At 43.3% G+C, this 98,799-nt stretch carries 102 protein-coding genes, 3 tRNA genes, 1 rRNA gene and 2 pseudogenes (1 of these 108 cut by a window edge); 58 read left to right on the top strand and 50 right to left on the bottom strand.

Annotated elements, in window-relative coordinates; translation table 11 throughout:
- The 10 genes from MK127_02555 to uvrA all read left to right on the top strand — a co-directional run.
- On the top strand, positions 1 to 266 hold a 266-nt coding region (locus tag MK127_02555; protein MCH2531678.1), incomplete at its 5' end, for an alpha/beta hydrolase.
- Between the two features lie 48 nt (positions 267 to 314).
- Positions 315 to 740 carry a hypothetical protein gene (locus tag MK127_02550; GenBank protein ID MCH2531677.1) on the top strand — a complete coding sequence of 142 codons (426 nt, stop codon included), beginning with the start codon at positions 315 to 317 and terminating at the stop codon, positions 738 to 740.
- Between the two features lie 54 nt (positions 741 to 794).
- Positions 795 to 1,211 (top strand): heme-binding protein, encoded by a 417-nt coding sequence (locus MK127_02545; GenBank protein MCH2531676.1) that lies wholly within the window; start codon positions 795 to 797, stop codon positions 1,209 to 1,211.
- A gap of 3 nt (positions 1,212 to 1,214) precedes the next feature.
- A complete protein-coding gene (locus tag MK127_02540) occupies positions 1,215 to 1,502 on the top strand; it encodes a DUF1330 domain-containing protein (GenBank protein MCH2531675.1) in 288 nt (95 codons plus the stop codon).
- A 2-nt stretch (positions 1,503 to 1,504) separates the two neighbouring features.
- Positions 1,505 to 3,157 carry a heme-binding protein gene (locus MK127_02535; protein MCH2531674.1) on the top strand — a complete coding sequence of 551 codons (1,653 nt, stop codon included), beginning with the start codon at positions 1,505 to 1,507 and terminating at the stop codon, positions 3,155 to 3,157.
- A 156-nt stretch (positions 3,158 to 3,313) separates the two neighbouring features.
- Positions 3,314 to 3,580 (top strand): RNA-binding protein, encoded by a 267-nt coding sequence (locus MK127_02530; protein ID MCH2531673.1) that lies wholly within the window; start codon positions 3,314 to 3,316, stop codon positions 3,578 to 3,580.
- Between the two features lie 108 nt (positions 3,581 to 3,688).
- Complete coding sequence (locus tag MK127_02525; GenBank protein ID MCH2531672.1) at positions 3,689 to 5,173, top strand: ATP-grasp domain-containing protein; 1,485 nt, start codon at positions 3,689 to 3,691, stop codon at positions 5,171 to 5,173.
- Positions 5,173 to 5,589 carry a hypothetical protein gene (locus MK127_02520; GenBank protein ID MCH2531671.1) on the top strand — a complete coding sequence of 139 codons (417 nt, stop codon included), beginning with the start codon at positions 5,173 to 5,175 and terminating at the stop codon, positions 5,587 to 5,589. Before MK127_02525 ends, MK127_02520 begins: the two co-directional genes overlap by 1 nt.
- Before the next feature lie 5 nt (positions 5,590 to 5,594).
- Positions 5,595 to 5,948, top strand: coding sequence for a Rieske (2Fe-2S) protein (locus MK127_02515; GenBank protein ID MCH2531670.1), 354 nt, complete (start codon positions 5,595 to 5,597; stop codon positions 5,946 to 5,948).
- A 97-nt stretch (positions 5,949 to 6,045) separates the two neighbouring features.
- On the top strand, positions 6,046 to 8,937 hold the full coding sequence (gene uvrA, locus MK127_02510) for an excinuclease ABC subunit UvrA (GenBank protein MCH2531669.1): 2,892 nt from the start codon (positions 6,046 to 6,048) through the stop codon (positions 8,935 to 8,937).
- A gap of 2 nt (positions 8,938 to 8,939) precedes the next feature.
- On the opposite strand, the gene MK127_02505 is transcribed toward uvrA, so the two are convergent.
- Positions 8,940 to 9,797 (bottom strand): NAD(P)-dependent oxidoreductase, encoded by an 858-nt coding sequence (locus MK127_02505; GenBank protein ID MCH2531668.1) that lies wholly within the window; start codon positions 9,795 to 9,797, stop codon positions 8,940 to 8,942.
- A 79-nt stretch (positions 9,798 to 9,876) separates the two neighbouring features.
- Between MK127_02505 and MK127_02500 the strand changes: the two genes are divergently transcribed.
- On the top strand, positions 9,877 to 10,866 hold the full coding sequence (locus tag MK127_02500) for an aldo/keto reductase (protein ID MCH2531667.1): 990 nt from the start codon (positions 9,877 to 9,879) through the stop codon (positions 10,864 to 10,866).
- Here the strand turns inward: MK127_02500 and MK127_02495 are convergent.
- The 5 genes from MK127_02495 to MK127_02475 all read right to left on the bottom strand — a co-directional run bounded on the left by MK127_02495 (position 10,863) and on the right by MK127_02475 (position 14,345).
- Entirely contained in the window at positions 10,863 to 11,519 is a 657-nt protein-coding gene (locus MK127_02495) for a DUF998 domain-containing protein (GenBank protein MCH2531666.1), read from the bottom strand. The genes MK127_02500 and MK127_02495 overlap by 4 nt on opposite strands.
- Positions 11,520 to 11,597: 78 nt before the next feature.
- Entirely contained in the window at positions 11,598 to 12,551 is a 954-nt protein-coding gene (locus MK127_02490; GenBank protein ID MCH2531665.1) for an SDR family NAD(P)-dependent oxidoreductase, read from the bottom strand.
- Positions 12,552 to 12,562: 11 nt separating this feature from the next.
- The gene (locus tag MK127_02485; protein ID MCH2531664.1) at positions 12,563 to 13,486 is read right to left on the bottom strand and encodes an SDR family NAD(P)-dependent oxidoreductase; all 924 of its coding nucleotides are present in this window, start codon (positions 13,484 to 13,486) and stop codon (positions 12,563 to 12,565) included.
- A 53-nt stretch (positions 13,487 to 13,539) separates the two neighbouring features.
- Positions 13,540 to 14,004 (bottom strand): D-aminoacyl-tRNA deacylase, encoded by a 465-nt coding sequence (gene dtd / locus MK127_02480; protein ID MCH2531663.1) that lies wholly within the window; start codon positions 14,002 to 14,004, stop codon positions 13,540 to 13,542.
- Entirely contained in the window at positions 14,004 to 14,345 is a 342-nt protein-coding gene (locus MK127_02475) for an FmdB family transcriptional regulator (protein ID MCH2531662.1), read from the bottom strand. Before MK127_02475 ends, dtd begins: the two co-directional genes overlap by 1 nt.
- A 155-nt stretch (positions 14,346 to 14,500) precedes the next feature.
- On the opposite strand from MK127_02475, the gene rpsU reads away from it, so the two are divergent.
- The 11 genes from rpsU (at position 14,501) to MK127_02420 (ending at position 24,247) form a co-directional block, all read left to right on the top strand.
- Positions 14,501 to 14,686, top strand: coding sequence for a 30S ribosomal protein S21 (rpsU, locus tag MK127_02470; GenBank protein ID MCH2531661.1), 186 nt, complete (start codon positions 14,501 to 14,503; stop codon positions 14,684 to 14,686).
- Between the two features lie 61 nt (positions 14,687 to 14,747).
- Positions 14,748 to 16,511: an NAD+ synthase gene (locus MK127_02465; GenBank protein ID MCH2531660.1), complete on the top strand. Its 1,764-nt coding sequence runs from the start codon at positions 14,748 to 14,750 to the stop codon at positions 16,509 to 16,511.
- Between the two features lie 324 nt (positions 16,512 to 16,835).
- Complete coding sequence (recA, locus tag MK127_02460) at positions 16,836 to 17,885, top strand: recombinase RecA (GenBank protein ID MCH2531659.1); 1,050 nt, start codon at positions 16,836 to 16,838, stop codon at positions 17,883 to 17,885.
- A 178-nt stretch (positions 17,886 to 18,063) separates the two neighbouring features.
- Positions 18,064 to 19,596: a ribonuclease Y gene (gene rny, locus MK127_02455; GenBank protein MCH2531658.1), complete on the top strand. Its 1,533-nt coding sequence runs from the start codon at positions 18,064 to 18,066 to the stop codon at positions 19,594 to 19,596.
- Positions 19,597 to 19,613: 17 nt separating this feature from the next.
- Positions 19,614 to 20,399 (top strand): YmdB family metallophosphoesterase, encoded by a 786-nt coding sequence (locus MK127_02450; GenBank protein ID MCH2531657.1) that lies wholly within the window; start codon positions 19,614 to 19,616, stop codon positions 20,397 to 20,399.
- The gene (locus MK127_02445) at positions 20,396 to 21,229 is read left to right on the top strand and encodes a PHP domain-containing protein (protein ID MCH2531656.1); all 834 of its coding nucleotides are present in this window, start codon (positions 20,396 to 20,398) and stop codon (positions 21,227 to 21,229) included. Before MK127_02450 ends, MK127_02445 begins: the two co-directional genes overlap by 4 nt.
- Before the next feature lie 3 nt (positions 21,230 to 21,232).
- A complete protein-coding gene (locus tag MK127_02440) occupies positions 21,233 to 21,889 on the top strand; it encodes a glycerol-3-phosphate acyltransferase (GenBank protein ID MCH2531655.1) in 657 nt (218 codons plus the stop codon).
- Between the two features lie 34 nt (positions 21,890 to 21,923).
- Positions 21,924 to 21,998 (top strand) — tRNA-Gly (locus MK127_02435).
- A 27-nt stretch (positions 21,999 to 22,025) separates the two neighbouring features.
- A complete protein-coding gene (locus tag MK127_02430) occupies positions 22,026 to 23,144 on the top strand; it encodes a cupin domain-containing protein (protein MCH2531654.1) in 1,119 nt (372 codons plus the stop codon).
- 10 nt (positions 23,145 to 23,154) lie between these two features.
- Positions 23,155 to 24,051 carry a GTPase Era gene (gene era / locus MK127_02425; protein ID MCH2531653.1) on the top strand — a complete coding sequence of 299 codons (897 nt, stop codon included), beginning with the start codon at positions 23,155 to 23,157 and terminating at the stop codon, positions 24,049 to 24,051.
- Position 24,052: 1 nt separating this feature from the next.
- Entirely contained in the window at positions 24,053 to 24,247 is a 195-nt protein-coding gene (locus MK127_02420) for a hypothetical protein (GenBank protein MCH2531652.1), read from the top strand.
- Here MK127_02420 and MK127_02415 read toward each other — a convergent pair.
- A complete protein-coding gene (locus MK127_02415; GenBank protein ID MCH2531651.1) occupies positions 24,244 to 25,428 on the bottom strand; it encodes a thiolase family protein in 1,185 nt (394 codons plus the stop codon). The two genes, MK127_02420 and MK127_02415, sit on opposite strands and share 4 nt — an antisense overlap.
- Positions 25,429 to 25,606: 178 nt before the next feature.
- Here MK127_02415 and MK127_02410 point away from each other — a divergent pair, with 178 nt between their 5' ends.
- Positions 25,607 to 25,750: a hypothetical protein gene (locus MK127_02410; GenBank protein ID MCH2531650.1), complete on the top strand. Its 144-nt coding sequence runs from the start codon at positions 25,607 to 25,609 to the stop codon at positions 25,748 to 25,750.
- A gap of 51 nt (positions 25,751 to 25,801) precedes the next feature.
- Here the strand turns inward: MK127_02410 and MK127_02405 are convergent, their stop codons facing one another.
- The 4 genes from MK127_02405 to MK127_02390 are packed head-to-tail and all read right to left on the bottom strand — an operon-like array spanning position 25,802 to position 28,855.
- Positions 25,802 to 26,569 carry an aldolase/citrate lyase family protein gene (locus tag MK127_02405; protein ID MCH2531649.1) on the bottom strand — a complete coding sequence of 256 codons (768 nt, stop codon included), beginning with the start codon at positions 26,567 to 26,569 and terminating at the stop codon, positions 25,802 to 25,804.
- A complete protein-coding gene (locus MK127_02400) occupies positions 26,566 to 27,585 on the bottom strand; it encodes a flippase-like domain-containing protein (GenBank protein MCH2531648.1) in 1,020 nt (339 codons plus the stop codon). The genes MK127_02405 and MK127_02400 overlap by 4 nt, the downstream gene beginning before the upstream one ends.
- A gap of 8 nt (positions 27,586 to 27,593) precedes the next feature.
- Positions 27,594 to 28,331 (bottom strand): 16S rRNA (guanine(527)-N(7))-methyltransferase RsmG, encoded by a 738-nt coding sequence (gene rsmG / locus MK127_02395; protein MCH2531647.1) that lies wholly within the window; start codon positions 28,329 to 28,331, stop codon positions 27,594 to 27,596.
- Positions 28,328 to 28,855: a BlaI/MecI/CopY family transcriptional regulator gene (locus MK127_02390; GenBank protein MCH2531646.1), complete on the bottom strand. Its 528-nt coding sequence runs from the start codon at positions 28,853 to 28,855 to the stop codon at positions 28,328 to 28,330. Before MK127_02390 ends, rsmG begins: the two co-directional genes overlap by 4 nt.
- A 162-nt stretch (positions 28,856 to 29,017) precedes the next feature.
- Between MK127_02390 and MK127_02385 the strand changes: the two genes are divergently transcribed.
- Positions 29,018 to 31,960 (top strand): FAD-binding protein, encoded by a 2,943-nt coding sequence (locus tag MK127_02385; protein ID MCH2531645.1) that lies wholly within the window; start codon positions 29,018 to 29,020, stop codon positions 31,958 to 31,960.
- Here the strand turns inward: MK127_02385 and MK127_02380 are convergent.
- Entirely contained in the window at positions 31,957 to 32,346 is a 390-nt protein-coding gene (locus tag MK127_02380) for a DUF6232 family protein (protein ID MCH2531644.1), read from the bottom strand. The genes MK127_02385 and MK127_02380 overlap by 4 nt on opposite strands.
- 3 nt (positions 32,347 to 32,349) lie before the next feature.
- Complete coding sequence (cimA, locus tag MK127_02375; GenBank protein ID MCH2531643.1) at positions 32,350 to 33,936, bottom strand: citramalate synthase; 1,587 nt, start codon at positions 33,934 to 33,936, stop codon at positions 32,350 to 32,352.
- 104 nt (positions 33,937 to 34,040) lie between these two features.
- Here cimA and MK127_02370 point away from each other — a divergent pair, with 104 nt between their 5' ends.
- From MK127_02370 to MK127_02285, 18 genes and pseudogenes are all read left to right on the top strand, one after another.
- Positions 34,041 to 34,760, top strand: coding sequence for a uracil-DNA glycosylase (locus MK127_02370; GenBank protein MCH2531642.1), 720 nt, complete (start codon positions 34,041 to 34,043; stop codon positions 34,758 to 34,760).
- A 114-nt stretch (positions 34,761 to 34,874) separates the two neighbouring features.
- Entirely contained in the window at positions 34,875 to 35,777 is a 903-nt protein-coding gene (gene rpsB, locus MK127_02365; protein ID MCH2531641.1) for a 30S ribosomal protein S2, read from the top strand.
- Positions 35,778 to 35,859: 82 nt separating this feature from the next.
- On the top strand, positions 35,860 to 36,306 hold the full coding sequence (locus tag MK127_02360) for an elongation factor Ts (protein MCH2531640.1): 447 nt from the start codon (positions 35,860 to 35,862) through the stop codon (positions 36,304 to 36,306).
- Positions 36,307 to 36,314: 8 nt separating this feature from the next.
- A complete protein-coding gene (gene pyrH / locus MK127_02355; protein MCH2531639.1) occupies positions 36,315 to 37,046 on the top strand; it encodes a UMP kinase in 732 nt (243 codons plus the stop codon).
- Positions 37,047 to 37,070: 24 nt separating this feature from the next.
- Complete coding sequence (gene frr, locus MK127_02350) at positions 37,071 to 37,640, top strand: ribosome recycling factor (protein MCH2531638.1); 570 nt, start codon at positions 37,071 to 37,073, stop codon at positions 37,638 to 37,640.
- 3 nt (positions 37,641 to 37,643) lie between these two features.
- Positions 37,644 to 38,408, top strand: coding sequence for a polyprenyl diphosphate synthase (uppS, locus tag MK127_02345; GenBank protein MCH2531637.1), 765 nt, complete (start codon positions 37,644 to 37,646; stop codon positions 38,406 to 38,408).
- Positions 38,395 to 39,213 (top strand): phosphatidate cytidylyltransferase, encoded by an 819-nt coding sequence (locus tag MK127_02340; protein ID MCH2531636.1) that lies wholly within the window; start codon positions 38,395 to 38,397, stop codon positions 39,211 to 39,213. The genes uppS and MK127_02340 overlap by 14 nt, the downstream gene beginning before the upstream one ends.
- A gap of 5 nt (positions 39,214 to 39,218) precedes the next feature.
- Positions 39,219 to 40,355 (top strand): 1-deoxy-D-xylulose-5-phosphate reductoisomerase, encoded by a 1,137-nt coding sequence (gene dxr, locus MK127_02335; GenBank protein ID MCH2531635.1) that lies wholly within the window; start codon positions 39,219 to 39,221, stop codon positions 40,353 to 40,355.
- Between the two features lie 2 nt (positions 40,356 to 40,357).
- Entirely contained in the window at positions 40,358 to 41,629 is a 1,272-nt protein-coding gene (rseP, locus tag MK127_02330; GenBank protein MCH2531634.1) for an RIP metalloprotease RseP, read from the top strand.
- Positions 41,630 to 41,655: 26 nt separating this feature from the next.
- Positions 41,656 to 42,795 carry a flavodoxin-dependent (E)-4-hydroxy-3-methylbut-2-enyl-diphosphate synthase gene (gene ispG / locus MK127_02325; GenBank protein MCH2531633.1) on the top strand — a complete coding sequence of 380 codons (1,140 nt, stop codon included), beginning with the start codon at positions 41,656 to 41,658 and terminating at the stop codon, positions 42,793 to 42,795.
- Between the two features lie 137 nt (positions 42,796 to 42,932).
- Positions 42,933 to 44,639, top strand: a complete 1,707-nt coding sequence (locus tag MK127_02320; protein MCH2531632.1) for a proline--tRNA ligase — start codon at positions 42,933 to 42,935, stop codon at positions 44,637 to 44,639.
- 57 nt (positions 44,640 to 44,696) lie between these two features.
- The gene (pdxS, locus tag MK127_02315) at positions 44,697 to 45,605 is read left to right on the top strand and encodes a pyridoxal 5'-phosphate synthase lyase subunit PdxS (protein MCH2531631.1); all 909 of its coding nucleotides are present in this window, start codon (positions 44,697 to 44,699) and stop codon (positions 45,603 to 45,605) included.
- A 26-nt stretch (positions 45,606 to 45,631) separates the two neighbouring features.
- Positions 45,632 to 46,213: pseudogene (gene pdxT / locus MK127_02310) on the top strand (pyridoxal 5'-phosphate synthase glutaminase subunit PdxT).
- A 104-nt stretch (positions 46,214 to 46,317) separates the two neighbouring features.
- The gene (locus MK127_02305; GenBank protein MCH2531630.1) at positions 46,318 to 47,121 is read left to right on the top strand and encodes a hypothetical protein; all 804 of its coding nucleotides are present in this window, start codon (positions 46,318 to 46,320) and stop codon (positions 47,119 to 47,121) included.
- An 18-nt stretch (positions 47,122 to 47,139) separates the two neighbouring features.
- On the top strand, positions 47,140 to 48,816 hold the full coding sequence (locus MK127_02300) for an AAA family ATPase (GenBank protein MCH2531629.1): 1,677 nt from the start codon (positions 47,140 to 47,142) through the stop codon (positions 48,814 to 48,816).
- Between the two features lies 1 nt (position 48,817).
- Positions 48,818 to 49,444 (top strand): dTMP kinase, encoded by a 627-nt coding sequence (gene tmk, locus MK127_02295; GenBank protein MCH2531628.1) that lies wholly within the window; start codon positions 48,818 to 48,820, stop codon positions 49,442 to 49,444.
- Between the two features lie 219 nt (positions 49,445 to 49,663).
- Positions 49,664 to 51,168: ribosomal RNA gene (locus tag MK127_02290) — 16S ribosomal RNA — on the top strand.
- A gap of 220 nt (positions 51,169 to 51,388) precedes the next feature.
- Positions 51,389 to 51,465: transfer RNA gene (locus MK127_02285), tRNA-Ile, on the top strand.
- Between the two features lie 7 nt (positions 51,466 to 51,472).
- Here MK127_02285 and prfB read toward each other — a convergent pair.
- Positions 51,473 to 52,577 (bottom strand): peptide chain release factor 2 gene (prfB, locus tag MK127_02280; GenBank protein MCH2531627.1). Its coding sequence is split into 2 segments (ribosomal slippage): positions 51,473 to 52,510 and positions 52,512 to 52,577, totalling 1,104 coding nucleotides; the frame shifts between segments, so codons are not numbered across the junction.
- Between the two features lie 126 nt (positions 52,578 to 52,703).
- Here prfB and MK127_02275 point away from each other — a divergent pair.
- Together MK127_02275 and MK127_02270 are read left to right on the top strand one after the other, a co-directional pair.
- Positions 52,704 to 52,780, top strand: a tRNA-Pro gene (locus MK127_02275).
- Between the two features lie 49 nt (positions 52,781 to 52,829).
- The gene (locus MK127_02270; GenBank protein MCH2531626.1) at positions 52,830 to 53,459 is read left to right on the top strand and encodes a cysteine hydrolase; all 630 of its coding nucleotides are present in this window, start codon (positions 52,830 to 52,832) and stop codon (positions 53,457 to 53,459) included.
- An 11-nt stretch (positions 53,460 to 53,470) separates the two neighbouring features.
- On the opposite strand, the gene MK127_02265 is transcribed toward MK127_02270, so the two are convergent.
- The 18 genes from MK127_02265 to nusA all read right to left on the bottom strand — a co-directional run bounded on the left by MK127_02265 (position 53,471) and on the right by nusA (position 68,883).
- Entirely contained in the window at positions 53,471 to 54,244 is a 774-nt protein-coding gene (locus MK127_02265) for an SDR family oxidoreductase (GenBank protein MCH2531625.1), read from the bottom strand.
- 98 nt (positions 54,245 to 54,342) lie between these two features.
- Positions 54,343 to 54,663 carry a helix-turn-helix domain-containing protein gene (locus MK127_02260; protein MCH2531624.1) on the bottom strand — a complete coding sequence of 107 codons (321 nt, stop codon included), beginning with the start codon at positions 54,661 to 54,663 and terminating at the stop codon, positions 54,343 to 54,345.
- Between the two features lie 60 nt (positions 54,664 to 54,723).
- Complete coding sequence (locus MK127_02255) at positions 54,724 to 55,329, bottom strand: hypothetical protein (protein ID MCH2531623.1); 606 nt, start codon at positions 55,327 to 55,329, stop codon at positions 54,724 to 54,726.
- A gap of 84 nt (positions 55,330 to 55,413) precedes the next feature.
- Positions 55,414 to 55,995 (bottom strand): bis(5'-nucleosyl)-tetraphosphatase (symmetrical) YqeK, encoded by a 582-nt coding sequence (gene yqeK / locus MK127_02250; protein MCH2531622.1) that lies wholly within the window; start codon positions 55,993 to 55,995, stop codon positions 55,414 to 55,416.
- A 2-nt stretch (positions 55,996 to 55,997) separates the two neighbouring features.
- Positions 55,998 to 56,345 (bottom strand): HIT domain-containing protein, encoded by a 348-nt coding sequence (locus tag MK127_02245; GenBank protein ID MCH2531621.1) that lies wholly within the window; start codon positions 56,343 to 56,345, stop codon positions 55,998 to 56,000.
- A gap of 30 nt (positions 56,346 to 56,375) precedes the next feature.
- Positions 56,376 to 56,618: an Lrp/AsnC ligand binding domain-containing protein gene (locus tag MK127_02240; GenBank protein MCH2531620.1), complete on the bottom strand. Its 243-nt coding sequence runs from the start codon at positions 56,616 to 56,618 to the stop codon at positions 56,376 to 56,378.
- 62 nt (positions 56,619 to 56,680) lie between these two features.
- Complete coding sequence (locus MK127_02235; GenBank protein ID MCH2531619.1) at positions 56,681 to 57,631, bottom strand: LLM class flavin-dependent oxidoreductase; 951 nt, start codon at positions 57,629 to 57,631, stop codon at positions 56,681 to 56,683.
- Positions 57,632 to 57,641: 10 nt separating this feature from the next.
- Positions 57,642 to 58,457: a metal ABC transporter permease gene (locus MK127_02230; protein MCH2531618.1), complete on the bottom strand. Its 816-nt coding sequence runs from the start codon at positions 58,455 to 58,457 to the stop codon at positions 57,642 to 57,644.
- A 12-nt stretch (positions 58,458 to 58,469) separates the two neighbouring features.
- Positions 58,470 to 59,225 (bottom strand): metal ABC transporter ATP-binding protein, encoded by a 756-nt coding sequence (locus MK127_02225; GenBank protein MCH2531617.1) that lies wholly within the window; start codon positions 59,223 to 59,225, stop codon positions 58,470 to 58,472.
- A gap of 139 nt (positions 59,226 to 59,364) precedes the next feature.
- Positions 59,365 to 60,426: a zinc ABC transporter substrate-binding protein gene (locus MK127_02220; GenBank protein MCH2531616.1), complete on the bottom strand. Its 1,062-nt coding sequence runs from the start codon at positions 60,424 to 60,426 to the stop codon at positions 59,365 to 59,367.
- A 435-nt stretch (positions 60,427 to 60,861) separates the two neighbouring features.
- The gene (locus MK127_02215) at positions 60,862 to 61,455 is read right to left on the bottom strand and encodes a CDP-alcohol phosphatidyltransferase family protein (protein ID MCH2531615.1); all 594 of its coding nucleotides are present in this window, start codon (positions 61,453 to 61,455) and stop codon (positions 60,862 to 60,864) included.
- Positions 61,455 to 62,543: a glycosyltransferase family 4 protein gene (locus MK127_02210; GenBank protein MCH2531614.1), complete on the bottom strand. Its 1,089-nt coding sequence runs from the start codon at positions 62,541 to 62,543 to the stop codon at positions 61,455 to 61,457. The genes MK127_02215 and MK127_02210 overlap by 1 nt, the downstream gene beginning before the upstream one ends.
- Positions 62,544 to 62,638: 95 nt before the next feature.
- The gene (locus tag MK127_02205; GenBank protein MCH2531613.1) at positions 62,639 to 63,736 is read right to left on the bottom strand and encodes an inositol-3-phosphate synthase; all 1,098 of its coding nucleotides are present in this window, start codon (positions 63,734 to 63,736) and stop codon (positions 62,639 to 62,641) included.
- A gap of 129 nt (positions 63,737 to 63,865) precedes the next feature.
- On the bottom strand, positions 63,866 to 64,786 hold the full coding sequence (truB, locus tag MK127_02200) for a tRNA pseudouridine(55) synthase TruB (protein MCH2531612.1): 921 nt from the start codon (positions 64,784 to 64,786) through the stop codon (positions 63,866 to 63,868).
- Positions 64,767 to 65,141, bottom strand: coding sequence for a 30S ribosome-binding factor RbfA (rbfA, locus tag MK127_02195; GenBank protein ID MCH2531611.1), 375 nt, complete (start codon positions 65,139 to 65,141; stop codon positions 64,767 to 64,769). Before rbfA ends, truB begins: the two co-directional genes overlap by 20 nt.
- Positions 65,142 to 65,158: 17 nt before the next feature.
- Complete coding sequence (gene infB, locus MK127_02190; GenBank protein MCH2531610.1) at positions 65,159 to 66,940, bottom strand: translation initiation factor IF-2; 1,782 nt, start codon at positions 66,938 to 66,940, stop codon at positions 65,159 to 65,161.
- Positions 66,941 to 66,960: 20 nt separating this feature from the next.
- Entirely contained in the window at positions 66,961 to 67,239 is a 279-nt protein-coding gene (locus MK127_02185; GenBank protein ID MCH2531609.1) for a YlxR family protein, read from the bottom strand.
- A gap of 45 nt (positions 67,240 to 67,284) precedes the next feature.
- A complete protein-coding gene (gene nusA / locus MK127_02180) occupies positions 67,285 to 68,883 on the bottom strand; it encodes a transcription termination factor NusA (GenBank protein ID MCH2531608.1) in 1,599 nt (532 codons plus the stop codon).
- Positions 68,884 to 69,080: 197 nt separating this feature from the next.
- Between nusA and MK127_02175 the strand changes: the two genes are divergently transcribed.
- Positions 69,081 to 69,818: an SDR family oxidoreductase gene (locus MK127_02175; protein ID MCH2531607.1), complete on the top strand. Its 738-nt coding sequence runs from the start codon at positions 69,081 to 69,083 to the stop codon at positions 69,816 to 69,818.
- 66 nt (positions 69,819 to 69,884) lie between these two features.
- On the opposite strand, the gene MK127_02170 is transcribed toward MK127_02175, so the two are convergent.
- Complete coding sequence (locus MK127_02170; GenBank protein MCH2531606.1) at positions 69,885 to 70,511, bottom strand: hypothetical protein; 627 nt, start codon at positions 70,509 to 70,511, stop codon at positions 69,885 to 69,887.
- Positions 70,512 to 70,638: 127 nt separating this feature from the next.
- Entirely contained in the window at positions 70,639 to 71,571 is a 933-nt protein-coding gene (locus MK127_02165) for an alpha/beta hydrolase (protein MCH2531605.1), read from the bottom strand.
- Between the two features lie 82 nt (positions 71,572 to 71,653).
- Between MK127_02165 and MK127_02160 the strand changes: the two genes are divergently transcribed.
- A complete protein-coding gene (locus tag MK127_02160) occupies positions 71,654 to 72,694 on the top strand; it encodes a hypothetical protein (protein MCH2531604.1) in 1,041 nt (346 codons plus the stop codon).
- A gap of 9 nt (positions 72,695 to 72,703) precedes the next feature.
- Here the strand turns inward: MK127_02160 and MK127_02155 are convergent, their stop codons facing one another.
- Both MK127_02155 and MK127_02150 read right to left on the bottom strand, forming a co-directional pair.
- On the bottom strand, positions 72,704 to 73,627 hold the full coding sequence (locus MK127_02155; protein MCH2531603.1) for a dihydroorotate dehydrogenase 2: 924 nt from the start codon (positions 73,625 to 73,627) through the stop codon (positions 72,704 to 72,706).
- Between the two features lie 98 nt (positions 73,628 to 73,725).
- Positions 73,726 to 74,505, bottom strand: a complete 780-nt coding sequence (locus tag MK127_02150; protein ID MCH2531602.1) for a transcription elongation factor GreA — start codon at positions 74,503 to 74,505, stop codon at positions 73,726 to 73,728.
- Positions 74,506 to 74,689: 184 nt separating this feature from the next.
- Between MK127_02150 and ftsH the strand changes: the two genes are divergently transcribed.
- Entirely contained in the window at positions 74,690 to 76,552 is a 1,863-nt protein-coding gene (gene ftsH / locus MK127_02145; protein ID MCH2531601.1) for an ATP-dependent zinc metalloprotease FtsH, read from the top strand.
- Positions 76,553 to 76,705: 153 nt separating this feature from the next.
- Positions 76,706 to 77,422: a hypothetical protein gene (locus MK127_02140; GenBank protein MCH2531600.1), complete on the top strand. Its 717-nt coding sequence runs from the start codon at positions 76,706 to 76,708 to the stop codon at positions 77,420 to 77,422.
- Between the two features lie 7 nt (positions 77,423 to 77,429).
- Here the strand turns inward: MK127_02140 and MK127_02135 are convergent, their stop codons facing one another.
- Positions 77,430 to 77,675, bottom strand: a complete 246-nt coding sequence (locus MK127_02135) for a hypothetical protein (protein ID MCH2531599.1) — start codon at positions 77,673 to 77,675, stop codon at positions 77,430 to 77,432.
- A gap of 142 nt (positions 77,676 to 77,817) precedes the next feature.
- On the opposite strand from MK127_02135, the gene selD reads away from it, so the two are divergent.
- Both selD and MK127_02125 read left to right on the top strand, forming a co-directional pair.
- Positions 77,818 to 78,780: a selenide, water dikinase SelD gene (gene selD / locus MK127_02130; GenBank protein MCH2531598.1), complete on the top strand. Its 963-nt coding sequence runs from the start codon at positions 77,818 to 77,820 to the stop codon at positions 78,778 to 78,780.
- An 18-nt stretch (positions 78,781 to 78,798) separates the two neighbouring features.
- A complete protein-coding gene (locus MK127_02125) occupies positions 78,799 to 79,230 on the top strand; it encodes a M67 family metallopeptidase (protein MCH2531597.1) in 432 nt (143 codons plus the stop codon).
- Here MK127_02125 and recO read toward each other — a convergent pair.
- From recO to MK127_02105, 4 genes are all read right to left on the bottom strand, one after another.
- A complete protein-coding gene (recO, locus tag MK127_02120; protein MCH2531596.1) occupies positions 79,214 to 79,930 on the bottom strand; it encodes a DNA repair protein RecO in 717 nt (238 codons plus the stop codon). The two genes, MK127_02125 and recO, sit on opposite strands and share 17 nt — an antisense overlap.
- 93 nt (positions 79,931 to 80,023) lie before the next feature.
- The gene (locus MK127_02115; GenBank protein MCH2531595.1) at positions 80,024 to 80,809 is read right to left on the bottom strand and encodes an SDR family oxidoreductase; all 786 of its coding nucleotides are present in this window, start codon (positions 80,807 to 80,809) and stop codon (positions 80,024 to 80,026) included.
- A gap of 36 nt (positions 80,810 to 80,845) precedes the next feature.
- Positions 80,846 to 81,661 (bottom strand): SDR family oxidoreductase, encoded by an 816-nt coding sequence (locus MK127_02110; protein ID MCH2531594.1) that lies wholly within the window; start codon positions 81,659 to 81,661, stop codon positions 80,846 to 80,848.
- Between the two features lie 80 nt (positions 81,662 to 81,741).
- A complete protein-coding gene (locus tag MK127_02105) occupies positions 81,742 to 82,266 on the bottom strand; it encodes a DinB family protein (protein ID MCH2531593.1) in 525 nt (174 codons plus the stop codon).
- A gap of 142 nt (positions 82,267 to 82,408) precedes the next feature.
- Between MK127_02105 and ybeY the strand changes: the two genes are divergently transcribed.
- From ybeY to MK127_02075, 6 genes are read left to right on the top strand one after another with little or no spacing between them, the layout of a single operon-like run.
- Entirely contained in the window at positions 82,409 to 82,942 is a 534-nt protein-coding gene (ybeY, locus tag MK127_02100) for an rRNA maturation RNase YbeY (GenBank protein MCH2531592.1), read from the top strand.
- Positions 82,932 to 84,617, top strand: coding sequence for a DNA polymerase III subunit gamma/tau (gene dnaX / locus MK127_02095; GenBank protein ID MCH2531591.1), 1,686 nt, complete (start codon positions 82,932 to 82,934; stop codon positions 84,615 to 84,617). The genes ybeY and dnaX overlap by 11 nt, the downstream gene beginning before the upstream one ends.
- Positions 84,610 to 84,912 (top strand): YbaB/EbfC family nucleoid-associated protein, encoded by a 303-nt coding sequence (locus tag MK127_02090; protein MCH2531590.1) that lies wholly within the window; start codon positions 84,610 to 84,612, stop codon positions 84,910 to 84,912. The genes dnaX and MK127_02090 overlap by 8 nt, the downstream gene beginning before the upstream one ends.
- A gap of 2 nt (positions 84,913 to 84,914) precedes the next feature.
- Positions 84,915 to 85,544 carry a recombination mediator RecR gene (gene recR, locus MK127_02085; GenBank protein MCH2531589.1) on the top strand — a complete coding sequence of 210 codons (630 nt, stop codon included), beginning with the start codon at positions 84,915 to 84,917 and terminating at the stop codon, positions 85,542 to 85,544.
- Between the two features lie 32 nt (positions 85,545 to 85,576).
- A complete protein-coding gene (gene ffh / locus MK127_02080; GenBank protein MCH2531588.1) occupies positions 85,577 to 86,917 on the top strand; it encodes a signal recognition particle protein in 1,341 nt (446 codons plus the stop codon).
- 28 nt (positions 86,918 to 86,945) lie between these two features.
- Entirely contained in the window at positions 86,946 to 87,335 is a 390-nt protein-coding gene (locus MK127_02075; GenBank protein ID MCH2531587.1) for a hypothetical protein, read from the top strand.
- Here MK127_02075 and MK127_02070 read toward each other — a convergent pair.
- Positions 87,328 to 88,206, bottom strand: coding sequence for a DNA-3-methyladenine glycosylase (locus MK127_02070; protein MCH2531586.1), 879 nt, complete (start codon positions 88,204 to 88,206; stop codon positions 87,328 to 87,330). The two genes, MK127_02075 and MK127_02070, sit on opposite strands and share 8 nt — an antisense overlap.
- Positions 88,207 to 88,369: 163 nt before the next feature.
- On the opposite strand from MK127_02070, the gene MK127_02065 reads away from it, so the two are divergent.
- Positions 88,370 to 89,038, top strand: a complete 669-nt coding sequence (locus MK127_02065; GenBank protein MCH2531585.1) for a hypothetical protein — start codon at positions 88,370 to 88,372, stop codon at positions 89,036 to 89,038.
- 2 nt (positions 89,039 to 89,040) lie between these two features.
- Here MK127_02065 and rpoD read toward each other — a convergent pair whose 3' ends face one another.
- From rpoD to mazG, 7 genes are all read right to left on the bottom strand, one after another.
- Positions 89,041 to 90,684: an RNA polymerase sigma factor RpoD gene (rpoD, locus tag MK127_02060; protein MCH2531584.1), complete on the bottom strand. Its 1,644-nt coding sequence runs from the start codon at positions 90,682 to 90,684 to the stop codon at positions 89,041 to 89,043.
- 32 nt (positions 90,685 to 90,716) lie between these two features.
- Positions 90,717 to 92,546 carry a DNA primase gene (gene dnaG, locus MK127_02055; GenBank protein MCH2531583.1) on the bottom strand — a complete coding sequence of 610 codons (1,830 nt, stop codon included), beginning with the start codon at positions 92,544 to 92,546 and terminating at the stop codon, positions 90,717 to 90,719.
- A gap of 62 nt (positions 92,547 to 92,608) precedes the next feature.
- A complete protein-coding gene (locus MK127_02050; protein MCH2531582.1) occupies positions 92,609 to 93,703 on the bottom strand; it encodes a deoxyguanosinetriphosphate triphosphohydrolase in 1,095 nt (364 codons plus the stop codon).
- Positions 93,696 to 94,616, bottom strand: a complete 921-nt coding sequence (locus MK127_02045) for an ABC transporter permease (protein MCH2531581.1) — start codon at positions 94,614 to 94,616, stop codon at positions 93,696 to 93,698. The genes MK127_02050 and MK127_02045 overlap by 8 nt, the downstream gene beginning before the upstream one ends.
- On the bottom strand, positions 94,613 to 95,551 hold the full coding sequence (locus tag MK127_02040; protein ID MCH2531580.1) for an ABC transporter ATP-binding protein: 939 nt from the start codon (positions 95,549 to 95,551) through the stop codon (positions 94,613 to 94,615). Before MK127_02040 ends, MK127_02045 begins: the two co-directional genes overlap by 4 nt.
- Positions 95,548 to 96,846, bottom strand: coding sequence for an NEW3 domain-containing protein (locus MK127_02035; GenBank protein MCH2531579.1), 1,299 nt, complete (start codon positions 96,844 to 96,846; stop codon positions 95,548 to 95,550). The genes MK127_02040 and MK127_02035 overlap by 4 nt, the downstream gene beginning before the upstream one ends.
- 33 nt (positions 96,847 to 96,879) lie before the next feature.
- On the bottom strand, positions 96,880 to 97,668 hold the full coding sequence (mazG, locus tag MK127_02030) for a nucleoside triphosphate pyrophosphohydrolase (GenBank protein ID MCH2531578.1): 789 nt from the start codon (positions 97,666 to 97,668) through the stop codon (positions 96,880 to 96,882).
- A gap of 37 nt (positions 97,669 to 97,705) precedes the next feature.
- On the opposite strand from mazG, the gene MK127_02025 reads away from it, so the two are divergent.
- Positions 97,706 to 98,407, top strand: a complete 702-nt coding sequence (locus MK127_02025; GenBank protein ID MCH2531577.1) for a TIGR01906 family membrane protein — start codon at positions 97,706 to 97,708, stop codon at positions 98,405 to 98,407.
- Between the two features lie 236 nt (positions 98,408 to 98,643).
- Here the strand turns inward: MK127_02025 and MK127_02020 are convergent.
- Positions 98,644 to 98,799 (bottom strand): annotated as a pseudogene (locus tag MK127_02020) (winged helix-turn-helix domain-containing protein) (it continues 72 nt past the right edge of the window).

Raw genomic sequence — 98,799 nt, 5'->3', positions numbered from 1 at the left:
CACTAGTAGAGGCAGGGTTCCGTGTAACAGCACCGGATGCCCCGGGGTTCGGTAACTCAAAAACTCTCAATCCAAATGCAAAAACCCCCAAGCCTGTCTATTTCCTCCATACATTTATTGAGTCTTTAGAAATACGTAATCCTCATCTTGTTGGTAATTCCATGGGAGGAATGACTATCAGTAAGTTTGCTTCAGACGACCCCGAATTGTTCCTTAGCTTAACGATCAGTGGTTGTGATCCGAGTGTCGAGACAAATGTAGTATGATAATTAGGGGCGGTTCGTGCTACGCCTCGTATGGACTTTGGCAGGGAGATGTTTTCTAAACCTCAGTTGAGTTATGAAGATATGTATAAAGCCACAGCAGATTTCTTCTATGACAGAGATCATCCGATGGTGGATGAAATTACCCGCTGCCGGTTAAACACACTTAATGATCGGGATGCTTATGAATTCGCAAAGGAAAACTCCCTAGGCCAAATAAAAAGACGAGGATCAGACGGTTCTGTAGATTATTTACATCTGCTTCAAGTTCCTACTCTTTTATTACATGGTAGGGATGAAATTTGGTTTTACCCTAGCACGCACCGAGAAATTTTAATGGATGCTGCAATCAAAGCGGGCTCGGTTATACCCAGTTGCACTACCATCATCCTCCCGCACTGTGCGCATTGGCCTCAAATAGAGCATTCAGATCTGTACAACCAGCTTCTGATCGGATTTCTCAATCAAGTTTCCTAATTCTTCCTCAGGCATATCAAAAGTATTAATATGCCTGAGTTAAAGGGGGCACTAATGTTTGAAACAACGAGCATAAGCCTGAGTGAAGCTACAAAGGCTAGGGATGCCATCGTTAACGCTATGACTTCAGCTGACAGCCCAGGGGCATTAGCTATAACTGATTCGAATGGCATTGAAGTACTTTGTATGCGGCAAAACGGGGCTCCCGCCAGAATGCTTGGTAGAGCTCGCGCAAAAGCATATACCGCTGCGCGTCTTGGTATTGACACGGTCGTGTTTCGTGATGATTTCGTTAAAGCTTCTAGTCGGAGCTTAGGAGATTGGGGTGACCCTAAACTGACTACTCTCCAAGGAGGACTGGTCATTAAATCAAAGACTAATCATGTTATTGGTGGAATCGCGATGAGCGGGAATTCAACCATGCGAGATGAAGCTTTAGCAAGCATTGGATTACAGGCTTTGGAGGTATAAATTATGAGTGCTTATGTAGTTGCAAATGTGAGTATAAATGACCCTGAATCTTACAAGTCTTATAGCAGTCAAGTTCCCGATACTATTGCCATGTATGGCGGTAAATTTCTAGTTCGTGGCGGGGGAAGTAAGGTTCTTGAAGGTGAATGGGAACCTGCGCGAACAGTAATCATTGAATTCCCTGATATGGACTCCCTCAACAATTGGTATTACTCAAAAGAATATCAAGCAATAATTGGCATACGAGAAACTGCAGCGACGTCGAATGTATTTGTAGTTGAAGGTGTTTAGTCATGCCCTCAAAAGAAACTCTTGAGATAGAAGATGCTCAAAGGGCTATCGACGCCATTCTTTCAAAAGGAATCTCTGCAGGAAATCCTTTTGCTGTCGCGATAGTAGATGAAAATGGCGAAATAGTCCTATTGATCAGGCAAGATGGTACATCTGCCAGTGATGTACTTAATGCTGAGCGGAAGGCTTACACTGCATCCTACATCGGGCGTGATACTTCAATTTACCGTCAACAAATCACCCATGACGGTCGTACAATCGCAGACTGGTCCAATAATAAAATTACTACTCTCCATGGAGGGTTAACCATTCATCGCAGAAGCCAAGTTATCGGAGGGATAGGTGTTAGTGGAACAGGTAACGAGGACGAAGATGAAAAGTTAGCCCTAGCAGGTGCAGAAGCGTTGGTAGGACCGGAAACTATGCTGCGTCTTCAAAACAAAGATATTAGGCCAGCACTTAGACCCGCAAAAACAATCCCCCTAGCCGTTAATATTGCCCCTTCGCAAAGTAAATTTAAAAAAATTACCAACCTTCCCGGGCTATCTTCTCAAGAAGGTATCGCACCCGATTTTGTAGAGGTTGGAGGCTTGTTATTCACATCTGGAATATCGGGTATCAATTTGGCTACAGGAGAAATCCCAGAAGAACCTGCTCTTCAGTTTAAAAATGCTTGGGGAAATTTGAAAACATTGGTAGAAGCTGCGGGGCATTCAACAGATGAAATAGGCCTAATAACAAATTTCATCGACAATCAAGACTTTCGTGCGCATATCAATCCTGGTTGGCTAGAGTTATTTCCCGACGCTAACAATAGACCAGCACGAAAAACCACCTCGTTCCCTCTTCCTGCCGGAAAGGGGGGGGTCCAGCTACAGGCAATTGGAGTAGCCGGAGAAAAAAGAACCAGCATAGAAATTCAAGGATTGACTCACAAAGACCCATTACCAAATGGTGTCAGAATGGGTAGCTATGTATTCTCTTCAGTAATAGTGCCTTGGGATTTATCAACTTCTGAACCGGTAATTGGGGAAGATGCTCAAACTGATAAGTGTTTTGAAAACATGAGAGTTTTTATGGAAAAAGCTGGTGGCACGGTAGACGATATAGCACTGCAATGGGTCTATTTGAACGACTTCGCTTATCAGCCATTTATGGTTGATGTATACCTCGAGGCATGGCCCCTTAACTCTTACCAAGCTGCGCGTAAAACATTCCGGTATCCAATGTCCGGTCAAATACAAATCCAAGTGATCGGAAACATCAACGAAACCCGATCAAACCATGAAATTGAAGGCCATGGGCATCACGATCCGATTCCAATGGGTGCGCGCATAGGAAACCTGTACTGCTCCTCAGGGGTATCAGGAGTTGATCCAAATAGTAACGATAAGCTTGAGCCTGTTGAAGGAATTGAAGGGCAGGCAGCCCATGGATTACAAAACCTAGTGTCATTAGTGGAAAGCGGTAAAGGTATAGTCGACGACATCGGGCTAGTAACCATCTTAGTTCAGGATTATGCCGATATTCCTATAATTGACAAGGAATGGATAAAAGTGTTCCCCAATGAGGCAACACGTCCGGCAAGGCAAATAATGAAGATGGGCGTACAAAGGAAAAATCGCGTCCAGTATCACATGCTAGGAGTCATTTAGTCTCAGTTTGCTAATTCGTAGTATACTGATACCAAGTCACCCTACGAAAAGGGTGCCCATGAGCTTGAGTGGCTACCAGAAGTTCCCAGCGGACCGACACGCCGAAAGGTAGCGGTGCCTCCGAGTTGTTTGGGTATATAGGAGAAAGTGCACCGAATGCGGATATACGTTGGAAATTTAAGTTATAGCACCAATGACGACGAGTTACGAGGTGCTTTTGAGCAATTTGGCGAAGTCGTTGAAGCTCGCGTAGCAATTGACCGCTACACAGAAAGGTCCCGTGGCTTTGGCTTCGTGGAAATGCCAGATGGCGGCCAAGCTCAGAGTGCTATTGAAGGACTGAATGGAACCGATTTAGCTGGAAGGACTTTAAACGTAAATGAAGCCCGACCTCGTGAAGATCGGGGAGGATTTCGAAACTAGAAGTTAAGTTGGAAGCGCCCCCTGTGTCGGAGGGGGCTATTCCCATCTCTAACAATACACCGGCCAATATAGTTGGCCCTTCCTTAATCGCCCTATACACTGTGTAGCATGTTCAGCTCAGTTCTTATAGCCAATCGCGGTGAAATTGCATGCCGTGTTATCAAAACCTGCCAAAAGCTAGGTGTAACTGCCATTGCTATTTATTCCAATGCTGATGAGAACGCCCTGCATGTGAAAATGGCTGATCATGCCATTAATATCGGTGGTGCTTCCCCAGCAGATTCTTACCTCAATGCCTCAGCAATTATTAAAGCTGCAAAAAAGGCAAAAGCTCAAGCTATTCACCCTGGATACGGGTTCTTATCTGAAAACCCGTCCTTCGTGCAGGCTGTAGAAGCAGCCGGCATTGCTTTTATCGGGCCTTCTTCAAACATCATTCAACAAATGGGAGATAAGGTTCAAGCTCGTAAATTAGCTATACAGGCGGGCGTTCCTGTTATACCCGGGACCGAAGGAGAAATCGAGGATTCTGAAGCTCTTGAGGCAGCTGAAAAAATTGGATACCCCCTAATGATCAAGGCCGCCGACGGTGGTGGTGGTATGGGCATTAGAGTCGTACGTGAAACTTCCGCGCTCTTAGAAGCACTTGCTCAAGCGCGTGCACAAGCTAAGGGAGCTTTTGGAAGTACCAGAGTTTACATTGAAAGGCGAGTAGAACACGCATCGCATGTTGAAGTGCAGATCATGGGCGATCAACACGGAAATGCGATCCATTTTTTTGAAAGAGATTGCTCTGTTCAACGCAGAAATCAAAAAGTTATCGAAGAAACACCATGCGTAAAATTGAAACCGAATGTGAAAGAAGCTCTTTTACATTCAGCTGTCATGCTTACCAAAAATATTGGGTACAGTAATGCTGGCACTATTGAATACCTGCTTGATGGTGACGGAGAAAATTTTTATTTCCTCGAAATGAACACTCGCTTGCAAGTGGAACATCCCATTACCGAAATGGTGACAGGTGTCGACCTAGTAGAGCTGCAGTTACGAGTAGCTTCGGGAGAACCTCTTCCCCTTAATCAAGATGACGTCGAACAGCACGGTGCAGCGATAGAGGCTCGAATTTATCCGGAAGACCCTGTTATGCTTCTACCGACAGCTGGTACCGTTTCAAAACTTAACGAGCCAAAAGGTTACAATGTTCGTGTAGATAGTTCCCTCTTCGAAGGCTATGAGGTTTCTCCCTACTATGAACCCATGATGTCTAAATTAATTGTAAGAGGAAAAGATAGAGAATCTGCAATAGCCAATATGCTCGCTGCAATTGATGAATATATTATTGAAGGCCCTGTAGTCAATCTACCCTTAATTAAGCGAGTGCTAGAGCATAAAATTTTCAAGAAAGCGACGTTTGATAACGGATTCTTGGAAGAATTGTTGAACTCACCGGCTTCTGTAAACAAAAGCATAGTAGCCGCTATTGCACTATCTATGGTGATGGCCCAAAGTCATGCGGATGCACAATCTCCTAGTAAATGGAAAATGCATGGAAGGCGCATGGCAATGGTAAGCAAATTAAATGGAGACTTTTAATGAAGCGTCTTCGGTTAAGAATTGATGAAGAATGGTATGACATTGAAGTAGGTGACACCTATCAAAGTCCTGTAGAAGTCGTAGTCGACGGTGAAACATTCTCTGTGGAAATTGGTGCTCCAGCTGACGGTGTAACGCCCAAGCGCCGAAAGCAAGCTCCCAAAACAGAACTACCTGGATTACGAGGGGAAAGTAAAGGGGATGAGCGATCGGTACGTTGCCCATTGCCTGGCAAAATTGTCTCCATTAGCGTCGAAAAAGGACAGCTCTTGGAAACAGGCGATGAAATCTGCAAACTTGAGTCTATGAAAATGGAACAAAGTGTTCGCATGTCCAAGCCAGGGAAAGTTAAAAATATAAAAGTTAAAAAAGATCAAACTATCAACGCGGGCCAAACTCTTATAGAGATTCAATAATTTCAATGAATCCAACTAGCGCTCAAGAATTTGATCTATGCTCCTTTGAAGAACTTCAATCTAAAAAGACCCTATCATTTCAATTCGAACACCCAACATTAGGAAGAAATGAAATAGCATTATTTTGGGATGGTCAAAACGTAGGAGCCTTAGACAATTATTGCCCCCATCAGGGCGCAATGTTAAGCCATGGGCTAATAGACCCTGGAGAAATAATTTGCCCTCTTCATTCTGCAGTTTTTGATTTACAAACAGGGGAATGTCTCGATAAGTACACTTGGGATACAACCTCTTATGAAGTTCGGATTGTAGACGATCGAATACTCGTGCATATCCCTAATCAAACATTAATTTCCTGAGATTGAACTTACTTAAGTTTCTTTTACTAAAAATATCCCTACAATAAACACACATGGGTTATACCATTAAATATCATTTAGCCCCAGGCGCAAAACCATGCCCCTAGAAAATATAGTCATTCGCGGTGCCCGCGAACATAATCTAAAAAATGTAGATATCACTATCCCTCGAGACCAGCTAGTCGTGATAACGGGACCTTCAGGCTCAGGAAAATCAACGCTGGCTTTTGATACTATCTACGCAGAGGGGCAGCGCAGGTATGTTGAATCACTTTCTGCCTATGCAAGGCAATTTCTTGGGCGCATGGATAAACCTGATGTTGAATATATTGAAGGCCTCTCGCCTTCGATATCAATTGACCAAAAAGGTGTTTCAAATAATCCCCGATCAACTGTAGGTACCGTTACTGAAATATATGACTACCTTCGACTTCTTTATGCACGCGTAGGTAACCCCCATTGTTATAAATGTGGAAGGCCAGTCCAGCAACAAACAGTTCAGCAAATTTCCGATATCGTACTCAGGCAATCAGGTAAACGATTAATGCTTCTAGCACCAGTAATTACGCATAAAAAAGGAGAGCATCGAGAAATTTTTGAAGAAGCTAGAAACGCTGGCTTCGTTAGAGTTCGAGTAAACAATGAAATTGTAAGCCTAGACTCTTCAATAAACCTCGACAAGCAAAAGTGGCACTCGATAGAAATTATTGTTGACAGGCTAGTACTTGAATCAGATACAGAACGTAGCCGTGTAACTGATTCCGTGGAAACTGCACTGAAGTACGGGCAAGGAAAAATGATCGCACTTGATGCTGATTCGATGGAAGAGCAGATATTCTCTGAGCAATTTGCGTGTGCATTTTGTCAAATCAGCTTTGCCGAAATAGAACCGAGAACGTTCTCGTTCAATAGCCCTCATGGAGCATGCAGCATGTGCTCAGGCCTTGGATTAAGGCTAGTCATAGATTCCGAACTCATAATCACTGACCCAGCACTTAGCATCAATCAAGGAGTAATAAAACCTTGGGCACGTTCAATGTCAAGTGTCAACGCAATGTACTTCAGTATATTGCGCAGTGTAGCTTCCTTGGAGAACGTATCTCCTGACACCCCGTGGCAGGAACTTCCCAAAAAAGTTCAAGGGGTTATCCTTAATGGGTTCGGGGATAATCGAAAAATTAAAGTACGACACCGTACACGACGTGGTCGCCAATTTGAATGGGATGCAGGATTTGAAGGAGTAATCCCTAATCTTGAGCGTCGCTATAGAGAAACTCAATCCGATTACATGCGCAATGAAATCGAGCGTTATATGACTGCTTTGCCCTGTGAATCGTGTGGTGGCAATCGATTAAGACCAGAGGCATTAGCAGTAACAATTGGCAACAGGTCAATCATTCAAACTACAAATCTTTCAGTTTCTGACGCAAACAGGTGGGTAATTGCACTGCAGCAAAGCGAAGAGACCCCTGACATTAAGCCTCGATGGGCAAAATACCAAGACCCTCATAACTTCTCATCTCGAGATCATTTAATTGCAGAGCAGATATTAAAAGAAATAAGTTCTCGCTTATCTTTTCTTTCAAATGTAGGATTGGACTACCTTTCCCTTTCTAGATCAGCCAGCACGCTTAGTGGGGGTGAAGGGCAACGAATCCGCTTAGCTACACAAATTGGATCTGGGCTCATGGGGGTCCTATACGTATGTGACGAACCATCAGTAGGTCTCCATCCAGTAGATAACAATCGCCTTATCGAAACCCTGAAGGAGTTACGGGATCTGGGCAACACCGTTTTGATTGTGGAACACGACGAAGCCATGATGCGATCTGCAGATTTCCTTGTAGATATGGGTCCTGGTGCAGGTGAGCATGGTGGGAATATCGTTGCAAAAGGAACGATTGCAGATATCGAGGAAAGTCCCCAATCTATAACGGGAGCATATCTTTCAAAAAGAAAAGTGATACCTGTGCCCCGTAATCGAAGAGAGGGCAATGGTAAATTCCTGCTCGTCAAAGGTGCAAAGGAAAATAATTTACAAGATATCGATGTAGCGTTCCCTCTGGGTAAACTTATTTGCGTAACTGGAGTCTCCGGCTCAGGAAAATCAACCCTTGTATATGAAATTTTGTACAAATGGCTTGCACAAAAACTTTACCACGCGAAGGATAAGCCAGGGTCCAGCGCAGGGGTCGAAGGATTAGAGCATATCGATAAAGTCGTAAATATAGACCAATCTCCAATTGGTCGTACTCCTCGCAGTAATCCTGCAACCTACACAGGCACCTTTACGCCTATACGGGAATTATTTGCATCTTTACCTGAATCAAAAGCTCGAGGGTTTCTTCCAGGAAGGTTCTCTTTCAATGTAAAAGGAGGCCGTTGTGAATCTTGCCAAGGCGATGGGTACATCCAAATTCAAATGCAATTTTTACCTGACGTAACAGTACCTTGTGAAGTGTGCGAAGGGCGCCGGTATAATGACAATGCATTAGAAATATTATTCAAAGAAAAAAGCATTGCTGATGTGCTTGAAATGACTGTCACTGAAGCACATTCGACATTCGAAAATATTCCCCGCATAAAATCAAAATTAGAAACATTAGAAGCCGTAGGGCTAGGGTATATTCGACTTGGCCAACCCGCCACCACGCTAAGCGGAGGGGAAGCGCAGCGCATAAAACTTGCATCTGAGCTTTCCAAGCGTGCAACTGGAAAAACTCTTTATATCCTTGATGAACCGACTACTGGCCTTTCATTTCAAGATGCAGCGCATCTCCTTGAAGTACTACATCGTCTTGTTGAAGGTGGCAACACCGTGCTTCTAATCGAGCATCACTTAGACTTGATTAAAAATGCAGACTGGGTAATTGACCTCGGCCCAGGGCCAGGAATAAATGGGGGGAAACTTGTTGTAGAAGGGAAACCTGAGCAAGTTGTAAAAAACTCAAAATCCCAAACTGCTAATTTCTTAAAGGCGATTCTTTGAGATCATTCCAAAACTTTTATTGATTCAGTTGGATCTGCATTTCCAAGCCCTTTTTCGAATGCTTTAATCCAATGCTGTTGCGCAACATTTCGCAAAGGTAAGTCAAGTTGTGCTTTACTGATTAACCAGCCCATCAGCTCTTGGTCTTTTATATTTGTTGAAACGTAAGAAGTTTGTTCAAATGTTCTTTCTATGACCTTAGGCGCAATTCTTTCTAGCTGGCGACTTGCACCAGAAGCAGTGCGCATTACCTTAAACAAAGAATTCAAATCCATGCCTAATTTCGATGCAAGAACAAAAGATTCCATTACCGCAATTTGATTAATATCTTTGACCATATTGTTTATCAATTTAGCAATATTGCCACTTCCAACAGGCCCCATTAGCTGAGCGTTCAACGAAACTGCGTCTAATATTGGTTCTATTTGTTTGAAATAAGACTCTTCGCCACCAACCATTACAGTCAATTCCCCATTCCAAGCTACCTGTCCAGTTCCTGAAACCGGAGCATCCATATAAACCAATCCTTTCCCCGAGGCAACTTGCGCCATTCGCTGCGCAAATTCAGGGTGCACCGTTGAATGATCAACAATGATGGCCCCTGCATTTACCCCTGCTAGGATTCCCATTTCTCCAGCAATAATTTCCTCAATTAACTTTTCTCCTACAAGGCACAAACAAATTACCTCAGCATTTCCCGAAGCTTCCTTAGGGGATTCCCCTGCAATGGCTCCAAGTTCCACTAATTCTTTCACTTTTTGTTGGCTTCGATTAATAACCGTGACTTGATGGCCTGCTTTGACTAGATTAATAGCCATCGGCTTCCCCATCATCCCTAATCCAATAAACGTTACTTTCATTTACACCTCGCCTTCGGGCAGAATGTGCGAATCTTTATTCTGCAGTATCATCCTTTAAAGAATAAGTACGGGAGACATTATGCAATACCGGCAACTAGGTAATACAGACCTGAACGTTTCAGTAATTGGACTTGGCACAAATAATTTTGGAAATCCTTCTCGGATAGCTGATAAAAAAATTAGCCAGCGTGTTATTGATAAATGTATTGACTTGGGTATCAATTTTCTCGACACCGCCAATATTTATGGGAATGGAGAAAGCGAAATTCATATCGGTGAAGCATTGAAAGGGAAGCGAAACGACGTTCTTATTGCTACAAAATTCAATCTCACTAACCTAAATGGTGAATCCCCGAAATCTCGAATTCAAAAAAATATTGAGGAAAGTTTACGAAAATTACAAACCGACGTAATTGATCTTTATCAAATCCATTTCGTACCCAACGATATCCCGCACGAAGAATACCTAGAACCTTTAAATGAGCTAATTGTCGAAGGGAAAGTTCGCCATCTAGGCGAATGCAATTATTCAAGTTGGCGACATGCCGATACAACTCGGATAGCAGATTCTCACGGTTGGTCAAATTTTGTGTCCTCTCAAAATAATTATAGCTTGATGCACAGACATGCTGAGTTAGAGCTTCTGCCGTACTGTACAGAGCATAAAGTGGGATTCTTACCATATTTCCCTTTAGCCGGAGGATGGCTAACAGGTAAATACGCTTCCGGTAACGAAGTACCTCAATCAGCAAGAAGAATGGTAGGCCAGCTACAAAACGATTCTGCTTCCCAATCCGTGCTTGGTAAGCTCGATGCATTTGCTAGTGAACATGAAAAAACACTAGTAGATTTAGCTTTCGCATGGCTACTTGCGCACCCTGCAGTAAGTTCGGTTATCGCTGGAGCAATGACAGAAGAACAAGTAATTTCTAATGCTAATGCTGCTAACTGGATTTTAGATAGAGAGCAGCGAGACCAAGTGGATGAAATTGCATATTGGGAAGGATCTGATGAGGATATCGAGAGATTTGGAATGGGACCAGATGTCCCTTCAGCTCCGCCACGTTAATCTCGAGATTGGCTAATTCTTTTACGCTTTTGCTCAACTGCAATCATTTTTAACGCAGTTACGAAGACCCACAACATAGTCGTGGCAAAAAACCCGCGCTGAAGTAACCCTTGCCGACCTTTCCAGCTGTTTGATTGATAAAAAATAGCCATTATTCCAGATAATAAAAACATCAGAAATGAAAATTGTTTCCATTCTTTCCATTGTCTTTTCTGGATAAAAAATGGTGCCAGTAAACTTAGCCCCATGATTCCGCCAAAACAGACTCTGCCAACTATGCTATGCACCAAATCATGGGTCATCCCAAATAATCGACGATCTTTAACATCTTTAGAGAAAATCGCAGACAGCATTCCTGCAAGTCCATAAATACCTGTAAGTCCCCAAAGTATCTTTCCTTTAAAGCCGCCTCCTGCCTCCTTGTTTAGCAGAGGCCCCAATCCTTGAACTAAAATCGCATAACCTACAAATCCGGCTTTAATTATCCAAGGGCGCGGTGAGGAAGGAGCGCCAAGCTGACTAATTGGGTGTTCCATAGACTTAAAACCTTGCGGTCCCAGTAAGGTGGCAATTATCGCAGTAGCGATATAAAAAGGAGGAGCAAGCATTGCCCAAAAAGCAAGGCGTTGAGATTTTCTGTGTTTAAGTCCCAAGGATCCTCTGCAAGCCATCAAATCTAAAGTAAATTAAGTTCACTATAGAGGATTCAATAATCAACCAAATGTGTCAATCTATCTGTTGGGAATGAACGGTGCAACTGAGTCGTCAAAAGTTAAGCTACTTGGAATTACTTTCCTTAGCTCTTCTAGTGTCCATCTACCTTTGTTTCGCCAGTCCTTATTAACCGATCTGGTTTCTGTAGGATGCGTATAGATTCCAAATTTACCGCTTCCTGCACGAAAAATGCAGCCGTTTACATTCTCTGCTGATTGAGTAGCAAGCCAAACTACCAAAGGGGAAACATGCTCACCTCCCGGTCGAGCACCGGCAAGCTCATCGCCAGCTTTTTTAACGGATAAACCTGCATCAGATAGCATCTGAGGATGCTGATAATTTGTGAATGCCCTAGTCTGGGCCATAGGCGCAATCGCATTCACCGTGATATTAAACTTCCTAAGTTCAAAGGCCAAATCCCAAGTAAGGCTTACAATGCCTCCTTTTGCAGCGCTGTATGCTGTTCGTCCCTCGGGATTGCGCCATTGGCTTGACGCAGTATTAATAATCCTCCCGAATTTTTGTTTCATCATCACAGGAACTGCGTGATGGCATGTATTAAACGTCCCTTTTAAGTGAGTATTTACAACTGCATGGAAATCATCTGCACTAATTTGATGAAATAGCCCTTCTCGTGCAATCCCAGCATTATTTACTAAAATATCAAGCTGGCCATAAGCGTCGAGCGCAGAGGCAATTATTTGCTCTGCTTCTTGATAATCAGCCACCGAATTATAATTTGCCGTAGCATCTCCCCCATTTTCTCTTATGAACGAGACTACTTCATCAGCCGGTGCAATTGTTCCACCACTCCCGTTTCGCTCAACGCCAGGATCATTAACTATTATTTTTGCACCTTCCGCAGCTAGTGCGATTGCATGAGCCCGTCCAATACCTCTTCCTGCGCCAGTGACAATCGCAACCTTCCCTTCTAACCTACTGCCTCTTGGTGGAATGTAATCTTCAGTCATCAGTACCCCTTTTATGGTATAAACGGTGCTTGCGTATCGCCGCCCATCACAGTGCTTGGTAATACTTCATCCAACTCATCAAGTGTCCAAGGTTCCGAGTTTCCAGCCTCTCGGTAAATGGTGCGTGATTCAGTGGGATGGCTATATCTGCCTATTTTCCCAGAACCTACCCGAAAAACTAATCCATTTATGTCAGATGCTAGATCCGATGCCAAGTACACCACCATCGGAGACACGAACTCAGGTCCTGCCCTATTGGATCCCTGCTCTGATGGATCTTTCTTTCTATCTAATCCCGCATCCGCGAGCATTTGCCGATAGGTATTATCATGAAAACTACGAGTAGCTCCCATTGGAGCTATTGCATTCACAGTGACGTTGTAATTGCGTAATTCAAAGGCTAGCCCCCAAGTTAGAGAAACAATAGCTCCCTTTGCTGCGCCGTAATTCCCTCTACCTTCGGGGTTTCTCCATTGACTTGAAGCAGTATTAATTATTCGTCCATATTTCTGATCCATCATAACCTTAGACGCATGGTGACAAGTATTGAACGTTCCATAAAGGTGTACACCCAACAAGCCGTCCCAGGCTTCTTCGGTTAGCTGATGAAAAAGCCGGTACTGAAAAGTACCAGCATTGTTAATCAATATATCCAAGCGCCCGAAGTGATCTATGGCTAAGTTAGTTAACTTACCTGCAGCGTCATAGTCAGAAACGTCGTCATAGCTTGCAACCGCATCCCCCCCATTCTCTTTAATGGCTGCTACAACTTCATCCGCCGGTCCTTGAGTACCTCCAGAACCATCCCGTTCAACACCAATGTCGTTTACAACTATCTTGGCACCTTCTTCGGCAAGAGCCAACGCATGCTCACGACCTATACCACGGCCAGATCCGGTAACTATTGCAACTTTCCCTTTCAGTAAATCTCCCACAAATAGTCCCCCTATGTTTCGCTTGCGAGTGTAGCGCCCTACGGCTCTTTGAGCTAGTAGTGACGAGGCATATGCCTATCATTTGAATCAACGATAATAGTAACCGGACCGTCATTTACCAACTGAATCTCCATCATTTCTCCAAACTTTCCGGTCTCTACAATGATGTTAAAACTCTCGAGCTTGCTAATAAAATCTGAAAAAAGGGGCCATGCAATTACGGAAGATGCAGAGCCAGTAAAAGAAGGACGCCTTCCCCTTCTAGTATCTGCATATAATGTAAATTGGCTAACTACTAATAGTGACCCATCAACCTCACGTAACGATCGGTCAAACCTACCGTTATCGTCAGCAAATATTCGCATGTTTATAATTTTATCAGCGATATATTCAATGTCTTGGCTACTATCGTTATCATGAATTGCGGCAAAAACCAGTAAGCCGGCCCCAATCGCTCCACTTACGTTTCCGTGGACACTAACCGAAGCGCTCTTTACACGCTGTAATACTACTCGCATTAGCTTGAATCGCTAGAAGACGTACTCTTAGTGCTTTTATTTTCTGTGTTTGTGCTTGTGCTTTTATTTTCTGTGTTTGTGCTTGTGCTTTTTTTCTCAGTGCCCTTTGCCGCAGTAGTTTGCTCTGATGATGACGGTGTAGCAGAACTAGATCCCCCGCTTTTCCTTGCATAGTCAGTCGTATAAAATCCAGACCCCTTATAAATTACTGTAGGCGCTACAAATTTACGTCTGGCAGGGTTACCACAGGATGCGCAGTCCGCTTCAGTCACTGCATCAAATCCTTGTCGTAAATCAAATTCTTTATCACAAGAATCACAATAGTAGGAATATATTGGCATTAAGATCCCTCAATTAGCAGTCAATAGAATTGACTGCTAATCAAAATATCGTGAGCAGAGCAATAATGTCAATTAAATAGAGATGATTAGTGCTCAAGATTGTCCCATAACTAGGAATATGCTATCGTTTATTGGCTGAATAGCGAAGGTGATGAATGGCATACGTGGAAATTAGAGACGGTGAGCCGCCTGAAGGAATAGTGTCGAGATTCAGGGCTGCTGTGACTCGAAATGGAATACTGAAAGAGCATAAAGATCGTAGATTCTTCCGATCTAAAGGGGAGAAGGCACGATTAGCTGCCCGCAGATCAGCACGTCGTAGACGAAGGTCCATCACCTAACACTCTCCACTTCAGGACATCTTGTAAAGATGTCCTTTTTGGTAGACAAGGGTCATATCCTATGCGCTTAATTCGGTTAGCACTTGGACAATTTAATCCAACTGTTGGTGATATCGGTGGAAACACTGACAAAATGCTTGAATTCATCTCACAAGCCCGAGAGGAACAAGCGGACATAATTGCGTTCCCTGAACTCGCAATAACGGGCTATCCCCCCGAAGACCTACTATTTAAAAAGCAGTTCCTCCTAGATTCCAAAAAGCATTTGCAACGTATCGTTAAGGAAAGTGGCAATACAACCGTAGTAGTAGGTGCTCCCGAATTTATAGAAGGCGAACCTTTTCATCTTGGAGCGACCAACTACCCCGACCAGCTTAACGGACGGATCTATAACAGCGCAGTCGTTGCATCCAATGGTCAAATTGTAAACATCTACCGGAAAATTTTTCTCCCTAACTATGGTGTCTTCGACGAACAACGATATTTCTCAAGAGGCACAGAATGCCCTATTTTTTCTATCAACGAAGTGAACATAGGAGTCAATATTTGTGAGGACATTTGGTACGAAAAAGGCCCGACATCCGTGCAAAGAGCAAATGGTGCCGAATTAATTGTAAATATAAATGCATCCCCTTTTCATTTAGGGAGGGGCGCTGAACGATATTCCATGCTCTCTCAACGAGCGCGCAGTAATAAAATTTTCGTTTCTTATATCAATGCTGTTGGAGGTCAAGACGAGCTAGTATTTGATGGGCAAAGCATTATTCTGGACCCTGAAGGAAAGATCATTGCGCGATCTCCTCAATTTCAAGAATCATTACTCCTAGCAGATATCAATGCAGACCAAGCCAAACCTTTCCATGAAATCCATAATCAATCCTTTGCTAATCCAAAACATTACTTTATAGCCAGTGGAAATCGTAAGGAAACCAAAATACTTAAACCCTCAGTTGCCGAAGAGCTAGAACCTTACGAAGAAGCATTCCAGGCTTTGGTATTAGGAACACGAGATTATGTGAAAAAAAGTGGTTTCAACAAAGCCGTTATTGGGTTATCCGGTGGACTGGATTCAGCGCTCACCACAGTCATAGCAGTTGAAGCACTCGGCTCGTCGAATGTCACTGCGTTCTTCATGCCGTCTCAGTACACCTCAGATCAATCGCTGAATGATTCCAAAAAACTCAGTGCAAATCTAGGAATTCGAATGGTCACCCTGCCTATAGAACCCATCTTTAATACGTACATTGAATCTTTAGCAAGTGAATTCCAAGGAACCGAAATAGGTACTACTGAAGAAAATTTACAGGCGCGAATTCGCGGAAACTTGCTGATGGCCGCATCCAACAAATTCAATTGGATCGTTTTAACCACCGGAAATAAAAGCGAAATGGCTACTGGCTATGCAACATTATATGGAGACATGGCTGGAGGATTTGCAGTCATTAAAGATGTCTCTAAAACATTAGTTAAAAATATTTCCATACATTTGAATGAAGCGAGCAATGACGAAATAATACCGTACTCCATAATTAACCGGGCGCCCACTGCTGAACTAAGACCAGACCAAAAAGACGAGGACTCGCTACCACCATACGACGAACTGGACTTGATAATCTCCGCATATGTGGAAGAAGACAAAAGCATCGAAGACATGGCGTCCCAAGGTATGGCCAAGGATTCAATAGATCTTACCGTGAACCTCGTAGACAAAAGTGAATACAAACGCAGGCAATCTCCTCCAGGTGTCAAAATCACTAAAAGAAATTTCGGTCGAGACCGCAGGCTTCCAATTGCTAATCGCTACAAACAGGTGCCACCATGGTAACTGGAAAAGAACGGACCAATTGGTATTCAGACCATCCACCTGCCTGCACCTGCGTTGGATGTGAGTCTCGACGAGTTGCAGATGCTAGATTTCAGACATTTTCAACCGATCGCAAGATTGGTAGGAACGAACTTTGTCCTTGCGCAAGTGGTAAAAAGTTTAAGAAATGTCACGGGAGTTAAGCATTAGAACAAATGTGCGACATTTGAGGCTTGCATAATACCTACCTATAAATGGCAGACTTGGTAAAAAATTGGCCGTACATGCACTTCGTAATATGATACGATGTAAGTGGTAATGGCTGCCAAGAGATGAGGCCAGAACGTGTCAGAAAAACAACAAGCACTAGAGGTAGCCTTAGGCCAAATTGAACGCCAATTTGGCCGAGGGGCAATAATGCGGCTGGGAGAGGCCTCCCACGCTATGCAAACTGAAGCCATTCCGACTGGTTCGATTTCGCTTGACCTTGCATTAGGTGTTGGTGGAATCCCAAAAGGCAGAATCATTGAGATTTTTGGGACAGAATCAGCAGGAAAATCCACATTGTGTAACCACATTGTGGCTGAAGCTCAACGGCTTGGTGGAACTGCGGCTTATATAGATGCCGAACACGCGATGGATCCAATCTACGCGGCCCAATGCGGTGTGCAAGTCGATTCCCTTCTTATTTCACAACCTGATTCAGGCGAACAAGCCTTAGAAATCGTGGAATATCTCGTACGTAGTGGTGCGTTAGATGTCGTAGTAGTTGACAGTGTCGCGGCCCTCGTACCACGCGCTGAATTAGAAGGAGATATGGGAGATGCACATGTAGGGCTACAAGCAAGACTAATGTCACAAGCGCTACGAAAGCTTACTGCAGCAACCAACGCTTCAAATACAGCTGTTGTATTCGTAAATCAACTTCGTGAAAAAGTGGGAGTCTTTTTTGGAAGCCCCGAAGTCACTCCCGGAGGGCGTGCACTAAAATTTTACAGCTCAGTTCGTATTGACCTTCGCAGAATCGAAACGATCAAACAACAGACAGAGCCAGTAGGATCTAGAGTGCGAGCAAAAATTGTCAAAAACAAAGTTGCTCCGCCTTTCAGGCAGGCTGAATTCGACATCATGTTCAAACAAGGAATCAGCAAGGTGGGGGATATCCTTGACCTAGGCACAGCAGCCGAAGTCATTAGAAAATCTGGAGCTAATTATTCCTATAACGAAACTCGCCTTGGACAGGGCAGAGAAAATGCCAAAAATTTTCTAAATGAACATCCTGAAATTGCAGACCAGATCGAAGCGCTTATCCGAGGGCTTGATTCAACTGACGGAGATAAAAATCCCGATGAAAAAATTGAGCATTCCGAAGTGCCCGCTATTGCTCCTTCATAAGGTCATAGCTCCTAGCATCCATTACCAATGACAAAATCGGGGTAGAAATTGATCCGGTGTATTGATCCAGGTCAGACTCTAACTTATATAGCCCCTGGTTTAGATAAAATAGGTGTGGGCTTTTTATCCGGTCCTTTTTGAAAGGACTCGAGCATAGAAAGTGAGAAAGGAGACGCTCATGGAGGCGTTATTAATAGGCTCCGCAATAGGAGTAATTGCAGGGATAATCGTTACAATTTTAGTAAAATTTATCCTCAATCAAATTAATCGTGGGAAAAAAATAAGTGCTGCTTCAAGCGAGGCGGATCGTATCTTGAGTGATGCAGAAGAACAGAAGAAAAGACTTCTACTTGAGGCTCAAGAAGAAGCATTGCGCAATAAACAAGAAATTGAATCCGATGCGCGTGACAGGAGAAGAGAGCTCCAGCGAGCAGAAACTCGCCTGCAGAATCGAGAGGAAAATCTCGACAATCGCCAGGACACATTAGAAGCCAGAGAGTCCAAACTATCTGACCGTGAATCCACATTAGAAACCGCTTATGCTGAGGTAGAAGATTTAAAAACAGAGCAAGTTTCAAAGCTCGAAGAAGTAGCAAATTTAAGTTTGGCAGACGCTAAAGATCAGATAATGCAAACAGCAGAATCTGCGATGGAACAAGAAATTGCAAAACGCTATTACACGTTAGAACAGAAAATGCATTCCGATGTCGATGAAAAAGCAAAAACTATAATTGCATTATCTATTCAACGACTCGCAGCTGATGTAGTCAACGAATCAACGACATCTCTCGTATCCCTCCCTAGTGATGATATGAAAGGAAGGCTTATCGGAAGGGAAGGGCGCAACATACGAGCAATCGAAGCAGCTACAGGAGTTGATCTCATTATTGATGACACCCCTGAAGCAGTTACTGTTTCTTGCTTTGATCCAATTAGAAGAGAGGTAGCTAAAATCGCTCTTACTAACCTTATTGCCGATGGACGGATCCACCCGGCACGTATCGAAGAGTCAGTGATAAAAGCGCAAAAAGAAGTTGAAGACACTATTGCCCGGTGTGGAGAACAGGCAGTTCTGGATGCAGCAGTTAGGGGTTTGAATCCAGAATTAATTAAACTAATTGGAAGGCTTCAATATCGATATAGCTACGGGGAAAACATCCTTCAGCATTCGGTCGAAGTTTCGCGGATTGCAGGTATGCTTGCCGGCGAAATCAATGCTGATGTCCAAATTGCAAAGGCAGGCGGTTTATTACACGATATTGGTAAAGCTCTAACTCACGAAGTCGAAGGAACGCACGTTGAGCTCGGAGAGGAAGTAGCTAGACGGTACAACCTATCGCCTGCTGTAGCCGCTGCCATTAACGAGCATCATGAAGATGATCGTGGCTCAGCAGAGGCCTTTATAGTAGCGGCCGCTGATGCCATAAGTGCTGCACGCCCTGGATCTAGGCGTGACACAGTAGAGCTCTATCTGAAGCGGTTAGAAGCACTGGAAGATGTAGCCAATAGTTTCGATGGTGTTCAAAAATCTTTTGCTATTCAAGCTGGTCGTGAAGTACGCATTTTAGTGCAACCTGATGAACTCGATGATGTAGAGGCTTCCGATCTTGCTCGAAAAGTCGTGAAAAAAATCGAAGAGAACCTTGTTTATCCAGGCGAAATTGTTGTAACTGTAGTCCGCGAAACTCGAACTACTGAAGTTGCACATTAAATTCGGGAGGAGTTAGCTTGAAGGTACTGATGGTCGGGGACATTGTTGGTCGCCCGGGAAGATCTGCACTATCCCACATTCTTCCCAAGCTTCGAAGTGAATTAGATTTGGATTTTGTTGTTGTAAATGGGGAAAACGCGGCTGCCGGTTTTGGGCTTACGGACGATACTGCGGATGAAATACTAAAGGCTGGAGCCAATGTCATTAGTGGGGGTAATCATACTTTTGACCAGCGAGATTTCATACCATCATTAAACGGTGAAATGCCATTTCTTCGCCCAGCAAATTACCCCGCTACCGCACCAGGAAGAGGCCACATAATTATTGGAGGAGTTGCTGTTCTCAATCTACAGGGCCGCGTCTACATGCCAGAAGGTCTAGACTCCCCATTCACCACCGCAGAAACTCTACTAGAGGAAATAGAATTGCAATCACCAAAGGCAATTCTCGTAGACTTCCATACCGAAGCAACATCAGAACAAGCGGCAATGGGGTGGTATTTGGATGGAAGAGTAAGCATAGTGGTAGGAACCCATACTCATGTTCCAACTGCAGACGCCAAAATACTACCTAAGGGAACTGCCTTCGTCACTGACCTTGGAATGACAGGGCCCCTCAATTCAATAATTGGCAGTAAAGTCGAAGATGTTCTAGCGAAATTTTTGACTGCAATGCCCAAAAGACTAACCGTAGCTGAAAATACCGGCCCTTTGCAGTTCAATTCCTTATACGCAGAGCTCGATGATCTTAGCGGGCTGGCAAAACATGTAGAAAGAATAGATAAAATTATCAGCCTCCCATGAAAATCGACTTGCATACTCATTCAACTTGTTCTGATGGGAATTTGTCTCCCAGCGATCTTGTCGATTTCTTTGTAAAAATGGACATTAATATCGCCTCTCTGACGGATCATGATTCCACAGAAGGGCTAAATGAGGCTTACGAAAGACTTGGAACACTAGATACTCACCTAGAATTAATACCAGGCATCGAAATTAGTGCAGTTCATCCCTTGGTGCGAAATTCAGAAGTACATGTACTCGGTTACTTTATGCACTATAACGATCCTGTGTTTCAACAAACACTTACTTATTTTCGAGGACAAAGAGAGCTTCGTTGCAAAAAAATAATTGACCGGTTAAATGAATTGGGATACCAATTAAGCTGGGATGATCTAAAGCCCACAGGGTCAAGTATCGGGAGACCTCACATAGCGAAAGCCCTCTTTGAAAAAGGCTATCTAAGAACCCCCAAAGATGCATTCAAAGGTCTTCTTAACGAAGGAGGCAGTGCCTTTGTACATCAAGAAAATATTTCAATGCAAGGAGCAGTAGATCTTATTCGCTCAGTAAGCGGAGTTGCTGTCCTGGCTCACCCAGTCTATGTGAAGAATTATGACGCTATTTTACCTACCTTACAGGAAATGGGCTTCAGCGGATTTGAAGTATTCTATCCAGAATTTACGCTACACGAACAGAAACAATTATTAGAAAGAGCTCATCAATTAAATCTACTTCCCTGTGGGGGTAGCGATTACCATGCGACGGGGATATCAGGTGAAAATCTCCCAGGTACCGGCGGCCCTACTCAAGATATATTCAATGAATTACGCAGGCGCGCCAAGGCATCTTAACGAATGATCTCAAACTCTGGATATCTTCTTTTTATAGCGTCAACGTATCTCTTAGCTTCAGTCCCTTCTGCATACCTCGTAGGCAAATTAGTTAAAAATATCGATCTTCGATATGTCGGTAGCGGCACAATAGGAGCATCCAACGTCTATCACAACGTTGGGAAGTATTGGGTCATTCCTGTAGGCCTATTCGACGGGTTAGTAAAAAGCTATTTGCCTATTACCATTGCTCAGGTTCTGGGATTGGGAGTTACCCAGCAAATTTTGATAGGCCTCACCTCAATAATAGGCCACAATTGGCCTATTTTTCTAAGATTTAAAGGAGGAAGGGGAGTAGCACCAAGCCTCGGGGTATTACTTTCACTAGGGCAACTGGAATTAGCTTTTTTTACAGTTGTCGCTTGCGCCGGATGGCAATTGTATCGGTCTGCTCCAATATGGGTTCTTATAAGCTTTATCACTTTGCCTTTAGTCTCAATGTACTTAGAAAAGCCATTACAAATTATTATTCTTATGTATGGAATTTTATTTTGTACAATTACAAAAAGATTACTTTCAAACTTTTCTTTTACACATGAGGGAAACCTTAAAACTCTATTGATGTACCGAATATTCTTTGACCGCGATATTTCAGATTCCCAAAACTGGGTGAAAAAGTAGACGAGCAACAAGTGCTGCCCTAGAATCATCGCATGCGGGCGTAGCTCAGGGGCAGAGCATTTGCTTCCCAAGCAAAGGGCCGTGGGTTCGAATCCCATCGCCCGCTCCAATAATAAATTTTATATGCGTGGATTGAATGTCACACCAGGTCAGGCCATCTGCTGAAAAAATAATAAAACACGACGCATACCGTGACTTCCAGGCCAAGGAAGGTATTCCGGTTATAACTGGATTTGCGGTAGATGATCTAAATACCGTTGAGGTGAAGCCTTGGGCACGGCTAAATTGCCTGGGAACCTACATCAACCTAGACGGTACCGGTGATACGAATGACGCGTATGTAGCCGAAATTCCTCCTGGTAAAAAAATGGCCCCAGAAAAGCATATATTTGAGAAAAATATTTTTGTTTTGAGTGGCAGAGGTGCGACGCTTGTAGGTGATCACCCGAGAAGCCAAACAAGTTTTGAATGGAAAAAAGGGAGTGTTTTTTCCATTCCAATAAATGTCAGTCATCAACATTTGAATGGAAGCGGGTCAGAACCTGCACGCTTCGTAGCAGTGACAACCGCACCTTTAACAATGAACCTTTTCCACAATGAAGGCTTCATTTTCAATAACCCCTACGTGTTTGAAGATCGCCTTGGAAACCAAAAAAGCTTTCAAGGGGAAGGCAAAATGTGGACTGCAACAACCGGCAGGACAAATGCATGGGAAACCAATTTTATTCCCGATGTAGAAACGTTTACTACTTTCGAATGGAAAGAACGAGGAGCTGGTGGTGCCCACATAAAATTTGAACTTGCTCATCAAACTCAAACTGCACACGTATCAGAATTCCCCGTAGGTACATATAAAAAAGCTCACAAGCATGGACCCGGAGCACATGTGATAATACTCAAAGGTCAGGGATACTCCCTACTTTGGCCTTCACATGAGGATCCTACTACCTTCTTGGAACGAGTGGATTGGAAACCTGGGTCAATGGTTGTTCCTCCTAATGGATGGTTCCATCAGCATTTTAATGGCGGAAACACGCCTGCTAGGTATCTAGCGTTCCGCTGGAACAGTCAAAGGTATTACTTTTCCTTAGGCGTTGCAATGGAAGGAGAGACTGACGTAGATGTGAGCCTCGGTGGAGGGCAAATAGAATATGAAAATGAAAATCCGCTAATCCATCAAATTTTTGTCGAAACTCTCACCAAATCTGGGGCAACTTCAAAAATGTCCAAATTTTTCAACCCTGAACCGAAATGATATAGCGTCTATGGATTCCTCTAAAGTACCATTCAGAAGCGGACTTGTAGCCATCATCGGGCGCTCCAATGTTGGCAAATCCACTTTAATGAACGCCCTAGTTGGCCAAAAAGTTACGATTGTCAGCGCAAAACCCCATACGACGCGCCATCGACTACTAGGAATTCTCACCAATGAAAATTTCCAAATTGGATTACTTGACACCCCAGGTTTTTTGAAAGGCGGTCGTGACTTACTTGATACTTCCATGTCACGCGAGTCTTCAAGTGCCCTGAGCGACGCCAATGCAATAATATTAGTAGTGGAGCCACGGCTTCCAGGAGACATAGAGTTAAATTTAGTAAATCAAATCAAAAAATCAGGCAAAAACGCCTTCCTAGTTCTGAACAAAATTGACACTATTCCTAAAAATAAATTGTTACCTGTGATACAAAAATATTCAGATATCCATTCCTTTCAGGAAATTTTTCCAGTGAGTAGCATTATGTCGGAAGGTTTAGATTCCGTCGTTACCTCTATTTCGAATGCAATGCCCCAGCGAGAGGCTTTATTCCCAGCAGATGCTTTAACTGATAGATCGGTCCGGTTCCTAGTTGGAGAGCTCATCCGAGAACGCGTTTTTAATTTATACAGGCATGAAATACCTTACGATGTAGCAATAGAAATTGAGGATTTTGATGAACGTGCTGATGGCGCTCGGGATTATATACGTGCGGTAATTTACGTAGACAAACCGTCACAAAAGCAACTACTTATCGGAGGAAATGGGAGCGCACTAAAATTAGTAGGAGTCGATTCCCGGCCAGAAATTGAAAAACTTGTTGGGAAACCTGTCTACTTAGATTTATGGGTAAAAATAAACCCTAAGTGGCGCAACAAAGCAGGGTTTATCCAAAAAATACTTTAATATGACTTATAACGGATGCACCACAACTAAAATATTTTGCAGACCTAACTGCCCTCCCGGTAGACGAACAAAACCAGAAAATAGAGTGTCTTTTTCTAATCCACATGAAGCTATGCTAAGCGGGTTTCGCGCGTGTAAAGTCTGCACCCCATTAATTGGTGCTCCAGGCCCCTGGAAAAAGAAAAATCAGAGTTAATTTAGTCGCTCAAAAATAGTAGAAACTCCTTGCCCTCCGCCTACACACATCGTCACCAATCCCATTTCGCCATCACTTCGAGAAAGCTCTTCCATCAGTTTGACAGTCATTATCGCACCAGTCGCACCAACAGGATGCCCTAAAGAAATTCCACTGCCATTTACATTTGTACGCTCAGAATCCATTCCCAGTTCCTGCATAACATATGCAGCTTGAGCGGCAAAGGCTTCATTTAGCTCAATTACATCCAGATCTTCCACTTTCATTCCCGTCTTACTCAATACTTTTTTAGTGGAAGGCACTGGACCAATACCCATAATTGCGGGGTCTACTCCAGAAACCCCCCTACCAACCCATTTCAATCGGGGTAATAGTCCATAACTTTCTGCGCGTGCTCTCGACATTACTACAACTGCTGCTGCTGCATCATTAATTCCAGCAGAATTACCTGCAGTTACACTGCCACCTTCTTTAAATACTGGGCGTAATTTAGCCAACCCTTCTAGTGTGGTATCCGAGCGTGGGTGCTCATCAACGGTGATAATTAGATCATCCCCTCTTCGCTGGGGAACAATTACGGGAGCAATTTGTGATTCAAAATATCCAGCGTTTTGCGCATGCACGGCGCGCTGATGGCTTGTTACGGCCATTTGATCTTGAACTTCTCTTGTGATTTCAAATTGATGGGCCACATTTTCTGCGGTTACCCCCATATGATAATCATAAATAGGGCAGCTCAGACCCATGGTAAGACCATCTGTCATCATATAGTCGCCCATTCGAGGGCCGTCAAATCGTATATCGCGCATTAAGTAAGGAACCCTACTCATGCTGTCCGCGCCTCCTGCAACAACAATTTCAGATTCGCCCGTAGCAATAGATTGCACTGCTAAATTAATAGCTTCAAGCCCCGAAGAGCAGGCTCTATTTATCGTCATGGCAGGGATATGTTCTGGTAAGCCAGCCTTTAACATTGCACGACGAGCAACATATCCAGTCTCATCAGCTTGCAAAACATTACCCATAATTACTTCATCTACATCTTCAGGCTGAATTTTAGCGCGTTCTATTGCTGCTTTAATCGCAACTGCACCAAGGTCAGAAGCGAGCAAATTTTTAAACGACCCACCAAAACGACCGATAGGAGTCCTTGCTCCGCTTACAATTACGATATCTTCCATCTCAGGCCTCCAATTTTCGAAAATATATTCACTTAGCTGCAGCTAAGCTATACCTTAAAGTTTTAGCCATCTAACAGGGATAATTCTCCCCCATAAAAGCTTTACGCGACGCAGAAAATATGTTCTGCGACCAAATACTGTACCCACCAAGACCAGCAAGACCGAGTAGGAAGGTGGGATGAATAATAAGTACATTCCTCGATATAGCCAAGATCCTGAAATGAAATTACCTTCTAGTCCAAAAACGTCCCCAAGAAGAAAACTACTGAAAAGGACAGAAGAAAACCCAGTGATCGAAAAAACAATTACTATTATTAAATAATTTAGAATCAATTTACATTTCCAAGTCGGGATAATACTTTAATCTGAGAGATCATCGACCTTCTTCTAACGCTCTAGACCCTTCGACATAGTCTTTCGCAGCGCCCAACAAAAGCCCATTTGCTCCCGTCAGGAACAGCTGAACGCCTCTATCTCGCCAATATGCATAGTCCTCTGGAGTGCGAGCTATAGTTCCAGCTGTCTTACCCGCATCAACAATTTTTTTTGTTAATTCCTCTATCACTTTTAGTACAGAATCATGCTTAGCCTGACCGGGAACGCCTAACGCAACAGATAAATCTGATGGCCCTAGAAAAACTGCATCCACTCCGTCAACCGATATTATTTCATCAGCATTCTTTATCCCATCATTCGTCTCAATTTGGACCATTACAACAGTCGCTTCATTAGCTATGTCCACATATCCTGTACTCGTCGAAAAATCATTGGCTCTTACGCCCGCTAATCCACGCTTACCAATAGGAGGGTATTTCACAGAATCAACGACAGCCTTAGCATCTTTTGCAGAATTCACCATTGGGATCATTACACCTAAAGAACCTGCATCCAAAAATTTTGCTATCACCTGCTGGGAGTTTTCTCCAACCCGTGACATAGCCGGAATTCCTTTTGCCTCAGCAGCACGAATCATTTCAGCAGCATCACCTGCACTTATTGGATTGTGTTCGCCGTCAATCATCACATAATCGACTCCCGCAACTGCAAGGAGCTCAACAGTTGTGGGCGATTCTATACTCACAAACACACCAAGCAACGGTGCTCCTGACTTAAGTTTTTCCCTAAATTCCGAACTAATCATGAGTCCTCCTTTACCACATTTCGCAAACTATTAATCTGTCGAATTAAAAACGCCAATCCGCCAAAAAGTATTGTACTCAAGAAGCTTATAGTACGATCAACTAAAGCAACGGCCACCGCTAATTCAAATGCAAGCTCTAACCCCAGCAATCCAGTAATACCTGTCTCAACAAAGCCAAGCCCGCCCGGCGTTAAAGGGACTCCCGATAGCAATCCATTCGCCATGGGAACAAAAAGTATAAGGCCTAAAGAAATAGAAACACCCATTGCCTTTAGTACAAAAAATAGTCTCCCCACCTCACAAAGCCAAGCGGCAATTGCAAGAATAAAAACTATATCCATTCTTCTAAAGCTACCCATCGTCGCATCATAAAATTTGTGATAAGTCTCTCTTATCTGGCGTGGCAACTTTGGACTAATCCATTTGCGTGCAAAGACCATAGCTAGCAATGCGATAACTAAAATAACTAATAATGCCAAACCTAGAATCAATATCAGTACAGGAGGAGCAATCTGGCCGACTGCGAGTAAAATGATCACCCCTGTGATCATTAATACGACAATTACTGCTAAATCCACTATCCGATCCGCTAAAACTACACCCATGCTCGTTGAAAAACTGACTTTACTATCCTCAGAATAAATGTAGGCACGGTAGGCGTCTCCAACGCGAAACCAGGCAACCGAATTAGCAAACCAACTCATCAGAATAACTCTTGATGCGTACCATAAAGATGGCGTCCAATTTTGCCCGTCATTACTAGAATTCTTTAGAAGCAGGATCCATCTATAACCACGAAACACGAAGGTTAAATAATGCGTAACTAGAGCAATGAAATACCACCACGGGTTAATAGCTTTTATTGCAATCCAAGTGTCATTCCATCCAATATCAATGCGCCAGAGTGCAACGCTTCCGAACCCTGCAAGAAGAGAAAATGTGATAACTAATCTTAATAAAAATGACCGACCGCGCCTTGAGAGGAAAGATTGAGGTTTTGATTCAAGTGATGACATGCCGTTGACTATCCAAGAGGACGCTTAGCGGGTATACCAGCTTTTCGAGGGAATTTATCTGGAATTGAATTTATCTTACGAACCATAATTAAACTTCGAGAATTCAAGCCTATTCCGGCTCCTACCTTGCTTACATCATAAACGGTTCCGCCAAGTATTGAAGCGGTTTGCAAGTACTTAATCGCATCTACCTCAGCATCTGCTCCTCTTTGTCCTAGTAAAAATCCTCCAACTCTACAGAAAGGTAATGACAATTCAAGAACAGTCGGCCAACTACCTAGTGCTCGGCTGGTGACAAAATCAAATTTCTCTCGAAATTGCTCCTTATGCGCAGCCTCCTCAGCTCTCGCAAAATAAGTGTCGCCTTCAATTTCCAGTTCCTTTAACGCCATCTGGAGATATTCCACTTTTTTATTTTTGGCTTCAATCAAATGAAGATCTAGCGAAGGAATTGCTATTTTCAAAGGAATACCAGGAAAACCTCCTCCCGTCCCTACATCAAGTAATTTCGCATTAAGGAATCCACAAGATTTAATAAACGGTACTATTGACAATGAATCTAGAAAATGAACTTTTATCGCCTGCTTCAGTCCCAAATCTGAAGTTAAAGATGCGCGTTTATTAAACATTCGCATTAACTTAAGTAAAGTTTTAAATTTTTCAATCTGAACATCGTCTAAGGTCACCCCCAAAGTTGATGCATCCAAATTAAACAGTGCCCAATCCTCTGGTAACACATCGTTCATTTCCGTTTCTTTCGAGGGCGAAATATAGAAGAAATTACTTGAAGAATCAGTGCCGCCAAAACTAGCGTTATTAATGAATTCTTTTGCAAATTTTTTGTCTCACGACCATAGTCCCAAAAATTTGCATGCTCATCATCCAATGTATTTCTAGGCTGTTTTGTGTCAATTGCATCAGCTAAAAATTGCGCGGAAGAGCCTCCGTAAAGATTTACATAATCACTCACTAAGCCCTCCGCAACTGAACGCAGAAAACTTTGACGTGATTCTGTTGCAAAATAATGATACGCACGACCATCCAAGCTTCTACCAAGTAGCAATTTATCTACCAAGCGATTGAGAACAGTCATTACGGTTTTGTAATTATGAGCAGTATCTAATTTATCAATAATTCCTTGCACCGAAAGAGGGCCTTCCGAATTCCAAATCGCTTCCATTAATTCAGTTTCTAAGGGCCCAAGTGTACGATAAGTTTTCTTTGCATCTTTGCCAGAATCTGGCGGGAAATCTGTATTTTGATCAATCATTGCATCTCTCGTTCGTAACTACTTTATATTAAAGTTATAATCTAAAAGATATAAGTACTAATATGATCGTCAAAATAACTTATACCTAATGCCCTACAACGAAACCCTTCTCAGTTTGCACTACCTTGGGTAAAGTTATAAGCCATTACTTGAGGTTCAACTATGCCACTTCTGTACGAAACTGCCCGTAAAGGGGCAACCATAAACGAAGCTGAAATTGGGATGATTGTTGATAAATTGAAACCCCAAATTTCGGGCGAAGTTCGTATGGACAAATACAACAGGCTTATGTATTCGACCGATGCTTCAATGTACCAGATGACTCCAATCGGAGTCGTTATTCCTCGGACAGCAGACGATGTAGAGGCTGCAATACGTATAGCTAAGGAGCACGGAGTTCCTGTTATGCCAAGAGGGGGCGGAACGGCCCTTGCAGGGCAGACTACTAACCACGCAATAATAATTGATTTCTCTAAATATATGAGAAACATCGTTGAGGTATCACCTGAAGAACGTTGGGCAAAAGTGCAGCCTGGAATAGTCAATAATCACCTTTCGGCCGCTGTTAGAAACCATGGGCTGATGTATGGACCTGATCCCGTAACAAGCGCAAGAGCAACTATCGGAGGCGGGATTGGCAACAATTCTTGTGGCCCTCATTCAGTTATATATGGCAAAACTTTAGACCATATTCTCGAAGTAGATGCAATATTATCGGATGGAAGCAGAGTACATTTCGCCCCCACTACAGGCTCCTTACTAGAAGACAAAATGTCAGAAAACACCCTTGAAGGTGCTATCTATAGAGAAACTCGAAGGTTGGCGTGGGAAAATTCAGCTGAGATAGAGCAACGTTTCCCAAAGATCCTGCGAAGGGTTATGGGTTATAACTTGGATGATTTCATGGGTGAAGGACCTATGAATCTAACCCGTGCAGTGGTGGGATCAGAGGGAACGCTAGTAGCTGTTACTGAAGCAAAAGTAAATTTGGTTCCTGTTCCTCAGTACAAAGGGCTTGGAGTAGTTCATTTTACTGATTTGATTGAATGCATGGAAGCTTCTGTTCCAATTCTTGAACACAGCCCTTCTGCCGTCGAATTAATAGGCCACATGATAATTGACAATTGTAAAGTCAATGCTGGCTACCGCCATCTCCTCAATTACTTTATTGGAGAGCCTAGGGAACTCCTGTTGGTTGAATTCTACGGCGACTCTCCTAGAGAGGTTCAATCTAAATTAGAAGCATTAAAAGCAGATATGGAGCACCGTCGGCTTGGTTATGCAACCATGATATCTAATGACCCTCAGGAACAACGCAGATGGTATGCACTGCGAGAGGCAGGCTTAGGACTGGCCATGGCCTTAAAAGGCGATGCAAAGCCACTACCGTACGTTGAAGATACTGCAGTCTCTCCAGAACAACTGCCAGAGTATGTAAGAAGATTCGAAGAAATTGTTGCCCGCCACGACACAGAATCTGCTTATTACGGCCATGCATCCACCGGTTGTCTCCATATTCGGCCTGTAGTGAACATGAAACAACACGAAGGTGTCGAAAAAATGGCATCCATTGCAGAAGAGATTTCTGATCTAGTTCTAGAATTTGGAGGTAGTCTCACCGGCGAGCATGGTGACGGGATTGTTCGCGGGGTATTCACTGAAAAAATGTTTGGCTCTGATATCTATCAAGCATTTAAAGAATTGAAATCAGCCTTTGATCCCGACTCGATCATGAACCCGGGCAAAATAATTGAGACTCCTGGAATAAGAGAAAATCTCCGGATTGGTCCTGACTACAAAACCTTTGAAGTTCCTACTTACCTTGATTTTAGTGAAGACGGAGGGTTTTCTGCACACGTCGAAATGTGTAACAGCCAAGGAGCATGCAGAAAACTTGATGGAGGAATGTGCCCTTCATTCATGGTCACTCGTGATGAAGAGCACTCTACAAGAGCTAGGGCAACCATGCTACGTATGATTGTTAGCGGGGCACTTCCCGCAGAAGAATTGACTGGTGACCGACTGTACCAAACTATGGATCTTTGTGTTGAGTGCAAAGCTTGCAAAGCAGAGTGTCCATCAAACGTCGATATGGCTAAATTGAAATCTGAGGTATTAAGTAAATATTACGAAAAACATGGACTGCCCTTGCGAGCCCGCCTTTTCGGTAATATTTCAAAACTCAGCCGGATAGGTCAATCTGTAGCTCCACTCACTAATCTCCTAGGGCGCTTCTACTTAGTAAAATTATTTACGGAAAAAACACTTGGGATTTCACGCAAGCGTCCATTACCTCAATTCGCAACGCGTAAATTCTCCTCATGGTTCAAATCCCAGAAAAAGAATTCTCTGAATACTCATAGGGGTGACATAGTCTATTTTAATGACACTTTCACGGAGTACATGCATCCTGAAGTGGGGCGTGCAGCAATTAGAATTCTATCGTCTCTGGGTTATAACGTGATCATAGAAGCTCAAAAGGAATGCTGTGGTAGGCCCCTAATTTCAAAAGGCCAACTCTCTAAGGCCAAAGAATGGGCAAAGGTAAACGTCGAGTCTCTACTTCCTTATGCGGAAAGAGGAACTTTGATTGTAGGAACTGAACCTTCTTGCTTGCTCACATTAAAAGAAGAGTATCCCGAATTATTACGAAGCCCTGAATCCCGATCAGTGGCATCACAAGCATTAATGCTTGATGAATTAATTATGCAAATTGCCGAACAAGAGCCTGATTTGATTAATGAGACGCTTGATTTTTCCAGAGATCAAAGCATCCAAGTTCATGGCCATTGTCATCAGAAAGCTGTTATAGGAACAGATTCTACTTTAGGTGCCTTAAGCTTAGCAGGGTATAAACCAGAGCTCATTGATTCCGCATGCTGTGGAATGGCAGGCACCTTTGGCTTTGAGAAAGAGCATTATGAAACATCTAAAGCAATGGGAGATTTAAAGCTTTTCCCTGCTATAGAAGCACCCGATAAATCCGAATGGCCTATAGCAATTTCTGGAATTTCATGCCGCCAGCAAATTGGGCATTTTACTTCCAAAACCCCAAAACACTGGGCTGAATATATTGCTGATTCATTAAAAATTATTGACCCTTAGTTACGACTAGAATCTATGGCCGTTTGCAAAGCTATTGAAACAGTTTCAACATAGCCTCTATCCTGTGAAGCTAGCACAAATACTGCCCCTCGCTTTGTCATTATCCGGAGCCCAAACCTGGAGCGCTTTCTAGATAGGTTAATTGAGCCTGACAAGAGTGCTACTGCCCCAAGCATCATACCGACAGTTTGCTCAATTACAAATCCAATTACAATAAGTACTATACCAATCAGCAATGTCATTCGCCCGGGCCATCGTTTCGCTTTATCCTCAACAATCGCTACTGACTCTATATTTTTCACTTGATATTCATGCTCACCAAAAATTGCAGACTCAACAGAAATAGAAATCCCATTAGAGTCCATGTGAAAAATTTCTGTAGCCATTATTTATCTCTGCAGCAGTGCATACTCTAAGCTGTCAGCCAAGGCCTGCCAGGAAGCCTCAATAATATTCGTAGAGGCGCCAATAGTTGCCCAGTTTGAGTTTCCATCAGTAGATTCAACTAAAACCCGAACAACTGCTCCTGTACCACCAGGCCCTTGCGAAACAACACGTACTTTGTAATCAGTTAATTCCACATTCTCCAACGATGGGTAAAACTCCAACAGTCCTTTACGTAACGCTTGGTCAAGGGCATTGACCGGACCATTTCCTTCAGCAACAGTGTGCTTGACCTCTCCTCCAACTGAAACTTTAACCATAGCTTCGCACAAAGAATCCTCATCTTCAGCATTCCTCTGCCCCTGTCTACGCCTCTTCTCCATTACCACCATAAAATCCACTAACTCAAATGGAGATTGATATTCAGGCAAAGACCGGTGTACCAATAGTCGAAAAGACGCCTCCGCTCCTTCATATTGAAACCCACGGTTCTCCCTTTCTTTAACAATTTTCAATAAATCGCCTAAGCGTTCTTTGGGTACATCCGCAGATAATCCTTCTTCCTGTAACTTAATTGCAATGTTACTTCGGCCTGCCAATTCAGATACAACAATGTGCTTTAAATTGCCTACAAGGCTGGGATCAATATGCTGGTAGCTTTCTTCTACTTTGGCAACAGCAGACGCATGCAGCCCTCCTTTGTGGGTGAAAGCGCTTTCACCTACGTAAGGTTGGTAACGGTTCCGAGGCATATTTGCCATCTCTGAAGTAAATCGGTGGATCTCGGTCAAAAGCTCAAGTTGATCATCAGTCACCACATCCATACCAAGCTTGAGTTTTAAATTCGCAATAACTGAAAGTAAATTCGCATTACCTGAGCGCTCTCCATACCCATTTATCGTACCTTGAACATGAGACGCTCCTGCCTGCACAGCCGCCAAAGTATTAGCAACTGCAACATCCGAATCATTATGGCAATGAATCCCAATATCTACTTCCATTGCATTTGTAACAGTGGAAACGGTCGCGAATATATCTACAGGAAGAGTCCCTCCGTTCGTATCGCACAGTACAATACACTCAGCCCCCGCTTCAGCAGCAGCAGAAATGCATTGCAAAGAATATTCTGGATTCAACAAGTAACCATCAAAAAAATGCTCCGCATCAAAAATCACTCGCTTACCCAGCTTTTTGAGATATTTAACAGACTCACTAATCATGCGAAGGTTTTCCTCTAAAGGAACCTCCAATACATCATTCACCTGAGTTTCAGATGATTTACCTACAATAGTTAGAACTTTAGCACCACTATCGACTAAGGCCGAAATATTCGAGTCATTCTCAGGAGACACATGGGCGCGACAGGTACTTCCAAAAGCCACAAGCTCTGCATTATTAAGCTTGAGCGTTTTCGCGGCTTGGAAAAATTCATCATCCTTGGGGTTAGATCCTGGCCAACCTCCTTCAATGAAATTTACTCCTAAATGGTCCAACCGTTCCGCGATTTTTAATTTGTCATGCACTGATAAGCTGACACCCTCCATTTGTGTACCGTCTCTTAGAGTGGTGTCATATAATTTTACGTAATCCATCAGGCCCTCCTAGGCCATACTAAATCAAAGTTCCCCATGCCAAATGCAAAAGAAAGGATACCCTGCTCAGGAAAGTGGTCTGAGTTTATTCTATATTAGACATCATGATAACTCGATTTTATAACGGCCCTCTCAAAGGGCACCTACTGCAACTACAGAATGAAATCGTTCAGTGCAAGGCCTGCCCAAGGTTAGTGGAATACCGTGAACGAAAAGCCCTTACAGAGAAAAGGGCAGGCTTTTCTAATTGGGACTACTGGGGTGCGCCGGTACCAAGCCATGGCGATCAAAACGCCAAATTATTAATCGTGGGGCTTGCTCCCGGTGCACATGGCGCAAATCGAACTGGACGGCTTTTTACCGGCGATCCATCTGCAAATTTTCTAACGCAAGCCCTGCACACGGCCGCATTTTCCAATCAACCATCTTCTAGCGACCTTGGGGATGGCTTGAAATTAAATAACGTTTTCTTATCGTCTGCACTTCACTGTGCTCCACCGAACGATAAACCTCTAACTACAGAGTTAAAATCGTGTGAGCATTTCTTGCATGAAGAAATGCATTACCTTCCAAAAATCAAAGCTATTCTAACTTTAGGGCATATTGCATTTAACCAGACTCTGAAAGTCCTTAGTAGTGTTCATAAAAAAAAACTGAACGCAACATTTATTCATGGCGCCGAGTATCATTTCGAAGTAGGCCTGCCTCGCTTATTCATCTCCTATCACCCAAGTCCACGTAACACAAATACAGGAAGGCTTCGCCAAGGCAGTATTGATTCCATACTTAGGCGTATAAATGACTTTCTTGACTCTAGTAACTAGCCGAATTAAAAGCTGTTCCATGTGTGAGGTAAATGATTATGATACAATTTCGTCAACCTATGAAGGATGTCTAACTTCATAGAAATCTCTCAGAACGACGGGAAGGTAGGTCTCATGGTACAAGAAACTACGCTCAATCCTAATCAGGATAATATTCCTTTAGGTGATGAAGCCCTAAGTATGAAAGCGCTGCTAGAGGCAGGTGTGCATTTTGGTCACCAAACCCACCGATGGAATCCTCAAATGCGGCGTTTTATTTTTGCTCAACGCAATGGAATCCATATTGTTGACCTTCAGCAAACCATGGGCCTACTAGAACAGGCCTGCGAATTTGCCAACAAGGTAGCGGCTACGGGCAAGCGCATTTTAATGGTGGGTACGAAAAAACAAGCTCAAGATGCAGTACGTGACGAAGCCATTCGAGCTGGGCAATATTATGTAAACCAGCGATGGCTAGGCGGCACAATAACTAACTTTGAAACTATCGAAAAAAGAATAGATTATCTTGTCCGGTTAGAAGCCAGAAGGGATAGAGGCGAATTTTCAAGGCTGCCTAAAAAAGAGGCTCTAAAACTAGAGGCCTCCATAGAAAAGCTCAATCGCTATTTAGGTGGAATTAAAGAAATGACCGAACTTCCTGGCGCAATGTTTATTGTCGATGTAGGAAGAGAAGACATCGCAGTTGCAGAAGCAAAAAAAGCAGGTGTTCCAATCATCGCGCTTGTAGATACCGACTGCAGCCCTACCAGAGTTGACTGGCCCATCCCCGGCAATGATGACGCTATCCGCTCAATCCGATTAATCTGTCACCATATAGCTCAATCTGCTATGGAAGGTCACAATGAATGGCTTTCCTCTCGGGGTGGTTACAGCCAAGTTATTGATGAACCGATAGAGCCTATTCAAGAAGAGGACTTGGAATCGGAGACTGATACAACAAACGAAAAGGAAGATCTCGAACTAAGTGCCGTTGAAGCCGCTGAGACCGAATCTACAGAATCCGGTTCTTCAGAATAGTTTGAAGAGTAAGAAAGGAAAATAGTTGCAGGTTTCTACTGACTCTATACGCCTCCTGCGCGAAAGAACAGGCGCAGGAATAATGGACTCCAAAAAGGCTCTTGAAGCCTCTAATGGCGATATCGATGAAGCTGAAAATACGCTTCGCGCTAAAGGTATTGCAAAAGCTGCCTCCAAAGCAGGCCGTACCACCGCTGAAGGAATCATAGATTCCTACATACATGCAGGTAGCCGAATCGGAGCGATGGTTGAACTAAACTGTGAAACTGACTTTGTAGGTAGAACACCTGAATTTCAAGAATTAGCACACAATATCGCAATGCAAGTTGCCGCCATGTCTCCAATTTACCTTAGTGAGGAAGAAATTCCTGAAGGTGAAAAAAGGAGTTCTGATGAAATTTGCTTAATGAACCAGTCGTTCATTAAGGACTCCAGCAAGACAATATCTGACTTAATTCTTGAAGTTCGAGCTAAGGTCGGCGAAAACATCAGGGTAGGAAGATTCCAGCGTTTTGGTCTTGGCGAGTAGCATAGCGAATGCGTAAGCCCTCCGAATTTAAACGCGCGGTTTTGAAACTTAGTGGTGAATCGTTGCGTGGCAGTTCATCCGATGGTATTGATTGGTCAGTTCTTGAATATTTAGCGAACGAAGTAAAAAAAGGTATCGGCCTAGGTGTTCAAATAGCACTAGTTGTAGGTGGAGGTAATATTTGGCGTGGTGCCGAGGCAGAGCAAGAGGGCATGGACCGTGCGACCGCTGATTACGCAGGAATGCTGGCTACTATCATCAATGCGCTAGCACTTCAAGATTCCTTAGAGCGCGTTGGTGTAGTTACTCGCACGCAATCCGCACTAGAAATTCGTGCTGTTGCTGAACCTTATATCTACAGACGTGCTGTAAGGCATCTTGAAAAGAAGAGAGTAGTTGTTTTTGCAGCAGGAACAGGGAATCCTTACATGACGACTGATACTACTGCAGCGTTACGTGCTATAGAAATGAACGCTGACTTGCTCTTGATGGCAAAGAATGCCGTTGATGGCGTATACGATTCGGATCCTAAGCAAAATCCCAATGCCAAAAAATTTCACAGCGTTAGTTATATAGAAATATTAAATCGGCAACTGCAGGTAATGGACCCCACCGCATTATCTCTATGTATGGAAAATAAACTACCAATTCATGTATTCGATGTGTTCAACCGTGATTCGATAAGCCGAATCCTTTCTGGGGAGCACATAGGCACACTGATAAACTCAACGAATAAATAACAAGCAGCCAGGAAGGCATCGTAAATGGAGAACGAGGAAGTCACACTCATCTTAGAAGATGCTGAAGAGCGAATGCAAAAGTCTTTAGACTTTTTAAAGCTCGAGATGGATTCAATTCGAACTGGTCGTGCAAACCCAAGTATGCTTGACTCATTAAAAATTGAAGCTTATGGAACATTAATGCCTATTAATCAACTGGCTACCGTTTCGGTACCGGAACCACGCATGCTAATAATTCAACCTTTCGACAAAAACTCTTTGTCTTCCATTGAAAAGGAATTGCAAAAATCTGAGCTCGGCCTCACTCCTAATAACGATGGCTCTGTAATAAGGCTATCTATACCGCAAATGACCCAGGAGCGCCGGCAAGAAATGGTTAAGCGATTGAAGCGACTCCAAGAAGACACCCATGTTTCTATTCGAAACGTAAGGCGTGACGCTTTAGAACACTTAAGAAGTCTCGAGAAAAACAAAGAGATCTCACAAGATGATTTACGACGAGAACAGGATTCTCTACAAAAAATTACTGATTCCCACATATCTCGCGCTGACAGTGAAACATCGCGAAAAGAATCAGAATTAATGGAGGTCTAATGCATGGCACTAGGCCCTCACGACACTTCTCCTTTTAAGCCTTTGGAGCAAAAATTGCCAAATCACGTGGCAATCATAATGGACGGGAATGGGCGATGGGCAACTGAAAAGGGTCTTCCTCGCACTGCAGGCCATCAAGCTGGCACTGAAAATATTGCACGCGTTTTAAATGCGCTTCAATCCCAGTCTGTAAAATATGTAACTCTCTATGCATTCTCAACCGAAAACTGGGGCAGGCCCGACTCAGAAATATCAGGATTAATGGTTATTCTCCAAACAGCAATTGACGCTCAAGTAAACGAGCTTCACAAGAGGAACGTACGTATACGGCATTTGGGGGCTCTCCATCGTCTATCACCTAAACTCAGGCAATCCATCACTGCCGCCGTAGATAGGACACAGGGCAACACCGGTTTAACACTTTGTGTTGCTTTCGACTATGGAGGGAGAGCAGAAATTGTTCAGGCAGTTAAAAGAATCATGGAGCAAACAAGTGACCCGGGAGAAATTACTGAAGAGTTAATTCAATCCAACCTTTATTTACCAGACGTTCCTTACCCTGATTTGATTATTCGTACAGCAGGAGAGCAAAGATTAAGTAATTTCCTTATATGGCAAGCTGCTTATAGCGAATATTACCAAACTCCAATTTTCTGGCCTGAATTTGACGAGAAAGAAGTACAAAGGGCCCTTGATGAATATCTATTAAGGCAACGTAAATTCGGAGCTACATCTGATGCTCTAAGTGAAGATCATGAATACATTTAATTTTACAAATCTCCAGCTGCGCCTAATAAGTGCGTTACTTTATTTACCAGCACTAGGGCTAGTCTTTGGACTTGGAGGCGTCTGGTTTGTTCTTGCCGCTAGTTTTGCTGTTTACATAGGTACTCATGAATTACTTACTCTTTTAAAAAAAGCTGGCTGGCAACCATTAATTCCGCAAGGAGCAATAATTGCAGCCTGCCTTATCGCAGGCCTCCAATTTAATGAGATCGATCAGTTGCTATATTGGATATTTGCTGCTTTTATACTGGCTCTCATCTCATTAATTACACGCCAATCACTGATTGCCATTGGAGATTGGAGCGTGACTTCTACAGGTATCCTTTACGTTTCATTACCTATCTCATCTTTAGTTCTAATGCGATTGGAACCTAATGGCCTTCATTGGTCTATATTTGCAATACTCACAACCTTCGCTACGGATACAGGAGCTTATATTGGAGGAAAGCTTGTTGGTCGACACAAGCTAATTCCTTCGGTTTCACCTAATAAAACTTGGGAAGGCGCTGGATTCGGAATATGCAGTGCTATCTTTTGTGCATTTGCTCTTAATCATTTTTTCGATGCAATTCCAAACGATCTTGCCTTATCTTTAATATTAGGGCTAGGAATCGGAGTGCTTTCACAAGCTGGTGACCTGCTAGAATCAACCTTTAAGCGTTTAGCTAACGTAAAGGACTCAGGGAAAATCATTCCCGGACATGGTGGAATCCTAGATCGGCTGGATAGCCTTATCCCTATCTTCCCTTTTGTATACCTCGTTTTTATATACTGGCCCGGAGCTTAAGGACAATGAAAAATATAGTAATTTTAGGCTCCACTGGTTCAATAGGTACACAGACATTAGATGTCGTACGAAACCTTCCAGGTCAGTTCAATATACTAGGCTTATCAGCGGGCGCTAATGTCAATTTACTATGCGCACAGGTAAATGAGCACAAACCATTGATGGTTTGTGCGAATCCAATAGAAGAATTAACAAAAAAGATCGATCCTTCTCTTATCAGTACTGTTGAGCACATGGTTACGAATCCTAAAGTGGAATTGGTAATGATAGCTTCTACAGGTTTATCTGGACTTCTACCTACCTTAAAAGCACTTGAAGCCGGCAAAACGGTAGCCCTCGCAAATAAAGAAGTCATAGTTATGGCAGGCGAATTGCTAGTGCAACATGCACGAAAACACAATGCACAACTAATCCCTGTCGATAGCGAACCTTCTGCAATTTGGCAATGCCTTAGAGGGGAAAGTAGTTTGCCTAGTAAATTATTAATTACCGCATCTGGAGGTCCTTTTCGAAAAACTCCGTTAGACAAATTTGAGCTAATTACACCTGAACAGGCACTAGCTCACCCGACGTGGAAAATGGGGGAAAAAATAACTATCGATTCATCAACTCTTATGAATAAGGCCTTTGAAGTAATTGAAAGCAGATGGTTATTCGACATACCTTTCGATAAAATTGAAGTTTATATCCATCCACAAAGCGTAATTCACTCGATGGTCGAATTCGCTGACGGCTCTGTGAAGGCCCAAATAGGCCCTCCCGATATGCGAACGCCCATTCAAGTAGCTCTTACTTATCCCGAACGTCAATTTAATCCATCTTTAGCAGCATACAATCCTTTAGATTACCCCTCATTGACATTTGAAAAGCTCGATTTAAGTCGATATCCGTGTTTTTCAATAGGGCTACAGGCAGGACTAAAAGGATTAACTTACCCTACTGTATTAAGTTCTGCTGATGAGGAGTGTGTACATCATTTTCTTGGCGGATCGATAGGTTTCAACGATATACCTGCTCTACTTCGCAATGTACTTGATGCGCATACACCTAACGCCGTATCTTGTTTGGAAGACATTCTGGAAGCGGATGCTTTTGCTCGTAGTCATATAAAGCAATTTATTGCTAACGCGAAAAAAAATTAAATATGACTATTCTAGCTTTCTTAGGGATTCTAACGATCCTTGTCCTTGTCCACGAGCTAGGGCATTTTTCGATTGCAAAGCTATTTAAAGTAAAAATTATAGAATTTGGCCTGGGGTATCCTCCAAGGCTCTTCAGTTTTACTTTTAAAGAGACTGTCTATTCCCTCAATTCACTGCCGCTCGGGGGATTTGTTCGAATGTTAGGGGAGGAAGAAAGTAGTGAGCAGGGAAGCTTTTCTCGAAAGAGCCCTTGGCAACGACTCGCAATTTTAAGTGCAGGTTCTGCAATGAATCTTCTCTTACCCATTTTCCTTTTTTGGGGAGCGTTCATCATTCCTCACTCTGTTCATGAAACGAAAGTTGTCATCCTAGAGGTCGCAGCGAATTCACCCGCGGAAAAAGCCGGTCTAGCAAAAGGGGATATCGTCAGCACTGTTGAAGGCGATACCATCTTCAATTCAAACGACTTATTGAATCTGATCCAATCCAATTTAAATGCTTCCTCAAATTGGGTAATCGAACGCAACGATAGCTTAAAAGAAATCTATATACCTGAAATACGTGAAAATCCCCCTGAAGGAGAGGGTAGTATAGGAATCAAAATAGGCAATGGACGAGTTTATCTAAAAAATGTGCCTCTGGGTTCTAGCTTTGAGACTCTTGGGTTCCGAAGCAGTGACTTGATCCTGCAGGTAAATGGAGTAAGGGTTTTTGATAGTGGCGAATTCTATGAACTTATGGAAAGCACTACCGAGCCTTATGAAATTCTACTTCTCAGAGGCTCAACTTTAAAAAAAATACCAATAACTGACCCCCTTATATCTATCGAGGAAATTTCGACTTCCACACTAGGCTCTATCAAACGATCAAATAATATCTTCAAGGCTACTGAAATGAGCATTGAGCAACTAACCAGCATATTCTCATTAATCGGTCGTGAAGTTTCATCTTTGCTAAAAGGGACAACTCAACTTCAATTGGCTGGCCCAGTGGGAATAGCCAAAATCACAGGTGATGTCGCAAAATCAGGCATTAATTCTTTACTACTGTGGGCTGGAATCCTCTCTATAAATCTTGGAATTCTCAATCTACTGCCAATACCAGCACTTGACGGAGGTCGTATTGTGTTCGTCTTATTTGAATTAGTTAGTGGTGGTAAGCGCTTATCTCCACAACATGAAAAACTAATTCACTTAGTCGGGTTCTTCAGCTTAATAGGGTTAATCTTTATGATCACTGTCAACGATATCCAGCAAATAATTGGACCCGCGTAACAATCTCTGACTACAATGTACATGCTATGAATCGCAGAAACAGCAAACCCCTTTGGGTGGGTAATGTAAAAATTGGAGGTGATGCACCTATCACTGTCCAATCGATGACCAAAACAGATACTCGAGATGTGTCCGCTACCGTAAAGCAAATTAAGGAACTTGAGGAATCCGGATGTGAACTCATACGATGTGCTGTGCCTGATATGGAAGCTGCAAAAGCACTGGGATCCATCAAATCCCAAATTTCAATCCCACTAATTGCAGACATCCATTTCCATGACCAACTGGCATTGGAATCGTTGCGACAAGGTGTGGACTGCCTCCGCTTAAACCCTGGGAATATCCGTGATGCTGAAAAGGTTAAATCCATCGTGCAAGAAGCAAAGATTCGCGAAATTCCTATACGGATAGGCGTTAATTTTGGAAGCCTTCCTCCAGTAGGTGCAATTGGTGTTACAAAAGGGCAGCATCGTCATGCAGATGGCGTCAATCAGCTCCTTAAAGGCTCCTCGAAGGAAATTGAAAACGGCGCTATTTCAGCCGTAGATCATATGGTCGCCACTGGACTTTGGGAAATTCAGCTCTTAGAAGATCTAGATTTTGATCTTATTAAAATATCACTTAAGGCTTATGACATTGATACAACTGTTGAAGCGTATCGAAAATTAGCTCCAATGATTCCATATCCCTTCCATTTAGGGATTACAGAGTCCGGCACGGCACGTTCGGGATCCATACGAAGTGCTATCGGCCTAGGCACGCTGCTTTATGAAGGAATTGGAGACACCATCCGAGTGTCACTCAGTGATGAATCTAAAGAAGAAGTTGAAGTAGGCTTTGAAATTCTTAAAGCATTAAATCTTCGTGATAAGGGAGTACAAATAGTAGCATGCCCTTCGTGTGGTAGAGCCGACGTGGATATCAGAAAATTGGCTAATACTGTCGATTCAATGCTTAAAGATCTTGATTCAAATATCAAGGTTGCTGTAATGGGGTGTGAAGTCAATGGGCCAGGAGAAGCTAAGGATGCAGATGTTGGTATTGCTGCAGGCAATGGAAGAGCCGTTATTTTTCGCAAAGGGAAGAAAGCCCGAGTTGTTGAAGAAGAAAATATGCTATCCGCCCTCTTAGAGGAAATTGAATACACTGCTAATTCGCATTTATAGAACGTATCCAGTCGCCTCCCGATACGTATTGAACGGCTCAAAAATCTATCCACCTTACAAAGAAAATTAGATACCTATCATGCGAGTGAACCTAGGCTATAAACTATGCACATCTTTTTATTAGGGACATACTAATAATGCGTGTTTCCAAATTACTATCAAAAACATTACGGGATGACCCTAGTGAAGTAGAAACTATCAGTCATAAATTAATGCTTCGCTCCGGAATGATTCTCCAAGTTACCTCGGGGGTCTATTCATATCTCCCTCTCGCCTTGCGTTCAATCCAAAAAATTGAGCAAATCGTTCGCGAAGAAATGAATGCTGCCAACGGACAAGAAGTGCTCATGCCTGCACTGCAGCCTTTAGAAATATGGCAGCAAACACGAAGAAACGAAGCTTTTGGAGATAATCTTTTTACGCTAAAAGACCGACGTGAGCGGGAAATGGTTTTGGCGCCCACTCACGAGGAAACTATTACAGCCATGGCTGCTGCGCATATAGAGTCGTACCGAGATCTGCCAGTTACTCTGTACCAAATACAAACTAAGTTTCGAGATGAACCCAGGCCACGAGCAGGCCTACTAAGAGGGCGTGAATTCATTATGAAAGACGCCTATTCTTTTAATCTTAACCAAAATAGTTTAGATGAGAGCTACCAACGTATGCGTGAAGCTTACCGAAATATTTTCCGTCGATGTGGCTTACCCACCATAGAAGTAGAAGCAGATAGTGGAGCCATTGGAGGAAAAGACTCTCATGAATTCATAATGCCCGCCGAAAGCGGGGAGGATTTAATCCTTTTTTGCAATGAATCGGGCTATGCAGCAAACGTTGAGCGAGCAAAATCTACTATCTCCAACGTTGTAATCACTGAACCTGATGAGCTCGAATTAATCGATACCCCTTCGGTAAAAACCATTGAAGAACTATCCTCCTTTTTGGGCATAGCTGAAGAGCAAACATTGAAAGCGGTATTTTACCAAGCAGACTCCGAACTCATCCTTGTTACAATTCGCGGAGATATAGAAGTCAACGAAGTAAAATTAAAAAACCATTTACATGTAACTGATTTACATCTCGCAACAGAGGAGGAAACCCGCCTATCGAGCCTGACACCTGGCTCGACATCACCGATTGGTCTAAATAACATCCGAACCATTGCCGATTTTTCAATTGAATCAGGAGGCAATTATGCAGCTGGGGCCAATATCAATGACAAACATTACATCAATGTGAATTACCCAAGGGACTTCAAAGTTGATGAAATCCTTGATATTGCAACTGCACGCGAAGGTGACAAAAGCCCTGATGGGAAAGGCATTTTAGTCTCAACTAGAGGCATTGAGGTGGGGCATGTCTTCAAACTTGGAACGTTTTTCACGGACGCATTGGGCCTTGAATACGCAGATGAACAGGGAAAGCTTTCACCTGTTCTAATGGGTTGCTATGGAATCGGAGTCTCCCGAATACTGGCTGCTGCAATTGAGCAAAATCACGACGACAAAGGAATTATTTTCCCTGCACCTATAGCTCCATACCAGGTACAACTTATTTCACTGAATATCGATAACGAAGAAGTCTCATCTACGTCCGCTGTTTTATATCAAGCCTTAATTGACTCGGGTTGTGACGTATTATGGGACGATCGCCTAGAAACCGCGGGGGTAAAATTCAATGACTCTGATTTACTGGGGCTCCCTTTAAGGATCATCGTAAGTCCGAGGAACCTGAAGGACGGAGTTATAGAGTTAAAGCGAAGGAGAGACGATTCTAGCTCCAAAATAGGACTAGATGATGTCGTGCCTGAAGCAAAGATACTACTTGCCAAAGATGATTTATAAAATGGCATTCTGCATCTGTTTCCTTTATCGTTATACTATGTATAGGGGGAGGAACGCATGCCTACAAATGAAACTAACACTAGTGTAGAAACTGGCTCTTTTGCTATCAAAGCAGGCCTAGCACAAATGCTTAAGGGTGGCGTCATCATGGATGTTGTCGATGCCGACCAAGCAAAAATAGCTGAAGATGCTGGTGCATGCTCAGTCATGGCTCTTGAGCGTGTCCCCGCTGATATTCGTGCAGACGGGGGGGTAGCCCGAATGTCTGATCCAGAAATGATTGAAGAAATCATGAAATCAGTCACTATCCCTGTAATGGCAAAAGTACGAATAGGCCATTTCGTTGAAGCCCAAATCCTTGAAGCTATCGGTATTGACTATATCGATGAATCTGAAGTTCTAACACCTGCGGATGAAGAGCATCATGTTTGGAAACACGACTTTAAAATTCCTTTCGTTTGTGGATGTCGCGACTTGGGTGAAGCCTTAAGGCGCATTGGTGAAGGTGCAGCTATGATCCGAACAAAAGGAGAAGCAGGCACTGGCGACGTAGTTGAGGCTGTTAGGCATATGCGAACAGTCAATAAGCAAATAAAACGCTTACATGTAATGGGCGATGACGAATTGACAGCCTACGCCAGAGACTTGGGCGTTTCTCTTGAACTACTCCGCATTGTAAAAAAAGAAGGCAAACTCCCAGTTGTTAATTTTGCAGCAGGTGGTGTTGCAACTCCTGCCGATGCAGCACTCATGATGCAATTGGGTGCCGATGGTGTATTCGTTGGTTCAGGTATTTTTAAATCTGGGGACCCTTCAGCAAGAGCTAAAGCTATTGTAAAATCAGTTACCCATTACAAAGATGCTTACGCCTTAGCAGAAGCATCCAAAGGTCTAGGAGAAGCCATGGTAGGTATCAGCGTGCGCTCCTTACAACCTGATCAGGAATTAGCTGCTAGGGGTATTTAGTCCATACGAGGTGAGTTACGTCTACGGTAGGTGTATTATCCCTTCAAGGAGATTTCGCAGAGCATTGCGATTTCCTAGCTCAGCTTGGAACAACTGTCGTTGAAGTCCGTAACTCGCCTGATTTTGAGGGATTAGATGGGCTCATTATTCCAGGGGGAGAAAGTACATCCATGGCAAAAATCATGGATTCATATAACCTCCGCAACTCTATCAAAAAATTTGCTGAGTCAGGAAAAGCTATTTGGGGTACATGCGCAGGCATGATCCTTATGGCTTCTGAACTTACTGAAGATCGCCCTAAACCTCTCGGCTTAATAGATATTACTGTTCAAAGAAATGGCTTTGGTAGGCAAATCAACTCTTTTGAAACTGATGTATATATAGACGGATTAGACGGTAGCGCACTACATGTATTCTTCATCCGAGCCCCACAAATCCTCCATATTGGTGAGCAAGTACAAGTGATTTCTTCACTCGCAGATGGCACTATCATAGGTGTCCGCCAAGGAAACCTGCTTGCCACATCTTTCCATCCAGAATTATCTGAAGACTCAAGAATGCACAAATATTTCCTAGAGCTTTGCATCAATCAGGAGAGATTAAGGTGATCCGAACGCTCCGACTGAGCGATATCCCACGGCAACTGTTGCCAAATCGATTAAACAGTAATGACCTTGTGTCTACGTACTCCCGGATATCAGGAAAAGGCAAAATGCTCAGGCCTCTGGAACTTGGAATTTGGACGCTACCTATTCCACGGAACCGTAAAGCTATTGGTTCTTTCCACAATAACCATCTTCAAGCACTGCTCTTACTACAATCTCGGCAACACAAATCGGTATGGGAAATTTCTCACGCGTTTTCTAACACCGCAGGCTATGGAGAATTAGACGAATTAATCATTGCAGCAGCTAGAGTGGCTGCTAGAGGTGGAGCAGAGCGGATTTTTATGCGGTCCCCTTTAGCAAGCCCTGCAGATGGACCAGCAACTCGAACCGGCTTTAAGCACGCATTCAAAGAGAATCTATTACGCGGTACTTTAAGCTCCACTGGGGTAAGATCTCTCGCGTTGCAAAAGCTACAACCAACAGATTTGCACGGTCTATATAGATTACATGTCGCGGTAGTTCCTCAGAAAATAAAGCCTGCCATAGGAATGAATTTGGAACAATGGCTTGCAGCACGCGAAAATTCGATCGGGCATGTTCAAGAATATATTTGGAACATAGATTCTGAAATTCGCGCATGGCTCCGAATTAATTGGCTATCGAAATCGATCGTAATTGACTCTTTTATCCACCCTGAATACTCATCTCGTACTGATGACTTTATAGAGACCGCATACCGTATCGTAGGGTACAAAACTAAAGTACATTGGATAGTACGAAACCATGAAGTAACGATAGCAAACGCCTTAAATAGCAGAGGGTGGAGTGTTGATAATTCTTTCGAAGTATTAATTAAGCCAATTGCCAAATTCGCACACCAAACTTCAATGCTTCCAGTACAAGTTTAATGAGGTAACATTTAATAGATGCTCCAACATGAAGATCACTCGAGTCAAGAAGAAGAACGTCAGGCATTATTTGCAATTTTGCCTCCTTGGATAGAAAAAACTTTTCAAGATTTAATTACAAGAACGCGGACAGAGCCAAGTTTTTCAGACATTCAGTCTCCTTTAGATATCAATGATTTACTAGAAATTATTCTAGACCTTGGACGGCCAGCAGAAGCTCGATTTTTGACTCGGGATATCTACTTGGGCGACCAGGAATTGACTCGAAAAGATTTAGAATTTGTGATGGGCCGCTTAGGATCTTTCGGAGGAGATAATCGAGCAGGAATCGAGAGAACCCTCCATCGAATATCAGCGATGAGGAATCGAAAAGGTGAAGTAGTTGGATTAACATGTAGATTCGGAAGAGCAATTGAAGGTAGCGCAAGAGTAGTTGAGGATCTTGCGCTGTCAGGTAAAAGTATTCTATTGGTAGGAAGACCAGGTGTAGGAAAAACTACCATCCTAAGAGAGCTAGCCCGTGTTTTAGCGGATGCCAGCAAGAGAGTCATTATTGTAGATACCTCAAATGAGATAGCAGGTGATGGTGATATCCCACACCCGGCCATTGGCAAAGCAAGAAGAATGCAAGTATCCACCCCTGAAATGCAGCATTCGACCATGATAGAAGCCGTAGAAAACCATATGCCACAAGCAATTATCGTTGATGAAATGGGGACAGAGCTCGAGGCTTCAGCTGCGAGGACAATTGCTGAAAGAGGAGTTCAACTAGTTGCAACTGCTCACGGTAATACCCTTGAGAATCTTTTAGTAAATCCAACTCTTTCTGATTTAGTTGGCGGCATACAAACAGTAACCCTTGGTGATGATGAGGCTCGAAGAAGGAGAACGCAAAAAACGATACTCGAACGAAAAGCACCTCCCACTTTTGAGGTTCTCATCGAAATAAGAGGATGGAACTATGTTGCAGTACATGAAGATGTTGCACGAACAGTCGATGCTGTATTAAGAGGAAGGCAGATACCTCCAGAAATACGAGAATTAGATGCATCAGGTTCTATACGTAAACATTTGCAACAAGCTCCAACTACACCTGCCTTTGAAGTTGCTCCATTTATCTTCCATGGGAAAGGGGAGCATCGTAAAACTCCCCGAGATGAAAGCGAAAGCATTCATGAAATACCAATAAAAATCCCTCAAAATGATCTAGGAACTGTGCCTGAAATAGCATTCACCAAAATATATCCGTTTGGTGTTAGCCGTGAACGATTACAGGAATTTGCTCGAAGCGCGGGAGCTTCTATTTCTATTGTTAATTCAGTCAGTGAAGCTAATGTTGTTCTCACGACTAAGTCTCATTTTAGAAGAAGAGCAAACGTTATTTTAGAAGCTGAAGACAAAGGAGTTCCGATTTTTGTCTTGCGTCGTAATACTCCTGCGCAGCTAACCAGTTTTTTGGAGCAAATCGATGGAAGCCAAACCTCCTCTAAAACTAACCCTGTCAACGAGGGCTCTACTCAAGCAGAAGAAGGTGTCTATCGAATTCTCTCAGGCGAAACTTACGCAATAGAATTGGAACCTCAATCCGCTTACGTTAGGAGAGTACAACACAGAATTGCAGAACAAGCTCAGCTGCATTCACATAGTGTAGGTAGAGAACCTCATAGAAGAGTGACGATAAGAAGGCCTCGTTAAAATGAGTTTATTTATTACTTTTGAAGGTGGTGAAGGTACTGGCAAAAGCACCCAGATTGAATTATTACGCCTTTCGCTTGAAGGTTTAGGTCGAAAGGTATTACAGCTCAGAGAACCTGGAGGGTCTCCCTTGGGTGAGTATCTTCGAGCTTGGTTGATGGATAACACCCGATCTCTAGAACCAGCATCTGAATTATTATTATTCACCGCAGCTCGAGCAGAGCTAGTTCGGACTGTTTTAAAACCGAAACTAAATGCAGGTTTCGACATATTATTAGACAGATATGCCGATTCTACGACTGTCTATCAAGGATTTGCGCGAAATGTCCCTATGCGGTATGTAAATTCGGCAAATAATCTGGCGAAAGACGGGCTAACTCCAGAGCTTACAATACTACTTGATGCGCCACCTGAAATCAGCCTTCAACGTGCTTCTCAACGAGATGGAGCAAAGGCAAATCAACCAAGATTTGAAAATGCCAACATTGCATTCCATCATAAAGTCCGATCAGGCTTTCTAAAACTAGCTTCTCGTTCTCCTGAAACATGGCTCGTTATCAATGCAGAATTGGGTATTCAAGAAATCCATTCAACGATTTTGGCAAAGGTAAGAAATTTAATCTTTTAATTACTAATTTTACTGTGTTCTCCATTCCTTATCTTATTGACGAGAACCTTAAATTTCTGTACGATAGATGGGTTCCCCTCCGGGGGAATATTTATTTGCTCCTTAACAAGTGAATAGTGGAAGGAAAGCGCCAGCATGCCCTAAGGGGTATGCTTAGCATGTCATTTATGACATGCACCCTTGTCAAATAGACATTATTGGATCAATTAAGATCCAAACTTGATTGAGAGTTTGATCCTGGCTCAGGACGAACGCTGGCGGCGCGCCTAATGCATGCAAGTCGAACGAACGAACCCTCTTCGGAGGATTAGTTAGTGGCAGACGGCTGAGTAACGCGTAAGTAACCTACCCACTGGCGGGGGACAACCCGGAGAAATTCGAGCTAATACCGCATATGATTGTCTGCTGATGGCAGATAATTAAAGGCTTCGGCCACCAGTGGATGGACTTGCGTCCCATCAGGTAGTTGGTGAGGTAACGGCTCACCAAGCCTACGACGGGTAGCCGGTGTGAGAGCACGACCGGCCAGAGGGGGACTGAGACACGGCCCCCACTCCTACGGGAGGCAGCAGCAGGGAATCTTGCGCAATGGGCGAAAGCCTGACGCAGCGACGCCGCGTGGGGGAAGAAGGTTTGAGGATTGTAAACCCCTTTTCTCGAGGAAGAAGATCTGACGGTACTCGAGGAATAAGCCTCGGCTAACTACGTGCCAGCAGCCGCGGTAATACGTAGGAGGCGAGCGTTGTCCGGATTCATTGGGCGTAAAGGGAGAGCAGGTGGCTGAGTTCGTCCGTGGTGCAAGCTCCAGGCTTAACTTGGAGAGGTCTACGGATACTGCTCGGCTTGAGGACGGTAGAGGAGCACGGAATTCCTGGTGTAGTGGTGAAATGCGTAGATATCAGGAGGAACACCGGTGGCGAAAGCGGTGCTCTGGGCCGTTCCTGACACTCAGGCTCGAAAGCGTGGGGAGCAAACCGGATTAGATACCCGGGTAGTCCACGCCATAAACGATGAGTGCTGGGTATGGGGGGTATCGACCCCCTCCGTGCCGAAGCTCACGCGTTAAGCACTCCGCCTGGGAACTACGGCCGCAAGGCTAAAACTCAAAGGAATTGACGGGGGCCCGCACAAGCAGCGGAGCGTGTGGTTTAATTCGATGCAAAGCGAAGAACCTTACCTGGGCTTGACATGTCGGTAGTACCCCGCCCGAAAGGATGGGGGACCCTTCGGGGAGCCGTCACAGATGCTGCATGGCTGTCGTCAGCTCGTGCCGTGAGGTGTTGGGTTAAGTCCCGCAACGAGCGCAACCCTCGTGACTAGTTGCACTCTCTAGTCAGACTGCCTCGTAATTCGAGGAGGAAGGTGGGGATGACGTCAAGTCATCATGGCTCTTACGCCCAGGGCGACACACACGCTACAATGGGTAGGACAACGGGCAGCCACGTCGCGAGACGGAGCGAATCCCTTAAACCTACCCCCAGTTGGGATTGCAGGCTGCAACTCGCCTGCATGAACGTGGAGTTGCTAGTAACCGCAGATCAGCCTTACTGCGGTGAATACGTTCCCGGGCCTTGTACACACCGCCCGTCACGTCATGGAAGCCGGTAACGCTTGAAGTCGTACAGCCAACCGCAAGGAGGCCTGCGCCGAGGGCGGGACTGGTGACTGGGACGAAGTCGTAACAAGGTAGCTGTACCGGAAGGTGCGGCTGGATCACCTCCTTTCTAGGGAGTCCCTTTGGGGAAACCTAGGTCGACACGTTGGGGGAATAGCCTCTTGTGAAGCAATTGGTTGAGCTTTGCTCCCTTGCTGAACAACACTGTTCCAGACCTTCACAGGACTAACGTCGAACTAAAGTCTTTCCTTTCACTATTCACTCGTTAAGAGCATTATTTAGAGACCAGCCAAGGCTGGTCTCTAAATAAATTAGGGCTCAGTTCCCAAGGGCCACTAGCTCAGGTGGTTAGAGCGCAGTCCTGATAAGACTGAGGTCCCTGGTTCGAGTCCAGGGTGGCCCACCATCTATCGTTAATCAATCCTATTTACGCTTGCTAAAAGATACGCTTTCATCAGATCTGAAAGCTCTCCATCTAATACTAATTCTGGGTTGGTAGATTCAAAGCCTGTTCGGTGATCCTTAACCATTTTATAGGGATGAAGAACATAGCTCCGAATCTGATTGCCCCAGCCTGCAGTAATATGCTCGCCTTTCAAGGAAGCTTTTTCTTGTTCTTTCCTCTTTATCTCAATTTCAATTAAGCGAGAGCGAAGGATTTTTAATGCTGCTTCACGATTCTGTAGCTGCGACCTTTCATTTTGACAAGAAACCACTAATCCTGATGGAAGATGACGAATCCGAACTGCGGTAGAATTCTTTTGAACGCTCTGGCCTCCTGCCCCGCTAGCTCTAAATACGTCCATTTCAATGTCATCTGCATTGATTTGTACCTCCACGTCATTATCAACCTCAGGTAAAACTTCAACCAAGGCAAATGATGTATGTCGCGCGTGAGAAGAATCAAAGGGGGATAAGCGAACCAGCCTATGAACCCCGCTTTCAGTTTTTGCATATCCATAGGCATTGGGACCTGAAATTTCAATCGTAGCGCTCTTTATACCAGCTTCTTCTCCCTCAGATAGATCTAATATTTGCGTCTTGTAACCATTCTGATCTCCCCACCGGGTGTACATTCTAAGAAGCATCTCAGTCCAATCCTGAGAATCAGTGCCTCCTGCGCCTGCATGAATCGCCAATATCGCGCTATGATCATCGTACTCGCCAGAAAAAACTAATTGGAATTCACGAGCCTGAAAATCTTCAAAAAGGATCTCAGCCTCCTGAGCAATCTCACTCTCTAATGAGAAATCCTCGGAATCAATGGCCATATCAACCAAGTCAATGGTAGATAAAACACGTGACTGGAAATCTACCCACCCATCTATAGTAGAGCGCAATTGTGCTAACTTTCTCATTACGCTTTGAGCGTCACCAGAATTATTCCAAAAATTAGGATCTAAAGTCTCGTGTTCTAATTTGCCAGCTTCTATTTCAAGAGCAGGTATGTCAAAGGCGCACCATAATGCCAGTCACTACCTCACGCAAATCAGTAAGCTTTTGCTTCAGTTCGTCCATATTGTTAACACTCCAGACATGCAGTTCGCTTTTAATACCGTATTAATTATAACTTAGGCATGCAAAATGAAGCTGCAATTAAGCTGCAGCGCTTCTCATACTATGCTAATCTGACTTGTATTGTTTCGGGGTGTGGCGCAGCTCGGTAGCGCGCGCGCATGGGGTGCGCGAGGCCCCCGGTTCGAATCCGGGCACCCCGACCATTGTGCCTTGCTCCCTAATTGGCCTAATAGGATCCAGCTGGAGGGTGATTTGAGTTACAACGTACTTGACCCGCAAAAGACTGCATTAGTATTTTTTGACATGCTCAATGCGTATGTTCATACATCTAAAGAGCAAGAGAGAATCACTAAGCCCTTTGTCGATAATTGTCAAAAAGTTCTTTCCGCAGCTCGCAGCGCTAACGTCCCTGTCTACTATGCTCGTGCAGATCATCGGCATGACGGAAAAGATTCAGCCAATCTCTATTCCGACACAGGCATCTCAGGGGAGCCTTGGTCTGACCCCGAAGAGAAACCTTTTAAGCCCTATCTTTTAGTTTATGCAGGAGATTGGAGCTCCGAGATTATCCCGGAACTACAGCCTAGGCAAGATGATTACATAATAGCCAAGCATCGATGGAATGCTTTTTTTCAAACGCATCTAGAGCTAAGCCTTCGTACTAGGGGCATCGATACTATCATTTTATGTGGAGGAGCTACTGAAGTTGGGATTGCCTCTACCGCGTATTGTGCAAGGGATTCTGATTTTAATATCGTTGTAGTAAGCGATGCTTGCAGATCAGGAAATCAAGATAACCATGAGCAATTCATGAATCGCATTTTCCCATTTATGGCGCGGGTGAGAACTACCGACCAAGTTATAGCAATGGTCAAAGGCTAACAGCATAACCCTTACTGTTTAGGGGAAAACGGAGTTTGAAGTGCCCCGGCAAGTGAGCCCCCATCTACTAAAATATCCGCAGCCGCAATAAAATCAGACTCATTAGAAGCTAAAAATAGAGCTGCATTGGCAATATCCATAGGTACTCCAGGACGACCCACTAAGTTAGTTATACCTCTCCCCTCAGCGGGAACTTCCTCTTTGCCAACTGGAGAGCCAATCCGATTCGGTGTCAATGAATTAACTCGTACCCCAAATTCTGCAAATTGAATAGCAAGAGAGCGAGTTAAATTGAGCAACCCTCCTTTTGCAGCAGAATAAGCCGTTGCATCAGCACGCCCACGATGCCCAGAAGTAGATGCTACGTTAATAATCTTCCCGCCTTGACCTTGTTCTCGTAGCTGACGGCCTGCATATTTGCAAGTCAAAAATACACTTTTCAGTGTAACTCCCAGTATCTGATCCCATTCCTCTTCGGGTAGGTCTAATACAGGAGTATGATCAGTGATAGCAGCATTATTAACTAGGATGTCAATTCTCCCAAAAGAAGAGACTGTGTCCGAAACCATTTTTTCTACCTGCAATGCAGAAGAGACATCGCACTGTAAAGCAACCGCAGCCCCTGGGTGTTTTGCATTAATCGCATGCGATACTTCTTCCACAGCCGCAAAGCGGACATCAACAAGTGCTACTCTTGCACCCTCTTCTGCAAATAAATGACCTACCGCTTCACCTATATTTCGACCGGCTCCTGTAATAATAGCTACTTTCCCTTCGAGTCTCATGTGTCCCTCTCTAATCAGTCTTTTATTTGGTTATAGTTTCAACAGTATTGATAACATACTTTTACGCTACACAGAAGTCATCGGTTGTTGCGTGGTGGTTACGCGACTTTTATACCCTCTTTATATCCCTGTGCTCTCTTAACAGCCCTATGTACAGTTCTGGGGCTTACTCCAAAGTGGTTAGCGATCTCAAAGGCACTTAATTTGTCAGATCGATACATATTCAATAATTCTAAATCCCTATCCCTACGCTTATATGCCTGATACCACACAGGATCATCATACTTGCACTTGGGCAATGGGCATGACAGGCACGACAAAGATGCCTCGCAACCAGTGTCTGAATAATGCATTTGTTCAGGTAGTGAATCTAGGAACGGTTCATTACGACGTCTGTAAGATTTTATATAATTACGCATATTCTCCCTCAAATATTTACGCCTAAGCCATTATTTTCAATTATTTAAATACCGATATTTTTAAGAGGCTCTCAAATAGGTTTCTTTTTCTTGCGGATCCTCAATCGCTGTTTCAAAGAGCATGAAATGCTCTTTCCCTCTCATTTCAAACTGGGCTCTTTTATTACGTTGAATCAATTGGCCAAAAGAAGAGTTCACCCCTGTGCTTTGACCAAAAAATACAACAGTCGCACCAGAAGCTCTCGCTAAAAGCTTAATTCGATTGATATCAAAATCACTTAAATGATGAGATTGCTCTACCTGTATAAAACTAAAAGAACCTTCAATATCCTGAAGCTGATCATGCCTGGCATATTGAACCTCAGAGCTACCTATACAGACACCATAATCATTACTTGACCAAAGCCCATCCAGCGGCAAATTTTGCAGGCGGGCATGAAGGGTATTGCCTTGAACCAAAGCTTCCGTTTTCCTCGTCAATCTTAGAAGTGATGTTTTTGAAATGACATTGAAGCCCAAAATTAATAATTCTAATTGAACTACAACATCGCGCAGGTATTTTTCTCCTTCACATGTTTCTACGCTGAAAATTGTCCCCTTTTCAGCTAAAACATCACGAGCAATCGCGGTAACCATCTCTTTTTGAAGACTCACTCCAAGCGCCATAAAAACCCCCAATAGAAGTAATATTGGAGATAATAGAACATAAGTTCTTTAAAAGCAATCAAAATTAGAACATATTTTCTGGATTTAGCAACTGCTCTCTATTATCAACCTATTCCGGGTATTTATGCTCACTGGGTGAACAAGGCGACAATGATCAACGTGTTCCCTAATGACTCCATCTAGGAAAGCTAAAACTCCTTCATCCAGGCTATTCGCGACCGCCTCAATAACACTAGATTGAAAGGGGTAGGCCTTAGCTTTTGCCGGATCTATTTTGTCTGCCACAAAAACTACTTTACCTATTGGGCTAAGATCAGGATGGGCGCTTGTATGCCAATAAACAGCATCAAACAACTCCGGGTCTAGTAAAACACCTTCTTGACGCAACCAAGTCGCTCCAACAGGTCCATGCAGAACTATCGGTGCGGCTTTTTCAAATTCCCCTACCGGAATATTTAATCTTTCGGCCTCTTCGATAAGCTTCCCGCCAGGCAAATGCCGTGCAACATCATGCGCAGCAGCCGTTAAATCAGCAAGTTCCACATCTAAGTTATGCATTTGGGCGAGCTCTTTAGCTATTCCTCTAACTCTGCCTATATGTAGGCTTAAATTTTTAGGCAAAGCCGCTAAATGCTCTTGCAGTGATTTAGGTAACTCAAAATCCATTGCTATCCCATAGTTTGAAGTTTGCGGCCACCCAAGATATGTAAATGAAAATGGGGAACCTCTTGGCCCGAATCGATTCCTTGATTTACAACTAGCCGATACCCCGAATGAGACAACCCTCTATTATTAGCTATCTGAGGGGCCTTCTTCATGCAATGCACAACTGCATTTATCTCACGCACAGAAGAAAAAACTAAATCTTCTATATGAGCATGAGGTATCACAAGGATATGCTCTGGGGCCTTAGGAGCAATGTCCAAAATTGCAAAAACCGTATCATCTTCAAATATCTTAGTAGCGGGAATTTTCCCTTGGGATATATCACAAAAAATGCAATTCCAATCGACCATGGCGGTACCCCAATCATTTAAGATTAGCGATTATTCACTGCCTACTGCCAGGCAAGTTACGGTACGTACTATCCCACCGATAGTATGAACACTTCCTGTCACAGTGTCCCCAACTGAACTTAAGTCCTCAGCTTGGACCATACAGATAATATCGTAAGGTCCTGTAACCACATCTACTGATGCGACGCCTGAAAGCTCTAGTAGTGAAGCCACTACATCTTTAGTCTTACCCACTGCGGTCTCAATTAATACAAATGCCTTCGTTGTTGCCATACCTTGACTAACCCCTGCCCCAAACTAATTTTTTATGATCATAGGCTTGACTATAAAGCCGGTCAATCTTGAGCTACTTTTGACAGCAATTCTAAGCTTCGCTCTCGCGAAGAATCTGGATCTGCCTCTGTCGTTACTATAGAAAAAATTATTTCAGTAACACCGTACTCAAAAAGCTTTTCTATTCTCTCTTCGATTTTTTCTTCATTCCCTGAAAAAACTACTGCCTCAATCATTCCATCACTCCAATTTGATGTTTCTGCAGCTTCGGGGAATCCTGCTTGGGCAAACATCGCCTGATAAAACGGGGACCGAGGATAATGCGCTAATTGATTACGCGCTGCGCTTCTTACATCCTCAACATTTTCATCTACACAAATTGGTACGTGTGCAATCAAAGGAGGTGCTTCTCTTCCTACCGCCTCAGCACCTTTTGCAATTGCAGGCAATGCCACTTCTTTTAAATATATATCTGGCGAAACCCAACTAATTGCACCGTCCGCTAATTCTCCGCAAAGTTCATAAGACTTTGCTCTCAAGGCAGATGCCAATACTGGAACCCCTGGCACTGGAGCAGGTAGAGCAACGTCAGCGTCATAAATTTTACCGTTAAATTTAACTGAGCCTGTATCCAGAAGCGTCTTAACTATAATCAAATATTCTCTTAGCGCAGTTAAAGGCGTCCTGTAGTCAGCGCCAAAAACCTTTTGCATACTAGCTATATGACTAGGCCCAACTCCAAACCGGAAACGATTATTGGATAATTGAGAAGCAACTTGGGTTTGCTGTGCAGCGACAACGGGATGCCGCCCCCAGCTCGGAACTATAGATGTTCCAAGTAGTACTTTCTCTGTTACTAAGCCCGCGGCTGCCATAATTGTTATTCCATCGAGACTCGCACTGCCAACAGTGAGCCACGCAGCGTTAATTCCTCTTACTTCGTAATTTTTTATTCGCTGCAGGACTTCATTGCTATTACCGCCCATGGCAGTAATTCCTATTCCTCTTTTCAATTCCGCTCCTTTAATCAGCTCGTTGCTTGAGCTTTTTCCATAACTGAGCCATTAAAAGCAACGTTACCGCGGTCAAAACTATCGACCCACCTGCAACAAGATCCGCATAAAATGAAATGAATAACCCTATTACCGCACTGATGCTTCCCGCTAATGACGCCACGCCCAGTGATTTCCTGAGACCCGAGCAAAGTGTCTGCCCTATTAAAAAGGGGATAACAATAAGTGCTCCCACCAGGAGAACCCCTAAGACTCGCATTGATAACGTGACTACCGCTGCCGTCAAAATGGCCAACCCTAGGTTCAATAAATCCACTCGAACACCAGAAACTTTAGCTAAATCATCATCAAATGCGGTCATTGAAAGCTCTGGGTAAAACATTGTTATGAAGGTAAGAACCAGCACTGCCAGTAGCAATAATAGCCAAACATCTGTTGCCGATATAGTTAGAATTGAACCGAAAAGAAACCCCCACAAATCCAGATTAAATCCCCTGACACTATTAATAATGACCACTGCAGCAGCCATAGTTGCATACAAAACTACTGCCAATGCAATATCTCCAGGCAATTTTCCGCTAACCCGCAATCGCTCAATAAAAATCGCTGCTATTGTCACTGCAATAAACGTGGTTATCGTAGGGTAAGTGCTCGTGGCAAGGCCTATAGCCACTCCTAATAAACCGACATGCGCAAGGGTTTCAGCAATTAATGAATACCTGCGCAACACGAGAAAAGCACCTAACACCGGGGCAATTCCGCCAGCAAGGATACCCCCAATTAAGGCTCTCACCATAAAATCGTATTGCAATATTGAAGGAAGCATTAGCATCTCACCTTATCTATGCTCATGCAGCGCATCATGTAAGAGCACTTCAACTGGAAACCCGTACAGATTTGCAAGTTCGTCTCGCGTTAATTCATGAGGTGCCCCATGGAAAGCTAATGTTTGATTTATACAAGCTACTGTTTTCGCCTCACGCATTACAGCTCCTATATCGTGAGACACCATAACTATTGTTATCCCTTGCTGGTTGAGCTCTCGAATGATTTCATAAATCCGCTCCTCACCGTCAACGTCCACTCCCCCGATAGGCTCATCCAACATCAAGATATCAGGGGCTTTAACAAGTGCTCTTGCAACCAAAACTCTTTGCTGCTGCCCCGTAGAAAGCTCTCCAATTCTGCGCTCTTTCAAATGTTTTGCTCCCACAACATCTAAGGCATTATCAATATCTATTCCCGCCGATGAAGTCCAAAATGACTTCGGGGAAAACCCTATATAACGGCCTTGAGCAACTATTTCAGAAACCGTCATTGGTAGCCTTGCATGCATTCCACTTGCAACTTGAGGAACGTATCCAATTCGCTCCCAAGCCGAAAATTCCTCAACATTTGTATTGAAAAGTAAACTCTTGCCTTCTTGAGGCTTCAATAAACCCAAGGCTAGCTTAATCAAAGTGCTCTTACCGCTACCATTTGGCCCAACTATGGCTACGAATCCACCACGATCAACCTTTAGAGAGATCTCCTTAACTGCTGGAATCTCTCCATACGAAAATGTAATATTTTCAAATTCTATTATCGTATCCATTAATTCAGACTATACACTCCAGCGTTGTTGTGTGCGCAGGGGTTATCTCTGGTCAACCCTATATCATAAAGAGATACCCTCGATTTTGAGGGTATCTCTTTATTCTACAAAATATTTATGCACCTTATGCGATATTTAGTTAGGCGCTACATTCCATAGCTGTTTGTAAGGATTTAAGGTTATTCCTCATCAATCCCATGTAATCAGCATGCTCATTCAACTCATCTCTCGTAACGGTGCCAATTACATGTACTGGCAAAGCCTGCAGATTCGATTCATTCGCTAATGTTTGAGAAACCGAATTATCCCACTGCAGCGCCTCAACTAGTACGCTTCCGAGACCTAGCTTACCAACGCGCTCCGCAATTTCTGCTAATCGAGCCGCAGAGGGTGAAGCTTCAGCCGAAAGACCAGCGATTTCAATCTGCTCTAGGTTGTATCTGGCAGCAATATACCCGAAGGCAGCATGCGAAATAACAAATTCTTCGTGTTTACAGCTCGACAACCCATTGGTGTAGTCCTGGTGCAATGATTGCAAATCTTGCTCGAGCTTCTGGTAGTTCCCCAAATAGTAATCCATATTACTTGGGTCTTTCGCGCTTAATGCGTCTAGCACAGCCTTTGATTGCTTTATAGCATAAAGAGGATCCAACCAGATGTGAGGATCAAACTCGCCGTGGGCATGTCCTTCATGACCCTCGTGGTCGTCGTGGCCATCTTTGTGCTCATCATGGTCGTCGTGGCCATCTTTGTGCTCATCGTGGTCATCATGGCCTTCTTCGAATTCAAGCTTGGTAAACTCAAACTCTGACAAATAATGGGTCTTCGCCACGGCTTCGGCCCCCAGTGATGTTAGTGCACGCTCAAACCAAGGCTCCATCATTAAGCCATTAGCAAACATCAGGTCAGCATTTTGCATACCTTGCAACTGACTTGGTGTTAACTCAATTGTATGAGCATCGACTCCCACCCCTGCAAGGGATGTGACCTTTACATATTCCCCGCCAATTCTAGTGGCATAATACTCAAGCGGGTAGATCGTTGTTACAACATTTACTTGTTTAACCTCTTGAGCTATTTCCTCAGATACCTCTTCAGAAGAATCACTTGAACAAGCAGAAACAATCAAAAAGAAACTTAAAAATAATACAGAGGCTAAGCCCATGTACAAATATCGAATAACCGAAACTTTACTATTCATTGCACCTCTTATGAGTAGCACTGGGATAATCAAGCTAAAGCTTGGCAGCGGGAGGAGATAACCCAGTGCTACAAAAGTAAACTTGGTATATAGTAGGAAAAGAAGGCACCAACCTAAAACCCTAACTATATACTCATAGGTACATAGTATAAGGAGGTATAGACTAGTTGTCTACCTATAGGTATATACTTTAGTTATGGCACCCAAAGAAGAAATCACGATATTCCAATACACTTGCACCCGGTGCGAGCATGTATGGGCCGCAAGAAACAATGCGCGAGACCCTAGGGTATGTGCTAAATGCAAAAGTCCTTATTGGGATAAGCCATTACGGAAGCTCTCTGTAACAAGTAAGAATACCGATGTATGCAAAATACATTTGGTGAGCTTCTGCCCTTCCTGTCTAGGATAAGCTTTGCCTTTCCATAGATTGCTTTAACGATTAGCGTTTTTCCAAACATGTATTCCACGTTGCAAGATAGTTACTAATCCAAAACCCACTATGATACCTAGACCCCACGAAGGGAGGCCAACGATGAGGGTTACCCCAAGCACCACAACTCTCTCAGGCCTACCTAAAATTCCTTTATCTCCAGGAATTGATAAGCCCTCTGCTCGAGCTCGCAAGTAGCTAACCATCATTGAAACCGTAAGAGCTCCAAACGAAAGATAAATCCCGTTACTGTCGCCTTCTGCTACAAAATAAGCAAGCAGGCCAAATAAAGTCATTGCTTCGCCCAGCCGATCCATTACCGAATCGAAAAAGGCTCCAAAAACAGATTCACGGCCAGCCATTCGAGCAACTGCGCCATCAAACATGTCCATACCCGCACCTACAAACATTATTGACCCGCCTAGGACTAAATCCCCTTGCGCAATTAGGTAAGCCGAATAGGAGGTAACTAAAAAACCTATCACTGTTATCAAATTGGGTGAAATTTTTAAAGCAATCAAAATTTTAGCAATCGGATTACTGAAAAATTTAGTAACTAGACCACGCGCATGAGTGCGAATAACAGGTATCTTCACTATTTCCCTACTTTTGAGTGTTTTTTACTTATGGCTTTAAAGTAAGTGTCTTCAATTTCATCGGATATGATATCCCAGCTGTATTTTTTTGCAGTTAAGCGACCAGATTTACCCATACTCGCTCGAAGCTTCGCGTCCTTAATAAGTTTCTTTAAAGCGCCTTCCAACTCTTCTTCATTTTCAGGGTCGCAAAATACCCCTTCCTTATCGTTTTCCATTACTTCTAGAAATCCGTCTATCTTAGATGCAATAATCGGTTTTCCTGATGCCATAGCCTCCAAGAGGACAATACCAAAACTTTCATTCCCCGTATTAGGCGCACAAAAAATATCAGCTGAATGGTAATACTTCGGAACATCCGAGTCTGAAATTTGACCAACCCACTCTATATCCAAATTAGTATCAGATTTGAGCATAGGCCTTAATTCTTTCAAAGGCTGGGTACCACCAGCAACAATCAAACGAATATCAGGGAATTGCTTCTTAGTCCGGAGATAAGCGCTCAATAAGTATTTAAACCCTTTTCGCTTCTCCATACGGCCCAGAAATAGAATATTTACTTTCCCATCTTTAAATTTATTTAATGAGTTCTTCCCTGAAAACCGATCTAGATCAACACCATTAGGGATGATTTCATACTCTGCTGGGTAATATTTTGATACAAATTCACGCGCAGGAGCAGAAACAGCAATGTGACAATCTAATTTATTGAACAGCCCACGGGTAAAAAGGCTCCAGAAACGATTTAATCTTGTTCCTTGAAATGCATGAAAAGTCGCGATATTAACTGACTTGGAAAAACCTAAAGTCACCAGTGGTAGCAAAGGAACCATTGGCTCGTGTAAATGAATCACATCAAACTGTTGTTCATCTAGCAACCTGCGAATATCCGAAAAAACCGACAGCGACAAAGTAATTCTTGCAACCGACCCGCCACTTGGAAAAGGAATAGCTCGCCCTGTGAGATGCGTACCTTCCTTGTAACTACTGACCCCTGAAGCCGGGGCCACTATAGTCACATAATGCCCTTTGCGTCTGAGTTGAGTAGCTAAATTCGACACATGGTCATTCACTCCTCCTGGAGTCATCAAATCATAAGGAGAGACTAATGCGATCTTTAAAGGTTTCGTACTAATCCTTGACCTGACCATTAAAGAGCGTAATCACTTCTAGCATATTGTCTTCAATTTTCTTCAGCCTTAAAAGGAACATTCTTTTGTTCAATAAATTCTTCTACCAAATCTCTTGCTATGTCATCAGAATGCTGATTGAAAGGAGATTTCATGAAATAGGCACTAGGACCATCCAGCTGGCCACTAATCCCTCTATCTTTCGCAATTTTTGCACAGCGCACTGCATCAACAACAACCCCTGCAGAATTTGGACTATCCCAAACTTCTAATTTTAGTTCCAAATTTAACGGCACATCTCCAAACGTTTGGCCTTCAATACGAATATGGCACCATTTACGATCCTCCAGCCAAGGCACGTAATCACTGGGTCCAACGTGCACGTTTTTCTCACCAAGATCATATGGCAACTGGGAGGTAACAGCATTGGTTTTTGATTCTTTTTTAGACTCCAATCGTTCTCTCTCCAACATATTCATAAAATCTGTATTGCCACCAAAATTCAATTGATACGTCCTAAGGATTTTGACGCCTCGGTCTCTAAACAGGTTAGTTAAAACCCTATGCGTTATTGTCGCTCCCACCTGGGATTTAATATCATCTCCGACTATAGGCACACCCGCATCAATAAACCTTTTTTGCCAATAGGGTTCTCTCGCAATAAAAACAGGAATACAATTTACGACGCCCACTTGCGCCTGTAACGCTTGCTCAACATACCATTTTGTGGCCTCCTCAGAGCCCACTGGAAGATAGTTGATTAAAACATCAACTTCTCTTTCTTTTAAAATATTGACTATATCAGCAGTTGGCCCTTCAGCCTTTTCAATGACTCCTGACAGGTATTTACCAATACCATCGTGGGTCATACCTCTTTCTACTTTTAATCCAGCCTTAGGAACATCCGTAAATTTTGCAGTATTATTCTGCCCGGCAAAAATAGCTTCTGATAGGTCTTTTCCTACTTTGGTTTTATCTACGTCGAATGCGGCTACAACTTCAATATCACCAATGTGATAGCCGCCCATTTCAGCGTGCATCAGCCCAGGCACCAATTCGTCAGTTGGAGCTTCACGATACCGATGCAACCCTTGAACAAATGAAGAGGCGCAGTTTCCAACTCCAACAATCGCTACTTTAATTTTTCCCATGCTCATAATCCTTTTTTATTCCGACCTCGGAAGTATAGGGGTTTAATGCTATTGATTGAAGCAGTGTCGCTCCCATCTTCGTACGTAGTTATTCCCTGCTACCATCACAAAAGCGTCATCCAAACAAATTCACGCATACTTTGATAACAATGGCTTCGTCAAAACTTTTTCTGGTTTCCAACTGTTTGTCGATCTATCAAATTTAGCAAGCCCAAGAAAGCAGCGCTCTTCAGAGTAAACTCTACGTACTTCTAAGTGGGCTGCCTCTAAAGGTTCATTCAGAAAGGATAATGCTTGTCCATTCTGAAATTTACTTTCAAGTAGTGTATTCACATTAAAAGATTTCATTTGCAGTAATCCTCTGTCGGGAGTATCAATAATTTCGTTCCACGTATTCCCTGCTTCAAGTTCATCTAGTGGAATAGTATCTTCAATGTTAAATATTCCTGACTTAATCCTTCTGAGCTGACTTAAGTGTGCATAGCTACCAAGCTCAAGGCCTAAATCGTGCGCAAAACTACGAACATAGAAACCTTTCCCGCAACTAATTTCAACATTGAGAAAAGGAGGATTCCAAGATTCAATCGTAATCGTATGTACCACGACACTCCTCAATGGGATATCTATTTCTACCCCAGCCCTAGCGAGATTATAAAGCCGTGTCCCATCTCGCTTTAAAGCGGAAAACATGGGAGGTCGTTGCAGTATCACTCCTTCAAACGAAAGCATAGTTTTCGTAATATTCTCGATCGATAAGTGCTCGTATTTCCCTTGATGAATAGTTTCTCCCTGGGAATCATAAGTGTCCGTCGCAAATCCTAATCTAATTTCTGCAAGGTAATTTTTACGATCATCAACGTAATAATCTACAAACCGAGTAGCTTGACCTAGGCAAATGGGCAACACTCCAGTAGCTAATGGATCCAATGTGCCAACATGCCCAGCTTTTTTTGCATGTGTAATTCTTTTTATTGCACGAACCACATTCATTGAGGTGAATTCTGGTGGCTTATCAATGATTAATATGCCGTCAATATCCTGCTTCGTCATCCTCTTTGTACTCGCTCTTAATTGTGTCCAACAACTCTAATACTGAATCACCCTCATTAATCTTGGTATCTAGAACAAATTCCAATAGAGGCGTACGCTTCAACGAGAGTCGGGTTCCTAGCTCTTTCCGCAAGTAGCCAGAGGCTGAATTTAATCCTGCAGCTACCTCAACTGCTGATTGAGAATCTGCCAAAACAGTAACTCCAATGGTCGCTTTTGAGAAATCTGAACTTAAAGAAACTTCAGATACCGTAACAATATGGTTTAGCCGGGGGTCGGTCAGTTGACCATTCAAAAGTTGGCTGATCTCACGATGAATCGTACTTGCTACTCGATCGTTACGATGGTTAACCATCACATCTCCGTGAAATTCTAGACCAATCTCTCACGATGCGCTTCAATAATGTCACCCTCAATGAAATCATTAAATCCATCAAGCGATACTCCGCATTCATAGCCTGAAAGTACTTCACGTACGTCGTCTTTAAAGCGCTTTAGCCCTGCAATTGAACCGTCAAAAATTTCTTCACCTTCTCTGAGGACTCTGGCCCTATCACCTCGGGTAAATTTGCCATCAGTAATGTAGCACCCTGCACTTTTACGCGTGCGACCCAAGGCAAAAATTGCTCGGACTTCTGCTGTCCCTTCTACAAAATCTTGTGTCTCAGGTTCAAGCAAACCACTTAAAGCTTTTTCAATATCTTCAGTCAATCTATAAATAATGTTGTACAGCCGGATCTGAACATTGTCATGATCCGCCAATCGCTGCGCCCCTTGATCAGGCTTCACATTAAATCCAATAATTATCGCTTCTGAAGCTACTGCTAGCAGTACGTCAGTTTCCGTAATCGCCCCCGTTGCCGAATGAACAATACGCACTTGAGTTTCAGTTGTGTTTAACTGTTCCAATGACTGGCGTACCGCATCTACACTACCTTGTACGTCCGTCTTCAAAATTAAGCATAATTCTTTTGCCTGCCCGCTCGAAATAAGAGAACCCACGTCTTCTAATGTAGCTCTCTTCATGCGATTGAGATCTTCATTCCTTAATTTTTGTTCAACTGCACCCCTTGCTGATTTTTCATCTTCAACAACAATCAAGCGATCACCAGCAACTGGAAGCTCACTCAGGCCAAGGACTTCTACTGGCATGGAGGGACCCGCCGTAGTAACTCTCTCGCCTTTATCTGAAACCAGGGCCTTTACTCTACCTCGAACAGAACCAACAACGATAAAATCACCTACGTGGAGAGTTCCCGTCTGGACGAGAACAGTACAAGCAACACCTCTATTACGGTCTAATTCTGCTTCAACAACTACTCCAACGCCGCGACGCTCAGGGTCCGCCTTAAGCTCTGCCATTTCGGCTACTAATTCAATGCTTTCCAGCAAATCATCTAGCCCATCACCAGTCTTTGCTGAAACTTCTGCGTCAATAACATCGCCTCCCCACTTTTCAACAAGTAGTTCATGCTCCGCAAGTTGGCGCCTGATTTTTTCGGGATCAGCCTCAAGAGAATCCATCTTATTAATAGCCACAATAATTGGGACTTCAGCTGCTTTAATGTGATTAATCGCCTCTGATGTTTGAGGCATCACACCGTCATCAGCAGCAATCACAAGAATGGCTATATCTGTCACTTGAGCCCCACGCGCACGCATTGCTGTAAAGGCTTCATGCCCAGGAGTATCAATGAAAGTGATGGGAGAGTTATTATGCAGTACCTGATAAGCACCAATGTGCTGCGTTATTCCTCCCGCCTCTTTATCTACGACATTAGTACTGCGAATTGCGTCTAGCAACGTTGTTTTACCGTGATCAACATGACCTAAAATTGTCACCACTGCAGGACGCGAAGCAAGGCTTGAGGATGAGCTGTCTTCAGTCACACCGCTAAGACCTAAACCGGACGCTTCTTCAATTTTCCTTGCGGCGAAGCCGAATGGCCTTGCTATAACTGCCGCAGTTTCAAAATCTACAGCCTGATTAATGCTCGCAAAAATACCTGTACGCATTAACTGTTTAATCACTTGAACCGGGTCGACTTGCATCTTCTCCGCTAATGCACCTACGGAGACTGCCTCTCCAAGAGGCAGGGCCTTCAAAGTTACTTTTCGGGTAGTGGTTACTTCTTGTTGTTGTTCGTCATCCATATTTTTTCTCACCCATAACCCTATAAAAACCGACGCAGTTCATTCGCAAACAATTTTAATTCTTCATCGTTGCTGGGTCCTACATGTACCCGCAGCGCAATCGTTGCCCGTTTATTTAGTTGGGCTGCGCCCCAGCAATTAACATCATTGCATATATAGGCACCTCTACCAGGGATAGTGCCAGCTTTGTCAATGACACATTTCCCTTCATTACTCATAACCACTCTGTGCATATCGTTTTTGAGGCTTTTTACCCCACAAACAATACACCTTCTGCCTAATGGTTGCCGGTTCTTCAATTACACCCACCTCATTCGTGGAGTTCAAAACTGAAGGCTACTATTTTATCCAGGCATATCCGAAGAATTATCTCCACCATCATCGGATCTCGATCTGCCTCTATTCCCTTTTCGAGGGGAAGAATTACCCCCGCCTCTGCGCTTGGATGTTCCTCCTCGACGCGGACTGGAAGAAGGAGAACCTAATATGTCCTCAGCGAATCTTATCGTAGGGCCACCACCGATTGCTTCTGGAACTTTCCAAATATCATCTTCATTCATCGAGTCCGTAACTGTAATTTCTTCTTCTACAATAATTTCTTCTTCTACCGAGACTTCACCGTCAAGTGATTCCAATGCAAGTAACTCTTCAACGCTCAATTCACCAGTAGCCGGTTGCGATTCCGTTTCTAAAGCCTCAGCCTCAAGTTCGGCCATCAACGCCGCCTCGTCCTCGTCCAGTGCTTCGGCTACCTCCGCCACTATAGGCTCAGGTGCTTCGTCTTCAATTTCAGCAGCAATACTTGCTTCCTCTTTTGTGCTGGCATCAGAAACCGTCTCTGCAGCAGCTCGCTCAGCGACTTCGTCTTCAATTTGGATCTTCATCCGCTCAATCTCTATCTCAGTAGAGCTCTTTATATCTATTTTCCAATTAGTTAGCTTTGCAGCAAGCCTGGCATTTTGACCTTCCCTACCTATGGCAAGAGATAACTGCCTATCAGGGACCACTACAACAGCAGATTGCTCTTCTTCATTCAGATCAACTCGAAGAGGTTGAGCGGGACTAAGTGCATGCGATGCAAAAATTGACATGTCTTTCGACCATTGAATTACATCAATTTTTTCTCCTTGTAATTCATTAACAATATTTTGGATGCGAATGCCTCTTAAGCCGACGCACGCCCCAACAGGATCTACTCCATCCTGTAAAGCATGTACCGCGACTTTCGAGCGAGAACCCGGCTCGCGAGAGATACCTCGAATTTCAACGATCCCGTTATAAATTTCGGGCACTTCCATCTCAAACAAGCGTCTCAATAGCTCTGCGTCAGTTCTGGATACCACAATCTCGGGGCCTCTCTGAGTACGAGTAACTTCCCTGATCATCACTTTCATTTTCATCCCAGGTCTATATCTCTCTGTAGGAGCCTGTTCCACGGGAGGAAGCACTGCTGTTGCACGACCATTTAGATCCATCGTAACGGTTCCACCATAGCCCCGTTGAACTGTAGCGCTATAAACTTCACCTTCTTTTTCAGCAAATTCAGCATAGACCAGCTCACGCTCTGCTTCACGGAGCCTTTGAATAACTACCTGCTTTGCAGTTTGAGCAGCGATTCTACCGGCCACCTGGGCGGCTTCCATCTCAAATTCAAGAACATCACCTATGGCTAGTTCTTGATTCTTGCGCAATTTCTTGGCTTCACTGAGTGTCAATTCCGCCAATTCATTCTCTACTTCTTCAACTATGGTCTTTAGTTGAAAGACTTCAACTTCTCCAGTGCTTGGCTCAAGTCGAACACGTACATTACTTTGTGCACCTGCTGCATTATCTCTTCTATACGCAGAAGCCAATGCAGCCTCAACAGCGGTCACCACCATATCCTGTGGTAGATTCCGCTCCGCAGCTAATTGTGTAACAGCAATCAGAAACTCGCTCTTCATAGGCACTCCGTCTCAAACTACTTCGTATTAAATTCGTTCTCCTATTTCAAGAAAACGAGAGAGTGGGCTAGGCCCACTCTCCACTGAACATTGTACCTTTAATTGGCTCATCAGTCCAGAAAAAATTGCCTCGCTTCTAGGAAACCCACAATACAGCTATACTTCCGTGACAAAATACTTACTTAAGGAGATCTCTCATGCGAGGACTGAACGGTCGTTCGGCTGTTATCACAGGTGGCGCAAGAGGCTTGGGCAAGGCAGCTGCAGAAAGGCTAGCAAGTGAAGGAGTTTCAGTTGCTATTGTCGACCTACGACTAGATGAAGCAAGCGAAGTTGCCAAAAGCTTAGGAGGCTATGCCTTTGAAGCAGATACTACAAATGAAGAGCAATTGGCGCGTGCAATCAACGACTCCGCAAATGCCCTTAATGGCATCGATATTTTAATTAACAATGCAGGCCTTATTGCCCCAAGGCGTGACTGGCAATCTTGGACAAAAGAAGATCTCGAAAAATTTGCTGAAGTAAATTATATCGGTTATTTCTTAGCCATCAAAGCAGCTTACCCGTTCCTAAAAGCTAGCGGTAACGGACGAATCATAAACGTCGCTTCTCGAACTTTTTTCATGGGAAATCCAGGTCAGACACCATATGTTTCAGCAAAAGGAGCAGTCGTTGGCCTAAGCTGGAACATGGCTAAGGAATTGGGAGACGACCGGATAACTGTGAATGCAGTAATGCCAGGGCAAGTCGCAACGCCTGGGACCCTTGAATTTAACGGGGAAGATATGTTCAACAGGACCATGCAAAACCAAGCAATTAAAGAACGAGTCTACCCCGAGCATCTTGCCGCATTGATTGCTTTCCTATCTAGCGATGATGCTTCAATGATTTCAGGCCAATCTATTGTTGTAGATGGAGGCGGATTACTCCACTAGTTCTTCATTAAAAAAATAGAGGCTCCAATAAGGAAGCCTCTATTTTTTTAATAAATCCCTATTCTTCTATTCAGAGCGGGCTAGGGTAACACCTAGCCAAATACTCCAAAGTGTCACCAATCCATATCCAGCACCCACTACGCTCGGATCCTGATCAGTCAAAACCATAGCAACTATAACTATGCTCAAAATCACTGGAATCCCAGCCAAGATTTGGCTGACATTCTTTTGGATTAGCATTGCAATTCCCATAATACCTACACCAATTGATAGGATAGTAATGCTGAATTGACCTAGCGCATCTGAAGCACCATAAAACGCCCCTGCGACACCAGCTTGCGCTGCCTCCATAGTAACGCCTGCCTGTATTCCATTCGATGCAGCTATCCCAGCCATTGCGACTAAAATAAACAAATAACCCAGGCCTGAGTAAGCAGACCCCTCCCCAGAGGACATTGAGCTCTTTACTCCTGTAAATCCACCCAGCCAGAGAAGCAGGCCAATCGTTCCGAACAATAACGAATACCCTGACCAATCAGAATTAGCCACCAATACCCCTACAATTTGAGCGTTGGTTGAATCCGCATCAAGACCATTGCCACCCAAAATGCCTGCTGGCCCTACAAGCCAGAAAAGCAACCCGATTACTGGCCCAATGATCATCAAAATTCCAGTTATTTTACGTTGCGTCATGTAACCTCCAACTTAACGCCGGACAGAATGGTCGTAGATTAGCATATACATTTATGCAGTTCTGCAATTACCTGTGTAATTTTTACGGATTTTAATCATTTATGCAGTTTTCATAGCTAAAAACGTATTATTCTAAATCGCCTTCTATCCTGCTATTGAAATAACTTAGTGCTGTAGCATTGTAATGTTCCGCATGATCAAATCTTGCATTGGAGTGATCGCAATTCAGATACGCCACCAGCCAGGGAGGTTCCTGTACTTGTGCTCTAATTTGTGCTAGGTGTGTAATTTTTATTCGCTGATCAGATTTGCAGTGAACTAAAGCAATGGGGTAAGTATATTCCCCCGCTGCTTCTGCAGGCAGCACTTTGTCTAGATCCAAACCCTTCATTACTTTAGCTGCGCGAATAAGGCCTGGTCGGAATAATGAAGCTCCCCAGAGTGGCAGGTAAGTTCGATCAGCAACTTCTTGCACGACCAGGTCCGTCAACGAGGCAAATGATGAATCTGAAAAAACGCCACCTACTGATACTTCATTATGTCCGGTAAGTAAGACTATTGCCGCTCCATAAGAAAGACCATGCAGGAAAATTCCCCCTGGGCCAGGGTTATGATTTAAAACCACAAAATCTATAGCTCCTTGGAGATCTTGAATTTCCTTTAGCCCTGCTCCCATAGGCGCCTTATCTGACATGCCATGACCCCTAAGGTCAAAAATTAGAAAAGAAAACCCTTCACCTATATACGATGGAGCCATTTCCAATAAATTTTCCCTATTCCCATCTAACCCATGAACTCCAATTACTGTCCCTTTCGATACCTCAGGCTGGAAATCATCCGATGCCGGTATCCACCAGCCCCGCAGCGTAATAGATTCGTCGCCCCTGGGTGAGAATTCAATATCTTCGTAACTTAAACCAAATTGATCAGGGTATAGCCCAATTTCTGAAGCACGAGCGGTTAAAGCCAAATTGACTGTCACTACTGAGAATACGGAATAGCAAATCACAAGCGCGAGCGTGACGGAACCTACAATGACAAAGTTCTTTTTTGTTAGCATGGTGGTATTTTAGTCAAATCTTCATCTTAATCCACTAATAGACCTTCCTATTTAATTTCGTAAAATGTAGATAGTAAATCTAATGAAACTACTTCAACTGGTAATACCAATCACTGTTCTTGTGCTGTTGAGTGCATGTCAAACAACGAGCCCGACTCCAACTCCCCCGTTTGGGCTACCTCCTTTGACGCTTCCCAGTGATGAATCCCCTCATAATTATTTGGCAGAATGGTGGTACTTCAATGCCCATTTAGAAAATGAAGAAAAAGGAACATTTGCTCTACACGATGTTATTTTCCAAGTACAGGAGCCATCGTCTAATAGGACTATGTACGTAAGGCAAGTTGGCCTCTCTACCCCTGAACAGGATCATTTTACTTCTGAACGTATCCGAGCGACAAGCTCCATCCCTACCTTTGCTCCTGGCAATTTTGACTTCACTATAGGCGATTCAAAAATGCAGGGAACTCAAGGACGACATTATTTCTTAAGTGGAACCGTGAATAAGTACAAATACGAACTCAAGCTCACTGCCACTACCTCACCATTGCTTCATGGTGGTGGCATATTGGATTATGAAGACGCGGGAATTACTTACTACTACACTAGGCCCAGACTCGATATTGAAGGCTTTTTAACACTAGCTTCAGGGGAAAAAATCAAAGTTGACGGACTTGGATGGCTTGATAAGCAATGGGGAGACTTCCAGCCAGTCGCAGTCGAATGGGATTGGGCCAGTATCCAACTGAACGATGGAACTGATTTAATGATTTCTTTGCTCTATAACCGGAACGGGGAACCCATTGAAAATTACGCTACCATAAGAAAGGCGGGACAAGACCCCAAATTCTTGACAAGAGATCAGTTCATTTTTAAATCTGGTAATGAAGAATGGCAAAGCCCCAAAACTGGCACTTTTTATAGAACTGAATGGTATCTTGATATCCCTTCCGAAAAACTACAACTAACTCTCATTTCTTTGAATCAAACATCCGAATTTACCGGGAATTTGCTGCCAGTGACATACTGGGAATCCGGGGTGAAGGTATTGAATCGGGTGAATGGAGAATCAATTGGACAGGGGTTCGTTGAATTAAACTGGGCCCCTGGCCGAAACCGTTGAATTACTCTATTAATTCAAGCCTTGCTTTCGCATGTCATTGCATATATCTGATACCAATTTAGGTCCTTCAAATACTAGTGCTGTATACAGCTGGACCGTATCTGCACCTGCTTGCAAGGCGGCATGTGCGTCTAAGCCGGATGAAATCCCTCCACATGCATTGATTACCATCTTATCGCCCACTTCAGAACGAACAATCGGAATCATTTTTAAAAGATTAGGGAAAATTTCTCTACCACTTAAGCCCCCGCGTCCGACTGCTAGTCTACTATCTTCTACAGGTATGGTATTTGCTACTGTAAATCCTGATATACCAGAGTCTTTACAAACTTGAGCAAGGCTTAAAATTAATTCTGCCCCTTGGCCATCTACAAATGGTGGCAACTTAACATATATGGGTTTATTACGGCTTTGATTCAATTTCCCCAAAAGAATCTCCAAAGCCTCTAAATCATGGTACTTACGTATACCTAGTGTATTAGGCGAACTAATATTCAACTCGACCGCATCGACTAATGGCTCAAGTCCTTCTAAGCACTTCACCGCTTCTTCATCGTCTAGTGCAGCAATACTCACAAGTACTTTGCTCGGTCTGTGCTGTAATTCCGACAATCTAGTAATAGCATTAGTGAGGCCATCTCCTGGAAAACCGAGAGCATTTATCAATGATCTAGAATGCTTATTTCTAATAACGCGAGGCTTTGAATTGCCGGGTCGAGGGTTATAGGTAACAGTACCTCCAACAACATACCCAAATCCAAAATCAGCCAAGCTCGAAAGGTATTCGCATTTCTTATCTAACCCTGCTGCTAAGCCGATTGGGTTACGAAGGCTGATATCACCCATCTGCGCTGGTAATGATATTTCCTCTGCGGCGGGGGCAAGCGCGCGCCATACAGGTCTAAATTTAAGGAGTTTCTCGCCCGTATGCATAGCCGTTTCAGGAGGTAGGAGGAAAATAACTGGACGGAAAATCTTACGAAAGGCAGCGCCCAAAAGAAGCCAGCGCAACCATCGGACTAAAGGCCCACTCAGAACTTAACCGAACCAATCCGAAAATGACGAATCCCTCTTGGGGCAGAGACTTCAATCTCATCACCTTCTATTCTTCCTGCGATAGCACCGCCCATAGGTGAGCCCAGTGATATTTTGCCTGTAGATGGATCTGCTTCAACTGAATCTACCAGGTGAAATGTTACTTTTTTGTTTGTGTCTAAATCCTGAAGCACTACAGTCGCGCCAACTCGAGCGCCGGAACGGCCTTTCAGTCCTCGTGTATCAATGGGAACCGCACGTGAAAGAGTATCCTCAAGTTCCCTAATTCTAGCTTCCGTTTGACCCTGCAGTTCACGCGCAGCATCCAGTGGTGAATTCTCAGAAATATCTCCATCTGCACGAGCAAGCTGTATTTGGGCAGCTATCGACTCTCTTTGGCTTTTAAGGCCATCAAGTTCATCCTTTAGGGTATTAATCCCGCTTAAGCTCATTTCAATAGTATCGTGTGAGACTCTGGCAGAAGCACGAACACTTGCTCGAGGGATTTTCACGTGAGCAGAAAGGCTATGAGTAGACAAACCTTTCTTGTTCAAATAGGCCAAGAACTCTTTGATTGGTCCAAGCCTGCCATGAATATCGCCTCCTGAGGAAACTACGTTTTCTGCATACGTAGCAACCTGAGGTGGGGTTAGTTCCGCAACTAGCTTTTCTGAACCTATTGACCGTGCAAACCTATTTAGTTCTTGATGTGCATACGCGTCAAGTTTTTGTGCACTACCTTGCAGATAGTGACCTATTGCATCTTCAACGTTCAAGTAGAGCCTCTCCCCCGGCATTCATTGAGAATATAGAAGTGAATAACGTAATTATAAACTACACTGGGGTAACGTCAACGGTAGCCCCATTAACAACAGGCGATAATATCCTTTAAACTTTTGCCTACACAAAAGGTTCTGCAGTAAGCTATTTATATAAGCTGATTAGAATGCTAAGCGTAAAATGAACAATCAACGAAAAAAATGGGCTGGAAATACTTTCGTCTACCTTGTAATACTGGTAATTATTATCGGTGTTTTTTTCACACTCTTTTCCTCTAATAATTCTGCAGCATCCACCGACCTTACGACACTTTTAGACCAAGCCGACAATGGCCAGATTTCTAAAATTGTTGTCGATGGCGATCATCTTTTGATTACCCCGCGTCAAAATGCTAACCAGCCAATGCGCGCGACAAAGGAACCTGGTACTAGCATTTTTGAAATTTTCCAGTCTGCAGGAATAAACCCTGCAGAAAAGGGAATAATAATTGAAGTCAATGAATCAGGCAGTATGGGTAGTTTCTTTGGGATTATCCTGCAGTTTTTACCTCTGCTATTTTTCGGCGCTATTCTCTTATTCATGATGCGGCAAGCTCAGGGCAGCAACAACCAAACCCTTGGCTTTGGCAAAAGTCGGGCAAAGATGTTTGCGCCAAATAAGCCTACTGTTACCTTCGCTGATGTTGCTGGCGTGGAAGAATCCAAGGCTGAACTCCAAGAAATTGTAGAATTTTTAAAATACCCTGAAAGATTCCTTTCGCTAGGGGCCCATATTCCCAAAGGAGTACTTATGGTTGGCCCTCCTGGCACAGGAAAAACCTTACTAAGTAGAGCAGTTGCTGGGGAAGCTGGTGTCCCTTTCTTTTCTATCAGCGGATCTGAGTTTGTTGAAATGTTTGTTGGTGTCGGTGCTTCACGCGTACGTGATCTATTTGACCAAGCGAAGCGTAATGCTCCTGCAATTGTATTCGTCGACGAAATCGATGCCGTTGGACGACAACGAGGTGCCGGGCTAGGCGGCGGTCATGACGAACGTGAGCAAACACTCAATCAAATTCTGGTAGAAATGGATGGTTTTGATACCAACACGAATGTAATCGTTGTCGCAGCAACCAACCGTCCTGACATACTTGATCCTGCATTACTAAGACCAGGTCGTTTCGACAGAAGAGTTGTTCTTGATCAGCCAGATATCAATGGCCGCATCGCCATCTTAAAAGTTCATTCTGAAGGAAAACCCCTATCGGACCAAGTGAAATTTGAGGTGATTGCAAAGCAAACCCCTGGCTTCAGTGGGGCTGATTTAGCTAATCTGGTAAATGAAGCGGCCATACTAGCAGCACGTCGTCAAAGTACCACAATCGGTATGGAAGAGCTCTTAGAATCGGTAGATCGCGTTACTATGGGCCCAGAGAGACGTACTCGAGTCATTTCGCACCATGAAAAAGAAATTGTTGCATACCATGAAGGAGGGCATGCCTTAGTCGGTCATTTGCTTGAGCATGCAGATCCCGTACAAAAAATATCAGTAATTTCCCGAGGCATGGCGGCTGGTTACACAAAATCGCTTCCTGAAGAAGACCGTATGTTTTATACACGTCCCCAACTCTTAGATCAAATCGCCATGGCGCTGGGCGGACGGATCGCCGAACAAGTCACTTTTGGTGAAGTTACTACTGGTGCAAGTAGCGACCTCGAAAAAGTCACACAAATAGCACGTGCAATGGTTACCCGGTACGGAATGAGCAATAGTTTATTGCCTCGAACCTTTGGGAAAAGAGAGGAAATGGTTTTCCTGGGAAGAGAAATTTCTGAGCAACGTGATTACTCAGAAAAAGTTGCACAAGAGATTGATGAGGAAGTTCAGATCATAGTCACTCAAGCGTACGAAACTGCCGAACGGATCCTAAAAGAAAATTATCCGAAACTTGTACAAATTGCACGCTACTTGATGGCCCATGAAACAGTTGAAGGCGCGGAGCTAGAAAAGCTTTTCAACTCCGAGCCCACACCATTAGAAGACTCCATTTCGCCTGTTACATAATTTTAAATTCCCCGATATTTACTATATTTAAAATAGTAAATACTAACTCTGGTTATTATATTTCCTAATATTTATTTACTTGTATAATATAATTGTAATGTTCAAAATATATTAGATATATTAGATATATTAGAAAGTATTATTTTTAGATATATGGGAAATAAATCAATCTATTTTTCACAAGCTCAAGAGATCACTGTCAGTCGATTAATGCGCCTATACGGGACAAATTTTTCTGGTTTAATTCAGCAACTATTAAGCTCTGCTGAAGACCCCGATAGTCCAGCAATTGGAGCCCGAGTAATTCCTACAGGCAAACCTAATTATCAACCATCGACGATTGGGCCTGCTAACGCTTCGGGCAATCTTTTAAGTAAGGAATTATCTAGCTGGCTATTTGATGAACCGTCACTTGCCATCACAATTGTCGCCTCTGAACCAGAATTCTTCCTAGGGGAAATAGATGAGCGTGTTCTTTCCTTCATTTCAAATGGAGGAAGGCTTCAAATCTTAACTGATACTGCAAACCCTTCACCTCGCTTGCCTACTGTCTCTAGTCTTGCACTTGGTGCATTACAACAAAGATCCCATGCCATGGGGGGCTCGGTCGAAATATGGAACTCTGCAACTTCGCTTAATTTCACTGCGATCGCAGCTTGGAGAAAACTTACAGACCGAAATTCCCATTTAGTCGATGCCCTCTACGGCCCGTCATACTCTGAAATCAAAAATTTTCCGTTCTTTAGCTGGACGGGCCTAGATAGAGACCCGTCTATAAATAGCCTTTTACAGCTTTTAGAAAACTCCTTGAAAAATGCACATCCTTTAGAACTACCCAAGGTAGGGTTTACTTCAAGGAAAAACTTTTAAGCCCCATTTACTCCAAGGCAAGAGGCCTAAAAGACATCCCCCATCGGTGCATTAGCTTTTTTATCTCTTCAGAGTCAACTTCCATTATTTCTGTGAAAAAACCTGCGAGAGAATGTGCATGCAATTGTTCCTCGGAAGCAACCCAGCTGGCCTCAGCAGGCACAATATAAAGAACGCCAGCTTGATTTTTTGATCTTATTTCGATTCTCGTTGCTCCGCCATTACCTTGCTTTACGATAATCCCGTTCTTCATAAATAACTCCTGCAAATCAAAACCTCTTCAATTCAAGATAGACTATACTTCCAACATGGAAAAAGATGAATTCCGTTTAACTGATCTTGCAACCTGCGCGGGTTGAGCGGGTAAATTCAACTCGGAGGATCTCGGAGAGATCCTGAAACATTTACCCCATGTATCAAATCCTAACTTAATTGTAGGACTTGATTCTTCAGATGATGCTGCCATTTTCAAACTCTCAAAGGAGCTCTGCATCGTCCAAACTCTAGATTTTTTCCCTCCAATAGTGGACGACCCTTATGAATTTGGAGCAATCGCTGCAGCAAACTCATTAAGTGATATCTATGCCATGGGAGGAAAGCCTTTTCTAGCCCTCAATATCGTATGCTTCCCAGAAGAATTACCAAAATCTATCCTACATCAGGTCCTACTAGGAGCCAGTGACATTGCTCAAGAAGCTAATGTAATCATAGCTGGAGGCCATACCGTTAAAGACAACGAGCCCAAATTTGGCCTATCCGTAACAGGAACTATCCATCCAGAAAAAATTTTCCGAAATAATACGGCCAAAGATGGCGATTACTTATTACTTACGAAGCCCATAGGAACAGGAATCATAACTACCGCAGCAAAGGCACAAGTGGTAAATAAGGACGCATTAGACACTGCTATTAACAGCATGCGCACATTGAATCTGAAGGCTTGCGAAGTACTCCAGCAAGTTTCACCTAATTCAGTAACTGATGTAACTGGATTCGGCCTAATAGGGCATTTAACTGAAATGATGGCCGGCAGTGGAACCACTGCCACTATTTCGTTCAACCAAATTCCCTTACTACCTCAATGCCTAGAATTAGCAGGGCAAGGTATATTTCCAGGTGGTTCGCAAAAAAACTTAGACATTGCAAAATTGACTACCAAATGGAATGACGATCTCCTAGAAACCCAAAAGCTTATCCTTTGTGATGCACAAACCTCAGGAGGTTTGCTAATATCTGTACCTCCCGACAAAATTAAAGACCTAAACAACCTATTTGCCAAGAATGGTGTTACGGCCGCACTTATAGGGCATGTTGCTCCCGCAAATGATACGAATACACATATTGTTGTAACTAACTAGTATAAAAAAGGAAATCTCATGAAAATACCTAAAGCTTTCCGAGAAGCCATGCTTAGCCATGCAATAGAGAATTATCCAAACGAGTGCTGTGGTGTTTTATCTGGAATGGACGATATTGCTACCTACCATTACCCAATGGAAAATGCGGCAAGCAGCCCTTTCCGCTATGAATTTGAAGGGAAAGAGCACATAAAGGTCATTAAATCAATAGAAGAACACAATTGGGATGTTCTATGCATCTATCATTCTCACACGGGATCGGAAGCACGTCTTTCCGATACTGATTTAAGATTAATCACTTACCCAGACTCTTACTACCTAATCATATCTTTGAAAGATTCTGACAACCCCGATATTCGCGCTTATAAAGTCGAAGAGTTGACTGAATGGACAAGTGAAGCGCCTGCAACTTATGGAAATCCCATTGAAGAGCCTATTGATTGGATCTAATGTTGGTTAAGTGCTCTATAAAGACTGAGGAGTTTAATTTTTTTTCTAGAACCGTCGTAATAAGTTGCCCCAGTAACTGATTTAACTCATTCTGCTGATTCAAATTCAAATTGAGATCTGCTACTTGCTCCATCTCAACTCTAGACATATATCGCAAAACTTTTAGAGCCTCCACAGAAATAGCGCTTGAGCTTGCTCCATACCCCTCACAGTCAATACAAATTACTCCCCCGAGGCGAGGTGAAAATCCATGCGCTCCTTGAATAATTTCAGTGTCACAACTCACGCATCTATATAATTCAGGGAGATATCCAGTACTCTGAAGAATCTTAAATTCACTGCATGCTGAAATAATATCTGGGTTTTTCCTACTGTTCATTAAACGTAAGGCAGACAATAGGCAATCGTACACATCCGGATGCGGTGCAGCTTCTGGAATAATTGCATCAGTTAATTCCATTAAATATAGGCTTTTTGCTAAAAGCGAAAGATCTTCTTTAATCGTTGCAAATGATTCTTCGGCCTCAGCACCTGAAACAATGTCAAATGCACTACCCGAATGGATAACAAGGAGTGCATGGTTAAGAATTTGAAGATGCCCTCCCAGCTTACTTTTAATTTTCCTAGCTCCCCTGACCCCTATTTTTATCTTACCGAAACCTGGAGTGAGAACAGTCACTAGTCGGTCAGATTCACGCATTGAATACGAGCGCAAAACTATTCCATAAGTTTTGTACGTTCTATTTTTACTATCGTTGTGAGGCTGCACTAAAAATTCCTTGGAAAAAGAAATTTATTCCCCGCCATGCACAGGAATAACTATACCGTTCACAAAACCTGCAGCATCAGAGGCCAAAAATAGCGCCACACTACCTATATCATCCCCTACACCCACTCTTCCAACTGCAATCCTTTGTGCAGCTTGAGCCATTTCAGGGCGAACAGTTCCTTCAGGCCGCGGCGTATCAATTGTTCCAGGAGCAATACAATTCACCCTCACTTGAGGACCCCATTGGTGTGCCATATGCACAGTAAGGCTGTGTACGGCTGCTTTTGCGGTGCCATAGGCTGCTATGTCGGGAGATGACGGTTTTCTATCCAAACCCGCAATTGACCCAATGTTCGTTATCGAACCTTTCCCGCTCTTCTGTAAATGAGGAATCACTGCACGAGACGCCAAGAAAGCGGTTTTAACATTCCCCACATACGCGCCCACAAAATCTTCTCCATCCATTTCTGATAAAGACGATCTTTTATACTGTGGCATGTCTGGATTTCTACTGTATGACCCCCCCGCAACATTAATCAAAGCGTCGATTCTCCCAAATCGTTGAAGGGTTTCTCCTACCATTCGATCTAATTCCAGCGGCTCCGCTACATTCACAGAAATACCTAATGCTTGGGATCCAAGTTTTTCAATTTCTTCAAGAGCAGGCGGAATACTATCCGCGGGTACTGACGCAATCACAATGTTAGCGCCTGCGCTGGCAAATGCTCTAGCACAGCCTCGACCAATACCTCCACTCCCCCCAGTAATAATTACCGTACGTCCTTCCATAGAAAATCTCGAAAGATCCACAATTCCCTCCTATATCCTTACCCCGTAGCTAGTCAATTATGTACCACCATGCAAATCTAAGTATGATCCATTAAAAAATGCACCTGCGTCCGATGCTATAAAAACTGCTGCGCCCGCAATATCACTCGGATTCCCGAAACGATTGATTTCGATCTCCGCTAGACTCCTTGCTCGGCGCTCTGGCTGCTCAGTTCGCGCCCGGCGTGGTGTTATGAAATGGCCAGCATTAATACAATTCACTCTAATATTTGGAGCCCATTCTTTAGCCATACTTCTAGTCAAATGCATTACAGAAGCTTTTGTCATGTTGTAAACACTCATACCTGTCTCGGGCAATCTGTAATCCCTTGCTCCTATTGAAGCCATATTAATAATGACGCCGCTCTCTTGTTGAAGCATGTAAGGAACAACTGCTTTGCTGAATAAAAACGCACTAGTCACATTAATGTTAAAGGCTTCATTGAAATCCTCTTTTGACAGTTCCAGCAAGGGGCCACGCTTAAACGTCGGCCCTTGCGATCCTCCTACAACATTCATCAGAATATCTATTTGCCCAAATTCAGTTACTGTCCTATTTACTAAATGCTCAATAGCATCCGGGTCAGTGGCATCCGTAGGAATACCAACGGCCCGGTGGCCTTTTGCCTCAATTTCAGCTACAACTTTAGTAATTTTTTCTTCTCCGCGAGCAGCAATCACTACTCTTGCTCCCGCGTCGGCAAACCCGTGGGCAATCATCCGGCCAATGCCATCACTACCCCCAGACACAATGGCCACCCTCTGGGCTAACGAGTAAGCCTCTAGGCTGAAAAACGGGACATCCTCTGGGTTAGGATTCGCCTCATTGCTCATAATTACCGTCCTTTTTTAACTGGTCATTATTCTTTTTAATCAACAGGATTTTACTCACGGGATTATTTATTTGAAGAAATCTAAACCCGCCAGCCAAATCCTTGCAACATTCCCCTCACGAAAAGAGCTTGACCAACATGCTGAGTATTATCAGAAAGTACACTTACCAACCTTACTCCGACCGTCGGCATAGGGTCATATTGAGGCTCATCCAAAACTCTATTGAAATCTTTATACGTTAGTTGGGGCAAATACCTTTTCGTCCTTGCAAAAACCGCATCATTGTATCCAGTCAAAAGCATACTGTCTTTAACATTAAATGCTTTTACCTGCTCTATCGTATGGCCATTACCTGTTTCATCTCCATTGGGGTCCATCTCAAATTGGGCATAAAAATTTGATGAAACCCACAGCTGCGGGACTCCTTCCAAATCAGAAAGGTGATGATCCTGCACTCGCGTTAGATGCCATAAAAGCCAACTTATCGAATTTGTATCTTTAGACGGCATCTCATTCAACATTTCAAACGGGAGATCTTTCAAAACTCGATGTAATAGCTGATTAACTCTTCCCAAACCGTCAATTATAAGTTCATTGCTTTCCATTAGCTGCTTTTCCTTTCAAGTTCTAATCTGCTTATACGTTAACTGCTGTATCGATACTCCGAGTACTTAAACTGATGGGATATTCATAAATTTTTGAATGAGATGTACCTCGCGCTGTGCTACCATCCTAATGGACATCAAAATGACTGCCGAAATCAAAAAACGTTCAATTGAAATAACAATTCAGCCTGAATTCAAACCTTACGTAAAGTCCTCTTGGCTACGAAGCATAATTCAGCATACCTTACAACAGACGAATCCTACGGGATCCTGCAGCATAAGTCTTGCAATAACTAATGACGACACTATTCGTAGTCTTAATCAACAATTCAGAAATTTTGACGAGGTTACAGACGTTCTTGCATTTGGCAATCATGGCGAATTTGAGGATGAAACAGTTGATTCTTCTTTAGAAGCAGTCGAATTCCCAAATCCTGAAGACCTCTTATCTCACTTAGGAGAAGTTGTACTTTCATACCCTCAGGCTCAGAGGCAAGCACTAGAAAACACTGTCTCGATTGATTCAGAAATTGCGTTACTTGTGATTCACGGGATCCTTCATTTACTTGGCTACGAGCATCATACAAATGATCAAGAAATTTTGATGACGGATTCTCAATCCAAAATCCTTAGGTCCTTCCTTGAGAATGCGAAGAGTGCAAACCATGGCAAATGACGTACTCTATAGAAAATGGCGCCCTTCTAGATTCTCGAATATCATTGGCCAGGGACCCATTACTCAAACTTTAACCCAAGCAATTGCCAACAATCGAACATCACATGCCTATTTACTTTGCGGGCCGAGAGGTACAGGCAAAACAAGTACTGCACGCGTGATAGCTAAAGCCTTGAATTGCACGATGCGGCCACCTGCAATTGGAGATCCTTGCAGTGCGTGCAATAACTGCACCGCGATTGAAACAGGAAGCTTCATAGATGTAATTGAGGTTGATGCTGCAAGCAATCGACGAATTGAAGAAATGCGAGAGTTACGAGAAAAAGTACGTTTCTCCCCAACTGCAGGGCAATATAAAGTCTATATAATTGATGAGGTCCATCAATTAACTGACGCCGCATCTGAGGCATTCTTAAAAACCCTTGAAGAGCCACCTCCCCAAACAGTTTTTATACTTGCCACTACAGAGCCTCATAAACTCAGTCCCACTATCCTTTCAAGATGTCAACGTTTCGATTTTAGGAAAATCTCCATTACCGACATGGTTGACCATCTCAAAGAAATTGCAACTCATGAGGGCGTGGATATCCCTCCAGAGGCATTGCGAATAATCGCTCAAACAGCTAAAGGAAGCCTTCGTGATGGTACTAATATCTTAGATCAACTAATCACTTCGTTCGGGAGTTCAATACGAGTAGAAAATGCACGGGAACTTCTTGGACTCCAAAGTGAAGACCGAGCAATGGTATTCGTGAAGCATTTGCTTACAGGCTCTACTCCTCAAGCACTAGAAACCATAAATTCTGTATCCTCAGAAGGCCATGATCTACAACCTTTTCAGCAAATGACTATTGCTTTACTCAGAGCCGCATTATTAGAAAAAACAGGAGTCGCAGACACCGCAGAATTCTCCAAGGATATAGCCAGTCAGCTTAGCTTCATTGCAGAAAGCGTTTCTCTTTCCAAAATAATGAATGCTCTGCGTTTATTCAACCAGTTCCGACATGAAGAGTCTCTCTCCGGCCCACTATTATTTGAACTAGCCATCGTAGAATTAGAGTTGGCCTCGAAGGAGCAACCTGCTTCCCCTGGGCTTCAAAACGCTTCAGCAAACAACACACCACAAGCTATTCCTCCACAACCCACACCTAAGCCTCGTCCCGTTACGCAACCTCCCTCCTTTAATACACCTCCTACCAAACCATTCAATGCTGTTCCGCCCTCAAATGGGCTAGGTGCAAAAATAGATGACGACTGGAAAAACTTCATCACTGCTCTCAAAACTAGGGTCCCGAAAAGGCAATTTGATGTAGCTGCCTTAGTAAGAAGCTCAAAATCCCACGAACTCAATGACGCAATTCTCACTATTTCATTCAGCACTAAATCCAATAGCGAGCGTCTGGAAAAAGAGCTAGAACATCCTCCTATACGCATTGAAGTTGAAAAAATATTGGAAGAGATTTATGGCAAGCCTATTAATCTAAAAATTGAAAGTGTTAATAGTACTCAATCCAGTCAGGTAAACGGGGCAGACTCTCATTTGGTTAGAGCAGCTGTTAATCTGTACCAAGGCCATGTCATTTCAAAAAATACGATAGAAACGCGGGCTGAAAATCTTCCTAGTGAAGAACCCCAACTCAATCCCGTTGATCAGGAGGAAGTGACTGATGAATAGAAATATGATCAAACAAGCGCAGCAGCTACAAGCTAAATTCGCAAAAGCACAAGAAGAACTTGCTCTTGAAACTGTGGAGGCCACAGCTGGCGGAGGCGCCGTCAAAGTAGTTGCAACCGGAAAGCAAGTAATTACATCAATACTAATCGATCCCGATGCAGTAGATCCTGAAGACTTAGAAATATTACAAGATATGCTTTTAGTCGGAATTAACGACGCACTTACGCAGTCACAGGAATTAGCGGCTAAAAGAATTGGCGCTCTAACTGGTGGTCTGAATTTCCCAGGGATGTAATTTTGAATAACTTCCCTTCTCCAGAAAATACCAATTCATCAACCGCACCCGCTGTTTCAAGGTTAATTGATCAATTCAATAAGCTTCCAGGCATAGGCCCCAAAACTGCTCAACGCATCGCCTATTACCTAATTCGAATGCCTGCCCAAGAAGCTTTAGATCTTGCTGAAATAATCGGATCCGTAAAAAATCGGATCGTTTTCTGCACAACATGCCAAAATATAGCCGAGTCAGACCCCTGTAATCTTTGTGCTAATCCCGCAAGAGACCATTCCAGAATTTGCGTTGTCCAAGAACCTCTTGATGTTTTATCACTAGATAAAATAGGTATCTTCAACGGCCTGTATCATGTGCTTAATGGAGTAATCGACCCTATGAGCAACATAGGGCCTGAAGACTTAAAAATCAGTGAACTATTAGAGCGAATTCATCATAATTCTCCTCAGGAGATTATTATTGCCACTAATACCACGGTAGAAGGAGAGGCAACAGCAATGTATTTGAGCAAGTTAATACAACCACTAGGTCCTCGAGTGACTCGCCTAGCGCGTGGCTTGCCCGCTGGTGGCGATCTTGAATACGCCGATGATCTCACTTTAACAAGAGCATTCGAAGGAAGACAGGATTTCTAAGAAAGGCTGCCCTTTCCGCAGTGGGACATAGTATGTTTGACAATTTGTCAGGAAAATTTTCACTAGTATTTGAGCGCCTTAGGAAAAAAGGGCGCATCACAGAAGCAGATGTAGACGATACTATGCGTGAAATTCGTTTAGCCTTGCTCGAAGCGGACGTAAATTTCAAAATTGCCCGAGAGTTTATCTCCCAAGTCCGCGCAAAAGCATTAGACCTAGATCTGCTAAAAGGGATCTCCCCGGGACAGCAGATTATAAAGCTTGTCAACGATGAAATAATTACACTCTTAGGAACAGGAAATCACGAGCTTCTAACTAGTAAATCAAAGCCAAATGTAATTATGCTCATTGGATTACAAGGCTCCGGTAAAACCACAACTGCAGCCAAGATAGCAGCGCTATTAAAAAAGAAAAATGAATCTCCTCTTCTGGTTGCAGCTGACCTGCGTAGGGCCGCTGCTATAGATCAACTCCAAGCACTCGGGTCACAATTAGAAATCCCTGTTTACGCTGAGAACTCTGAAACCCTTGATCCTTTGAACGTCTGCAAGAATGGGATTGAGCTTGCGCGAAAATCAGGCCACCAGTGGGTAATACTTGATACTGGCGGACGATTACAAACTGACAAGCAATTGATGAAAGAACTAAAAACCTTAAAAACTAGCCTAGAACCATCTGATTCATTACTAGTTGTAGATGCAATGACCGGACAAGATGCGGTGAATACCGCCTCAGAGTTTAATGAACAAATTGGGCTTACAGGCTTGGTACTTTCAAAGCTAGATGGTGATACTCGGGGAGGAGCAGCACTAACTGCAAATCACGTTACTGGAGTCCCTATAAAATTCGTGGGCACTGGGGAAAAAATTCATGAACTCGAAATATTTCATGCTGAGCGCATGGCCTCGAGAATCCTGGGAATGGGAGATATTGTTAGTTTAGTAGAACGAGCCCAGCAGGAAATAGACCAAGAAGCAGCAGCCGAGATAGAAAAAAAAATAAGAAAATCGCAATTTGATTTGAATGATTTCCTTGGTCAATTAGAGCAAGTCCAAAAAATGGGCTCAATTAGTTCCATTCTTGATATGTTGCCAGGTGCAAGCAAAGTAAAATCACAGTTACCATCGGCAGACTTAAGTGAGCAAAAGCTTCGGCGTACTAAGGCTATGATATCGTCAATGACTATGTGGGAACGACAACACCCCGATCGTATTAACGGAAGCCGTCGAAGAAGAATCGCGCAAGGTAGTGGAATGACACCAGCGGATCTTAATCAATTACTCAATCAATTCAAGCACATGCAAAAAATGATGAAGCAGTTTGCAACGGGGTCTAAGCGAGGATTATCCGGATTTGGCATCAATGGATTTTAGCTAATTTTGCAATCACAAGGATGACATAGTGGCTAAGCGTATAGGTATTGTAGGAACGCGATTTACGGAATTACATAGTCCAGAATGGAAATCTCAGCTTCAAAGTATTATTGATTCTTTGCCAAACGATGTTGAAATTTTTGTCAATGGTGCACCTGGAACCGATCAGGAAGCAGTGAGATTAGCAACAGAACGTGGGTTAAAAATTACAATACTTTTTGAAGGCAATGACTTTGATAATGACCCAAAATTTTTTATGCATCGGAACAGTACTGTTATCGAAAACACTGAAGAAGTCTTCGCAATATGGGATGGCGTTAGTCCAGGAACACAGCATGCAATTGCCTTAGCTAAACGTTTAGGCACACCAATACATGTGATTAATGTACTACACGAAGACTGGCAGCGATTTAGTTAGCTGCTTCCAGCAGTCTTTCTCGACTCTCCCGTAAAAATGCAAATAAATATAGCGTTATTAATCCTCTAAAAGGAGCCCAATACTTCAATGCAAAGGCTCCTAATTCTTCTTCGGTGACTCTATCCGTTCCAAAATAATACATCCCCACCATGCGCTGTAATGCTAAGTCTCCAGATGGAATTGCATCTAACCTTCCTAACGACCTTAGTAATACCCACTCTGCAGTCCATCGCCCAATCCCTCGAATTTGGGTCAGCTGATCGATCACTTCATCATTTGTCAGCGGGCATAGTACATCGTAATCCAGTTCTTTTAACGCGGCTCTTTGAGAAATTTCATATATATACTCAGCCTTTTTGCCGCTTAATTTAAGCGTGCGCAGAACATCAATCCCCTCTTTGCATATCACTTCTGGTTCAGGAAAGACATAAAGAGTCGTCCCTTGCCTTGTTACTAGGGGGGAACCGTAGCGCTCCAAAAAATTCTCTCTAATTACCCCTGCAACCGCAGCAGAGATTTGTTGGCCTATAATTGCACTCACCAAAGCTTCATATACTGTTGCAGTACGAGTAAGCCTAAGCCCTTTTAAGTCTCCTATTAGTGGATTAAGCACCTCATCTCGCTTTACAAAGTTATCAAATTCCGTTAAATCCAAATCAAACCCTAAAAGTTGCGATAACGCCTCAGCTGCGGCACGGTGTTCTGTAAACACGCTTGGAGATACAATCCGAAGCTCTATTGATTCGGACTCTTGCGATTGGCGAATTTCAAGAATTACAGGTTGGCCTTTAATTCTCATCGCCTTCATATAAATCCCATTTTCAAAATAATCTGACCCGGAACGCTTTCGGTAATTAGCTTGAAACCGCATGGTTTTAAAATAGTCAAAAGGGATCGGGGATGGAATTTGGATAAGTGCTTGTATCTTCGTTGTCTCCACTATTTTATCCTTGAAAGTATGGACTCTAAGTTTACTTCCCTCTACGATATTTTATATGAACTTCCTTCACCCTACTGAACATAATAATGGCCCTATGAAATCTTCACTCGGTGAACTTCTGGGAGAGGCGATTGCCCTATATGCACGCGCCCCTATCCTCTTTATTTTGGTCTCACTGCTACCGGCAGTATTGATTAATATAATCGGACAAGTAGTCATCCCAAATACTGATAATTTGTACCTAGCAAGCTTTAGGGTAACAGTAATTAATTCAATTATTATCGGATTCCATACATCCACCTTTTATTTAGTTGTTTTAGCTTCACGCCAGCGAAAATTACAAATCAGCTCTTCAGTAAGTGCATTAGTTGCTTTCGGTCCAAAGCTCTTTTTGTTAGCACTGATTACATCAGCTGCAGCTCTTCTCCTTATTCCCACAATTTTTGGCATCTTTATAGTAATTTATGTGGGGGTACGCCTCAGCTTAATAAGGCCTTTTATCGTCCTTGAAAATACTATGCCTCTGCAAGCTGTGCTTGAAAGTTGGAAATTAATAGAAGGAAATTGGGTTAGAACGTTTACCGTTCAATTTATAGTAATCTCGTTCTCAATAATTGTCTTTGTCTTGTTCTCAATTTTGATGCGATCAATTGGTGAAAACATGTGGGTTACATTGCTACTGCAATCCCTCGCGCAATCGCTGGTAGCTCCACTTTCAGCAAGTGTAGAAATCACTCTTTTTGATGAGTACAAAAAACACTAAATCTAGCTATCTAAGAAATCTCTCAGTTTTCTAGACCTGCTCGGATGTCTCAGTTTTCTTAATGCTTTTGCTTCAATTTGGCGAATCCGCTCCCGCGTAACCCCAAAATCCCGCCCTACTTCTTCAAGGGTTCTACTACGGCCATCTTCTAGGCCAAATCTCAATTGAAGTACTCGTCGCTCACGATCACTCAGGGATTCGAGAACCTCTTCCACTTGTTCCCTCATCAATTGAAAAGTAGCAGCGTCTGCAGGAGCCGGAGCACTACTGTCTTCAATGAAATCACCTAAATGTGAGTCTTCTTCTTCACCAATAGGGGTCTCTAGGGATACAGGCTCTTGTGAAACTTTCAAAATCTCACGTACTCTCTCTGGTGGCACTTCCATTCCCTCAGCAATTTCCAATGTCGTTGGCTCCCGACCGTATTCTTGCACCAATCGGCGACTAACCCTCATTAATTTGTTAATAGTCTCAACCATATGGACTGGTATCCGAATTGTTCGTGCTTGATCAGCTATAGCACGAGTTATTGCCTGCCTTATCCACCAAGTTGCATAGGTCGAAAATTTATATCCCTTTCGGTAATCAAATTTCTCAACAGCCCGGATTAAACCAATGTTACCCTCTTGTATTAAATCCAGGAGAGACATGCCACGTCCAATGTATTTTTTGGCAACGCTTACGACCAATCTTAAGTTTGCCTCTGCAAGGTGCCTCTGCGCGCGAATCCCGTCTTGTTTAACCTGATTGAAATGTCGTCTTAATATAAATTCATTAGCATCGATCCGTTGTCCCATATCCGCGTCTCGAATAAGGTCTTGAAGCTCCGATATCTCAACATCCGGGCCGATAATGCCTAAAATATCCTGAGGTAAAACATGACTATTCAAAGAAAGTTTTACGATCTCAGGAGCCACTTCCATAGAGTCCTGACCGTAGCGTTCACCTAATTGCTCTAGCATGTCAAAATTGATTTCCCCGTCTACACCTGAACGCATTTTTTCATTTAGTAGCAGTTCGCTAATAGTCATTTTTTCATCAATGGCCAAATATTCAGAAACTGCTTCTATCAAGTCTCCTTGATCCTGAAGCCTAGATAATAAAAGTTTTGCGACATCTGAAGCACTGGCAGGTCGATCAGTATCTGCTAAGAATTCTTGCTCTCCTTTATCAATATGCTTATATGCCGCCAACTGCAATGCTAATCGTCTTTCATCAGCTGCCGTTAGGAGGGTGACTCTACCTATTTCCCTCAAATACATCCGGACAGGATCATCGATAAGCTCTGACCCTTCAATTTCGTCTTGCTGAGCATCTTCACTCGCTTCTTTAGCTTCTTCTTCGGTAGCCTTAATTTCGTCATGACCCGGCTCTTCAATTCCACCTCCGGCGATAGCGGCCGCTAAGGTAGCAATTGCCTCCGAGGGATTTATCTCCTCCGGTTGATCGTTATTCGATGCACTAAATTGCTCTTCAGCAAGTTGTTGTTCGTCATCAGCATTCGATTCGCTTACTTTTTTATTGGCATTTTGGGCGGTAGATGGCTTCGCCTTAGCCGCAGAAACCTTTCCTTGCGCTTTTTTAGGTTTTGCTTCTGCGATTGGTTTGGATTTTTTATCCTTATCCATTTCAGTTTTAGTTGCCACATTTACCTCATTTATATACACATATTGACTATTTAATGTGAATTACCAGCGAACAACTCACGAAGACGATTATTTGTCTCTAATGCCTGCTGCTCAACATTCCCGATGTATTCTGCAGACCCAGAATCATCACCGCCGTTTTCGAATGCAGCTCCTTCTAAAGATTTAAGCTCGCGAAGGTACCTCTCTTCTAATCGGCGTAAGCACGCTGCCCATTCTTCATCACGCATTTTTTTGTCTGAGGGGGGTGATTGCAACTGCGACAAATGCGTCCATCGTTCTTTAAATTGCTGATCTAATTCAGCCTGTGCGCCTATCATTGTACTCTCCGCGTGAATCGCACTCAATATTGCCCGATTCGCCGCATGCATGAAAAAATCTATTTTTAAGTCAAAGCGATAGTCCCAAAGATCCTCGTGCTGCAAAAGAAGAGTAATAGCTCTTTTTTCTAATGGATCTTCAGATGCTACCGCAAAAACAGACTCTACTTTATCTTCTGCCCTTGCTTTAGATGAGGCGTTCCTTGATACATACTGTTGCTTACGGCTCCAACTCCCTGCAATCATCCTGAGCTGATCTCTAGAAATTGCAGTTGTATCGGCTAGTTTTTGTAAATACCGATCTTGTTCATTCCAATCAGGTATAGAAAAAACCAAAGGTAAGACACGCTCTACTAGTTCTGATTTCCCTTGAGAGGATGATAAATCTAATTTTTTCGCTTCAGCCTCAATCAGAAAGTCAATCGCTGAAACAGCGTTGGATAGAATATTATTCCACTTAGATTGATCATTTCGTATGAGCTGATCAGGGTCTTTACCCTCTGTTATCAATGCAATTCGCAATATGGATAAATCGTCAGAACGATTACGAAGGCTTTGTTTTCGATAACCAGATCCCACTATATCGCCAAGCAACTTCCATGATGCATTGAGACTCCGAAGCATAGCTTCTTGGCCAGCAATATCGGCATCCAAGGCAAGAATTACTTTGTTCGCTTTAGATTTGACTAAAAGAATCTGTTGCTCCGTTAATGCCGTTCCCATAGAGGCAACTACGTTTGTATATCCATACTCATGTGCGGTGATTACGTCCATGTACCCTTCGACAACAATGACTGTGCTCTCCCGTGATATAGAATCCTTCGCTTGATCAATCCCATATAGAAGTTGGCCTTTATCAAATACTGCCGTCTTCGCTGTATTAATGTACTTCGGGTTAGTACCGTCCATAGATCTCCCAGAAAAGCCCGCTATATTGCCTTGTATATCACGGAGCGGAAACATCAAACGGCCATGGAACATATCTCTAATATTTCCGCTTTCAGACTGAGTCACCAAGCCCGATCCAAGAATCAGCTCATCTGAGTAGCCCAGTGTCTTAAGGTGCTTCAAAAGTTCATCGCCAGAACTAGGCGAATATCCAATCCCAAAAGTAGCTATTGACTCATCTGATATGTATCGGCTCTTTGCATAAGTACGTGCTTGCGCCCCCCTGTCTGCAATAAATGAATCAGTAAAAAATTTTTGGGCCACCCGATTCAAAACATATAGAGGATGCGGTTGGTCATTCTTACTCACCTGCGTTAATTGAATTCCTGCTTTATCAGCTAGGATTGTTAATGCACCTGGAAAGCTTGTGCCTTCTTTTTTCATTACAAACTCAAATATATCTCCGCCTGTAGAACATGCACCGAAACAACGCCATGTTTGCTTTTCTGGAAAAACAATAAACGAAGGAGTTCGCTCGTTATGAAATGGGCACGGTGCTTGAAAATTTTTGCCAGCTCTTTTTAGCTCGGGAACATAGTCTAAAACAAGATCGACAATGTCTATTTTTGCTTTTATCTCATCTGGTGCGCCCATAAGGTTATTTTAGACTATAGGCAAAGGTATCGACGCAAGAGGTAAACGCCTGATTATTTTCTCTATACTCTGCCCAAAAAAACATCCGATGCAATACCTGGCTTCAAACCTTCCGCTGTATGCAATGCAAATTGATCAGTCATTCCTGCTATATAGTCCAACACCACTCTTTCAACATTATCTTGTGAGGCAAAGTACCTCTCTGGTATTTCCACGTGATTACTTAAGAAGTATCCATACAAAAATTCGATAACTTCTCTTGCATTCCTGCCTTCCATGCCTTCACCAGCAGGCATATACACATGATCAAACATAAATTCCCGGAGCCTTGTAACTACCCCATTTACCTCTGCGCTCATTGCCAAAAGCGGTTTCTTTTGGTCTTGAACTCCCTCAGAAACCACAGCATTCCAAGAAGCAGAAACAACGTCGTTTACCATAGTATCCACACGCTGAGAATGGCGTGTACCTAAAATCTCTCTGGCCTCAACCGGTAAATCCGACTCATCCAAAATACCTGCACGAATGGCATCTCCTATGTCATGAGCAAGGTACGCAATAGCATCAGACACTCGAACTATTTGTGCTTCCAAAGAAAGGAACCCTAGATCGGTGGCGTTCATGAAATTGCCACGAGGTTTTGAATGGTGCAATATTGCCTGCCTTGTTTCGTAAGTTAAATTCAAGCCTTTTCCATTTTTTTCCAAGACATCAATAGTTCGTAAGCTCTGCTCGTTATGCCTGAAACCACCTGGATGGATAGAATCAAGTACTTGCTCTCCAACATGGCCAAAAGGTGTATGCCCTACGTCATGCCCAAGAGCTGCTGCCTCCGCAAGGTCTTCATTTAAGTTGAGAGATCGTGCAATCGTCCTCGCTATCTGAGTAACCTCAAGAGTGTGCGTCAATCTTGTGACAAAATGATCCCCCACAGGTGCAATAAAAACTTGAGTTTTATGCTTCATCCGTCTAAAAGCATTAGTATGAATTACTCGATCCCTATCTCGTTGGAACTCCGTTCGAAGCCCGTCCTTCGGCTCAGCAATCGATCGGCCTTTTGTGAGAGCGCTGAAGCTTGCATTCGGAGAAAGCGTATCGAATTCGCGCTTTTCTAAAATTTCGCGAACTAACTCCTTTTTGCCCTCAGCTTTACGCACGTATTTCTTCACGCATAAATTTCAAATAGGAAAGCGCAATTAACAAAGCAACCATCCCAAGTAGCACAACAATATGAGGCCATATTAATTGTAAGCTCTGGACAGCAGATACAGGAGTAGATAACAAACCAGAAAGCCTGCTCTGGTCAATCGAGAAAAAATTCAAAGCCCTTCCGCCCATAGGATCTAGCAAGATTGTTGTAGCCTCAGAAAAGAGCCCGGAGGGCGAGGCTCTATTAATCCAAGATTCTATAGACAAATGCCTAATCGCATCTGCAGAGACTTTTATTTCAGGAACTATGCGATCTGCAATAACCCCGCCAAACAAAGTAACCAAGAATCCCAATGAAAACCATGCTCCAATAGACGCTAATGCAGAAGTAACGGTATTTCTAAACAGCACTGAGGTTGTGATAGAAAGCGCAAGCCAAAAAGATAAATACATCATCGTAACTGAATAAAACCCAACTAATCGCAGGATCTCTTCAGGGGTTGGAGGAATACCTAGTCGAAACATAGTAATCCCTACAACAACCATCATCACACTAGCAACAACCAAACTAAGGGTTAAAATAGCAGCCAGCAATTTAGCATTAAAAACGCTATCCCGATAAATCGGCTGGGCAAGCAATCTTGAGAGTGTTCCCTGCGTTCTTTCCCCGTTAATCGAATCAAACCCAAGTGCAATTCCGATCACAGGGCCAAAAAAGCTAATAAAGGAAAGTAAGGAAATTGGCACGCCTGTACTAGTTGAGAATACGTCTAGAAAAATGAACGCCCGGCCTTCATCAATTAGCCTTGAGACATCTACAAATGATCCCCATAACAACCCTATTCCAACCAGTCCAAGGAGGAGGACGAAGCGGCGGCGCCCAAAATGATCCGCCAGCTCTTTCCAGAATAATGCCTTCATACCAATGCCTCTTGAAAATACCTCATATATATTTCTTGAAGTGAATTTCTATGAGCCTGAAGCTCCAAAAGTTGTGCACCGCTCTGGATCACCTCTAGTGCAATTTGAGATCTTACGTCACTAGTACTTTCTATTATTAATTGAGATCCCTCCACTGAAACCTTCTCAACGCTTGAAATAGATTTTATTTTCCCCTCTAGAACTGAAGTTTCGCCCTCTATTTCAAGCTTGGTCTCGTAGCCGTGGGATTCAGTTTCTTGGACCAAATCTGCGACTTTTCCTTCTAGTACTAAAGCTCCATGAGACATGATCCCCACTCTGTTACATATCCGTTGAACTTCATGCAGTTGGTGCGACGAAAGAAAAATGGTTATGTTTCTTTGCTGGCTCAATCTCTCTATTAGTGCAAGTAGCCATTGAATACCAGCGGGATCAAGCCCCAAAGTAGGATCATCAAGAATCACGATTTGCGGATCTTTAATTAAGACGTCAGCAATCCCCAGCCGCTGCTTCATCCCTCTTGAGTATTGATTAACCGGCTGGTCCTTAGAGGCTAACAATTCAACCATTTCCAGTAATTCAATGCTTTTAGAATATGCTTCTTCTGAGGGGATTTGATTGAGTTCGGCTGTAAACAGCAAATTTTCTAGGCCCGACATGTCTCCATAAAATCCTACAGTTTCGGGTAAATATCCAACAATTCGTTTCACTTCAATCGGTTCTCTTGCAGGATCTTTTCCAAAGACACGAATACTTCCGCCGGAAGGCTCTGTATACCCCAGCATCATTAAGATAGTGGTGCTTTTGCCCGAGCCATTTGGTCCTAGAAATCCATATACTTCCCCTTGCTCTATGGATAAATTAATACCATCTACCGCATGGATATGCCCGTAGGCTTTATTTAAATTCTTAGCCTCAATAACAATCTCGCTCATCTACGACCAATCCTCCAGTAAAGCCCTGCTAGGCCACCTATAACTGCAAAAACTAAGACTATCCCTAACCATCCCCAAATTGTGGACTGTGCTACCGTAACCCTCATTTCCAAAAAATCTGTGGTTTCCGGATGAATGGTTCTCAATGTAATTAAGTAGTCCCCTGGAATAGCATCCTTAGTAGGAATAATAGTCACTGGAATATCAATCATATTAGCAACCGGCAGTGAAACGATATCAGCAGGATTGAAACTAACATCCCAGCCTTGAGGAGCGTCCGCTAAAAGCGAAATATTGTTCAGCTCAGCTGTACCTATATTGGTAATTCTGATCTTGGTTAGAGCTTCTTCACCGGCAACAGCATCGACATTTAAAAGCCCTGTGTCCGTGCTGGTAATTACTTCCCCTCGGCCTTTTAATGTGATTTGAAGCAACGTAGTAGCTTCAAACCCCGCATCGTCCGAAATTTTTACTGGAATAAAGTAATCACCCGGCTCTGTATTACTCGGGGGATTTACATTAACGTCTACTCTTTCTGAGAGCGCATCTTTAACGCTGACACTAGCAATTAATCGATCCCCTCCAAAAGATGGAGCATACGTTATTTCCCATCCTGTTAAAGCCTGTGCATTACTATTAAGCACTTCCCCTTCAAGCTTAAACGAGGAATCTGCTCCTGTGTCATTGACAATGACAATTTCAAATTCGAATTCACTACTAACCGAGCCCGTCAAAACAGGGAAAGTAGAATTCACTGAAACACCTGTATCCGTGCTTTTGGGGGGTTCGGGAACAATTACTGTATATCGCGCTGTGTCATATATCGTTTTTGCATCAGGCGAAAGAACCTTTAACTGAAAAGTGTATTCGCCTGGGTCTGGCCGATCGTCCGGGAAGTTAATTCTTAATCTGAGGCTTTGGCTTGGCGTGTCTCTTACTATAGGAGGATCTAATACTATTTCATTGATTTTGATATCAAAAAACCTATCCCATACTGCAATATCCCAGTCCTCAGGTACGTCATGCAGCTCTAGTTTCACTTTCCTTCGACTATCAATAACATCTACCGGCTTTGTCGCTTCGCTCAAGTTATACAAATCAATTGTTAAATCGGCTCTTACCTCTCGTGACCCCATTTCAAAAGTACGAACAGATGAATCCATTTTTACGTCATCTGAATCCACAGTAGTGTAATCGTCCGTTATGTGAGCTTCGTGAAAAGCAAAAACACTCACAGAAAAAGTGGTAATTGCTAACAAGCAAATTAGGATTGCCCCTGTAACCTGGCGTTTCATTATGTAATTTCCTTCCTAGTCGGTTGTCTCAGTCTATTTTACGCGTTCTTCAGAATTCTTCGCTTCTTGCCACAATGCAAGTTTTTGCTCCATCGTAAGTTCTGCAATAGTTAAATTATGCTCTCGAGCGCCATCCTCTATTTTGCTAAATCGGGAGAAAAACCGATTATTCGCAGATCTTAATGCTTGCTCGGGGTCAATTCCTTTTTGGTAAGCGACTCCCACTAAAGAAAGGAGAATATCACCAAATTCAGCTTCTTTGTCTTGTGTATAGACGGCGTTCTCAAACTCTTGGACTTCCTCAAGCACTTTGAAATATGCATCTTCTGGTTTTTCCCAATCAAATCCGGCACGACGAGCTCTTGCAATAGCTGCATAAGCATAAGCCAGGGCAGGCATTGAAGTTGAAATACCTGCAAGCATCGATTTTTTACCTTCTCCCTTTTCTGCTCGTTCTGCTGCTTTCACTTTCTCCCACTGACCCACAACTTCTTTAGAGGTTTTTACATGATTCTCTCCGAAAACATGAGGATGCCTCCTAATCAACTTTTCGTTCAAGTTCTGGATAACATCATTAATATCAAAAGCTTCATTATCCGATCCAATTTGGGCATGAAAAATCACTTGTAAAAGCAAATCCCCTAATTCTTCAATAATTTCTACATTCCCAGCGAAATCTAATGCATCTAATAATTCATATGTTTCTTCGAGTAAGGCTCCTTTCAAGCTATTGTGGGTTTGCTCTAAATCCCAAGGACATCCGCTATCAGGGTTTCTCAAATCTGACATAATTTGAATTAACCGCTTAAATGGCTCTGACATACAATTTACTCCATGTAATAATTGTTACTATACGTTTATGAGTTCATCAATTAATCAAGTCTTAAAAATTTTAAATGTCACTCTCCCCATTTTTATAGCCTTCATATTAGTAATGCTAAATGTACGCTTTGCAGTAAATAGCTTACCTTTGCAAGAAACCTTATTCGAGCGGAATAATGTATCTGCTGTTAGTAATCTGTCACCATCTGATTTACGCGATGTTTCAAAGCAGATACAAGCTTATTTTAATGATGATTCAGAGCCTTTAGTCGTCACTTTAGCTGGTAATAACAAGACTCTAAATTTATTCACTAAAGATGAAGCCTCGCATATGGCCGATGTGAAAAAGTTATTCCACTTTTTATTTACTGCACAAAATTACTTAGTTTCAATTATTTTCATCTGTGCCGTACTGTCATATTTGTTTTTAAAAAAAAGTGCATATGTAGCTATTGCAAGATGGATCAAATACGGAGGGGTAGTTACTATTTTTTTGATTCTATTTATTGGAGTAATAAGTGTTGTAGCTTTTGAGCCACTTTTTACTCTATTTCACTACATTGGTTTCCCTCAGGGAAATTGGACCTTTAATCCACGCACTTCTGCTCTAGTTCAAATTTTCCCACTGGGATTCTGGCGCGATATGACCTTCGTTATTGCATCCTTATCCATATTTGAGGCGTTGCTCTGTGTCTCATTCGGCCAATTTGTACCACGCATATGGAAACCTAAAAGCTAACCACAACCGCAACTCCCTCCACAGCAGCCACCAAGTGGAGAAGTTGACCCAAAATTATTTTTGATATTTGAAGCAAACATCGAAAAAGTTTTTACTGCCTCAGTCCCACATTCAGGACAGCCGACAGCAATACTGCTAGAAGCCATTGGAAGTCGCTTCTCAAAATTACTTTGACACGACCGGCACACGTACTCATATAGAGGCATCAGCAAACTCCCGTGATCTCATCCTCGCAATCGATAACCCACATTCCAGACAGTCTCAATAAAAGAATGATCTGCATCCTCTATTTTACTTCTCAGCCGACGAACATGGACATCCACAGTTCGAGTTCCCCCGAAATATTGATATCCCCAAACTTGCTCAAGTAATGTCTCTCGACTATAAACATG

Source organism: Dehalococcoidia bacterium (assembly GCA_022449765.1).
GTDB lineage: Bacteria > Chloroflexota > Dehalococcoidia > Lucifugimonadales > Australimonadaceae > UBA2963.
This window is presented reverse-complemented; position numbering and strand designations above follow the sequence as displayed.

Excerpts from the sequence above, each read along its gene's own strand:
- MK127_02550 (MCH2531677.1), top strand. The coding sequence starts at position 315 with ATGTTTTCTAAACCTCAGTTGAGTTATGAAGATATGTATAAAGCCACA.
- MK127_02545 (MCH2531676.1), top strand. The coding sequence starts at position 795 with ATGTTTGAAACAACGAGCATAAGCCTGAGTGAAGCTACAAAGGCTAGG.
- MK127_02540 (MCH2531675.1), top strand. The coding sequence starts at position 1,215 with ATGAGTGCTTATGTAGTTGCAAATGTGAGTATAAATGACCCTGAATCT.
- MK127_02535 (MCH2531674.1), top strand. The coding sequence starts at position 1,505 with ATGCCCTCAAAAGAAACTCTTGAGATAGAAGATGCTCAAAGGGCTATC.
- MK127_02530 (MCH2531673.1), top strand. The coding sequence starts at position 3,314 with ATGCGGATATACGTTGGAAATTTAAGTTATAGCACCAATGACGACGAG.
- MK127_02525 (MCH2531672.1), top strand. The coding sequence starts at position 3,689 with ATGTTCAGCTCAGTTCTTATAGCCAATCGCGGTGAAATTGCATGCCGT.
- MK127_02520 (MCH2531671.1), top strand. The coding sequence starts at position 5,173 with ATGAAGCGTCTTCGGTTAAGAATTGATGAAGAATGGTATGACATTGAA.
- MK127_02515 (MCH2531670.1), top strand. The coding sequence starts at position 5,595 with ATGAATCCAACTAGCGCTCAAGAATTTGATCTATGCTCCTTTGAAGAA.
- uvrA (MCH2531669.1), top strand. The coding sequence starts at position 6,046 with ATGCCCCTAGAAAATATAGTCATTCGCGGTGCCCGCGAACATAATCTA.
- MK127_02505 (MCH2531668.1), bottom strand. The coding sequence starts at position 9,797 with ATGAAAGTAACGTTTATTGGATTAGGGATGATGGGGAAGCCGATGGCT.
- MK127_02500 (MCH2531667.1), top strand. The coding sequence starts at position 9,877 with ATGCAATACCGGCAACTAGGTAATACAGACCTGAACGTTTCAGTAATT.
- MK127_02490 (MCH2531665.1), bottom strand. The coding sequence starts at position 12,551 with ATGACTGAAGATTACATTCCACCAAGAGGCAGTAGGTTAGAAGGGAAG.
- dtd (MCH2531663.1), bottom strand. The coding sequence starts at position 14,004 with ATGCGAGTAGTATTACAGCGTGTAAAGAGCGCTTCGGTTAGTGTCCAC.
- MK127_02475 (MCH2531662.1), bottom strand. The coding sequence starts at position 14,345 with ATGCCAATATATTCCTACTATTGTGATTCTTGTGATAAAGAATTTGAT.
- rpsU (MCH2531661.1), top strand. The coding sequence starts at position 14,501 with ATGGCATACGTGGAAATTAGAGACGGTGAGCCGCCTGAAGGAATAGTG.
- MK127_02465 (MCH2531660.1), top strand. The coding sequence starts at position 14,748 with ATGCGCTTAATTCGGTTAGCACTTGGACAATTTAATCCAACTGTTGGT.
- rny (MCH2531658.1), top strand. The coding sequence starts at position 18,064 with ATGGAGGCGTTATTAATAGGCTCCGCAATAGGAGTAATTGCAGGGATA.
- MK127_02445 (MCH2531656.1), top strand. The coding sequence starts at position 20,396 with ATGAAAATCGACTTGCATACTCATTCAACTTGTTCTGATGGGAATTTG.
- MK127_02440 (MCH2531655.1), top strand. The coding sequence starts at position 21,233 with ATGATCTCAAACTCTGGATATCTTCTTTTTATAGCGTCAACGTATCTC.
- MK127_02430 (MCH2531654.1), top strand. The coding sequence starts at position 22,026 with ATGTCACACCAGGTCAGGCCATCTGCTGAAAAAATAATAAAACACGAC.
- era (MCH2531653.1), top strand. The coding sequence starts at position 23,155 with ATGGATTCCTCTAAAGTACCATTCAGAAGCGGACTTGTAGCCATCATC.
- MK127_02420 (MCH2531652.1), top strand. The coding sequence starts at position 24,053 with ATGACTTATAACGGATGCACCACAACTAAAATATTTTGCAGACCTAAC.
- MK127_02415 (MCH2531651.1), bottom strand. The coding sequence starts at position 25,428 with ATGGAAGATATCGTAATTGTAAGCGGAGCAAGGACTCCTATCGGTCGT.
- MK127_02410 (MCH2531650.1), top strand. The coding sequence starts at position 25,607 with ATGAATAATAAGTACATTCCTCGATATAGCCAAGATCCTGAAATGAAA.
- MK127_02405 (MCH2531649.1), bottom strand. The coding sequence starts at position 26,569 with ATGATTAGTTCGGAATTTAGGGAAAAACTTAAGTCAGGAGCACCGTTG.
- MK127_02400 (MCH2531648.1), bottom strand. The coding sequence starts at position 27,585 with ATGTCATCACTTGAATCAAAACCTCAATCTTTCCTCTCAAGGCGCGGT.
- rsmG (MCH2531647.1), bottom strand. The coding sequence starts at position 28,331 with ATGAACGATGTGTTACCAGAGGATTGGGCACTGTTTAATTTGGATGCA.
- MK127_02390 (MCH2531646.1), bottom strand. The coding sequence starts at position 28,855 with ATGATTGATCAAAATACAGATTTCCCGCCAGATTCTGGCAAAGATGCA.
- MK127_02385 (MCH2531645.1), top strand. The coding sequence starts at position 29,018 with ATGCCACTTCTGTACGAAACTGCCCGTAAAGGGGCAACCATAAACGAA.
- MK127_02380 (MCH2531644.1), bottom strand. The coding sequence starts at position 32,346 with ATGGCTACAGAAATTTTTCACATGGACTCTAATGGGATTTCTATTTCT.
- cimA (MCH2531643.1), bottom strand. The coding sequence starts at position 33,936 with ATGGATTACGTAAAATTATATGACACCACTCTAAGAGACGGTACACAA.
- MK127_02370 (MCH2531642.1), top strand. The coding sequence starts at position 34,041 with ATGATAACTCGATTTTATAACGGCCCTCTCAAAGGGCACCTACTGCAA.
- rpsB (MCH2531641.1), top strand. The coding sequence starts at position 34,875 with ATGGTACAAGAAACTACGCTCAATCCTAATCAGGATAATATTCCTTTA.
- MK127_02360 (MCH2531640.1), top strand. The coding sequence starts at position 35,860 with ATGGACTCCAAAAAGGCTCTTGAAGCCTCTAATGGCGATATCGATGAA.
- pyrH (MCH2531639.1), top strand. The coding sequence starts at position 36,315 with ATGCGTAAGCCCTCCGAATTTAAACGCGCGGTTTTGAAACTTAGTGGT.
- frr (MCH2531638.1), top strand. The coding sequence starts at position 37,071 with ATGGAGAACGAGGAAGTCACACTCATCTTAGAAGATGCTGAAGAGCGA.
- uppS (MCH2531637.1), top strand. The coding sequence starts at position 37,644 with ATGGCACTAGGCCCTCACGACACTTCTCCTTTTAAGCCTTTGGAGCAA.
- MK127_02340 (MCH2531636.1), top strand. The coding sequence starts at position 38,395 with ATGAATACATTTAATTTTACAAATCTCCAGCTGCGCCTAATAAGTGCG.
- dxr (MCH2531635.1), top strand. The coding sequence starts at position 39,219 with ATGAAAAATATAGTAATTTTAGGCTCCACTGGTTCAATAGGTACACAG.
- rseP (MCH2531634.1), top strand. The coding sequence starts at position 40,358 with ATGACTATTCTAGCTTTCTTAGGGATTCTAACGATCCTTGTCCTTGTC.
- ispG (MCH2531633.1), top strand. The coding sequence starts at position 41,656 with ATGAATCGCAGAAACAGCAAACCCCTTTGGGTGGGTAATGTAAAAATT.
- MK127_02320 (MCH2531632.1), top strand. The coding sequence starts at position 42,933 with ATGCGTGTTTCCAAATTACTATCAAAAACATTACGGGATGACCCTAGT.
- pdxS (MCH2531631.1), top strand. The coding sequence starts at position 44,697 with ATGCCTACAAATGAAACTAACACTAGTGTAGAAACTGGCTCTTTTGCT.
- MK127_02305 (MCH2531630.1), top strand. The coding sequence starts at position 46,318 with ATGCTCAGGCCTCTGGAACTTGGAATTTGGACGCTACCTATTCCACGG.
- MK127_02300 (MCH2531629.1), top strand. The coding sequence starts at position 47,140 with ATGCTCCAACATGAAGATCACTCGAGTCAAGAAGAAGAACGTCAGGCA.
- tmk (MCH2531628.1), top strand. The coding sequence starts at position 48,818 with ATGAGTTTATTTATTACTTTTGAAGGTGGTGAAGGTACTGGCAAAAGC.
- MK127_02265 (MCH2531625.1), bottom strand. The coding sequence starts at position 54,244 with ATGAGACTCGAAGGGAAAGTAGCTATTATTACAGGAGCCGGTCGAAAT.
- MK127_02260 (MCH2531624.1), bottom strand. The coding sequence starts at position 54,663 with ATGCGTAATTATATAAAATCTTACAGACGTCGTAATGAACCGTTCCTA.
- MK127_02255 (MCH2531623.1), bottom strand. The coding sequence starts at position 55,329 with ATGGCGCTTGGAGTGAGTCTTCAAAAAGAGATGGTTACCGCGATTGCT.
- yqeK (MCH2531622.1), bottom strand. The coding sequence starts at position 55,995 with ATGGATTTTGAGTTACCTAAATCACTGCAAGAGCATTTAGCGGCTTTG.
- MK127_02245 (MCH2531621.1), bottom strand. The coding sequence starts at position 56,345 with ATGGTCGATTGGAATTGCATTTTTTGTGATATATCCCAAGGGAAAATT.
- MK127_02240 (MCH2531620.1), bottom strand. The coding sequence starts at position 56,618 with ATGGCAACAACGAAGGCATTTGTATTAATTGAGACCGCAGTGGGTAAG.
- MK127_02230 (MCH2531618.1), bottom strand. The coding sequence starts at position 58,457 with ATGCTTCCTTCAATATTGCAATACGATTTTATGGTGAGAGCCTTAATT.
- MK127_02225 (MCH2531617.1), bottom strand. The coding sequence starts at position 59,225 with ATGGATACGATAATAGAATTTGAAAATATTACATTTTCGTATGGAGAG.
- MK127_02220 (MCH2531616.1), bottom strand. The coding sequence starts at position 60,426 with ATGAATAGTAAAGTTTCGGTTATTCGATATTTGTACATGGGCTTAGCC.
- MK127_02210 (MCH2531614.1), bottom strand. The coding sequence starts at position 62,543 with ATGACTCCAGGAGGAGTGAATGACCATGTGTCGAATTTAGCTACTCAA.
- MK127_02205 (MCH2531613.1), bottom strand. The coding sequence starts at position 63,736 with ATGGGAAAAATTAAAGTAGCGATTGTTGGAGTTGGAAACTGCGCCTCT.
- truB (MCH2531612.1), bottom strand. The coding sequence starts at position 64,786 with ATGACGAAGCAGGATATTGACGGCATATTAATCATTGATAAGCCACCA.
- rbfA (MCH2531611.1), bottom strand. The coding sequence starts at position 65,141 with ATGGTTAACCATCGTAACGATCGAGTAGCAAGTACGATTCATCGTGAG.
- infB (MCH2531610.1), bottom strand. The coding sequence starts at position 66,940 with ATGGATGACGAACAACAACAAGAAGTAACCACTACCCGAAAAGTAACT.
- nusA (MCH2531608.1), bottom strand. The coding sequence starts at position 68,883 with ATGAAGAGCGAGTTTCTGATTGCTGTTACACAATTAGCTGCGGAGCGG.
- MK127_02175 (MCH2531607.1), top strand. The coding sequence starts at position 69,081 with ATGCGAGGACTGAACGGTCGTTCGGCTGTTATCACAGGTGGCGCAAGA.
- MK127_02170 (MCH2531606.1), bottom strand. The coding sequence starts at position 70,511 with ATGACGCAACGTAAAATAACTGGAATTTTGATGATCATTGGGCCAGTA.
- MK127_02165 (MCH2531605.1), bottom strand. The coding sequence starts at position 71,571 with ATGCTAACAAAAAAGAACTTTGTCATTGTAGGTTCCGTCACGCTCGCG.
- MK127_02160 (MCH2531604.1), top strand. The coding sequence starts at position 71,654 with ATGAAACTACTTCAACTGGTAATACCAATCACTGTTCTTGTGCTGTTG.
- MK127_02155 (MCH2531603.1), bottom strand. The coding sequence starts at position 73,627 with ATGCATACGGGCGAGAAACTCCTTAAATTTAGACCTGTATGGCGCGCG.
- ftsH (MCH2531601.1), top strand. The coding sequence starts at position 74,690 with ATGAACAATCAACGAAAAAAATGGGCTGGAAATACTTTCGTCTACCTT.
- MK127_02140 (MCH2531600.1), top strand. The coding sequence starts at position 76,706 with ATGGGAAATAAATCAATCTATTTTTCACAAGCTCAAGAGATCACTGTC.
- MK127_02135 (MCH2531599.1), bottom strand. The coding sequence starts at position 77,675 with ATGAAGAACGGGATTATCGTAAAGCAAGGTAATGGCGGAGCAACGAGA.
- MK127_02125 (MCH2531597.1), top strand. The coding sequence starts at position 78,799 with ATGAAAATACCTAAAGCTTTCCGAGAAGCCATGCTTAGCCATGCAATA.
- recO (MCH2531596.1), bottom strand. The coding sequence starts at position 79,930 with ATGCGTGAATCTGACCGACTAGTGACTGTTCTCACTCCAGGTTTCGGT.
- MK127_02110 (MCH2531594.1), bottom strand. The coding sequence starts at position 81,661 with ATGAGCAATGAGGCGAATCCTAACCCAGAGGATGTCCCGTTTTTCAGC.
- MK127_02105 (MCH2531593.1), bottom strand. The coding sequence starts at position 82,266 with ATGGAAAGCAATGAACTTATAATTGACGGTTTGGGAAGAGTTAATCAG.
- ybeY (MCH2531592.1), top strand. The coding sequence starts at position 82,409 with ATGACTGCCGAAATCAAAAAACGTTCAATTGAAATAACAATTCAGCCT.
- dnaX (MCH2531591.1), top strand. The coding sequence starts at position 82,932 with ATGGCAAATGACGTACTCTATAGAAAATGGCGCCCTTCTAGATTCTCG.
- MK127_02090 (MCH2531590.1), top strand. The coding sequence starts at position 84,610 with ATGAATAGAAATATGATCAAACAAGCGCAGCAGCTACAAGCTAAATTC.
- ffh (MCH2531588.1), top strand. The coding sequence starts at position 85,577 with ATGTTTGACAATTTGTCAGGAAAATTTTCACTAGTATTTGAGCGCCTT.
- MK127_02070 (MCH2531586.1), bottom strand. The coding sequence starts at position 88,206 with ATGCGGTTTCAAGCTAATTACCGAAAGCGTTCCGGGTCAGATTATTTT.
- MK127_02065 (MCH2531585.1), top strand. The coding sequence starts at position 88,370 with ATGAAATCTTCACTCGGTGAACTTCTGGGAGAGGCGATTGCCCTATAT.
- dnaG (MCH2531583.1), bottom strand. The coding sequence starts at position 92,546 with ATGGGCGCACCAGATGAGATAAAAGCAAAAATAGACATTGTCGATCTT.
- MK127_02045 (MCH2531581.1), bottom strand. The coding sequence starts at position 94,616 with ATGAAGGCATTATTCTGGAAAGAGCTGGCGGATCATTTTGGGCGCCGC.
- MK127_02040 (MCH2531580.1), bottom strand. The coding sequence starts at position 95,551 with ATGAGCGAGATTGTTATTGAGGCTAAGAATTTAAATAAAGCCTACGGG.
- MK127_02035 (MCH2531579.1), bottom strand. The coding sequence starts at position 96,846 with ATGAAACGCCAGGTTACAGGGGCAATCCTAATTTGCTTGTTAGCAATT.
- mazG (MCH2531578.1), bottom strand. The coding sequence starts at position 97,668 with ATGTCAGAGCCATTTAAGCGGTTAATTCAAATTATGTCAGATTTGAGA.
- MK127_02025 (MCH2531577.1), top strand. The coding sequence starts at position 97,706 with ATGAGTTCATCAATTAATCAAGTCTTAAAAATTTTAAATGTCACTCTC.